The following is a 115,343-nucleotide window of genomic DNA, read 5'->3' as shown; positions in this document are numbered from 1 at the left end:
TATCCTCAGATCAATATCCATTCTGGCTGAAAACCATTTATGATCCGCCTCCCGTGCTGTTTGCAAAAGGTGATATATCTCTTCTTTCTCAAGGGAGAAAAATAGGAATTGTAGGTACGAGACATCCGACAGCTTATGGAATTCGGGTTGTCAATCATCTTACAATAGAGCTTTGCCATAAAAAGTGGGTGATTGTCAGCGGGCTGGCGTCTGGGATTGACGGATTGTCCCATGCTGCAAGTATTAAGGCGAAGGGGCGGACAATCGGAGTCATCGCAGGCGGATTTCAGAACATTTATCCTCGAGAAAATCTTCAATTAGCAGAACACATGGCTAAACACCATCTTCTTCTGTCAGAGCATCCACCTGAAACCAAACCCCAAAAATGGCATTTCCCTATGAGAAACCGTATCATCAGCGGGTTAAGTGAGGGCATTATTGTTGTGCAGGGCAAAGAAAAAAGCGGTTCTTTGATTACCGCATACCAAGCGCTGGAACAAGGGAGAGAAGTATTTGCCGTACCCGGTTCTGTATTTGATCCTTACGCCGGAGGTCCTATAAAATTGATTCAAGAGGGGGCTAAAGCCATATGGTCAGCAGAGGATATTTATGCAGAGCTTCCTGAGAAAAACGTTCAATATACGGAACCCTTTTGAATTATCGTTTGACAAACAGCATTGTAATATTTAATAATAGTGAGGATTTAAAGTTGCATATTGTTTTCTATTTAAATAATCGTTCATCATAAAGAATGAAATGTTGAAAGCCAAATAAAGACAGCTGCAAATATAAAATAAAATTTGAAATACTTGAAGAGAGAGAACACCTCTTGAGGGGGATGAAAATGTCTGATTATCTAGTCATCGTGGAATCGCCCGCTAAGGCGAAAACGATTGAACGTTACTTAGGTAAAAAATATAAAGTGAAAGCATCAATGGGACATGTCCGGGATCTTCCAAAAAGTCAAATGGGAGTTGACATAGAACAAAATTTCGAACCGAAATATATAACCATTCGAGGTAAAGGTCCGGTACTAAAAGAGCTGAAAACGGCTGCCAAAAAAGCTAAAAAAGTTTATCTCGCAGCCGACCCCGACAGAGAAGGGGAAGCGATTGCATGGCACTTGGCCCACAGCCTTGATCTGGATCTTCATTCAGACTGCCGTGTTGTGTTTAACGAAATTACGAAAGATGCAATTAAAGAATCATTTAAGCATCCCCGCATGATCAATATGGATTTGGTGGATGCACAGCAGGCGAGACGTATATTAGACAGGCTCGTCGGATATAAAATCAGCCCGATTCTTTGGAAAAAAGTCAAAAAAGGACTCAGCGCTGGCCGTGTTCAATCTGTTGCCCTCCGGTTAATTATTGATCGTGAAAAGGAAATTAACGACTTTAAGCCAGAGGAATATTGGACAATAGACGGCACGTTCTTAAAAGGACAGGAGACGTTTGAAGCGGGCTTTTTCGGTAAAAACGGCAAAAAACTTCCTTTAAAGAGTGAAGCGGATGTAAAAGACATACTTTCTCAGCTCAAAGGCAATAAGTATACAGTTGAAAAAGTAACTAAAAAGGAACGTAAACGTAATCCGGCCTTGCCATTTACAACTTCCACCCTTCAGCAGGAAGCAGCGCGTAAGCTCAATTTCAGGGCGAAGAAAACGATGATGATTGCGCAGCAATTATATGAAGGAATTGATCTTGGAAAAGAAGGAACTGTCGGTCTGATCACGTATATGAGAACGGATTCAACACGTATTTCCAATACAGCAGTTGATGAAGCGGCAGCGTTTATTGATCAAACGTACGGAAAAGAGTACTTAGGCGGCAAAAGAAAGCCCGCTAAAAAGAATGAAAATGCTCAGGATGCCCACGAAGCGATCCGTCCGACGTCGGTTCTCAGAAAACCAAGCGAATTAAAAGCAGTCCTTGGCAGAGATCAGCTGAGACTGTATAGATTAATTTGGGAGCGCTTTGTTGCCAGCCAAATGGCATCTGCTGTTTTAGATACAATGAGTGTTGATTTGACAAACAACGGTTTGACTTTTCGTGCAAACGGAAGTAAAGTCAAGTTTTCCGGGTTTATGAAAGTGTATGTTGAAGGCAAAGACGATCAATTGGAAGAAAAAGACCGGATGCTGCCTGACTTGCAAGAGGGAGACACTGTTTTATCTAAGGACATAGAACCGGAACAGCATTTTACCCAGCCGCCTCCGCGCTATACTGAGGCCCGTTTGGTTAAAACGCTTGAAGAACTCGGGATCGGCCGTCCTTCCACTTATGCTCCGACGCTTGATACGATTCAGCGGCGCGGGTACGTTGGTTTGGATAATAAACGGTTTGTTCCCACAGAATTAGGGCAGATCGTGCTTGAGCTGATCATGGAATTTTTCCCTGAAATCATAAACGTTGAGTTTACGGCAAAAATGGAAAAAGACCTTGATAATGTTGAGGAAGGCAATATAGAATGGGTACAGATTATTGATAACTTCTATACCGATTTTGAAAAGCGCGTGAAAAAAGCCGAATCAGAAATGAAGGAAGTTGAAATTGAACCAGAATATGCCGGAGAAGATTGTGAATTATGCAGTTCTCCTATGGTGTATAAAATGGGCCGATACGGTAAATTCTTAGCTTGCTCCAATTTCCCCGATTGCCGGAATACAAAGCCGATTGTCAAACAAATCGGTGTGAAGTGTCCGAGCTGCGGAGAAGGAAATATTGTTGAGCGAAAATCGAAAAAGAAACGGGTTTTTTACGGCTGTGACCGTTATCCGGACTGTGAATTCGTTTCCTGGGACAAACCAATTGAACGAAAATGTCCAAAATGCGGAAAAATGCTTGTTGAGAAAAAGCTCAAAAAAGGCATACAAGTCCAATGCGTGGAATGCGATTATAAGGAAGAACCACAGAAGTAGCGGTGAGCAGGGTCTTGCTCACCTTCTTTGTGTGTTAAAAGAAGACAATGAATAATAAACTAGGAGATGTGAAAGATGAACCAACAAACAGTGAATGTAATCGGAGCCGGACTCGCAGGCAGTGAAGCGGCGTGGCAGCTTGCCAAACGGGGGATTCAAGTCAGATTATATGAAATGCGCCCAGTCAAACAGACACCTGCCCATCATACTGATAAATTTGCAGAACTGGTATGCAGCAACTCTTTACGCTCCAATACACTTGCTAACGCTGTAGGTGTACTAAAAGAAGAAATGCGTGCACTTGATTCAGCAATTATTGCTGCGGCTGACGAATGCTCAGTGCCTGCCGGCGGCGCACTCGCGGTAGACCGGCATGAATTTGCAGCAAGTGTGACAAACCGGGTGAAAAACCATCCCAACGTTACCGTCGTTAATGAAGAAGTAACAGAAATACCTGAAGGACCAACGATTATCGCAACTGGTCCGTTAACTTCAGAATCATTGTCTGCACAGTTAAAAGAGCTTACTGGAGAGGACTATTTATACTTCTATGATGCAGCGGCGCCTATCGTAGAGAAAGACAGCCTTGACATGGATAAAGTGTATTTGAAATCCCGTTATGACAAGGGAGAAGCGGCTTATCTAAACTGCCCGATGACAGAAGAAGAGTTTGACCGTTTTCATGAAGCTTTGACATCAGCGGAAACTGTGCCGTTAAAAGAGTTTGAAAAAGAGATTTTCTTTGAAGGCTGCATGCCGATTGAAGTAATGGCAAAACGAGGAAAGAAAACAATGCTTTTCGGACCGATGAAGCCAGTGGGATTAGAGCATCCTGTTACCGGAAAACGTCCATATGCAGTCGTTCAGCTCAGACAGGATGATGCGGCGGGAACTCTCTATAATATTGTAGGATTCCAAACTCATTTAAAATGGGGAGACCAGAAGGAAGTCCTCAAATTGATTCCCGGACTTGAAAATGTGGAAATCGTCAGATACGGTGTTATGCACAGAAATACATTCATTAATTCTCCAAGCTTGTTAAAGCCGACTTACCAATTTAAAAAACGGAACGATTTGTTCTTCGCAGGACAAATGACGGGAGTAGAAGGATATGTGGAATCGGCTGCTTCTGGACTTGTAGCAGGTATTAATGCGGCTAAACTCGTTTTAGGAGAAGAGCTTGTCACTTTTCCTCAGGAAACAGCAATAGGCAGTATGGCTCACTATATTACAACAACAAACCAGAAGAACTTCCAGCCGATGAATGCAAACTTTGGGCTTTTGAAAGATTTGCCTGTTAAAATTAAAAATAAAAAAGAGCGTAATGAACAGTACGCAAATCGGGCGATCGAGACAATTCAAACAATTTCGAAAACAATATAGGTATTGATTGCAACTTGATCGCGATTTGTGATACCATTTAAAAGCCCTTCCTGGGGAGGTATTTGGCATGGAGAATGTTAAGAATTTCGTAAAGTTATTCGTTGAATATTTACAAATTGAAAAAAATTATTCACAATATACTATTGTGAATTATGTGGATTCAATTGAAGAATTCGAGACTTTCCTGCGCGTTCAAGGTATAAATGGATTTGAAGAAGTTGCATATCAAGATACTAGAATTTTTTTGACGGAAGCCTATGAAAAGGGTTTATCGAGAAGAACAATCAGCAAAAAAATTTCTGCATTGAGAAGTTTTTACAAATTTCTGATGCGAGAAAAGCTTGTTGATGATAATCCGTTCCAGCTTGTTCATCTGCCGAAACAAGAGAAACGGATACCGAAGTTTCTATATCAAAAAGAGCTTGAGGAACTGTTTGAAGTTTCAGATATAAGCCAGCCGACCGGCATGAGGGATCAAGCGCTATTAGAGCTTCTCTATGCCACCGGAATGAGGGTCAGTGAATGCTCTTCCATAAGTGTTCATGATCTTGATTTATTTATGGATACAGTGCTTGTTCACGGGAAAGGCAAGAAGCAGCGTTATATCCCTTTTGGGTCTTACGCCCGCGAAGCGTTGAAGTTATATATGAATAGCGGAAGACAGTGCTTGCTGAAAAAAGCAAAAGAACCTCATGATCTATTATTCGTGAATCAAAGAGGCGGACCGCTTACAGCCCGAGGCATTAGACACATTTTAAACGGGCTTGTCAAAAAAGCGTCCGGCACTTTACATATCCATCCGCATATGCTTCGACATACGTTCGCCACTCATCTATTAAACGAAGGAGCAGATTTGAGGAGCGTTCAAGAACTGCTCGGGCATTCCAATCTGTCTTCGACACAGATATACACGCACGTTTCGAAGGAAATGTTGAGAAACACATATATGTCTCACCATCCAAGAGCTTTTAAGAAAAATTAAAGGAGGCCCTTTATGTCATCTTTTCATGCGACCACAATCTTTGCAGTACAGCATAAGGGACGAAGCGCAATGTCCGGAGACGGTCAAGTTACATTTGGTCAGGCTGTTGTAATGAAACATACTGCGAGAAAAGTAAGAAAACTGTTTAACGGCAAGGTTCTCGCAGGATTTGCGGGATCTGTTGCAGACGCTTTCACTCTATTCGAAAAGTTCGAAGCGAAACTTGAAGAATATAATGGCAACTTAAAACGGGCTGCTGTTGAGCTTGCAAAGGAATGGCGAAGCGACAAAGTACTTAGAAAGCTTGAAGCCATGCTGATCGTTATGAATCAAGATACCTTGCTTCTCGTATCGGGAACTGGTGAGGTTATCGAGCCGGATGACGGCATTCTGGCAATTGGATCAGGCGGCAACTACGCTTTGGCAGCCGGAAGAGCGCTGAAAAAGCATGCCGGGGAGAGCATGACTGCAAGTGAGATTGCTAGAGCTGCGCTGGAAACAGCGGGCGAAATTTGTGTATACACGAACGATCAAATCATACTGGAAGAGCTTGAATAGAAAGGACTTGAGGCGCATGGGAAAAAACCGTTAACACCAAGACAGATTGTAGATCGGTTAGACCAATACATCGTCGGTCAGCAAAACGCGAAAAAAGCTGTCGCCGTGGCATTAAGAAACCGCTATAGAAGAAGTCTCCTGGATGAAAAGCTGAAAGACGAGGTCGTTCCGAAAAACATTTTAATGATGGGGCCTACCGGGGTAGGGAAAACTGAAATTGCCAGACGAATCGCTAAGCTTTCAGGTGCGCCATTTATCAAAATTGAAGCAACAAAATTTACAGAAGTCGGCTATGTAGGCAGAGACGTTGAATCAATGGTCAGAGACCTTGTGGAAACTTCTGTTCGTCTTATAAAGGAAGAAAAAATCAACGAAGTGAAGGAACAGGCAGAAGAAAATGCAAATAAACGCATTGTTCGCCTGTTAGTTCCAGGGAAGAAAAAACAATCAGGCGTTAAAAACCCGTTTGAAATGTTTTTCGGCGGCAGCCAGCCAAACGGCGAGGACGAAACGGAAAGCCAGGAAGAAGCAAACATTGAAGAAAAAAGAAAACGCATGGCTCATCAGCTGGCATTAGGAGAGCTCGAAGACCACTATGTTACTGTAGAAGTTGAAGAGCAGCAGCCTTCTATGTTTGACATGCTGCAGGGCTCGGGTATGGAGCAGATGGGCATGAATATGCAGGATGCACTGAGCGGATTGATGCCAAAGAAAAAGAAACGCCGTAAAATGACAGTCAGAGAAGCCAGAAAAGTCCTGACGAATGAAGAGGCAAGCAAACTCATCGATATGGATGAAGTCAGCCAGGAAGCTGTCCATCGGGCAGAAGAGAGCGGAATTATCTTTATCGACGAGATTGATAAAATTGCAAAAAACGGTGGCGCGTCATCTTCAGCTGATGTATCAAGAGAAGGTGTTCAGCGTGATATTCTCCCAATCGTTGAGGGTTCTACCGTTGTCACTAAATACGGTTCAGTTAAAACAGACCATGTATTGTTTATTGCAGCGGGAGCATTTCATATGGCCAAACCGTCTGATCTGATTCCTGAACTGCAAGGGCGTTTTCCAATTCGTGTAGAACTGAGCAAACTGACGGTTGACGATTTCGTGAGAATTTTGGTTGAACCCGATAACGCGCTCTTGAAACAATATCAGGCATTATTGCAGACAGAGGGTATATCTCTTGAATTTTCTGACGAAGCTATTCATAAGATTGCTGAAGTCGCCTATCATGTGAACCAGGAAACAGATAATATCGGTGCGAGACGCCTTCATACAATACTCGAACGTCTGTTAGAAGATCTCTCTTTTGAAGCTCCGGATGTAACAATGGAGAAAATAACGATTACACCGCAGTATGTGGAAGAAAAACTCGGAACAATAGCTAAAAACAAAGATTTAAGTCAATTTATATTGTGAAAATTTAATAAGAGGAATGTTTAGGAGGATCATTTATCATGGCTTTATTACAAAAAACAAGAATTATTAACTCCATGCTGCAAGCTGCGGCAGGGAAACCGGTTAACTTTAAAGAAATGGCGGAAACGCTTCGGGATGTAATTGATTCCAATATTTTCGTTGTAAGCCGCAGAGGAAAACTTCTCGGCTACTCTATCAACCAGCAAATTGAAAATGACCGTATGAAAAAAATGCTTGAGGATCGCCAATTCCCAGAGGAATATACGAAGAATCTGTTCAACGTCCCTGAAACATCTTCTAACCTGGACATCAATAGTGAGTACACTGCTTTCCCTGTTGAAAACAGAGACTTGTTCCAAGCTGGTTTAACAACAATTGTGCCGATCATCGGAGGCGGAGAAAGATTAGGTACACTCATTCTTTCACGTTTACAGGATCAATTTCATGATGATGATTTAATTCTTGCTGAATACGGCGCTACAGTTGTCGGAATGGAAATTCTGAGAGAAAAAGCAGAAGAAATTGAAGAAGAAGCAAGAAGCAAAGCTGTCGTACAAATGGCAATCAGCTCTCTTTCTTATAGTGAGCTTGAAGCAATTGAACACATTTTTGAAGAGCTTGACGGAAACGAAGGTCTCCTTGTTGCAAGTAAGATTGCAGACCGTGTCGGCATTACCCGCTCAGTTATTGTTAACGCACTCAGAAAGCTTGAAAGCGCCGGTGTAATTGAGTCAAGGTCATTAGGAATGAAGGGTACTTATATCAAAGTGCTGAACAACAAATTCCTGATTGAATTAGAAAACCTGAAATCCCATTAATGAAAAGAAGAACCCCTTTTTTAAGGGGTTCTTCTTTTCATTCAAATAAAGGAAATCAATAAGCTTTATTTCCTGGGTGAAAAGTCTTTCTTTATAATAATTTTAATAAAGTTTATTATTTTCTTCATAAAAACAGAAAAATGACGAAATAAATGGGGAAAATACAGAAATTAAGCTATTTTCAGCCTTATATAAATGTAAAAAATGTAGTTCAAATAATCTAGGACTATGTACCTAGTTATAAAATAGATATATATGAGGACATTTTTTTTACACGAACTTCATAGACTTTATGCCTGTTATTTCTTACAATAAGCATATGGTTTTACAAATCTCGACAAGGATATTGAGGGTGAAAAAAACTGAAATGGAGGTAAGTGGATTTGAGCTTATTTTCTGGAACGATACAAAATCTTGAAAATGCCTTGGGCAGAGCGAATATTAAGCAAAAAGTCATAACTAATAATATTGCTAATATAGATACACCGAACTATAAGGCGAAAAAAGTCTCTTTCCAAAATTTATTGAATCAAGAATCCTCTCGTCTCGAATCTATAAAAACAGACTATCGGCATGTTGATTTTTCTGATGCTGATTCAAATTATTCAATTGTAACGAGCGGAGATACATCTTATCAGCAAAACGGAAATAACGTTGACGTTGACAAAGAGATGACAGAACTAGCTGAAAATCAGATTAACTATCAAGCTTTAGTTGAAAGAATGAACGGCAAATTCAATTCTCTGAAGACCGTGCTAACAGGAGGAAAATAATGACAGCTTTTCAAAGCTTAAATGTTTCAGCATCAGCTTTAACAGCTCAGCGCCTCAGAATGGATGTTGTATCGTCTAACTTGGCGAATATGGATACGACAAGAGCCAAGCAGGTAAACGGTGAGTGGGTGCCTTACAGAAGGAAAATGGTTTCGCTTCAGTCAAAAGGTGAATCGTTCTCATCGATTTTGAATTCTAAAATGAGCGGAAGCGGCAATGTCGGAAATGGGGTAAAGGTTACAAAAATCACTGAAGATAACTCTGATTTTAATCTGGTCTATGATCCGACTGACCCTGATGCAAACGCTGAAGGATATGTTCAAAAGCCAAATGTTGATCCATTAAAAGAAATGGTTGATCTTGTCAGCAGTACGAGATCATATGAGGCCAATGTCACAGCAATGAATGCCTCAAAGGGAATGCTGATGAAGGCTCTAGAAATCGGAAAGTAAGGTGATGAATGTGATCAATGCAATTTCTCCTTTTCAGGTTCAAAATACTCAAAACACTCAAAATGCAACAAATCAATTAAACAATAGCCAAAAAACAGACTCTTCAAATCAAACAAGCTTTTCGGAGCTTTTAAAAAACTCTATAAGTTCGTTAAATGAGTCCCAAGTAGCTTCTGACAATATGACTAATGCCTTGGCTGCAGGAAAAGATGTGAATCTTGATGAGGTCATGATCGCCGCTCAAAAAGCAAGCATCTCTCTGACTGCTGCAACTGAGTTCCGCAACAAAGCTGTGGAAGCATACCAGGAGATTATGAGAATGCAAATGTAGGGGGTCTGACGAGAAAGAGAAAGAGTGGAATGACCGGGGGTTAACATGAATCGTACTCTAATGCAAATGAAAAACAAAACAAGTGAGTTTTGGAAAAATAGATCTAAATTACAAAAGGTTTTAATGATTAGTGCTTTAGCGGCAATTATCATTCTTGCCATTATTATCAGTATTTTTTCTTCTAATCAGAAAATGGCGCCGCTGTACAAAGATTTGTCAGCTGAAGAAGCCGGACAGATCAAAGAGGAATTGGATGCAAAAAAAGTGCCTAGCGAACTTTCAAATGGCGGTACGGTCATTAAGGTTCCGGAAGATCAGGTTGATTCACTGAAAGTTCAGCTGGCGGCAGAAGGGCTTCCTAAAACCGGATCAATTGATTACTCATTTTTTGGACAGAACGCCGGCTTTGGTTTAACAGATAATGAATTTGATATGGTGAAAGTCAAAGCCACACAAACGGAACTATCCAATCTGATTAATGAAATGGACGGTATCAAAAATTCAAAAGTAATGATTAACCTTCCGAAAGACGCTGTCTTTGTCGGTGAAGAGCAATCAGCAGCATCTGCTTCAATCGTCCTGCAGACTCAGCCTGGCTACACTCTGGACCAAAGCCAGATCAACGGATTATATCATCTGGTATCGAAAAGTGTGCCGAACTTAAAAGAAGATAACATCGTCATCATGGACCAGAACTCTACATACTATGACAAAACAGACAGCGGTTCAGGATCCTACGCTGATAGTTATTCTTCGCAGCAGGGAGTTAAATCCCAAGTTGAAAAAGACATTCAAAAACATGTTCAGTCATTGCTCGGAACGATGATGGGGCAGGACAAAGTTGTTGTTTCTGTCACGGCTGATATTGACTTTACAAAAGAAAATCGCACAGAAGACATCGTCGAGCCTGTTGACAAAGAAAACATGGAAGGCATAGCGGTCAGTGCTGAAAAAGTATCGGAAACATATCAGGGAGACGGCGCAGCTAATGGCGGAACTGCCGGAACCGGTGATGAAGATGTAACAAACTATCAGGCTGACGGTGAAAATACCGAAAGTGGGAACTACGAAAAAAGCAGTAATAAAATCAATTACGAGGTTAACCGAATCCATAAAGAAATAGCTGAAAGCCCTTATAAGGTAAGGGATTTAGGGATTCAAGTAATGGTAGAGCCGCCTGATGCCAAAAACACAGCGTCGCTATCAACTGAAAGACAGGATGATATACAAAAAATCCTTTCAACTGTTGTCAGAACATCATTGGATAAGGATGAAACACAGAACCAGAACCTTTCTGATGAAGATATCAATAATAAAATTGTTGTCTCCGTTCAGCCTTTTGACGGAAAAGTAAGTCTAGATACTGATACGGAAAAATCCTCTGGTATCCCAATGTGGGTATATATCGTAGGGGGCGTATTGATCGCAGTTATCATCATTCTGATCATTATGTTTATCAGAAAGAAACGCGCTCAAGAGGATGAATTTGAGGAATACACGTACGAAGTGCCTCAGGAGCCTATCAATTTGCCTGATATTAATGAAGAGGAAAATGAAACAGAGGAAACAGTCAGACGAAAACAGCTTGAAAAGATGGCGAAAGATAAGCCTGAAGACTTTGCAAAACTGCTGAGAAGCTGGCTGGCCGAGGATTAGGAGGGATTAGAAATGGCGAGACGTGATCAAGACAAGCTTACAGGAAAACAAAAAGCAGCCATTCTCATGATTTCCTTAGGTTTAGATGTGTCAGCTTCTGTATATAAGCATTTAACCGATGAAGAAATTGAAAGGCTTACCCTTGAAATATCAGGAGTTAGAAGTGTCGATCATCAAAAAAAGGATGAGATTATAGAGGAATTTCATAATATAGCGATTGCGCAAGATTATATTTCTCAGGGCGGTTTAAGCTATGCCAGACAAGTTCTTGAGAAGGCGCTGGGAGAAGATAAGGCTGAAAACATACTAAACAGGCTGACTTCTTCTCTGCAAGTTAAACCATTTGACTTTGCCAGAAAAGCAGAGCCTGAACAAATTTTAAATTTCATCCAACAAGAGCATCCGCAAACGATGGCTTTAATCTTATCTTACCTTGACCCTGTGCAGGCCGGACAAATTTTATCCGAGCTGAATCCTGAGGTACAGGCAGAAGTCGCAAGAAGGATTGCTGTAATGGACAGAACGTCACCTGAAATTATTAATGAAGTAGAACGGATTCTGGAACAGAAATTATCCTCCGCATTTACTCAGGATTATACGCAAACCGGCGGAATCGAAGCTGTTGTTGAAGTGTTAAACGGTGTAGACAGAGGAACAGAAAAGACGATATTGGATTCCTTGGAAATTCAGGATCCTGATCTTGCTGAAGAAATCAAGAAGCGGATGTTTGTCTTTGAGGATATTGTTACCCTTGATAACCGAGCAATTCAACGGGTTATACGCGATGTTGAAAACGACGATCTGCTCCTTTCATTAAAGGTGGCAAGCGAGGAAGTCAAAGAAATTGTATTCAACAATATGTCACAGCGTATGGTTGAAACATTCAAAGAAGAAATGGAATTTATGGGCCCTGTACGTTTGAAGGATGTAGAAGAGGCTCAATCAAGAATTGTAAGCATCGTCAGAAAGCTTGAAGAAGCCGGTGAAATTGTTATAGCAAGAGGCGGAGGAGACGATATTATTGTCTAATATCATTAAACAAGAATCATCTTTTTCCCCACAGCAGGAAAGAAGAAAGCTTTCTTTACAAGAGGTTCGGATCGATCATTCACATCTTTTACAGACTGAAGAAAATCCGGAAGCGTTAATGGCCCGGATCAAAGAAGAAGCTGATCGGATTTCCGAGCAAGCGAACAGCCAGATGGAAGACATCCGCCGTCAAATTGAGCAGGAAAAAAATGATTGGGCGGCTGAAAAACAGCAGCTTATTGAAGAAGCGAAAACAGAAGGTTTCGAACAAGGTGTGGCATTAGGGAGAGCTGAAGCCTTACAACAGTATGCTGAGCTGATCAATCAGGCAAACAGCATAACAGAGATGTCCAGAAAAGCTGTAGAGGATAAGCTTGAAGATGCCTCCGGAGAAATTGTTGAGCTTGCCGTTGCGTTAGCTAAAAAAGTATGGCAGCAAAAATCTGATGATAAAGAGGCCTTTATCCTGCTTGTGAAACAGGTGGTAAACGAAGTAAAGGAATATGACGATATATCAATATATGTGGACCCTTATTACTATGAAACAGTTTTTCAGCATAAAGACGAAATCCAGCAGCTTCTTTACAAAGAATGCCGGCTAGGTTTATACGCAGACGAAAAAGCTGAAAAAGGATCATGTTATATAGAAACTCCTTTTGGAAGAGTGGATGCAAGCATTGATACCCAGCTGGTGCAACTGAAGCATAAGCTCCTTTCAGCACTGGAAGCAGGTGCGGATCAATGAAGACACAGAGTCTGATAGATTGCATAGAAATGACAGACTCGTATAAGCGTTATGGAAAAGTAAAACGGGTGATCGGCTTGATGATCGAATCAAAGGGGCCGGCAAGCTCAATAGGCGACCTGTGCCTGATTTATGCAAAAGGTCAATCAGGTAAAGTCATCAAAGCTGAAGTTGTTGGCTTTCAGGAAGAAAATATTTTGTTAATGCCCTATTTAGAGGCTGCAAGCATTGCCCCCGGGAGCATTGTTGAAGCCACCGGTGAATCTCTTCGTGTAAAGGTAGGAGCCGGTCTGATCGGACAAGTCATTGATGCGTTTGGCGAACCGCTCGACGGAAAACTTTTGCCGAAAGGACTTTCGCCTGTATCGACGGAGCAATCACCTCCTAACCCGATGAAACGCCCGCCTATCAGGAAAAAAATGGGTGTTGGCGTCAGGTCTATTGACAGTCTGCTGACTGTCGGAAAAGGCCAGCGGATTGGTATTTTCGCAGGAAGCGGCGTCGGGAAAAGCACATTAATGGGAATGATCGCTAAACAGACCGAAGCTGATTTGAACGTAATTGCACTCGTCGGAGAACGCGGTCGAGAGGTTCGGGAGTTTATTGAAAAAGACTTGGGAGCAGAGGGTCTGAAGCGGTCAATTGTAGTTGTTGCTACCTCAGACCAGCCTGCATTAACGAGGTTGAAAGCCGCATATACGGCGACAGCCATTGCTGAGTACTTTCGTGATAAAGGGCAAAATGTCATGTTTATGATGGATTCTGTCACAAGGGTGGCGATGGCTCAGAGGGAGATCGGACTTGCCGCTGGAGAGCCCCCGACGACAAAAGGATATACACCCTCTGTGTTCGCTATTTTACCTCGTTTACTAGAGAGAACAGGTGCAAATGAACACGGAACAATCACAGCGTTTTATACAGTGTTAGTCGACGGAGATGACATGAATGAGCCTATTGCTGATACTGTTCGCGGAATCTTAGACGGACACATTGTGTTAGACAGGGCTCTTGCTAATAAAGGCCAGTTTCCTGCCGTCAATGTGTTAAAAAGCATCAGCAGGGTGATGTCAAACATCTCGACAAAACAGCACTTAGACGCAGCGAATAAATTCCGTGAACTTTTATCAACGTATCAAAATTCTGAAGATCTCATTAATATAGGAGCTTACAAAAGAGGGTCCTCAAGAGAAATTGATGAGGCGATACAATTTTATCCGCAGCTTATTCAATTTCTGAAGCAGGGAACAGAAGAATCAGCATCATTGGAAGAAAGCATTGCTGCATTAACTAGTTTGACAGGAAATGAGGAATAGAACGTGGCCTATCAATTTAGATTCCAAAAGCTGCTGGAACTAAAAGAGAACGAAAAAGACCAGTCTTTGTCTGAGTATCAGCAATCAGTTTCTGAATTTGAAACTGTAGCGGAGAAACTATATGAGAATATGAGCAAAAAGGAATTGCTTGAGCAAAATAAAGAAAACAAACTGAAAAGCGGGATGAGCGTTCAAGAGATGAGGCATTATCAGCAATTTGTCTCAAATCTTGAAAACACAATTTATCACTACCAAAAGCTCGTCATTATGAAAAGGAATCAAATGAACCAAAAGCAAGAAGTGTTAACAGAAAAAAATATTGAAGTGAAGAAGTTTGAAAAGATGCGTGAAAAACAGTTTAAAATGTTTGCTCTTGAAGACAAAGCTGCAGAGATGAAAGAAATGGACGATATTTCGATCAAGCAGTTTATGATTCAGGGCCATTAGGAGCGAATGTAATGTCCGGCAAAAAGAAAGAATCAGGTAAGTTCCGATCGGTTTTGCTGATCATTATCCTTCCGCTGATATTTCTGCTTATAGCAGGGGGGATTGTTCTCTGGGCGGCTGGTGTCAATGTCTTAAAGCCGATACAGGAAGCTGCAGCCAAAACGCCAGTTCTTAAAGAATTGGTTCCTGAGACCGAAGATAAAAAAGATACATCATCAGCAGCTAAGAATAACAGTAATACGGCGGCCTTGGAAAAAACCATTAAGGATCAAAAAAGTGAGATCAGTATATTGAATAAAGATTTGGATACAAGCAAATCTGAAATAGACAGGCTGAATCAAAAAATTCGTTCTCTTGAAAAAACAGCGGAAGACCAAAAAAAGACATCGAAGGATCACACAGAAGGTTCATCAAGTTCTGATAAAGCTTCTGATGATAAAGTCATCAGTGTTTATAAAAGCATGGACAGCGGAAAAGCTGCTAAAATCATTGCCCAATTAAACGAAAAAGAAGCGCTGAAAATATTGAATGGACTGAGCAAAAAGCAGCTTGCTGAAATTTTGGCAAAAATGACTCCTGAGCAAGCGGCAACATATACAGAAAAAATTGCTGCCAGCCAAGAATAGGGGGAATAAAGGTGAAGCTGCTTGAATTAGCCGGACCTCGGCTGCAAACTACAGCAGGGACAGCTGCTAAAACAATCAAAAATAGCCAGGGAGTTTTTCAAAATTGGCTTATGTCTGAAGCCGGCTCGAAAGAACCTTCATCACAAGGAAATGGGACTCTGACTGACGATCAGCTTTTAAAAGATGCATGTAAAAAGATCAGTGATTGGCTAAAAGCAACTCCTGAAAACCAAGACAAGCAAAAAGCCGATCTTCTGCAAACGTTAAGTAAACTAACAGGAAAGCAGCTGGATGAATCCGCTCAGCAAATGTTACAGAATCTGCTGCAAGAAGTTGAATTAAAATTGGCTGACGGAACTGATCAACTGCACATGGGGCAAATACTTGCAGACAAAACCATTTCTGAAGAGAAAACTGCTCTGACTGCAAAGAATTCAGCTGGTGATGCCGCTACTGATGAACTCAAGTCTGATAGCGAGCAAGAAGTTCAGGAAAATGATGCATCAGCAGAAGATGTTAAAACGCTTATTCATATCCAAATGCTTATCAGTCAGCTTTTAGAAGGAAATAAAATGACTGACCGTGATCATCAAGCTCATATTGTCTACAAAAATGGAGATGAATTTCTTTCGGCATTAGATAAAAAGGGCATATCGGAACAGCTTATTCAGGATCTTAGACAGCAGATATTTACAAAAGACGAGTCAAGTTCAAAGCTTTATACGATGTCAAAGTCAGAGCTGAAAAGTTTTCAAAGCTTAATGGAACAGATGTCAGTGCTTCCTCAAAAAGGGACGAAGGAATGGAATATAGTTGAAAGTCAGCTGAAAGCTTTCTTGTTATCGAAATCACCTAAATCGTCACAAGATGTCGCAAAACGTGCCCTTACACCGGACACTCTGACGTCAGGTAATAAAAGTACGGCAGATTCCTCTGTAAGTATTCAGCCTATAGATAGTAAGTCAGGAATTCAAATGATGTTTTCAGGCTACCGGAGCACCGGAGGAGTTCAGACACTCGATTTGCAGCTCTCATCTGATTTGCATGCAGCCGAAACGAAAACCGTTGCTGATCAAGTGATCAGTGCATGGAAGCAGATGAAATATACACCCTTTGGGAGGTCAACCGGCAGTTTTACAATTCGGCTGAACCCTGAACATTTAGGATTTGTCACAATTAAGCTGACAAATGAAAATGGAATGTTCCAGAGTAAAATCATTGCATCCAGCCAATCTGCAAAAGAGCTGCTCGAACAACATCTGCCTCAGCTGAAGCAATCACTGCCGAATATGGCTGTCCAAGTTGACCGTTTTACATTGCCGATTCAAAGCGGAGACCAGCCGATATATGGCCAGCTTGCTGATGAACAGAAACAGCAGCAAGAGGGACAGAAGCAACAAAGACAGAAAAAGCAATCAAACGAGTTTGGCGACTTGCTTGATGAAGTGTCAATGGTTGAATTGGAGGAAGAAGAATGACATCAATAAGCTCAGAATATAAATTGCCTGAAAAAACAAGCAGCACTGCCGCTGCAAGCAACAGCAGCCTGGGAAAAGACGAGTTTTTAAAAATATTAATGACTCAAGTCCAAAACCAAGATCCGCTTAATCCGGTTGATGACAAAGAATTTATCAGCCAGATGGCGACTTTTTCAAGCCTGGAACAGATGATGAATCTGAATACGACGATGACTAAATTTGTTGAAAACCAAGATCCGTTTACAACGTATGTTGATTGGATGGGAAAAGAAGTATCTTGGACTGATGGTAAAAGTGCAACAGATAAAACAGGCACAGTAAGCTCTGTTAAACATTCTAAAGGAAATTATTATCTCGTTCTTGATGATGGGACTGAGATCAGTCCGGCGAATGTCATGTCTGTGGGACAATCTTCTAAATAAAAACATCTGGGGGAATATATTATGTTACGTTCACTTTATTCTGGAATCAGCGGTATGAAAAACTTTCAAACAAAACTTGATGTTATCGGCAATAACATTGCCAACGTAAATACAGTGGGATTCAAAAAGAGTCGGGTTACCTTTAAAGATATGGTAAGTCAAACGATTGCCGGCGGTTCTGCTGCTGGTGCAACAATCGGCGGAACAAACTCTAAGCAGATCGGTTTAGGTTCATCATCTGGCACAATTGATACCATCCATTCAACAAGCGCAACACAAAGCACAGGAAGAACGCTTGATTTAGCGATTGACGGCGACGGTTATTTTCAAATCGATACAGGTGATGGAACGGCTTACACAAGAGCCGGAAACTTCTATTTAGATAATACCGGAACATTGGTGACTGGTGACGGCTACCATGTGTTAAATATGACGGGAGGAACAATAAAAATTCCTCTTGATGCTCAAAGTTTTAGTATCGGATCCGATGGAAAAGTGTCAATTGTTGATGCTGGCGGTAAACCACAAGATGGCGGTCAGATCGGGATTGTTACTTTTGCAAACAGTGACGGTTTAGATAAAATCGGAAGCAACTTGTATCGTGAATCTTTGAACTCTGGAACTGCTAGTGCAGCTAATCAGCCTGGTGATGGCGGTACAGGTGCCTTGAAGTCAGGATTTATAGAAATGTCTAACGTTGATTTAACTGACGAGTTTACTGAAATGATTGTTGCTCAGCGCGGGTTCCAATCAAACTCCAAGATTATTACAACATCGGATGAAATCCTTCAAGAGCTGGTTAACCTTAAACGTTAAGGAGGGAGGGGAGGCGAGTAATCGCTTCTCCGCTGTTTTATGATTAAAGTAACCCGTTTAAATGGGCAGCCCTTTACGCTGAATGCGTTATTTATTGAACAGATTGAATGCTTTCCGGATACTACAATCACACTGTCGAACGGTAAGAAGTTTGTAGTAAAAGAAGATGAAGAAGCTGTTCTGGAGAAGATCGTGTCTTTCTATCAAAAAATACAAATATTTTCAATGGACCATGGAATAGAGGAACCGGAATGAAGAAAAAATTATTGATCATTTTACTAATTATTCTTATCGTAATTGGTGCACTCGGGGCGGCGGCTTATTTTGTATTAGGCGGAAAGTCCGAAAAAAATGAGGCAAAACGAAGTATTGATGAAATCGTTGCATCTTCTGTTGATGTAGCAGAAATCACAACGAATTTAAAGTCCGATAACATTATTCGCTTAGCGATTAAACTTGAAACTGACTCTGATAAATCAAAAGAAGAGCTTGAAAAACGTGATTTTCAAGTGAAAGATGCTGTTATATCACTGCTGGCTGATACGAATGCTGATGAGATTGAGGGAGACAAGGGAAAAGAAACCTTTAAGAAGGAACTAAAAGATAAAGTGAATAGCTACCTCCAAGAAGGAAAAGTAGAAAAAGTGTATATTACCTCTTTTAATCTGCAATAAAGCATAATTTGACAGAATACGGAGGTGAGGAAAATGTCAGGAGAAGTTCTCTCCCAAAATGAAATAGATGCACTGCTTTCTGCAATATCAACGGGCGAAATGGATGCTGAAGAGCTGAAAAAAGAAGAAAAAGAGAAAAAAGTAAAGGTTTATGATTTCAAACGCGCGCTGCGGTTTTCTAAAGACCAAATCCGCAGTTTAACAAGAATTCATGACAATTTTGCAAGACTGCTTACAACTCACTTTTCTGCTCAGCTCAGAACGTATATCCATATATCGGTCAGCTCTGTTGATCAGGTTCCATACGAGGAATTTATCCGATCCATACCGAATATGACGATCCTGAATTTATTCGATGTCCATCCGATGGAAGGCAGAATTATGATGGAGGTTAACCCGACAATTGCCTATACGATGATGGATCGTGTGATGGGGGGCATCGGGATCAGTCATAATAAGGTTGATAGTTTAACAGAAATTGAAACAAAAATTATTTCTAATTTATTTGAAAATGCACTGGGAAATTATAAAGAAGCTTGGCAGTCCATTGCTGATATTGAACCCGAAATGACTGAGTTTGAAGTGAATCCGCAATTTGTTCAGATGGTATCTCCTAATGAAACGGTTGTTGTTATTTCACTCAACACCCAAATCGGCGAAATCAGCGGTGTCATTAATCTTTGTATCCCGCATATCGTCCTCGAGCCGCTCATACCAAAGCTTTCGGTCCATTATTGGATGCAATCAGAAAGAAATGAACCGAAACCTGAGGAAACAAAGTCGCTTGAAAAACGTATCATGACAGCACAAATACCTGTCGTGGCCGAACTCGGCACATCTGAACTGACAATAGAAGAGTTTTTAAGTTTAGAAGTCGGAGACTGCATAACTTTGGACAAATCAGTAACAGATCCTCTTACTGTATTGGTCGGAGATAAGCCGAAATTTTTAGGACAAGCCGGCCGGGTGAATCGAAAACAGGCAGTGCAAATTTTAGACCACGACATAAGAGGTGAACAAGATGGAGAATAACAGATTATCTCAAGATGAGATTGACGCGCTTCTTAACGGCACGAGCAGCACACCTGACGAGCCTGAGGCTACGGAAGTGCATGACTTATCGGACATGGAGCGTGATGCGATCGGTGAAATCGGAAATATTTCATTCGGCAGTTCAGCGACAGCTTTATCCACGCTTTTAAATCAAAAAGTTGATATTACGACTCCAAACGTAACTGTCATCCCAAGAAGCAAAATCAGTGATGCGTTTCCTGAACCGTATGTTGCAATTGAAGTGAATTATACGGAAGGTTTCAGCGGCAGCAACCTGCTAGTCGTCGAACAAAGTGACGCGGCGATTATTGCGGACCTAATGATCGGGGGAGACGGGAAAGGTGCAGATCCTTCACTTGGAGAGATCCATTTGAGCGCGGTTCAAGAAGCGATGAACCAAATGATGGGGTCGGCAGCAACGTCAATGTCTACTGTATTCAGTAAAAAAATTGATATTTCACCCCCGCGTGTAGAACTGCTTGATGTAAATGAAGAAAAAGGAACAGACCGTATTCCTGCTGATGAAATGCTGGTTAAAGTTTCTTTCCGCTTGAAGGTGGGCGAGTTAATAGATTCTAACATCATGCAGCTATATCCGCTGACATTTGCTAAAGATTTGATCTCGAGCCTTATGAACACGGAGGAAAGTCCAGCTGAAGAAACAACGCCGGAGCCTGAGGTTACATATGAACAGCCGAAAGAGCCTGTGATGCCCGAGCCGCGGAACGAACCGCAGCAGCAAGCGCCGGCTAAAAGGCAGGGGAAACCGAAGAAAGCCGCGCCTGTTCAAGTTTCACCAGTGGAATTTTCATCATTTGATCCAAATGAGAGCACACAAGCTCCTATAAACAATCTGGATATGCTTTTGGATATCCCGCTTTCGATCACTGTTGAACTCGGCAGAACGAAAAGAAGCGTAAAAGAAATTTTAGAACTTTCAGCCGGAAGTATTATTGAGCTTGATAAATTAGCCGGTGAGCCGGTAGATATTTTAGTGAATCAGCGTATCGTCGCCAAAGGCGAAGTCGTGGTCATTGAGGAAAACTTCGGAGTAAGGGTCACTGACATATTAAGCCAGGCAGAACGCATTAATAATTTAAAATAAAGAAACACGAGGAGAGAGAAAAAAATTATGGCACATAGAATTTTAATTGTAGATGACGCAGCATTTATGAGAATGATGATCAAAGATATTTTGGTAAAAAACGGTTTTGACGTAGTGGCAGAAGCCGAAAATGGCGCTCAGGCTGTAGAAAAATTTAAAGAGCATTCTCCTGACTTAGTTACAATGGATATCACAATGCCAGAAATGGACGGTATTACTGCACTAAAAGAAATTAAACAAATTGATGCTCAAGCTAAAATCATTATGTGTTCTGCCATGGGACAGCAATCAATGGTTATCGATGCTATTCAAGCCGGTGCTAAGGATTTTATCGTAAAACCTTTCCAGGCGGACCGTGTGCTTGAAGCAATCAACAAAACATTAAGCTAAAGGGTGTACGACTGTTGAAAAAGAGTCAATGTTTCATTGCTTTTATATGTTTTTTCATTTTATTCAGTGTGCATCCGCTTGCTGCTGATGCGGCGGCATCTGATGATTCAACTGTAAACGAATGGTTTCAAAAGAAAGAGGAAAAGACCGCAGATAAGCCAGAGCAAAAGAAAGAAAAAACGACACAAACTGCTGATGAGACGGAGGGAGCTGCTGCTCCTTCTGTTTCAGCTTTTGATTTTGTGAAGATGATTTTCGCTTTATTGTTTGTCATCGCGCTGATTTACGGGCTTGTTAAGCTTATGAACAAAAGAAACCGGCTGCTAAAGCCTTTTCAATATGTTGAAAATATCGGCGGAACATCGGTTGGCCAAAACCGATCTATCCAATTGATTAAAGTCGGCAACAGTGTTCTCGTCGTTGGGGTAGGAGAGACGATCCAGCTCCTTAAAGAAATTGAGGATGAAAAGGAAATCGAAGTCATACTCAGCCAGCATGAAGAGGCGATGTCAAGCAAAATAGAGTGGCAAAAGCTTGTCAAACCCCTAAAGGGTTCTGAGAATCAGCCGCAGCAAAAGCTGCCTTCATTTTCTAAAGCATTAAAAGAGCAGCTTGAAGAGCTAAAACAAAACCGTTCAGAAGGAAAAAAGAAAGGCCCACGTCATCATGAATGAGTTTATAAATATTTTCAGTTCTAGCGATCCGGGTAACGTCAGTTCAACTGTTAAATTACTATTATTGTTAACTGTATTTTCAGTGGCGCCTGGAATATTGATTCTTATGACTTGTTTTACCCGCATCGTCATCGTTCTGTCGTTTGTCAGAACTTCACTGGCGACGCAATCAATGCCGCCCAACCAGGTCCTTATCGGCCTTGCGCTATTTTTAACATTTTTTATTATGGCTCCTACTTTTTCAGAGATTAATAAAGAGGCGCTGACACCATTGATGGACAATAAAATCAGTTTGGACGAAGCGTATACAAAAGCTGAGGAACCGATTAAAGAATTTATGAGTAAGCACACAAGGCAGAAGGATTTAGCACTGTTTATGAATTACGCGAAAATGGATAAACCCGAATCATTAAAAGATATTCCTCTTACAACGATGGTTCCCGCTTTTGCCATTTCGGAGCTCAAAACAGCGTTTCAAATAGGCTTTATGATTTTTATTCCCTTTTTAATTATTGATATGGTAGTGGCGAGCGTTCTGATGTCAATGGGGATGATGATGCTCCCTCCAGTTATGATTTCTCTGCCCTTTAAAATTTTACTTTTTGTTTTAGTAGACGGCTGGTATTTAATTGTGAAATCTTTGCTTCAGAGCTTTTAGGGTAGGTGCTAAACGTGAATTCAGAATTTGTAATTTCTATGGCGGAAAAAGCCGTATATGTAACGCTGATGATCAGCGCGCCTCTGCTTGCGATCGCCTTATTGGTCGGATTAATCGTCAGCATCTTTCAGGCGACAACTCAAATCCAGGAACAGACTTTGGCGTTTATTCCCAAAATCGTGGCAGTCCTCTTGGCACTGATTTTTTTCGGGCCATGGATGCTGTCGACCATCCTTTCGTTCACAACAGAGCTGTTTTCTAATTTAAATCGTTTTGCAGGGTAATACAGTGATGAATTCGATTATTGATTTATTTCCTGCTTTTTTATTGGTTTTTATTAGGATCTCTGCTTTTTTTGTAACGGTTCCGCTATACGGCCACAGAAACGTTCCGGCTGTTCATCGTATCGGATTTGCTTTTTTTCTTGCAGTCATTTGCTTCAGTACGATTGATAAACCTCCGTCTTTGGAGGTTGACGAGCAATATATGCTGCTGGCGTTTAAAGAAGCGTTGGTGGGTCTGTGTCTTGGTTTGATTGCGTATATGATGATTGCTGCTGTTCAGATAGCCGGTTCGTTTATTGATTTTCAGATGGGTTTTTCAATTGCGAACGTTATCGATCCGCAAACGGGCGCACAGAGTCCATTGATCGGCCAGTTTATCTATACGATGGCTCTTTTGTTTATGCTGAGTGTCAATGCGCATCATTTGCTGTTGGACGGTATTTACTACAGCTTTCAGTATATTTCGGTTGATCAGGCATTTCCGAATTTTGGCGATGAAAAGTTTGCTTATCTTATCGCCAAAAGCTTTAATGCAATGTTTATTATTGCATTTCAAATGTCGGCGCCGGTTGTGGCCAGTTTGTTTCTTGTGGATCTTGCATTAGGCATCGTGGCCCGGACAGTTCCGCAATTAAATGTATTTGTCGTCGGTCTGCCTTTAAAGATTGCTGTCAGTTTTATCATGCTCATCGTGTGTATGTCCGTTATCTTCGTCGTTGTTCGGAATGTTTTCGGCTTAACGATTGAAACGATGCGGAATCTTTTAGCATTGGTCGGTGTTTCTTAATGAAGCTCAGAATTGACCTCCAATTTTTTGCGGGAGAAAAAACAGAGAAAGCCACTCCGAAAAAACGGAAGGATACTAGAAAAAAAGGGCAGGTTGCAAAAAGCTCTGATGTGAATACTGCCGTTTCGTTATTAGTCATCTTCCTTTCGTTTATTGCGATCGGCCCGTATATGAGAGACAGGCTGCTGTCATTTATAGAGACATTTTACACGGAGTCACTCACAATGAAGCTCTCAGAATCAAATGTGCACATCCTGTTTATAAGCTTATTAAAGGATACTGGCATCGTACTTGCTCCGATTCTGCTTGTTGCCCTTGTTGCAGGAGTTGTAAGCAACTATATGCAGGTGGGATTTTTATTTTCTGCGGAAGTGATCCAGCCTAAGCTTGAAAAATTGGATCCGATAAAAGGCTTTAAACGGATATACAGCATGAGGGCGATTGTAGAGTTGCTTAAATCGATTCTGAAAATTGCTGTTGTAGGGTTTGCGGCGTTTGTTGTGCTTTGGATGCACTATGGAGAAATTCTCCGCCTCCCGCTTCTGACACCTGAAGAGGCACTTTCCTTTGTTTCAAAACTCACCCTGTGGATGGGGCTGAGCGGAGCAGGGGCTTTGTTGATTCTTGCCGGACTCGATTATTTGTATCAGAGATTTGACTATGAGAAAAATATCAAAATGTCAAAGCAGGATATAAAAGATGAGTACAAAAAATCTGAGGGAGATCCGATTATTAAGTCTAAAATTAAGCAACGACAGCGGGAAATGGCGATGAGGCGGATGATGCAGGAAGTGCCGAAAGCTGATGTCATCATCACAAACCCGACTCACTATGCGATCGCACTTAAATATGACGAAGAAAAAATGGATGCACCATACATTGTTGCAAAAGGTGTTGACCACCTTGCATTAAAAATAAGGAAGATTGCTAAAGAGCATGATGTCATGATGGTAGAAAACAGACCGCTTGCCCGTGCGTTATATGATCAGGTTGAAATTGATCAGGCAGTGCCGGAAGAGTTTTTTAAAGTCTTGGCAGAAATCCTGGCTTACGTATTTAAAACGAAACAAAAAGTAAATTGAATTTTACGATTCAAAAGGAGAGAAAAAACAGCATGTCAACAAGAGATTTATCCGTTTTAATAAGTGTTGTCCTCATTGTGGCAATGCTGGTGATACCATTTCCTCCATGGCTGTTAAGTATTTTGATCATTATTAATATTTCTCTTGCGTTGATCGTGCTTCTGACCACAATGAATATGCAAGAACCGCTGCAGTTTTCGATTTTTCCATCACTGTTGCTGCTTTTGACCTTATTTCGTCTGGGCTTGAATGTGTCAACGACGCGTTCGATCCTTTCGCACGGCGAAGGAGGGAAGGTTGTTGAGACCTTCGGTAACTTCGTTGTCGGCGGAAATGTTTTAGTCGGACTTGTTGTATTTATTATCTTAATTATTATTCAGTTTATCGTCATCACAAAGGGCGCGGAACGTGTTTCCGAGGTTGCGGCAAGATTTACGCTTGATGCAATGCCAGGGAAGCAGATGAGTATTGATGCTGATTTAAACGCAGGCATGATTAACGAACAAGAAGCGAAACACCGCCGTGAAAAAGTAGCTCGAGAAGCAGACTTTTACGGTGCGATGGACGGTGCCAGCAAATTTGTGAAAGGTGATGCAATTGCCGGAATTATTATTGTGATGATCAATATCATTTTCGGAATCATTATCGGTATGCTGCAGCAAGGCATGGGGATACAAGAGGCAGCCTCTCGTTTTACGATGCTGACTGTAGGAGATGGAATTGTATCGCAAATTCCGGCGCTGTTAATTTCTACAGCTACAGGTATTGTCGTGACAAGAGCAGCCTCCGAAGGAAACTTAGGTCATGACATCACAGGCCAGCTGTTCGCTTATCCAAAGCTCTTATATGTTACAGCAGCAACTATTTTGCTTCTTGGCTTGTTTACTCCAATTGGTATTCTCCTAACAGGGCCGCTTGCAGGGCTGCTTGCTTTTGGCGGTTATACGCTATCTAAAACAGGTAAGGAAAAAGAAGAAGTGGAAGAGATTCTTGAGGAAGAGGCTGAAGTTGACGAGCTCAAAAGCCCCGAAAGTGTTGTGCAGCTTCTGCATATAGATCCGATAGAATTCGAGTTTGGCTATGGTCTGATTCCGCTGGCGGATGCTAATCAGGGCGGGGATTTATTAGACCGAATTGTGATGATTCGCCGTCAGCTGGCGCTGGAACTTGGGCTTGTCATTCCTGTTGTGCGTATCAGAGACAATATCGCTTTGCAGCCTAATGAATACCGATTGAAAATTAAAGGAAATGAAGTAGCAAAAGGCGAGCTATTACTAGATCATTATCTAGCAATGTCGCCTACGCCTGAAGACGACCTGATTGAAGGGATCGAAACAGTGGAACCGTCGTTTGGGCTTCCAGCCAAATGGATTGGCGAATCGGTGAAGGATGAAGCTGACATGCTGGGCTATACAGTTGTAGATCCGGCTTCAGTTGTCTCAACACATATTACAGAGAAAATTAAGCAGCATGCTCATGAATTAATCGGCAGACAGGAGACGAAACAGCTTATTGATCATTTGAAAGAAACGTATCCGGTTTTGGTGGAAGAGGTCACGCCAAATCCATTATCTGTCGGAGATATTCAGAAGGTGCTGGCTAAACTGTTAAAAGAAAAAGTTTCAATCCGCAATTTGGTAACCATTTTTGAAACGCTCGCCGATTACGGAAAACTGACAACAGACTCTGATCTTTTGACAGAGTACACAAGACAGGCACTTGCTAAGCAAATTACTGCCCAGTTTGCCAAAGAAAATGAAGTGTTAAAAGTGATCACTTGTTCCGGCCGTGTAGAAAAGGCAATTGCTGACGGTGTACAGCAAACAGAACATGGGAACTATTTGTCGCTTGAACCAGATGTGTCGGAAAGCATTGTGCGTTCTGTTGCAAAAGAAGCCGAACAGCTCTCAATACGGCAAGAGACTGCGATTCTTCTTTGCTCGCCTCCTGTAAGGATGTATGTGAAGCAGCTTCTGGAACGATATTTTCCGGATCTTCCTGTTCTTTCTTATAACGAGCTTGAGGCTAATGTCGAAGTTCAAAGCATTGGAGTGGTGGATATTTAATGAAAATCAAAAAATTTACTGCTGCTTCAATGCAAGAAGCGGCACAGCTTATCAGAAAAGAACTAGGCAATGAAGCGGTTATACTAAATTCCAAAAAAATCAATAAGCGTAAATGGTTCGGGCTTTTAAAAAAACCGGCTGTTGAAGTGATTGCCGTATTGGATCAAGATTTTCTTGAGAAAAAAACAGCTGAAAAGGCAGCAGAGCCGAAACAAACGTCAAAACCTCCTGTCAGCAGTCCGAAAATAGAGGAGAGGATAATCCCTCAAATTCCGGCTCAATCTGAGCCAGGTGATTTTTCAGCATATCAATCCGTACTTCCTGAACCGCTCAGAAAAGCTGAACAGCTTTTGGGAGTAACCGGCGTTAATGAATCAATTAAGACCAGTACTATGAAAAAAATACTGCGATTCTCTGTTGAATCGGGCGGACTGACGGAAGAAAACGTGGCCGGTAAACTTCAGGATATACTGTGCGAGGCACTACCTCCAGCAGACAAGTGGCAGGAGCCCATTCGTTCGAAGTATATCGTGCTGTTTGGTTCGACGGGCGCGGGTAAAACAACAACGCTTGCAAAACTAGCAGCGTCTTCTCTGCTTGAAAAACAGAAAAAAATTGCTTTTATTACAACAGATACTTACCGGATTGCAGCAGTTGAACAGTTGAAAACATATGCCGAGCTGCTGCAGGCTCCTCTGGAAGTCTGTTATACAAAAGAGGAATTTCAGCGGGCGAAAGAATTATTTGCTGAATATGATCATGTATTTATCGATACAGCAGGAAGAAACTTCAGAGAACAGCAATATATCGATGAACTGAAAGAGACGATTCCTTTTGAAAGCAGTATTCAGTCATTTCTCGTTTTGTCAGCGACTGCAAAATATGAAGATATGAAACAAATTGTCAGACGTTTTTCATCTGTTCCTGTCAATCAGTTTATTTTTACGAAAATAGATGAGACTGCTTCCTTAGGCTCTGTATTCAGTATACTGGCAGAATCAAAGATAGGCGCCGGGTTTATCACAAACGGCCAGAATGTGCCGGAGGATATACAGACAGTCTCGCCGAGGGAGTTTGTAGGGATGCTGTGCAGATGAACAGATTTGACCAAGCAGCAACTTTACGGGCGAAAATGAAGAAGCGTGAGCGCGATCTGCCGATTGTTTTTGCACAGAAAGCTAAAACACTTGCAGTCATCAGCGGCAAGGGCGGTGTCGGAAAATCCAACATCACTTTAAATATGGCTCTTGCGCTGCAGGATAAAGGCAAGAAGGTACTGCTTATTGATCTTGATATCGGAATGGGGAACATTGATATATTAATGGGAAACTCGTCTTCCGCGACTATTATTGACGTTCTAACTGAGCGCAAGCCTTTTATGCAATCCATATCTACTGGGCCAAAGGGTCTTCGGTATATATCTGGCGGAACTGGGCTGGATATGATGTTTCAGCTGGACCAGAAAAAATGGACCTTTTTTGCTAATGAGCTTTCTCATGCGTTAAGTCAGTTCGATTATGTACTGTTTGACATGGGGGCGGGCTTATCAAAAGACCAGCTGCCTTTTATTTTATCAGCAGAAGACATTTTGATCATAACAACCCCGGAGCCTACAGCCATTATGGATGCATACAGCGCTGTCAAACATTTAGCTTTGACAGGAAATCAGCTTTCAATGAAAGTAGCTGTCAATCGGTGCCGTGATCAAAAGGAAGGGCTTGACGCTTTTACCCGCCTTTCCCGGACCATTCACATGTTTTTAGGCGAAGCGGTTCAGTTTGCCGGTTCAGTCCCTGACGACGGGATCGTGAGCAAAGCAGTTGTCGAACAGGTTCCTTTTTTATTAAAAAGTCCTCAGGCAAAAGCCAGCCGGTCAGTCCGTCTCCTAGCGGACGCCTTGTTTGAAAGAGAAGAAACTAGACACAAAGAAGAAAAACAGACATTTATTGAGAAATTATCTTCTTTTTTAATGAGGAGGGCTTAATTTGATTCGTGTGCTTGTAGTTGATGATTCGGCTTTTATGAGAAAAATGATAAGTGATTTTCTAACCGAGGAAAAGCAGATAGAAGTAATCGGAACTGCGAGAAACGGAGAAGAGGCACTTAAAAAGATAGAATTGCTGAAACCGGATGTTATCACACTTGATATCGAAATGCCGGTGATGAATGGAACAGACACACTGCGGAAAATTATTGAGCTTTATCAGCTGCCGGTCATTATGGTTTCAAGCCAGACCCAGCAAGGAAAAGAGTGTACGATTAACTGTTTAGAGATAGGCGCCTTTGATTTTATCACAAAGCCATCTGGTTCTATATCTTTAGATTTATACAAAATTAAAGAACAATTAGTTGAGCGGGTCATCGCGGCTGGGCTTTCCGGCCAGCAAAAAGCTGCGGATCCGGCGGTCATTCGGCCTGAGCCTAAACGCATCGCTAAGCCTGCAGTGAGTCAGTCAAAATCTGGAACAGGCAGACATATTGTTTGTATCGGCACGTCAACAGGCGGACCAAGGGCGCTTCAAAAGGTGATACCAAAGCTTCCTAAGGATTTAAACGCGCCTGTAGTCGTTGTACAGCACATGCCTGAAGGCTTTACTGCTTCTCTGGCTGATCGGCTGAACCATCTGTCTGACATTCATGTAAAGGAAGCAAAAGATGGCGAAGCAGCTCTTGACGGCTGTGTGTACATAGCTCCGGGGGGAAAAAACATATCCGTTATCAAAAACAGCGGCGGTCTTAAAATCGTTCTTGATAATCACGATACGCCAAGCCGTCATAAACCATCAGCAGACTACTTGTTCCGTTCTGTCGGCAAACTTGCAGACTATGAAAAAGTAGCGGTCATTATGACCGGAATGGGCAGTGACGGTACTGCCGGTCTTAAGGACATGCTTGCGTCCGGCAATGTGAAAACCATTGCAGAGTCTGAAGAATCTTGTGTTGTATTTGGGATGCCGAAAGCAGCCGTTAAGGCGGGCCTTATTCATGAAATTAAACATGTGGAAGATATCGCAGCATCCATCACAAGCTGTGTGAAAAAAGAGAGGGTGTGATTCAAATGGATATGAATCAATATTTAGATGTCTTTATTGATGAAAGTAAAGAACATTTACAAACATGTAATGAAAAGCTTCTCCTTTTAGAGAAAGACCCGACAGATCTTCAGCTCGTCCACGATATATTCAGGGCTGCCCATACACTAAAAGGTATGAGCGCAACGATGGGGTATACGGATTTAGCCCATTTAACCCATCTGCTTGAAAACGTATTGGATGCTTTTAGAAACGGAGATATGGCAGTTACATCAGACTGGATGGATATCTTGTTTGAAGCCCTGGATCATCTGGAAGCAATGGTTCAGTCTATTATTGACGGCGGGGATGGTAAAAGAGATATCTCTGAAGTGAGCGCAAAGCTTGACGTGAACGGTGCGCATGCTGAGACTGCTGCTTCAGCGGAACCTGCTGAAGCGAAGGGTTCAGCATCTGATTGGGGATATGATGAGTTTGAACGAACAGTGATAGAAGAAGCGGAGGAGCAAGGTTTCAAACGGTATGAAATCACAATTTCTCTGAAAGAAGACTGTATGTTAAAAGCGGTTCGTGTATATATGGTTTTTGAGAAGCTCAATGAGATCGGAGAAGTAGCCAAAACAATACCGAGTGCGGAAGTGCTTGAGACGGAAGATTTCGGCACGGACTTCCAGGTTTGCTTCTTAACGAATCAAACGGCTGAAGACGTTGAACAGATCATCAACGGAGTTTCAGAGGTCGAGCATGTTGAAATTATTCAGGGCTCGCCTTTACAACCAGCTGAAAAACCGGAGGAGCCTCAGGCGGATACACCAGCTGCTGCACAGGCACCTGTTAAGCAGGATAAACAAAAGCAGCCTGCTAAAAACGATGAACAGTCGAAGCATACAGGCGGATCTAAAACGATTCGTGTCAATATCGACAGGCTTGATTCTTTAATGAACTTATTTGAAGAGCTTGTCATTGACCGCGGGCGTCTTGAGCAGATTGCAAAAGAGCTTGAGCACAATGAATTGACTGAAACAGTCGAGCGAATGACGAGAATTTCCGGCGATTTGCAGTCTATTATTCTCAACATGAGAATGGTTCCGGTTGAAACTGTTTTTAACCGTTTCCCAAGAATGATTCGCCAGCTTCAAAAAGAGCTGAATAAAAAAATCGAACTCTCCATCATCGGTGCGGAAACAGAACTCGATCGAACAGTAATTGATGAAATTGGAGATCCGCTCGTTCACTTAATCAGAAACAGTATTGACCATGGAATTGAGTCTCCGGAAACACGTTTGCAAAAAGGAAAACCTGAGTCTGGAAAAGTTGTGCTGAAAGCTTATCACAGCGGAAATCACGTCTTTATTGAAGTTGAGGATGACGGGGCAGGCCTTAATCGCAAAAAAATCCTTGAAAAAGCGCTTGAGCGCGGTGTCATTACAGAAAGAGAAGCTGAAACTTTAGAAGACAATGAAATTTATGAATTGATATTTGCTCCGGGGTTCTCTACAGCTGATCAAATTTCGGATATTTCCGGGCGGGGTGTCGGGCTTGATGTTGTGAAAAATAAACTCGAGTCACTCGGCGGTTCAGTCAGTGTGAGATCTGCAGAAGGACAAGGATCACTATTCAGCATTCAGCTTCCGCTTACATTGTCCATTATTTCAGTTCTGCTGATCAAATTGGAAGAAGAGACATTTGCGATTCCGATTTCTTCTATAATTGAAACGGCAGTTATAGACAGAAAAGATATTCTGCAAACGCATGACCGTGAAGTAATTGATTTTAGAGGGCATATTGTCCCTGTCGTATATTTAAAAGAAGAGTTTAAAATAGAAGATACAAGACAAGATGCAGAACAGCTCCATATCATTGTCGTGAAGAAAGGCGACAAACCTACTGCATTTGTGGTGGACTCCTTTATTGGCCAGCAGGAAGTTGTGCTGAAATCACTCGGAGATTATTTAACAAACGTCTTTGCAATTTCCGGAGCTACTATTTTAGGAGACGGAGAAGTAGCGCTCATTATCGATTGTAATGCACTGATTATTTAACCATACGAGGAGGTGTCTCACATGACTGCAGAAATTAAAACAGGCGAAAAAATGATTGTCTTTATGGTAAATGGCAAAGAATATGCCATTTCTGTCACTCAGGTGAAATCAATTGAGAAATGGCAAAAGCCAACGAGAGTGCCAGGCGTTGAACCTTATATTTGCGGAGTGATCAATTTGCGCGGCGTGGTGACTCCGGTTATTGATTTAAGAAAGCGTCTCAGCTTGCCTGAGTATGAAATTACCGATGAAACACGAATTATCATTATTGCTTATCGTGATATTGAAGTCGGCTGGATCGTGGATGAAGCAAATGATGTCATAACAGTTCATGAAAGTGAAATAGAGTCCGCTCCGGAAAGTGTTCAAAAAGACACGTATGTGTCGATCAAACAAATTGTAAAACAAGAGAACAGGCTCTTAAATATTATTGATGCAAATGCGGTTTTGGATAAAGAATCATCTCAGTCCGCTGTGCCCGATCAAGCTTAATCTTAAAGGGGTTATGACATGAGTATTTTTAATGGAATCAAAGAAGAGCAGATGGACATTTTGCGGGAAGTCGGCAATATCGGAGCCGGCCACTCTGCTTCTGCAATGGCCCAGCTGTTAAATAGAAAGATTGATATGGAAGTCCCGTTTGCAAAGTTACTGTCGTTTGATGAACTTGTAGACTTTTTCGGCGGAGCAGAAATGCCGGTCGCCAGTATCTTTTTAAGAATGGAAGGCGATTTGACGGGCTCAATGTTCTTTATAATGCCTTTTTATCAGGCGGAGCAGTTTATCAGAGAGCTGATCGGCAACCCGGATTTTGATATAGAAAACCTGGGTGAAGATCATATGAGTTCTTCCGCTTTGCATGAACTGGGCAATATTTTAGCAGGATCATATTTAACGGCATTGGCTGATTTGTCGAAACTCCAGCTTTACCCGAGTGTTCCAGAAGTTTCACTGGACATGTTCGGTGCTGTCATCAGTGAAGGTCTGATGGAGCTCAGCCAGGTTGGAGAACATGCAATTGTTGTTGATACGTCAATTTTTGACCAAAGCCATCAGCAGGAGCTAAAAGCGCATATGTTTATGCTGCCGGACTATGATTCATTTGAAAAGCTCTTTGTCGCCTTGGGTGCTTCATTATGAGTACAACTGAGGCTGCTGTTGTAAAGGTTGGAATAGCGGACGTGAAGATCGCCCGCTTCCCGGATTCAATCCGGACGTCTGGTTTAGGGTCGTGTGTAGGGCTGGTGCTTTACGATAAAGAAAAGCAAACGGCGGGGCTTGTCCATGTCATGCTGCCAGATTCGACGTTATCAAAAACAGCTGAACTCAATCGGGCAAAATATGCCGATACCGCTGTAAAAGCTACGATTGATATGCTGGTAGAAGCGGGCTGCCGAAAGTTTGCGTTAAAAGCAAAGCTTGCCGGCGGATCAGAGATGTTTAAATTTAAAATGACGAATGATTTGATGAAGATCGGACCGAGAAATGTCTTAGCGATAAAGGAACAGCTGTCATTATATAAAATTCCGATTATCAGTGAAGATACGGGAGGCTCAAGCGGCCGTACGATAGAATTTGAACCGAAGTCCTGTATGCTGCATATTCGAACTGTTAAACAAGGTGAAAAAACGATTTAATTAAGGTATTAGGGGGATAACAATGCAATCCTTGAATTATGAAGATCAGGTGCTTTGGTCGCGCTGGAAAGAGTGGAAAGATCCTAAGGCCGGTGATGATTTAATGCGCCGTTACATGCCGCTTGTCACATATCATGTAGGCAGAATTTCTGTCGGACTGCCAAAATCAGTGCATAAAGACGATCTTATGAGCCTTGGTATGCTTGGTTTATATGATGCCCTTGAAAAATTTGACCCCAGCCGGGACTTAAAATTTGATACCTACGCCTCGTTTAGAATTCGCGGTGCAATTATTGACGGGCTTCGTAAAGAGGATTGGCTGCCCAGAACCTCGCGTGAAAAAACAAAGAAGGTTGAAGCGGCGATTGAAAAGCTTGAACAGCGCTATCTTCGGAATGTATCGCCCGCAGAAATTGCAGAGGAACTCGGAATGACGGAACAGGATGTAGTGTCAACAATGAATGAAGGTTTTTTTGCAAATCTGCTGTCAATTGACGAAAAGCTTCATGATCAGGATGACGGGGAAAACATCCAGGTCATGATCAGAGATGACAAAAATGTCCCGCCGGAAGAAAAGATCATGAAAGATGAGCTGATTGCGCAGCTTGCGGACAAAATTCACGAACTCTCTGAAAAAGAACAGCTTGTGGTCAGTTTGTTCTATAAAGAGGAATTGACATTGACAGAAATCGGACAGGTATTGAATCTTTCTACGTCCCGTATATCACAAATACATTCAAAGGCACTATTTAAATTAAAGAATCTGCTTGAAAAAGTAATTCAATAAAGAATTCTCATGATTAGCGAGTGAAAAACATGTCAACACTATTATGGCTTTTAAGCTTCACGCTTCACGGCGTTCTTCTGTACGCTGTCATTATCCTGTATATGAGGCTCGCAGCTGTGAAAGAAACAGAAAAACAGCAAAAGAAGCTGCTGGAAGAGACGGAGAACACACTTGCGGCATTTCTTCTTGAACTAAAAGAAGAAAATGAGAAGTTGATAGACAACTTGGATGTACCTTCTGTTCAAACTGAAGAAAAACAGAAGGAAGAGCATCAGCAGGCAGAACAACATCAGCAGGCAGAACAACATTCAGAGCGAGGTGCTGTTCAGGAAGAAAACAACGCTCTTCCCGAGCATATCGAAGGTCTGATCAACGAGGTTGAGAGGGCGGAAGAGAACGTAAACAGCGATGCCCGTTCATTTGAAGATGAAGTTATGTCATTATATGAACAGGGATATTCAGCTGGTGAAATTGCTCAGAAATTGAAGAGCGGAAAGACAGAAATCGAGCTATTTCTAAAATTTCGCTCCAAAGCTGTAAAGGATTCTTGATTGTCGCATAAAGCTGTGTTATATTATGTCTTGGTGTTAAATACACACGCTTAACGATTTATGCAGAGGGTGCTGCAGGCGGCAGTTCTGCACAAAAATGACCTAAGCGGAGGAAAAAAACCATTATATTAGGAGGAAATAACATGTCAGTCATTTCTATGAAGCAATTGCTTGAAGCTGGTGTTCACTTCGGTCACCAAACACGCCGTTGGAACCCAAAAATGAAGCGTTATATTTTCACGGAGCGTAACGGAATCTACATCATTGACCTTCAAAAAACAGTCAAAAAAGTAGAGGAAGCTTACAACTTCACTAAAAATCTTGCTGCTGAAGGCGGAAGAATCCTTTTCGTAGGTACAAAAAAACAAGCTCAAGATTCTGTTAAAGAAGAAGCTCAACGCTCTGGCATGTACTATGTCAACCAACGCTGGTTGGGCGGTACATTAACAAACTTTGAAACAATCCAAAAACGTATTAAACGTCTTAAAGACATTGAAAAAATGCAAGAAAACGGTACGTTTGAAGTACTTCCTAAAAAAGAAGTCGTTCAATTGAAAAAAGAATTAGAGCGTCTTGAAAAATTCCTAGGCGGAATTAAAGAAATGAAGGATCTTCCTGATGCATTATTCATCATCGATCCTCGCAAAGAGCGCATTGCTGTTGCGGAAGCTCGCAAATTAAACATCCCTATCATCGGAATTGTAGATACTAACTGTGATCCTGATGAAATCGATGTTGTTATTCCTGCGAACGATGACGCTATCCGCGCTGTTAAACTTCTAACTTCTAAAATGGCAGATGCAATCTTAGAAGCGAAGCAAGGCGAAGAAGAAGCGGAAGTTGCTGAAGAAACTGCACCAGAAACTGAAACAACAACTGCGTAACCTATTCAAAAGGTGATAAGAGGGACTGCCTTTTATCACCTTTTTTCAAGAAAAATGTCATGATACATATCTTGTTTAAACATATAAGGAGGAATACAAATGGCTATTACTGCACAGCAAGTAAAAGAACTGCGTCAAAAAACTGGCGCGGGTATGATGGATTGTAAAAAAGCGTTAACTGAAACTGATGGAGATATGGACAAAGCAATTGACCTTCTTAGAGAAAAAGGAATTGCAAAAGCAGCGAAAAAAGCTGACCGTATCGCAGCAGAAGGTTCAACTCTTATTAAAACTGACGGCAACAAAGGTGTTATTTTAGAAGTAAACTCTGAAACTGATTTCGTTGCGAAAAACGAAGGCTTCGTAGAGCTTCTTAATACATTGGCTGACCACCTTCTTGCAAACACTCCTGCAGATGTTGAAGAAGCAATGGGCCAAAAAATGGACAACGGCTCTACTGTAGAAGAGTACATTACAAGTGCAGTTGCTAAAATCGGTGAGAAAATCACGCTTCGCCGCTTTGCTGTTCTTACAAAAGATGACAGCTCTGCATTCGGTGCTTACCTTCACATGGGCGGACGCATCGGCGTATTAACTGTTCTTAACGGTACAACTGACGAAGAAACTGCGAAAGATATCGCAATGCATGTTGCTGCGGTTAACCCTCGTTATATTTCTCGTGACCAAGTATCAGAAGAAGAAACAGACCATGAGCGTCAAATCTTAACTCAGCAAGCTCTTCAAGAAGGAAAACCTGAAAACATCGTAGCGAAAATGGTTGAAGGCCGTCTGAACAAATTCTTCGAAGAAATTTGTCTTTTAGACCAAGCATTCGTTAAAAACCCAGATGAAAAAGTGAAACAAGTTGTTGCAGCGAAAAACGCAACTGTTGAAACTTTCGTTCGCTATGAAGTTGGCGAAGGTATCGAAAAACGTCAAGAAAACTTTGCTGAAGAAGTAATGAACCAAGTGAAAAAATAATGGTGAAAAGATGTCGCGATCAAGTCGCGTCTTTTCAGGCAGTATAGGGGACACACTTTGTGTTCCCTATTTTTAAAACTATATTTACAAACCTTTTTTTCTCTTGCATAATAGAAAACGGCAATGTTTACACTTGGAGGTTATTATGGAAAAACCAAAATACAAACGTATCGTATTAAAGCTTAGCGGGGAAGCATTGGCAGGGGAACAGGGTAATGGAATTAACCCTACTGTCATTCAATCCATTGCAAAGCAAGTGAAAGAAATCGCTGAGCTTGAAGTCGAAGTGGCTGTTGTAGTAGGCGGCGGCAACTTATGGCGCGGAAAAACAGGAAGTGACCTGGGCATGGACCGCGCAACTGCAGACTATATGGGGATGCTGGCGACAGTGATGAACTCGCTTGCTCTTCAAGACAGCTTGGAAACACTCGGAATCCAGTCCAGAGTGCAAACATCCATTGAAATGAGACAAGTTGCTGAACCGTATATCAGAAGAAAAGCGATACGCCACTTAGAGAAAAAACGTGTCGTTATTTTTGCTGCGGGTACAGGAAACCCATATTTCTCAACTGATACGACAGCTGCACTGCGCGCTGCTGAAATTGAAGCAGACGTTATTTTAATGGCTAAAAACAATGTTGACGGTGTGTATAATGCTGATCCTAGAAAAGATGAATCAGCTGTAAAATATGAATCGCTTTCTTACCTTGACGTTCTAAAAGACGGCTTGGAAGTGATGGATTCAACAGCATCATCTTTATGCATGGATAATGACATTCCGCTAATCGTCTTTTCTATTATGGAAGAAGGAAATATTAAACGCGCCGTGACAGGCGAATCAATCGGAACGATCGTGAGGGGGAAATAACGTGTCAAAAGAAGTATTAACACAAACGAAAGAAAAAATGGAAAAAGCAATTGCTGCTTATCAGCGTGAATTGGCTACTGTACGCGCAGGCCGTGCGAACCCATCTTTATTAGATAAAGTAACAGTTGAATATTACGGAGCACAGACACCTTTAAATCAGCTGTCTTCTATTAACGTGCCTGAAGCTCGTATGCTGGTCATAACACCATACGACAAGTCAGCAATCGGTGATATCGAAAAAGCAATTTTAAAAGCGGATTTAGGCTTAACGCCAACGAGCGACGGCAATATGATTCGCATTGCGATTCCTGCGCTAACAGAAGAAAGACGTAAAGAATTAGTCAAAGTTGTAAAAAAATATGCTGAAGACGCAAAAGTAGCTGTACGAAATGTACGCCGTGATGCGAACGATGATCTCAAAAAACTTGAGAAAAACGGAGACATCACTGAAGATGAGCTGCGTGCTTCCAATGAAGATGTTCAAAAACTGACAGATGAATATGTGTCAAAAATTGACAGTGTCACAAAAGACAAAGAAAAAGAAATCATGGAAGTTTAATGAAAAACTATGTACAATAGATAATAGTGAAAAGACCCTCTCATGTTTACAGGGGGTTTTTTTGTTAATACTGTTGATTACATTGGTTATCAGCAGGGAATGCAACCTTTTTGGGTGACGGAGGAATCTCATGCTCAACATACTCAAAAATTGGAAGAACCAGCAAACTGCGGCTTCCAACTTAGAACGCTATACAAAAGAAGACATACTTAAGGGGGAAATCCCCGAACACATCGCCATTATAATGGATGGAAATGGCCGTTGGGCTAAAAAACGCTCTCTCCCCCGAATTGCAGGCCACCACGAAGGAATGAAGGTGGTTAAAAGGACAACAAAGCTTGCTAACGAATTGGGTGTCAAGGTACTGACCCTGTACGCATTTTCAACAGAAAACTGGAAGCGGCCGAAAATGGAAGTTGATTTTTTGATGAAGCTTCCTGAAGAGTTTTTAAATACGTATCTACCGGAACTTGTTGAGGAGAATGTGCAGGTCCGGATTATAGGAGATGAATCAGCCTTGCCGCCGCACACAATGCGTGCGATTGAAAAGGCTGTAAAGGATACGGCGCAAAATGACGGGCTGATCCTTAATTTTGCTCTCAACTATGGAGGGCGTACTGAAATTGTCACTGCTGCAAAAACACTCGCGGAAAAAGTGAAGGATGGTTCTTTGAAAATAGAAGACATTGATGAGTCGCTTTTTTCTAATCATTTAATGACTGAATCTTTGCAGGATCCTGAACTTTTAATTCGAACGAGCGGCGAGATTAGACTAAGCAACTTTATGCTTTGGCAGGTTGCCTACAGTGAATTTGTCTTTACTGACGTTCTGTGGCCTGACTTTAAAGAAAATCATTTCTTGCAGGCGTTAGGAGAATATCAGCAACGGGGCCGGAGGTTTGGCGGAATTTAGAGGATGGTGGACATGAAACAAAGAATTTTGACAGGTGTTCTGGCAGCAATTGTATTTTTATTTTTAGTTATTGTCGGGAATTTGCCGTTCACCATATTAGTTTATGCAATGGGCAGTGTAGCGCTTTTTGAGCTTCTGCGGATGAAAAAACTTAAGCTGGTTTCACTGCCTGGATTGATCAGTCTTTTATTGTTATGGATGTTCTTAATGCCAAGCCAGTACTCTTTTTTTGAAGCGAATGGTATCTCGAAAATTGAAACGGCTTTGTTCGCAGTACTGATTTTACTGACGTACACAGTATTGGTGAAGAACACTTTTACCTTTGATGAAGTCGGCTTTATTACCCTTGCAACGATTTACATCGGAATGTGTTTTCATTATTTTATTGAAATCAGAAATCTTGATCAGCATGGGCTGACATACATTTTTTATGCCTGTGTCGTGATTTGGTCGACTGATTCCGGTGCATATTTTGTCGGGAAATCGCTTGGGAAACGAAAACTGTGGCCTGAAATCAGCCCTAATAAAACAGTTGAGGGATTTGTAGGCGGAATCGTCATTGCACTTGTACTTTCGACGATTTTTCAGCTTGTGGCAAACTTGCCGATCCCATATTTCTATCTGCTTTTGATCACACTGTTTTTGTCTGTTTTCGGACAGATTGGGGATTTAGTAGAATCCGCTCTGAAAAGACATTACGATGTAAAGGATTCTGGGAAAATTCTTCCCGGGCATGGCGGTGTGCTAGACCGTTTTGACAGTTTTTTGTTTGTCATGCCTTTCTTGTACTTTCTGCTTGCCCTTTTTTCATAAAAAAGTCTAATATGAATTAGAGACTGATTATGCAGCAAAAAGAATAGGAGTAGTGGCACTTTGAAAAATATTTGTCTTTTAGGAGCAACAGGATCAATCGGCGAACAGACTCTTGACGTATTGCGTACGCACCAAGACCAATTTCAGCTGGTATCTATGTCGTTCGGCAAAAATATTGATAAGGCCGTGCCGATGATAGAGGCCTTTCAGCCGAAGTTTGTATCTGTCGGTGATCTGGATACATATCACAAATTAAAACAAGTTTCTTTTTCATTTGATTGCCAGATCGGGCTTGGAGAAGAAGGCCTGATTGAAGCGGCAGTTATGGAGGAAGTCGATATTGTTGTCAATGCCTTGCTTGGGAGTGTCGGTCTCATTCCTACGTTAAAGGCGATCGAACAGAAAAAAACAATTGCGCTTGCAAATAAGGAAACTCTTGTCACTGCCGGGCATATAGTTAAAGAACATGCTAAGAAATACAATGTTCCGCTGCTGCCCGTTGACAGTGAGCATTCAGCCATTTTTCAAGCCCTGCAAGGCGAACAGGCTAAAAACATTGATCGCCTTATCATTACGGCGTCAGGCGGAAGTTTTCGGGACAAGACGCGGGAGCAGCTCGAATCAGTTACAATTGAAGATGCATTACAGCACCCGAATTGGTCAATGGGTGCAAAAATTACAATTGATTCGGCTACAATGATGAATAAGGGATTAGAGGTGATTGAGGCGCATTGGCTTTTCGATATTCCATATGAACAAATCGATGTGGTCTTACATAAGGAGAGCATCATCCATTCCATGGTAGAGTTTCATGACAAAAGTGTGATTGCACAGCTCGGCACTCCTGATATGAGGGTTCCGATTCAATATGCGCTCACCTATCCCGACCGATTGCCATTGCCAGACGCCAAAAGGCTCGAGCTGTGGGAAATCGGCAGTCTTCATTTTGAGAAAGCTGACTTTGACAGGTTCCGCTGCTTACAATTTGCCTTTGAATCAGGTAAAATAGGGGGAACAATGCCGACTGTGCTAAACGCGGCAAATGAAGTGGCTGTCGCCGCCTTTTTAGCGGGCAAGATATCGTTTTTAGCGATTGAAGACTGTATCGAAAAGGCATTAAACCGCCATCAGGTTATTCAAAAGCCTAGCTTGGCAGACATTCAGGAAGTGGACAAAGATACCCGGGGATACGTCAATTCAATACTCACATAAGGTGGTATGTTCGTGAATACAGTTATAGCGTTTATCATTATTTTCGGAACGCTCGTTTTCTTCCATGAACTGGGCCATTTGTTGTTAGCCCAAAGAGCGGGAATTCTGTGCCGTGAATTTGCGATCGGCTTTGGTCCAAAAATCTTTTCATTCAAAAAAAATGAAACGGTGTATACGATCAGACTTCTCCCGGTCGGCGGGTTTGTCCGCATGGCCGGCGAAGATCCGGAAATGATTGAGGTGAAACCCGGCTACACGATCGGGCTTCTTTTTAACAAAGAGGATCAGGTTGAAAAAGTCATCATCAATCAAAAGGAAAAATACCCGGATGCTTTAATTATCGAGGTGGAAACGGCGGACCTAGAGCATGATATGAAGATCACCGGCTATGAACAGGGGAAAGAGGATGAGCTTTCCAGCTTTAGTGTGAGTGAAACCTCCTTTTTCATTGTAGACGGAGAAGAAGTTCAGATCGCACCGTATAACCGCCAGTTTGGTTCCAAACCTGTGTGGCAGCGAATTAAGGCGATTGCCGCAGGTCCGATTATGAATTTCATATTGGCTTATGTCATTTTAGTGATGCTTGGGCTGATTCAGGGTGTTCCGTCAAATGAGCCTATGCTTGGACAGCTGACAGACAACGGACGGGCAGCCGAAGCAGGGCTAAAAGAAGGAGATTACATTCAAAGCATTAACGGAGAGAAGATGAGGTCCTGGACCGACATTGTCTCTGCGGTAAAAGAAAACCCGGAAAAAGAAATTGACGTTGAGGTAAAAAGAGATAACAAAACGCTCCACATTTCAGTTACTCCGGAAGCCGTTAAAGATGAGAACAAAAAAACAATCGGCCGCTTTGGTTCTTACGCGCCGACTGAGAAAGGCGTTCTCTCAGCAGTTGCTTATGGTGCAACATCAACTGTTGATGTTACAAAAGCGATATTAACAAATCTCAGTAAATTAGTGACAGGACAATTTAAAATTGATATGCTTTCAGGTCCTGTCGGCATATACGATATGACAGACCAAGTGGCAAAAACGGGAATCATTAATTTATTCCAGTTTGCTGCATTTTTAAGTATTAACCTTGGGATCGTCAACCTGCTTCCGATTCCGGCTCTTGACGGCGGAAGACTGTTGTTTCTATTTATAGAAGCCATTCGGGGCAAACCGATCAACAGAGAAAAAGAAGCCTTTGTGGTGTTTATCGGAGTCGCTTTCCTAATGCTTCTTATGCTGGTCGTTACATGGAACGATATCCAGCGGCTGTTTTTGTAAATGAAAAGTAAATCAATCAGAGGTGCGAAGAAATGAGACAAAGCTTGACGCTTATTCCTACGCTCCGTGAAGTTCCAGCTGATGCCGAAGCGAAAAGTCATCAGCTTCTTCTAAGAGCAGGATTTATCAGACAGAATACGAGCGGGGTATACAGCTATATGCCTCTTGCGTATAAGGTTATTCAAAACATTCAGCAGATCGTCCGTGAGGAAATGGAAAAAATCGACGCTGTAGAAATGCTTATGCCCGCGCTGCAGCAGGCTGAGACATGGCAGGAATCAGGCAGATGGTATACGTACGGTCCTGAACTGATGAGACTTAAAGACCGTCACGGCCGTGAATTTGCTTTAGGGGCAACGCATGAAGAAGTGATCACTTCACTCGTTCGCGATGAGGTTAAATCCTATAAGCGTCTCCCTCTGACTCTGTACCAAATCCAGTCTAAATTCAGGGATGAAAAACGCCCGCGCTTCGGTTTATTAAGAGGCCGCGAATTCATTATGAAGGATGCTTATTCTTTCCATGCTTCTGAAGAGAGCTTGGATGAAACATATCAAAAAATGTACAATGCGTATTCTAATGTTTTCGCCCGCTGCGGCATTAATGTAAGACCTGTTATCGCTGATTCAGGTGCCATGGGTGGAAAAGATACACATGAGTTTATGGCACTTTCTGAAATCGGAGAGGATACCATTGCGTACTCTGATGAATCACAATATGCAGCCAATATCGAAATGGCTGAAGTTCTTTATCAGGAAGTCCCTTCAAATGAAGAGCCTATCGCTTTAGAAAAAGTGCACACTCCTAATGTGAAAACGATCGATGAGCTGACTGCATTTTTACAGGTTTCAGCTGAAGCCTGCATGAAATCGGTATTGTTTAAAGCGGATGACCGTTTTGTTCTGGTGCTTGTACGAGGGGATCACGAAGTGAATGATATTAAAGTGAAGAATCTCCTGCATGCAGAGGTTATGGAACTTGCTTCCCATGAAGAGGTCGTTCAGCAGCTTGGAACAGAGCCTGGCTTTGTCGGACCTATCGGTGTGAATCAAGAGATTGACGTCTATGCAGATTTCGCTGTTAAAGCAATGGTTAATGCTGTTGCCGGTGCGAATGAAGGAGATTATCATTATAAAAATGTCAACGTAAGCCGTGATGCGCAAATTAAAGAATTTGCCGATCTTCGCTTTATTAAGGAAGGCGACCCGTCACCAGACGGCAAAGGTACGATCCGTTTTGCAGAAGGAATCGAAGTCGGACAAGTCTTTAAGCTTGGAACTCGTTATTCTGAAGCGATGAATGCGACATATTTAGATGAAAACGGACGAGCACAGCCAATGCTGATGGGCTGTTACGGAATCGGTGTTTCCAGAACCCTTTCTGCTATTGCTGAACAGCATCACGACGAAAAAGGCTTAATATGGCCAAAAAGCGTCGCGCCGTATGATCTTCATATTCTTGCGCTGAATATCAAAAACGATGCGCAAAAAGAATTGGCTGAAAAGCTGTACGGTGATTTAAAGGCGAAAGGCTATGAAGTGCTGTATGACGATCGTGCGGAACGTGCCGGCGTAAAATTTGCTGACTCGGATCTAATCGGTCTTCCAATCCGTATTACTGTCGGCAAACGGGCTGATGAAGGAATTGTGGAAGTTAAAATCCGCAAAACAGGTGAGTCAACAGAAGTTTCTGTTGATGAGTTATCTGCTTTTATCAGCAAGCAGTAAACACCATAACGATTTATCAAAAAACATGTTAAAATAGAAATAATAGAAGGTACCTCATTGCCTGAGGTACCTTCACTTATGATGTTTTTAGGGGGGATACTGTCTTAATGGAACAGTTATCAGTAAACAGAAGGCAGTTTCAAATTCTTCTGCAGCAGATTAATATGACAGATGATACCTTCATGACATACTTTGAAGATGGCGAGATTAAAAAGCTGACGATACACAAAGCATCTAAATCTTGGCATTTTCATTTTAAATTTAAATCTTTGCTGCCTTATCAAATATATGACATGTTAACCATGAGGCTGACGCAATCGTTTGCCCATATTGCAAAAGTGACGTCTTCAATCGAAGTGCAAGATGCCGAGGTTGATGAAGGCCTCGTGCAGGATTACTGGACACGCTGCATTGAAGAGCTGCAAGGCATTTCACCGCCGATTATCAGTCTCTTAAGCCAGCAAAAACCAAAGCTGAAGGGCAACAAACTGATTGTCAAAACAAAAACGGATACAGAAGCATCTGCTCTTAAGAACAAATACAGTGCGATGATTCAAGCGGGATACCGTCAATTTGGGTTTCCGGATTTTCAGCTTGATGCTGAAATATTTGTATCTGATCAAGAAGTGCAAAAGTTTCGGGAACAAAAGCTAGCTGAAGATCAAGAACGGGCGATGCAGGCTTTAATTGAAATGGAGAAGAACGATAAAGAAAGTGATGAAGATCAAGTTCCTTCAGGGCCTCTTGTTATCGGCTATCAAATTAAAGATAACGAGGAAATCAGAACACTTGACAGCATAATGGACGAGGAACGGAGAATTACGGTTCAGGGTTATGTGTTTGATGTGGAAACCAGAGAACTGAAAAGCGGGCGCACGCTGTGCATCTTCAAAATTACTGACTACACAAATAGTATCTTAATTAAAATGTTTGCAAGAGAAAAAGAAGATGCGGCTCTGATGAAGTCTCTGAAAAAAGGCATGTGGGTAAAAGCACGCGGAAGCATTCAAAACGACACCTTTGTCCGAGATCTGGTCATGATTGCAAACGATGTAAATGAGATAAAAGTAAAAAACCGTGAAGACACGGCGCCTGAAGGAGAAAAAAGGGTAGAATTGCATCTGCATTCCCCAATGAGCCAAATGGATGCTGTAACAGGCATCGGAAAGCTTGTTGAACAGGCGAAAAAATGGGGGCATGAGGCGATCGCTTTGACTGACCATGCTGTCGTTCAATCCTTCCCAGATGCTTATTCTGCTGCCCAAAAACATGGAATTAAAATGATTTACGGAATGGAAGCCAATATCGTGGATGACGGGGTGCCGATTGCTTATAATCCCGCACACCGTTTGCTTAATGAAGAAACATATGTCGTTTTTGACGTCGAAACAACCGGACTTTCCGCTGTGTATGATACGATTATTGAACTGGCGGCTGTAAAAGTGAAAGGCGGAGAGATCATTGATAAGTTTGAGTCATTTGCCAACCCGCATCGTCCGCTTTCGGCGACAATCATTGAACTGACAGGCATCACTGATGATATGCTGGTCGACGCGCCGGATGTAATAGACGTGATAAGAGATTTCAGAGAATGGATTGGCGATGATATTCTCGTCGCCCATAATGCAAGCTTCGATATGGGATTTTTAAACGTTGCTTTCAAAAAGCTTCTCCAAGTTGAAAAAGCAAAAAATCCTGTCATTGATACGCTGGAGCTCGGCCGATTTCTTTATCCGGAATTTAAGAATCACCGTCTGAACACGCTGTGTAAAAAGTTTAACATTGAACTTACACAGCACCACCGTGCGATCTATGATACCGAGGCAACCGCTTATTTGCTTTTGAAAATGCTGGAGGATGCTGCTGAAAAGGGCATTCAGTATCATGACCAGCTGAATGAAAATATGGGTCAGTCCAACGCTTATCAAAGGTCAAGACCGTATCATGCAACAGTGCTGGCGGTGAACAGCACAGGCTTGAAAAACTTATTTAAGCTCGTTTCACTTTCCCATATTCATTATTTTTACAGAGTGCCGCGTATTCCAAGGTCTCAGCTTGAGAAATACAGGGAAGGCCTTCTGATCGGTTCAGCCTGCGACAGAGGAGAGGTTTTTGAAGGCATGATGCAAAAGTCGCCGGAAGAGGTGGAGGATGTTGCGTCATTCTACGATTACCTCGAGGTTCAACCGCCTGAGGTGTACCGCCACTTGCTTGAGCTAGAACTGGTTCGCGATGAAAAATCGCTGAAAGAAATCATTACGAATATCACCAAACTCGGTGAAAAGCTTAATAAACCTGTTGTCGCAACAGGAAATGTTCATTATTTGAATGATGAGGACAAAATTTACAGAAAGATTTTAGTATCCTCTCAGGGCGGCGCGAATCCGCTGAACAGACACGAACTTCCGAAAGTGCATTTCAGAACGACAGATGAAATGCTTGAAGCCTTTTCCTTCTTAGGGGAAGAAAAAGCGAAGGAAATCGTGGTTACCAACACACAAAAGGTTGCATCTTTAATTGAAGACATCAAGCCGATTAAAGATGATTTATATACGCCGAAAATCGAAGGCGCTGATGAAGAAATCAGGGAAATGAGCTATCAGCGTGCACGTAGCATTTACGGAGAGCAGCTCCCTGAAATCGTTGAAGCGCGTATTGAAAAAGAACTGAAAAGTATCATCGGCCACGGCTTTGCTGTTATTTATTTGATCTCTCATAAACTCGTAAAGAGATCTCTCGATGACGGGTATCTGGTAGGGTCACGGGGATCGGTAGGTTCTTCATTAGTTGCGACACTTACTGAGATCACAGAGGTGAACCCGCTGCCGCCGCACTATATATGTGCTGAATGCCAGCATTCTGAGTTCTTTAATGACGGATCTGTCGGTTCAGGTTTTGACCTGCCTGACAAAATGTGTCCTCATTGCGGAACGCCTTTGAAAAAAGACGGGCACGATATTCCGTTTGAAACGTTCCTGGGATTTAAAGGGGATAAAGTACCTGATATCGATTTGAACTTCTCAGGGGAATATCAGCCGCAGGCCCACAATTATACAAAAGTATTGTTCGGAGAAGACAACGTATACCGTGCGGGAACGATCGGCACGGTTGCAGAAAAAACAGCTTACGGTTACGTAAAAGGCTATGCCGGCGATAATAATCTCCATATGCGCGGCGCCGAAATCGACCGGCTTGTGCAGGGCTGTACAGGTGTAAAACGGACGACTGGACAGCACCCTGGCGGTATTATCGTAGTTCCGGATTATATGGATATTTATGATTTCTCTCCGATTCAGTTTCCGGCAGATGCGACAGGTTCTGAATGGAAAACGACTCATTTTGACTTCCATTCCATTCATGACAACCTGCTGAAGCTTGATATTCTGGGGCACGATGACCCGACGGTAATCCGTATGCTTCAAGATTTAAGCGGAATTGATCCGAAAACGATTCCGACAGATGACCCTGAAGTAATGAAAATCTTCCAAGGAACCGAATCACTCGGTGTCACACAGGAACAGATTGGATGTAAAACGGGCACTCTGGGTATTCCTGAATTCGGAACCCGCTTTGTCCGGCAAATGCTTGAAGACACAAAGCCGACAACGTTTTCTGAGCTCGTTCAGATTTCAGGGCTGTCTCACGGAACAGATGTATGGCTCGGCAATGCGCAAGAGCTCATTCACAATAATATTTGTGAGCTGAGTGAGGTGATCGGCTGCCGTGATGACATTATGGTTTATTTAATCTATCAAGGGCTCGAGCCGTCACTGGCGTTTAAAATTATGGAATTTGTCCGTAAAGGAAAAGGTTTAACACCTGAATGGGAAGAAGAAATGAAAAATAACAATGTCCCAGACTGGTATATCGATTCCTGCAAAAAGATTAAATACATGTTCCCGAAAGCCCACGCCGCGGCTTATGTATTAATGGCAGTCCGTATTGCTTACTTTAAAGTGCATCACGCGCTTCTGTATTATGCGGCTTATTTTACGGTTCGTGCAGACGACTTTGATATTGATACAATGATCAAAGGCTCCACAGCAATCAAAGCCGTAATGGAGGATATCAACTCCAAAGGGCTTGATGCGTCGCCGAAGGAAAAAAACCTTCTCACAGTATTAGAATTAGCGCTGGAAATGTGTGAAAGAGGCTATTCATTCCAAAAAGTCGATTTATACCGCTCCAGCGCAACGGAATTTATTATTGACGGCAACAGCCTGATCCCGCCGTTTAATTCTATTCCTGGATTAGGTACGAACGCCGCTCTAAATATTGTAAAGGCCCGTGAAGAAGGAGAATTTCTCTCAAAAGAAGATTTGCAAAAGAGAGGGAAAGTATCAAAAACGATTTTAGAGTATTTAGATCGTCACGGCTGTTTGGAGTCATTGCCGGATCAAAACCAATTATCGCTGTTTTAGCATATAAAAGCCGAATTTCTTAAGAAATTCGGCTTTTATGCATACATGAGCGGCAAAAGTGCAATCGTATGAGTAGAGCCCCTGTGATCTGCTTAACAGCGTAAAGGTAAACGTATATCCATTTGCAATAAAAATATGGTTATGGTATAGTTTTATTGGAAATGCTAACGATTACCGAGGCAAAGAGTGGGGAAACCCGCTCTTTTGTATTGAACAAGACAATTTTGTCTCGACATGTTCATCGTTTACTTTAAAGCCCCTGCTCTTTTGAAGCAGGGTTTTTATGCAGAGTGACGAGACGAATATGATATCGACAGCACAAGGAGGAAGAACATGAGCAAAAAAGTGACTGACACCGTTCAAGAAATGGCTCAGCCAATCGTAGACAGCCTTCAGCTTGAACTCGTTGACATTGAATTTGTCAAAGAGGGTCAAAGCTGGTTCCTTCGCGTGTTTATTGATTCCGATGACGGTGTGGATATTGAGGAATGTGCCAAAGTAAGCGAAGCTCTAAGCGAGAAGCTTGATGAGGCAGACCCAATCAGCCAAAATTACTTTCTTGAGGTTTCATCCCCGGGAGCTGAGCGTCCATTAAAGAAAAAAGCCGATTTCGAAAAATCGCTTGGGAAAAATGTATACATTAAGACCTATGAGCCGATTGACGGCGTAAAAGTGTTTGAAGGACAGCTGGCTGAATTCGATGGACAAACAGTGACAGTTGAGATGACAATCAAAACAAGAAAGAAACGGATCGATATTCCGTATGAAAAAATAGCTAACGCAAGATTAGCTGTAACATTCTAATGAATACAAGTTTTAAGGGGGGAGACCGTTAACATGAGCAGTGAATTATTAGATGCTCTCACCATTCTTGAAAAAGAAAAAGGCATCAGCAAAGAAATTATCATTGAAGCAATCGAAGCTGCTTTAATTTCTGCTTATAAGCGAAATTTTAATCAGGCGCAGAATGTACGGGTGGATTTGAACCGTGAAACAGGTACAATCCGTGTATTCGCAAGAAAAGATGTCGTTGATGAGGTATACGATCAAAGACTGGAGATCTCAATCGAAGAGGCGCAAAGCATCCACCCGGAATATATGGTAGGCGATGTTGTAGAGATTGAAGTAACGCCTAAAGATTTCGGACGCATTGCAGCCCAAACAGCGAAGCAGGTCGTGACACAGCGTGTGCGCGAAGCTGAACGCGGTGTGATCTATTCTGAGTTTATTGACCGTGAAGAAGACATCATGACTGGTATCGTCCAGCGCCTGGACAATAAATTTATCTATGTGTCTCTAGGTAAAATTGAAGCTTTGCTGCCGGTTAATGAGCAAATGCCGAATGAAAGCTATAAGCCTCATGACCGCATTAAGGTTTATATCACAAAAGTAGAAAAAACGACGAAAGGCCCGCAGATTTATGTGTCAAGAACACACCCAGGCCTCTTGAAGCGTTTATTTGAAATCGAAGTGCCAGAAATTTATGATGGAACTGTAGAGCTGAAATCTGTTGCCAGAGAAGCAGGCGACCGTTCGAAAATTTCTGTTCGCACTGATGATCCTGATGTGGATCCGGTGGGCTCTTGCGTCGGTCCTAAAGGCCAGCGTGTTCAGGCGATTGTCAATGAATTAAAAGGTGAAAAAATTGACATTGTCAACTGGTCGAATGATCCTGTAGAATTTGTCGCGAATGCGCTCAGCCCTTCGAAAGTGCTGGATGTCATCGTGAATGAAGAAGAAAAAGCGACAACTGTTATTGTTCCTGATTACCAGCTGTCTCTGGCGATTGGCAAAAGAGGACAAAACGCACGCTTAGCTGCTAAATTGACAGGCTGGAAGATTGATATTAAGAGCGAAACAGACGCAAGAGAGCTTGGAATTTATCCGAGAGAACTTGAAGAAGACGACGAAGAGCCGCTCTTTACGGAGCCTGAAACTGCTGAATCGGATGAATAAGAGGTGACCTTAGGTGAATAAACACAAAAAGATCCCGTTACGCAAGTGTGTAGTGACTGGAGAAATGAAGCCTAAAAAGGAACTAATCCGAGTTGTACGTTCAAAAGAAGGCGAAATCTCAGTAGATCCGACCGGGAAAAAGAACGGGCGGGGTGCTTATTTAACGCTGGATAAAGAGTGCATCTTAGCAGCAAAAAAGAAAAACACTTTGCAAAATCAATTTCAATCACAAATCGATGACCAGATTTTCGAAGAATTGCTGGAACTGGCGGAAAAGGTGAAAAAATAAAATGTCTGGAATGGAATGGTTTCCCTTGCTGGGTCTGGCCAATCGAGCTCGTAAGGTCGTGTCAGGCGAGGACTTGGTTATTAAAGAAATCAGGAATGCGCGTGCGAAGCTTGTCCTGCTTACAGAGGATGCATCATCTAACACAGCAAAGAAAGTAACCGACAAGTGCAATTATTATAAAGTTCCTTATAAAAAAGTCGCGGATCGCGCGATTCTTGGACGCTCTATCGGTAAAGAATCCCGTGTCGTTGTCGCCGTCACTGACCAAGGTTTTGCGAATAAGCTGATCAGCTTGCTCGATTAATATTTTTGGGGGTGAACGAATGGCTAAAATGAGAGTATACGAATATGCAAAAGCGTTAAATGTTTCAAGTAAGGAAATTTTGACCGCACTGAAGAACATGGATTTAGAAGTGAATAATCATATGGCCATGCTTGAAGAAAAGGCCATTAAACAGCTTGATGCCAAATTTAAAAAAGGCGGCGCAGCCGTTAAATCTCAAAAGCCTGCGGAAACGAACAAAAACAAACAGCCGCAAGGGGTAAATCAGCAGTCTGCTGGAAATCAACCAAATAAAATTCGAGACGGAAAGAAGAATGACGTGCAGAATAATCAATTTAACAAAAACAAGAAGAATAACAACAACAAAAAAAATAAACGCAACAATAACAACAACAGAAACCAACATCAGCAAAAGCCTGTGAAGCCGAAAAAAGAGCTTCCTGAAAAAATTACGTTCTCAGGCACTTTAACAGTCGGCGCACTGGCTGAAGAGCTTGGCAAAGAGCCTTCTGAACTCATCAAAAAACTGATGCTTCTTGGTGTTATGGCGACCATTAACCAAGAGCTCGATAAAGACACAATCGAACTGATTGCATCAGAATACGGTGTTGAAACTGAAGAAGTTATTGTCCTTGAAGAAACTGAATTAGAGAAATACGAAGAGCCTGACAAAGAAGAGGATCTTGAAATTCGTCCTCCTGTCGTTACAATCATGGGTCACGTTGACCATGGGAAAACAACGCTTCTTGACAGCATCCGTAAAACAAAGGTTGTTGAAGGAGAAGCTGGCGGAATCACTCAGCATATCGGAGCCTACCAAATCGAAGAAAACGGCAAGAAAATCACTTTCTTGGATACCCCGGGTCACGCCGCATTTACAACAATGCGTGCACGCGGTGCGGAAGTAACCGATATTACGATCCTGGTTGTAGCTGCGGATGACGGTGTAATGCCGCAAACAGTAGAGGCGATCAACCACGCGAAAGCGGCAGAAGTGCCGATCATCGTTGCTGTGAATAAAGTTGATAAAGAAGCTGCAAACCCTGACCGTGTGATGCAAGAACTGACAGAGTACGGACTTGTGCCTGAAGCTTGGGGCGGAGAAACGATTTTTGTTCCGCTTTCCGCTTTAACTGGAAAAGGCATTGATGAACTCGTTGAAATGATTTTGCTTGTCAGTGAGGTAGAGGAACTGAAAGCGAACCCGAACCGCCAGGCAAAAGGAACTGTTATTGAAGCGGAACTTGATAAAGGCAGAGGGTCAGTTGCGACATTGCTCGTACAGACTGGAACACTGCATGTCGGTGATCCGATTGTAGTCGGCAATACATTTGGCCGTGTCCGTGCAATGGTCAATGATATTGGTCGCCGTGTGAAAACAGCGGGACCGTCTACTCCGGTTGAAATTACCGGTCTAAATGACGTGCCTCAAGCGGGAGATCAATTCCTTGTCTTTAAAGATGAAAAAACAGCTCGTTCTGTTGGAGAAGCACGTGCTTCCAAACAGCTTGAAGAGCAGCGCAGCGATAAAGCAAAGCTGAGTCTTGACGACTTATTCGAGCAAATTAAACAAGGTGATGTAAAAGACATCAACCTAATCGTAAAAGCTGACGTTCAGGGATCTGCCGAAGCTTTAACAGCCGCACTTCAAAAAATTGAAGTTGAAGGCGTTAAAGTGAAAATCATCCACACAGGCGTTGGTGCAATCACAGAATCTGACATTATTTTAGCATCTGCTTCCAATGCAATTGTTATCGGGTTTAATGTGAGACCGGACGGTAATGCTAAGAGTACGGCTGAAGCTGAAAACGTAGATATTCGTCTTCACCGTATTATTTACAAAGTAATCGACGAGATTGAAGCAGCTATGAAAGGTATGCTTGATCCTGAATATGAAGAAAAAGTAATAGGTCAAGTAGAAGTGCGCCAAACATTTAAAGTGTCTAAAATCGGTACGATTGCCGGCGGATATGTTACTGAAGGAACAATTACGCGCGACAGCGGCCTCCGTTTAATTCGTGACGGCGTCGTAATCTTCGAAGGCGAAGTGGACGTTCTGAAACGCTTTAAAGACGATGTGAAAGAAGTTTCACAAGGCTACGAATGTGGTATAACGATTAAGAAATACAATGACATTCGTGAAGGTGACATCCTTGAAGCGTATGTCATGCAAGAAATTGAAAGAAAGTGATCGGATTTGCGGAATGTGAATGCATCATTTATGATGCAGGATCGTTAAAAGAAAAGCGCGCCGTTCTGAAGCGGATCTTAACCAGGGTTCAAAATAAGTTCAATGTTTCGATTTCAGAGATTGGCTACCAGGACACATGGCAAAGAACCAGCTTTGGAATCGCCGCTGTTTCTTCCTCTCGCGTTCAGACAGAAAAAGAATTGCAGCGTGTTCTTGCGTTTATCGATTCTTTTCCTGAAATTGAACGGACGATCACTAGAACAGAGTGGTTTTAACTTAGAGGTGATTGAATTGAGTATGAGAGCAAACCGTGTCGGCGAGCAAATGAAAAAAGAACTCGGTGATATTATCAGCCGAAAGCTGAAGGATCCGAGAATTGGTTTTCTGACAGTAACGGATGTACGTGTATCAGGTGATTTACAAATTGCAAAGGTGTATATTTCCGTTCTCGGAGACGAGAAAAAAAGGGAGGAAGCACTGAAAGGGCTTGCTAAGGCGAAAGGGTTTATTCGCTCTGAAATCGGCAGCCGTATCAGACTTCGTAAAACGCCTGAAATTGAATTTGAGTTCGATGAATCAATTGATTACGGAAATCGAATCGAAACATTGATTCACCAATTGAATTCAGAGAACCCGTCTGAATAACAAATGAAGAGGATAGGCGTTCGTCGTCTGTCCTCTTTTCTGCGTTTTGAAGAAAATCCTCACAACAGAAGGAGTGAAAGGCATATGGTTAACGGAGTTCTCCTTTTACATAAACCGGTCGGCATGACATCGCATGATTGTGTCATGAAGATCCGGAAGCTGCTTAAAACAAAAAAAGTCGGACATACGGGAACGCTTGATCCTGAGGTATCAGGTGTGCTTCCGATTTGTGTGGGCCGGGCTACCAAAATTGTCGAATATTTAACTGAGAAGTCTAAAACATATGATGCTGAAATTACGCTTGGTGTTTCAACGACGACAGAGGATCAAACCGGAGAAACCGTTGAAACAAAGCCAGTAGATCAAGCTGTTGATGAAGCAGAAGTAGAAAAGGTTTTAAACAGTTTAAAGGGGCAACAAGAACAGATTCCCCCGATGTATTCCGCAGTAAAGGTAAACGGCAAAAAATTATATGAATATGCAAGAGCGGGACTTGAAGTAGAACGGCCAAAACGTCTTATTACCATTGAAGATATTGTGCTCACTACAGGGGTTAAACATAATGGAGAGACAGCGAGTTTCCGGTTTACAGTAACATGTTCAAAAGGAACCTATGTGCGCACATTGGCGGTTATGATTGGCGAAAAGCTTGGATATCCGGCTCATATGTCTCATTTGATCCGTACGGCATCCGGTGACTTTTCTCTTGATGAATGCTTTACGTTTGAAGAGCTGGAAGCTCAAGCCGAGTCCGGAACTGTAGCAGACCATACAGTCTCTATTGAACGTGCGCTCAATCATTTGCCGAAATGGATCATAAGTGATACATTAGCTAAGAAAGTAGAAAATGGGGCTTTGCTTGAAACACCAGAACAATTCTCGGATCTGACTAGTGACGACCGTCTCGCAGTCTATACGGAATCCGGAAGCTGTCTGGCGATTTATTTCCCTCATCCTACAAAACACGGGCTGTTAAAGCCGGCAAAAGTATTGATGCAAAAAAGCGAACAATAGAAAAAAGGTGACCGTTCTGTGAAGACGATACATATTACACATCCGCATCATTTAATAAAAGAGGAGCAGCCAAAGTCTGTGATGGCGTTAGGTTATTTTGACGGCGTTCATTTAGGGCATCAAAAGGTAATCGGCACAGCTAAACAGATAGCTGAAGAAAAGGGTCTGACATTAGCCGTGATGACCTTTCATCCCCATCCTTCCCATGTGCTGGGCAGGGATCGGGAACCAAAGGATCTGATTACCCCTCTTGAAGATAAAATCAGCCAAATTGAACAATTAGGCACGGAGATTCTGTATGTCGTTAAATTCAATGAAGTGTTTGCTTCTCTGACTCCTAAGCAGTTTGTTGATCAGTATATTTTAGGCCTTAATGTACAGCATGCAGTGGCAGGCTTTGATTTTACGTACGGAAAATACGGCAAAGGAACAATGGAAACGATGCCGATTGATTTAGATGGAAAAGCTGATTGCACAATGGTGGAAAAATTGACGGAGCAGGATAAAAAAATCAGCTCCAGCTATATTCGGACTGCACTTCAAAACGGAGACGTTGAACTGGCCAATGTCTTGCTTGGACAGCCCTACTTTATTAAAGGAATTGTCATTCACGGAGATAAAAGAGGGCGGACAATCGGGTTTCCGACGGCCAATATCGGCTTAAATAACAGCTATATTGTCCCGCCGACCGGTGTATATGCCGTCAAGGCGGAAATAAACGGCGAGATTTACAACGGCGTTTGCAATATCGGCTATAAGCCGACGTTTTATGAAAAACGTCCGGAACAGCCTTCAATTGAGGTCAATTTATTTGATTTTGATCAAGAAGTATACGGAGCCGCTATAAAAATTGAATGGTATAAACGAATTCGGAGCGAGCGCAAGTTCAACGGCATTCAAGAATTAACAGAGCAAATTGAGAAAGATAAGCAGCAAGCGATCCGTTATTTCAGCAATTTGCGGAAATAACATGCAGCGCACACAAATTTTATTCTAAAATATTTGCATATAGGCTCGATTTTTAGTATGATAGTTTTCGTAGTCTTAAAACCTTTGCTTGGCAATCCGAAGTCACCGACGGTTGCTAGGTAACTGGGGCTAAATATTATTTGGAGGTGAAACAGGATGGCAATTACTCAAGAGCGTAAAAACCAACTCATCAGCGAGTTTAAAACACACGAATCTGATACTGGATCTCCAGAAGTTCAGATCGCTATCCTAACTGATTCAATTAACAACTTGAACGAGCATTTACGTACTCACAAGAAAGACCACCATTCACGTCGCGGTCTTCTTAAAATGGTAGGTAAGCGTCGTAATCTTCTTACGTATCTGCGTAATAAAGACGTAACTCGTTACCGTGAGTTAATTAACAAACTAGGCTTACGTCGATAATCGTAAAAAGCGGGAGGATTCCCGCTTTTTTATCGTATAAAAGCGAAAAATTTTTTATAACTAATCATTGAAATCCTTTTACATACTACTTTGACATTGATATGTTCAATCCATTTCGTTCATAATAGGAGTAATTGATTATTTCACACAACGAAGAGAGGAGTTCGTAATCGTATGGGACAAGAAAAACACGTCTTTACCATAGATTGGGCCGGAAGAACGCTTACTGTTGAAACCGGCCAGCTTGCCAAACAGGCAAATGGTGCTGTTATGGTTCGCTACGGCGATACAGCAGTACTCAGTACAGCAACCGCTTCAAAAGAACCGAAACCGCTTGATTTCTTCCCGCTTACTGTAAACTACGAGGAAAGATTGTATGCGGTAGGTAAAATACCTGGCGGGTTTATTAAAAGAGAAGGACGTCCAAGTGAAAAAGCCATTTTGGCGAGCCGTTTAATCGACCGTCCGATCCGGCCTTTGTTCGCCGATGGATTCCGTAATGAAGTTCAAGTCATCAGCATCGTCATGAGTGTTGATCAAGACTGCTCTTCAGAAATGGCTGCTATGTTCGGTTCATCGCTTGCACTTTCTGTATCAGACATCCCGTTTGAAGGACCGATTGCAGGGGTAACTGTCGGACGCATTGATAATCAATTTGTTATTAACCCGACGGTTGATCAGCTTGAGAAAAGTGATATCAATCTTGTCGTTGCCGGAACTAAAGATGCAATTAACATGGTGGAAGCAGGAGCAGACGAAGTTCCTGAGGAAACGATGCTAGAAGCGATTATGTTCGGCCATGATGAGATTAAACGCCTGATTGCATTCCAAGAAGAAATTGTTGCAGCTGTCGGCAAAGAAAAATCAGAAATTAAGCTTTATGAAATTGACGAAGAGCTGAGTGAAAAAGTTAAGGCTTTAGCAGAGCAAGATCTGCTGAAAGCAATCCAGGTTCATGAAAAACATGCCCGTGAAGATGCCATTAATGAAGTGAAAAACACAGTTGTGGCAAAATTCGAGGATGATGAGCATGACGAGGAAACAATCAAACAAGTCAAACAGACTTTGTCCAAGCTTGTCAAAAATGAAGTGCGCCGCCTGATTACTGAAGAGAAAGTAAGACCTGACGGCCGCGGAGTCGATCAAATCCGCCCGCTTTCTTCAGAGGTTGGCCTCTTGCCGAGAACACACGGTTCCGGATTGTTCACAAGAGGACAGACTCAGGCTCTCAGTGTTTGTACGTTAGGTGCTCTCGGAGATGTGCAAATCCTTGATGGTTTAGGTGTCGAAGAATCGAAACGGTTTATGCATCATTACAACTTCCCGCAATTCAGCGTCGGGGAAACTGGACCGATGCGCGGACCGGGACGCCGTGAAATCGGACATGGAGCTCTTGGTGAGCGTGCGCTTGAGCCTGTTATTCCATCTGAAAAAGATTTCCCTTATACTGTCCGTCTTGTATCCGAAGTGCTTGAATCAAACGGTTCCACTTCTCAGGCAAGTATTTGTGCAAGCACACTTGCGATGATGGATGCCGGTGTACCGATTAAAGCACCAGTCGCAGGTATTGCAATGGGACTTGTCAAATCAGGCGAACATTATACTGTTCTGACTGATATTCAAGGCATGGAAGATGCGCTTGGAGACATGGACTTTAAAGTTGCCGGAACTGCAAAGGGCGTAACGGCGCTGCAAATGGACATTAAAATTGAAGGCCTCTCCAGAGAGATTCTTGAAGAAGCGCTTCAGCAGGCGAAAAAAGGAAGAATGGAAATCCTCAACAGTATGCTTGCTACATTAAGCGAATCAAGAAAAGAGCTTTCTCAATATGCGCCTAAGATTTTAACAATGGCTATTAATCCTGATAAAATCCGCGATGTCATCGGACCTAGCGGAAAACAAATCAATAAAATCATCGAAGAGACCGGTGTTAAAATTGATATCGAGCAGGATGGCACAATCTTTATTTCGTCGACAGTTGAAAGCAGCAACCAAAAAGCGAAGAAAATCATCGAAGACCTCGTCAGAGAGGTTGAAGTCGGCCAGCTTTACTTAGGTAAAGTAAAACGAATTGAAAAGTTCGGTGCTTTCGTTGAAATTTTCAGCGGAAAAGACGGTTTGGTGCACATTTCAGAGCTTGCGCTTGAGCGTGTAGGAAAAGTTGAAGATGTTGTCAAAATCGGAGACGAGATTCTTGTGAAGGTTACTGAAATCGATAAGCAAGGACGGGTCAACTTGTCTCGTAAAGCTGTGCTCCGTGAAGAGAAAGAAAAAGAAGAACAACAATCTTAAATGAAAACATGAAAGGAGCCTGGGAGACCCGGCTTCTTTATTTTGACGCTTTAAAAAGCAAGCGGGTTCTACCTTGTCCTTCTCCTTCATAATGTGAGGTGAGGGGGGGACAGAACATGTACAAAAAATTTGTACCGTTTGCCGTTTTTCTATTTCTTTTTTTGTTTCATTCGAGATGATGAAAAATCCGCACACACTTGATTATATAGGGGCAATGAAACAAGATACGGTGACCGTCTCGGCGTCCAAAGACCCGTTATATGAAGAATTGCTTCAAAAGGCGCCAGATTATGAAGTAAAGCCTCAGAATGCAAGAATAGACAAGGTGTGGAAAAGCATTCCCGGTTACAATGGTTTAAAGGTCAATATTGAAAAATCATATAAAAAAATGAAAAAGCACGGTGAGTTTCGGGAAAACGATTTAGTGTACAGTCAAATAAAACCAAGCGTTCATCTTGAGTCTCTTCAGCCAGAGCCTATTTACAAAGGGAATCCGGAAAAACCGATGGTGGCTTTTTTAATTAATGTGGCATGGGGAAACGAATATTTGGAAAGAATGCTCCCTGTCCTTCAAAAGCATAACGTGAAGGCTACGTTTTTTCTGGAAGGCAATTGGGTGAAAAACAATGAACAGCTGGCTAAAAAGATTGCGGAAGAAGGACATGAAATCGGAAATCATTCATACAATCATCCGGATATGAGCAAACTGACTACAGGAAGAATTTCCGAACAGCTCGACAAGACGAATGAGCAAATAGAAAAAACGCTCGGCGTCAAGCCGAAATGGTTCGCTCCGCCAAGCGGGAGTTTCAGGAAAGCGGTTGTTGACATTGCAGCTAAGAAACATATGGGAACAGTGATGTGGACAGTTGATACAATCGACTGGCAAAAACCGGCTCCGTCTGCACTTCAAACGCGGGTGTTAAGCAAGATACATAATGGTGCCATGATTCTAATGCATCCGACCAATCCCACGGCGGAAAGTCTTGAAGCGCTGATTACAAAGATAAAAGATAAAGGATATGCGCTTGGAACAGTCACTGAACTAATGGATGAAACAAGACTGTTGAAGTAACAGGGCAGGCAGCCAGTCTTTGAATAGGAGGAACAAATTTGATTAAACGATATACATGTCAAAATGGTGTAAGAGTTGTGCTTGAAAATAACCCGACAGTCCGTTCTGTCGCGATCGGCGTTTGGATTGGTACAGGCTCGCGGCACGAAACGCCGGAGATAAATGGGATTTCCCACTTTTTGGAGCATATGTTCTTCAAAGGGACTAGCACAAGATCTGCACGTGAGATAGCAGAATCTTTTGATCGTATTGGCGGTCAGGTCAATGCGTTTACCTCAAAGGAATATACCTGCTATTATGCAAAGGTGCTTGATGAGCATGCGAATTACGCACTTGACGTATTAGCAGATATGTTCTTTCATTCAACTTTTGATGAAAACGAGCTGAAAAAAGAAAAAAATGTGGTTTACGAAGAAATAAAAATGTATGAAGACGCGCCCGATGATATTGTTCATGATTTACTGAGCAAAGCCACGTACGGGAATCATTCTTTAGGCTATCCGATTCTAGGCACAGAGGAAACGCTTGATTCCTTTAACGGCGACTCTCTCAGACAGTACATGCATGATTATTATACGCCGGACCGTGTCGTTATTTCTGTAGCCGGTAATATTTCAGAAAGCTTTATAAAAGATGTAGAAAAATGGTTCGGATCATACGAGGCAAAGGGCAAAGCGACAGGTCTTCAGAAGCCCGGATTCCATACAGAAAAACTCACAAGAAAAAAAGAAACAGAACAAGCCCATTTATGTCTGGGATTTAAGGGGCTGGAAGTCGGTCATGAAAAAATTTATGATTTGATCGTCCTTAATAATGTGCTCGGAGGCAGCATGAGCAGCCGCCTGTTCCAAGATGTTCGTGAAGATAAAGGGCTCGCTTATTCTGTTTACAGCTATCACAGCTCATATGAGGACAGCGGCATGCTCACCATTTATGGCGGAACAGGTGCAAATCAGCTTCAGCAGCTGTCAGAAACCATTCAAGAAACCCTTGCAACATTAAAGCGCGACGGCATAACGCCGAAAGAGCTGGAAAACAGCAAGGAGCAAATGAAGGGAAGCTTGATGCTGAGCTTAGAAAGCACGAACAGCAAAATGAGCCGAAACGGTAAAAATGAACTGCTGCTCGGAAAACACAAAACATTAGACGAAATTATTAATGAATTAAACGCTGTAAACTTAGAACGTGTCAACGGTCTTGCCAGAGAAATGTTTACGAATGACTATTCTCTGGCTCTTATCAGCCCTTCCGGCAATATGCCGTCATAAATCCGAAATGCCTGCCCTGAAACGGAGCAGGCATTTTTTTATCCTTTTGATCATACATAGTACAAGGGGGTGACAGAGATGCGGCTCAGTGAATTATCCGGGAAGGAAATTGTCGACATCAAAAGAGCTGAACGGCTGGGAGTACTGGGTCAGACCGATTTAGAAATCAATGAACAGGATGGTCAGATCACAGCGCTCCTCATTCCGACAGTCAAATGGTTTGGTTTGAGAAAACACGGTCAAGACATTCGTGTCCCCTGGAATCATATTCAAAAGATCGGATCAGATATGATCATTTTAGATGTCCCTGAGGAAATTTCTCCTCACCAAGAGTAACTATAGAAAAGGCCCAACTCTGCAGGTTATGGGCTTTCATGAAAACATCCAAACATCGGCTGAGTCTGCCGATGTTTTTTTGTGTGAAAAAAGCGTATGTTTTAATTCACCGCTATTTCCTTTTGATCATAAGATGAAGGGGAGCTTAACAGCTAGGGATCCAGTATATACAAAGAAGGTGAACGTTTAACATGTTAACCGGATTGAAAATTGCAGTTATCGGCGGTGACGCAAGACAGCTCGAAATTATTAGAAAGCTCACTGAACAGCAGACTGACATCTATCTCGTCGGTTTTGACCAATTGGATCACGGTTTTACCGGAGCTGTAAAATGCAATATTGATGAAATTCCTTATCAGCAAATAGACAGTATCATTCTTCCTGTGTCTGCGACAACAGGAGAAGGTGTCGTATCAACCGTATTTTCAAATGAAGAAGTTGTTTTAAAACAGGAGCACCTTGACCAAACGCCTGCACACTGTGTCATTTTCTCAGGGATTTCTAACGCCTATTTAGAAAACATTGCAGCTCAAGCAAACAGAAAACTTGTTAAGCTGTTTGAGCGGGATGACATTGCGATATACAATTCTATTCCGACAGTAGAGGGAACCATCATGCTGGCCATTCAGCACACAGATTATACGATACACGGATCTCAGGTGGCGGTTCTCGGGCTGGGACGCACCGGAATGACGATCGCCCGTACATTTGCCGCGCTTGGAGCGAATGTAAAGGTCGGGGCAAGAAGTTCAGCGCATCTGGCGCGCATCACCGAAATGGGGCTCGTTCCGTTTCACACTGATGAACTCAAAGAGCATGTCAAAGATATAGATATTTGTATTAATACCATACCGAGCATGATTTTGAATCAAACTGTGCTTTCTCGCATGACACCGAAAACCTTAATATTGGATCTGGCTTCACGTCCCGGCGGAACCGATTTTAAATATGCTGAAAAACAAGGGATTAAGGCACTCCTTGCCCCTGGTTTGCCGGGGATTGTCGCTCCTAAAACAGCAGGGCAGATCCTCGCCAATGTCTTGAGCAAGCTTTTGGCTGAACTACATGCTGAGGAGGGGAAATAAGAATGTCGTCACTAAAAGGGAAAAGAATCGGATTTGGACTGACCGGCTCGCATTGCACATATGAAGCGGTGTTTCCGCAAATTGAGGCGCTAGTCAATGAAGGAGCGGAAGTTCGGCCGGTTGTCACATTTACTGTAAAATCGACTGATACACGCTTTGGAGAAGGAGCAGAATGGGTTAAAAAGATTGAAGACCTTACCGGATATGAGGCAATTGATTCAATTGTAAAGGCTGAACCCCTCGGGCCAAAGCTTCCGCTGGACTGCATGGTAATTGCTCCTTTAACTGGAAACTCGATGAGCAAGCTCGCCAACGCTATGACAGACAGCCCTGTACTGATGGCTGCAAAAGCAACAATCAGAAACAATCGGCCGGTCGTTCTCGGTATATCAACAAATGACGCTCTCGGTTTAAACGGCACAAACTTAATGAGGCTCATGTCTACCAAAAATATCTTCTTTATTCCATTTGGGCAAGACGATCCCTTCAAAAAACCGAATTCAATGGTTGCCAAAATGGATCTGCTTCCTCAAACCGTTGAAAAGGCGCTGATGCATCAGCAGCTTCAGCCGATTCTCGTTGATAATTATCAGGGAAATGACTAAATATACAGAAAATCTTTCCCAAACAAAAAAATTCGATCATCACCCGCATATTCTATGGTAAAATAAAACGTAAAATTATAGTCAAATCAATTCAATGAAGCTGATTGGCGGAAGGAGTTTTACAGATGGGAAGAGGTTTACACGTAGCTGTTGTCGGAGCGACAGGAGCTGTAGGACAACAAATGCTTAAAACACTTGAAGACAGAAATTTTGAAATGGACACACTTACATTGCTATCTTCAAAACGCTCTGCGGGTACCCAAGTCACATTTAAAGACCAAGAGCTGACTGTACAGGAAGCTTCTCCTGAAAGCTTTGAAGGAGTAAATATTGCTTTGTTCAGCGCCGGCGGAAGCGTATCACAGGCATTGGCACCCGAAGCTGTAAAACGCGGCGCTATTGTTATAGATAATACAAGTGCGTTCCGTATGGACGAAAATACACCGCTTGTTGTGCCTGAAGTTAACGAGGCAGACTTGCACGAACACAACGGCATTATTGCCAATCCTAACTGCTCTACAATTCAAATGGTGGCTGCACTGGAACCGATCCGCAAAGCTTACGGCTTAAACAAAGTTATCGTATCAACTTACCAAGCGGTATCAGGAGCGGGAAATGAAGCTGTAAAAGAGCTGTACAGCCAAACAGAGGCGATTTTGAACAACGAAGAAATCAAACCAGAGATTATGCCTGTAAAAGGGGATAAAAAACACTATCAAATCGCTTTCAATGCGATTCCGCAAATTGATAAATTCCAAGATAACGGCTATACGTTTGAGGAAATGAAAATGATAAATGAAACGAAAAAAATCATGCACATGCCTGAGCTTCAAGTAGCGGCTACATGTGTGAGACTTCCGATTGAAACCGGCCATTCAGAGTCCGTTTACATCGAGGTAGACCGAGATGACGCTACTGTGCAAGATATTAAAAATCTATTAAAAGAAGCTCCTGGCATTACACTTCAGGACGAACTGAGCCAGCAGCTTTATCCGATGCCTGCCGATGCAGTCGGCAAAAACGATGTGTTTGTAGGCCGCATCCGCAAAGACTTGGACAGAGCAAACGGTTTTCATTTATGGGTAGTTTCTGATAACCTATTAAAAGGCGCAGCATGGAACTCTGTTCAAATTGCAGAAAGCCTGAAAAAACTAAACCTCGTATAAAAGAAAGAATTTCCCAAAGACGAATAGAAGAGAGTAAGGCGCAAATAGCCTGCTCTCTTCTGTTACGTCCGAATAATTTGGAGTGAAAACAGTGAAGATAATTGTTCAGAAGTTTGGCGGGACATCTGTAAAAGATGACAAAGGACGTAAACTGGCTTTAGAGCACATTAAAGAAGCAATCAGTGAAGGATATAAGGTTGTCGTTGTCGTTTCTGCGATGGGCCGGAAGGGTGATCCGTACGCAACAGACTCTCTGTTGGGACTGCTTTACGGCGACCAGTCTGCGATTTCCCCGAGAGAGCAGGATCTGCTTTTATCATGCGGAGAGACGATTTCTTCTGTCGTCTTTACGAGCATGCTGCTGGATAACGGTGTAAAAGCATCTGCACTGACAGGGGCTCAGGCTGGGTTCTTAACGAATGATCAGCATACAAATGCGAAAATCCTTGAAATGAAACCGGAGCGTTTATTCAGTGTGCTTGCGAATCATGACGCAGTAGTCGTCGCAGGATTCCAAGGTGCTACTGAAAAGGGCGATACAACAACGATCGGAAGAGGGGGCAGCGATACGTCTGCAGCTGCACTTGGGGCGGCAATTGACGCTGAATACATCGACATTTTCACAGATGTTGAAGGTGTGATGACTGCTGATCCGAGAGTAGTGGAAAACGCGAAACCGCTTCCTGTAGTAACATATACAGAAATCTGCAACCTGGCGTACCAGGGAGCGAAAGTGATTCATCCGCGAGCTGTGGAGATTGCGATGCAGGCTAAGGTTCCGATTCGCGTCCGCTCAACATATTCCAAAGATAAAGGCACATTGGTGACATCACATCATTCTTCCAATGTCGGCAGTGATGTTTTTGAACGGCTGATTACCGGAATTGCCCATGTCAAAGATGTCACACAGTTCAAAGTGCCTTCAAAAATCGGTCAGTATAACGTTCAGACTGAAGTTTTTAAAGCGATGGCGAGTGCAGGGATCAGCGTTGATTTCTTTAACATTACACCTAGTGAAATCGTTTATACGGTGGCTGGGAACAAGACGGAAACAGCTCAGCGCATCTTAATGGATATGGGTTATGACCCGATGGTGACGAAAAACTGCGCAAAAGTTTCGGCGGTCGGTGCCGGTATCATGGGCGTCCCGGGTGTAACGTCTAAAATTGTGACAGCTCTATCAGAGAAAGAGATTCCTATTCTGCAGTCGGCGGACAGCCACACGACCATCTGGGTGCTTGTCCATGAAGAGGACATGGTTCCTGCTGTAAACGCTTTGCATGAAGTGTTTGAACTTTCTAAGTAAATGTGATTGAATCATGATGAGGTGAAAAAAATGAATTTCGGAAATGTGTCTACAGCTATGATTACACCTTTTGACAATAAAGGGAATGTAGACTTTCAAAAATTGTCTACACTGATTGATTACTTGTTGAAAAACGGAACAGATTCTTTAGTGGTAGCGGGAACAACAGGAGAATCTCCAACCCTTTCAACAGAAGAAAAAATAGCGCTATTTGAATATACGGTCAAAGAAGTGAACGGCCGGGTGCCTGTCATTGCGGGTACTGGCAGCAACAATACGAAAGATTCCATTAAGCTGACCAAAAAAGCTGAGGAAGCAGGCGTAGATGCGGTGATGCTTGTTACGCCGTATTATAATAAACCTTCACAAGAAGGAATGTATCAGCATTTTAAAGCTGTTGCTTCTGAAACATCTCTTCCGGTTATGCTGTACAATGTGCCGGGCCGCACCGTTGCTTCTCTTGCTCCTGAGACGACAATCCGTTTGGCGGCGGATATTCCGAATGTTGTTGCGATTAAAGAAGCGAGCGGAGATCTCGAAGCGATTACAAAAATTGTTGCGGAAACGCCTGAAGATTTCTCCGTTTATTCTGGGGATGACGCCTTGACGCTTCCTGTTCTGTCAGTAGGAGGAAGAGGTGTCGTTTCAGTCGCAAGCCATATCGTAGGCTCTGATATGCAGCAAATGATCAAAAATTATACAAATGGGCAAACAGCTAACGCGGCACTGATTCACCAGAAACTGCTGCCGATTATGAAGGAACTGTTTAAAGCGCCTAACCCGGCTCCTGTGAAAACAGCTCTTCAGCTGAAAGGCCTTGATGTCGGTTCAGTGCGTCTGCCTCTCATCCCATTAAACGAAGATGAACGTCTGAGCTTAAGCAGCGCGATCAGCGAACTGTAAGAAAAGTTTCATACAGTGAAACAAACGCGGTCATTCTCATTTCACCTGAGTTTGACCGTTTCTTATACATATTGGTTTTCCCTAAACCTTCTGCTTTATCTTGTTTTCTAAATTTACTTTCAGTTATAATAGGAACAAGTGATGATGGACGGGTATGAGACTAGGAGGATATAGATTTTGAAAAAGAAAAATACAGAAAACGTTAGAATTATCGCCCTTGGCGGTGTCGGAGAAATTGGGAAGAACCTTTATGTCATCGAAATTGATTCAGACATTTTTGTCGTTGATGCCGGCCTAATGCATCCAGAAAACGAAATGCTCGGTATTGATGTGGTGATTCCTGACATATCATATTTGATTGAACGATCTGACCGCGTTAAGGCTATCTTTTTAACACATGGGCATGATGAGAATATCGGCGGCGTTTTTTACTTATTAAACAAGCTGTCTGTTCCTGTATACGGAACAAAGCTGACGCTTGCACTATTAAGAGAAAAATTAAAACAATACGGACATAACCGAAAAGCTGATTTAAGAGAAATTCACTCAAAATCTGTCATTACATTTGAATCAACAAAGGTATCGTTCTTTAATACGATCCACAGTATCCCTGATTCAGTAGGCGTCAGTTTAAAAACATCACTTGGATCTATTGTATGCACGGGAGACTTCAAATTTGACCAAACACCCGCACTTAATCAATCGTGCGACATTGGCGAGATTGCCAAAATCGGCAACAGCGGCGTACTTGCTCTGCTTTCTGACAGTGCTAATGCAGAACGACCGGGTTACACCCCTTCGGAAGCTGCTGTCAGCGGAGAGATTTCGGACGCACTGTACAATTCAGAGAACCGGGTAATCATTGCCGTTTTCGCATCCAATATTAACCGGATTCAGCAAGTCATTCATGCAGCGGCTCAAAATGGCAGAAAGATTGCCATTGCCGGAAAAAACCTTCAATCGATCCTTCAGCTTGCAAGAAAGCTTGGATATATTGAAGCAGATGATGAACTGTTTATTTCAATTCAGGATGTCAAAAAATATCCGAAGCGCGAAGTAGCGATTGTAACTGCCGGCAGCCATGGTGAACCGTTGGCAGCTCTGACAAGAATGGCAAACAAAGCTCACAAGCAGCTGAATATCGAAGAAGGGGATACAGTTGTCATTGCATCCACTCCGATCCCTGGGCAGGAACTCATTTATTCTAAAACAGTAGATTTGCTTGCCAGAGCCGGCGCACAAGTCATTTTTGCCCAAAAGCGTGTGCATGTATCTGGACACGGCTCACAGGAAGAGTTAAAGCTGATGATCAATCTGCTTAAACCAAAATATTTAATTCCTGTAAACGGCGAATACAGAATGCAAAAGGCTCATTCGAAAATCGCTGAAGAAATCGGCATGAAGCGCAGTGATATCTTCTTAATTGAAAAAGGAGACGTTGTCGAGTTCCGCGGCCAAAACGTAAAGATCGGTGATAAAGTGCCATACGGCAATATTTTAATCGACGGTTTAGGTGTAGGCGACATCGGAAATATTGTGCTGAGAGACCGCCGCTTACTTTCACAAGACGGCATACTGATTGTTGTCATTACACTTGATAAACAAAAGAAACATCTTGTATCAGGTCCTGAGATTATCACACGCGGTTTTGTTTATGTAAGAGAGTCTGAAGGCCTTATCGTACAGGCTACTGAGCTTGTACGCTCTATCGTGACAGAAGCAACTGAAACATCAAACGTTGAATGGTCAACGCTTAAGCAGGCAATGCGAGATGCTTTGAACCAATTCCTATATGAAAAAACAAAACGTAAACCGATGATCATCCCAATTATTATGGAAGTCTAATGTAAACGTAAGACCGGACCTGTTCCGGTCTTTATTTTTTTTGCCTGTTAAGCCGGGATTGAATTGAAGATCTTTGTTCATAATACAAAGAGAAACTCGGAAAGGGTGAAAGCGAAATGGATCATCGTATGGAAAATACAGAAGAAGAACGTCCCGAAAAAAATGATGCGAAAGACAGCATTATGAATAAAATACAGCAGCTAGGAGAAACGACACTTCCGCAGCTGCCGCAAGATACAAATATTCATTGTCTGACCATTATCGGACAAATAGAAGGCCATGTTCAGCTGCCTCCGCAAAACAAAACAACAAAATATGAACATGTCATCCCGCAAATCGTTGCCATTGAGCAGAATCCAAAAATTGAAGGTTTGCTTATTATATTAAATACAGTCGGCGGAGATGTAGAAGCAGGTCTTGCAATTGCTGAAATGCTTGCATCTCTGTCAAAACCGACCGTCTCCATTGTACTTGGCGGAGGACATTCCATCGGTGTACCAATTGCGGTATCTTGTGATTACAGCTATATCGCTGAAACAGCTACCATGACGATTCATCCCGTTCGTCTGACGGGACTGGTGATCGGCGTGCCTCAAACCTTTGAGTACTTGGATAAGATGCAAGAAAGAGTCGTTAACTTTGTAACAAGCCATTCAAATGTAGATGAAGATAAGTTTAAAGAACTGATGTTTTCAAAAGGAAACTTAACACGCGATATTGGAACAAATGTCGTCGGCAAGGATGCCGTCGAGTATGGACTGATTGATCACGTCGGCGGAGTCGGACAGGCGATTCATAAATTAAATGAGCTGATCGAGGAAGCGAGAGAAGAAAAAGGACGGATGATTCAATGATTTTGTATACCACGATGCCGCAGGAAATTGTTTTCGCGGAACAGAACCAACAGCCAAGTGCACACGAGCAAATTGAGTATAGAGGTGTTCCGCTTCTTGTCGAGATGAAAGGCAATGAAGCAGAGGTTATTCAAGTCATGAGCACTAATCCAATGCACTTTCTGCATCCGGATATTTCTCCGGGACAAAAGCTAAAATTAAACGTATAAGATTCCGGCCCTTTTTTAAGGGCAAAATATGCTATAATAGGGGAATCCTACAGAAAAACGCAGCCAGTAAACGGCTGCTTTCTTCATTATGTATGAACTTACATTTTTTAACGCAGTAAGGTGATGAGTGTGGCAAAGAAAAAAAGAAAATCGAGAAAAAAACAGGCAAAACAGCTCAACATAAAATTTGAATTAAACGGATTGCTGTGCATTGCTATCTCAATTATTGCCATTTTACAGCTTGGTGTAGTGGGACAAACCTTTATCTACTTGTTCCGTTTTTTCGCTGGTGAGTGGTTTATTTTATGCTTGTTAGGCTTATTCGTTTTAGGGGTTTCCCTATTTTGGAAGAAAAAAACGCCGAGTCTTTTAACAAGACGAAAGGCTGGGCTGTACTGCATCATTGCAAGCATATTGCTGCTTTCTCATGTACAGCTGTTTAAAAATTTGACGAACAGAGGATCTATTGAGTCTGCCAGCGTGATCCGCAATACATGGGAATTATTTTTAATGGACATGAATGGAAGCTCTGCTTCACCTGATTTAGGCGGGGGGATGATCGGAGCGCTTCTGTTTGCGGCTTCACACTTTTTGTTTGCATCAACTGGTTCTCAAATTATGGCGATTGTAATGATTTTGATCGGAATGATTCTGGTCACGGGGCGTTCTCTTCAAGAAACGCTGAAAAAGTGGATGAGCCCGATCGGCCGTTTCATCAAAGAACAATGGTTTGCTTTTATTGATGATATGAAATCAGTCAAAACAAATATGAAATCATCGAAAAAAGCGAAAGCCAATACCAGTAAGAAACAAAAGCCGGCGCGCAAAAAACAGCAAATGGAGCCAGAGCCCGCTGCTGAAGAAGAGGAGCAGGAAATGGTATCGCCTCTCATTCATTCAGAGCCGATTATCTCAAGCTTTTCAGACCGGAATGAAACGGAAGAGCCTCCGGCAGCTGCAGTAAAACAAATTGAGCCGGCCACAGAACCGCTTCAGGAAAATCAGTCCGAGGCTGACCATAATGAAACGGCTGCTGCTCCGCCAATGACTTTTACAGAACTTGAAAATAAAGATTATCAGATGCCGTCATTAGATTTATTAGCTGATCCGAAGCATACCGGCCAGCAGGCTGATAAAAAAAATATTTATGAAAATGCCAGAAAGCTTGAACGCACCTTCCAAAGCTTCGGCGTAAAGGCGAAAGTGACACAGGTTCATCTTGGGCCGGCTGTCACGAAATATGAAGTGTATCCGGATGTCGGAGTGAAGGTAAGCAAGATAGTCAACCTAAGTGACGATTTAGCGCTGGCGTTAGCTGCAAAAGACATCAGGATTGAGGCGCCTATTCCAGGTAAATCTGCTATCGGCATAGAAGTGCCAAACGCGGAAGTGGCTATGGTATCGCTGAAGGAAGTGCTTGAGTCAAAACTTAATGACAGACCTGATGCAAAACTGTTAATCGGACTTGGCCGTAATATTTCGGGTGAAGCTGTGCTTGCTGAATTAAACAAAATGCCTCATTTGCTTGTCGCAGGCGCGACCGGGAGCGGAAAAAGTGTCTGTGTCAATGGCATTATTACAAGTATTCTGATGCGCGCTAAACCGCATGAAGTGAAAATGATGATGATTGACCCAAAAATGGTTGAACTGAATGTGTACAATGGGATTCCGCATTTGCTGGCTCCGGTGGTAACTGACCCGAAAAAAGCATCACAAGCTTTGAAAAAGGTTGTCAATGAAATGGAACGTCGGTACGAATTGTTTTCTCATACCGGAACAAGAAATATTGAAGGGTACAATGATTATATAAAACGCTCCAATAATGAGGGAGAGGCAAAACAGCCAGAGCTGCCGTATATCGTGGTCATTGTGGACGAGCTAGCTGATCTCATGATGGTAGCTTCATCTGATGTAGAAGACTCGATTACGAGATTGTCCCAAATGGCACGGGCTGCCGGCATCCATCTTATTATTGCGACACAGCGTCCGTCAGTTGACGTCATTACAGGGGTCATCAAGGCAAATATTCCGTCACGAATCGCATTCAGTGTCTCTTCACAGACGGACTCAAGGACCATTCTGGATATGGGGGGCGCTGAGAAGCTTTTAGGACGAGGAGATATGCTGTTTTTACCTGTCGGGGCTAATAAACCTGTCCGTGTACAAGGAGCATTTTTGTCAGACGAAGAAGTGGAGCAGGTCGTGGATCATGTCATTACGCAGCAAAAAGCTCAATATCAGGAAGAAATGATTCCTGAAGAAATAACGGAAACCCATACTGAGGTTACCGATGACCTTTATGATGAAGCCGTCGAATTAATCGTCGGCATGCAGACTGCATCCGTATCGATGCTGCAAAGAAGGTTCAGAATCGGGTATACGAGAGCGGCACGCCTGATTGATGCAATGGAAGAACGCGGCGTAGTTGGCCCGTATGAAGGCAGCAAACCAAGGGAAGTCTTAATATCAAAAGAAAAACATGATGAGCTCTCTTCTTAAATGAAGGGGGTTCAGTAACAATAATAACATTATGTAAACTGTACACCTTTTTATTTATTTTTTCGACAAAACATGATATAGTTGTCCCAATTGTTCAATAATTTTTATCGAAAGTGGTTTACGGAGGGGAAACATGTCTACAAAAGCTGATAATCGGCACTTGTATTTAAAAGTGATTGAACGAATAAAAGAGGATATTAAAAATGGAATCTACACTGAGAAAGAAAAGCTCCCTTCTGAATTTGAGCTTTCCAAAAAGCTTGGTGTCAGCCGGGCGACTTTGCGTGAAGCACTGCGGATATTGGAAGAAGAGCATGTGATTATCAGAAGGCATGGTGTAGGAACCTTTGTCCATTCTAAGCCGTTATTTCTTTCGGGCATTGAACAGCTGAACAGTGTAACCAAGATGATTGAACAGGCTAATATGATTCCAGGAACGATTTTTCTTTCATCTCAAGTGCTTATGCCGTCTGATGATGATATCAAGAGATTTCATCTGACATCAGGCCAGGAAGTTTTTTATCTTGAACGTGTCAGAACGGCAAACGGGCAGCCGATTGTGTATTGTATTGACAAAATTCCGATGGATATATTGCCGGATTCTTTTTCTCACCAGCAAGAGTCTATGTTTGACCTGCTTGAGAAAAATTCAGGCTCTGTGATCAGCTACGCCGTAACTGATATTGAGCCGATCGGCTATCATGATACGATTTCTCCAGTGCTGGAATGCGATCCGGAAACAGCTCTTTTGCTGTTAAAACAAACGCATTACGATCAGCATGATAAACCGGTGCTTTATTCATTAAATTATTTCAGAGCCGACAAATTCAGATTCCATGTTTTGCGTAAACGTTTCTAAAACAGACGCCTGTGATGTGTCTGTTTTTTTATTTGCCTGGTTTATGTTTCTTTGTACATACTTTTACTGCTGTTAACGCAAGATATAAAGGATGACAAAGTGAATGGGTGAAAATGTTGAAAGAAAAAATAGGAATGAAAAATATTATTGCTCTGGCTTCCGTACCGCTTGTTATGACATTAGGGAACTCCATGCTGATTCCCGTGCTTCCGATGATGGAGAAAAAGCTGTCGGTCAGTTCATTTCAAGTGTCATTAATTATCACTGTATATTCGGTGGTAGCGATCATTTGCATTCCGATCGCGGGGTACCTGTCGGATAGATTTGGCAGAAAAAAAGTGCTGCTCCCATGCCTTCTTATTGCGGGAATAGGGGGAGCTGTGGCTGCTTTTGCTTCGACATATATAGACAATCCTTACGCTATGATCTTGGTCGGACGGGTTCTTCAAGGCATCGGATCAGCGGGTGCAGCTCCCATCGTCATGCCGTTTATCGGCGATCTGTTTGAGGGGGATGATGAAAAGGTCAGTGCCGGTCTTGGCGATATTGAGACCGCTAACACCTCCGGAAAAGTGCTGAGTCCCATACTGGGTGCCTTACTTGCCTCCTGGTACTGGTTCGTCCCGTTTTGGTTTATTCCGTTTTTCTGTTTGATCAGCTTTTTGCTCGTATTGTTTCTGGTCGAAAAGCCTGAAGAAGATGAGGATGCACCTACAATTTCAGAGTTCCTCAAGAATGTGCGGAAAATCTTTAAACAGGATGGACGCTGGCTCTACACAGTTTTTATTATTGGGTGCGTCATTATGTTTTTATTATTTGGCGTATTATTTTACTTATCAGATACGCTAGAGAATAAATATACAATTGACGGAGTGGCCAAAGGCGGGCTGCTGGCGATACCGCTTTTATTCCTGTCCAGCAGTTCTTTTATAGCGGGTAAAAAGATCGGCAAAGATAAGGCAAGAATGAAATTTTGCGTCGTTACAGGGATGATTATGTTAAGCCTGTCTTTTATCGGCTTGTGGTGGAACCATAGTTTTTATTTTTTATTTATCTTTTTGAGCTTTGGGGGAATTGGAATCGGAATGGCGCTTCCTGCTTTAGATGCGCTGATAACAGAAGGGATTGAGAGTGAGGAATGCGGAACAATTTCCTCATTTTATAATAGTATGCGCTTTATTGGAGTAGCTCTCGGGCCGCCTGTGTTTGCGGCATTGATGTCTAATGCAAGCTGGCTTATCTTCATTCTTTCCGCGTTTTGCGGGATTGTTTCCTTATTTCTGGTGCTCTTTAATGTAGATGCTAAAAAAAGTGAAGAAGAAAAAAACTTAGGGACGGTTTGACACACCGTCTTTTTTTGTTGAGAAAAATAGCGAATCTAAGCAGAAAACTCTTTTTTATTTCCAATAGCGGACGAACAATTAATACGTAAGAGGTTATTGTTTCCTTATAAATCCTACAGTTGCTATAATTACATGAAAGAGTGTTTCTGCGAATGCTGAAATTTGGTCATAATACATACTAATAAGAAATGAACGAAGGAGGTTTCACATGTCATATGTCAATGAAGTCAAAACAAAGCACGGCGGTTTAACCGCACATATTGTAGAAACAGAAAAATTTAAAACCGTCTCGCTTATCTTTAAAATGCTGGCGCCCTTAACAAAGGAGCAAGTTACGAAAAGAGCGCTGTTCCCGCATGTGCTGCTTCGAGGAACAGAAAGCCGTCCAAAAACTGCAGAATTGCGTTCTTACCTGGATGAACTTTACGGCACGTCTGTTTCGGCTGATCTCTCGAAAAAAGGTGAACAGCATGTAATTACATTCAGACTTGAAATTCCGAATGAAAAATATTTAAAAGATCAGACGCCGCTCCTTGAAAAAGGGCTGCATCTTCTCGCAGAAATCGTCTTTTCACCTGCTTTGGAAGCAGGCGTTTTTCAATCGCAATATGTGGATCAAGAAAAACGAACGCTGAAGCAAAGAATTCAAGCAGTTTATGATGATAAAATGCGTTACTCTAATCTAAGGCTTATACAGGAAATGTGTAAAAACGAACCTTACTCGCTGCACGTCAATGGTGAGATCGACGATGTTGATGCCATTACGGCCGATCAATTATATGAAACATACCGACACGCGATCCAAAAAGACCAGCTTGATTTATATGTCGTCGGCGATGTTGACAGTAAACAAGTGCAAGCTGCTATTGAACAATATTTTCAAACAGAGGAACGCACCCTGGAAGCATTTGCAAACAATCATGCTGAACAACCTGAGCCCAAAGAAGTCATTGATGAAGAAGACGTCAAACAAGGCAAGCTGAATATTGGCTATCGGACCAATATTACCTTTACGGATCAGGATTATTCAGCTTTACAAGTTTTTAACGGAATGTTCGGCGGCTTTTCTCATTCCAAGCTTTTCATTAATGTTCGGGAAAAAGCCAGTCTCGCTTATTACGCAGCCTCGCGTATCGATAGCTTTAAAGGTTTATTAATGGTGATGTCAGGAATTGAAGTGAAAAACTACAAACAAGCCGTCTCTATTATTGCCGAGCAATTTCAGGCTATGAAAAACGGGGAGTTCAGTGAGCAAGACATCTCTCAGACGAAAGCCATGATTCGGAATCAGGTGCTGGAAACAATTGATACTGCGTACGGTTTATCTGAATTTCTATATCAGCAGGCCGCTGCCCAAGTCGATATTCCGATCGAAGATTTCCTTGCCAATATTGAGCGGGTGACAAAAGAGGATATCATTAAAGTCGGCGAAAAGATTCAGCTTGATACGACTTATTTCTTAAAAGGGACGGAGGGTGCATCTTGATAAAACCAATCGAATTTGAACAGCTTCAGGAGACGCTGTATCATGAAAAAATGTCAAACGGCCTGGACGTATACGTTTTGCCGAAAAAAGGCTTCAACAAGACGTATGCGGTATTCACAACAAAGTACGGGTCTATCGATAATCAGTTTGTCCCTCTTGGAAAAGACGAGATGGTTCAAGTTCCGGACGGGATTGCCCATTTTCTTGAACATAAGCTGTTTGAAAAAGCTGATGGAGATGTTTTTCAAGATTTCAGTAAACAGGGCGCCTCTGCCAATGCGTTCACGTCATTTACAAGAACGGCTTATCTTTTCTCAAGCACGTCAAATGTGGAACGCAATTTGGAGACACTGATTGATTTTGTGCAGGACCCTTATTTTACAGAAAAAACGGTGGAAAAGGAAAAAGGGATTATCGGCCAGGAAATTAACATGTATGATGATAACCCTGACTGGAGGCTTTACTTCGGGGTGATTGAAAACATGTACAAAGATCATCCTGTCAAAATTGACATAGCCGGCACGGTAGAAAGCATATCCCATATCACAAAGGACCTTCTTTATGAATGCTATGAGACGTTTTATCATCCGAGCAACATGCTCCTCTTTATAGTCGGCCCTGTTGATTCTGAAGCTATCATTTCTCAGGTAAGAGAAAATCAGGAAAGAAAACCGTATACAGATCAGCCGGAAATTAAACGGGAAGAAGTAAAAGAGCAAGAAGCTGTTTTCCGGAAAGAAAAAGAAATTAAAATGAATGTTCAGGGACCGAAATGTCTCGTCGGTCTGAAATCAAAGCATCCGTATAAATTAGGGAAAGAGCTGCTCAAGCATGAACTTACAATGAACCTATTGCTTGAATCTTTGTTCGGCAAAAGCTCTGCCCAATATGAGTCCCTTTATGAAAAAGGGTATATAGATGAAACGTTCAGCTTTGATTTTACGGCTGAATATGGGTTCGGTTTTGCTGCCATTGGCGGGGACACGCCTGAACCGGATAAATTGGCTGAAGACATTTCAGGCAATCTGCTTCGTGCCGGTGAAATCATCACCGCTGAGAAGATTGAACTTGCCAGAAAGAAAAAAATCGGGTCATTTTTAAAGGCATTAAACTCACCTGAATACATCGCTAACCAATTCACTCGCTATGCATTTTTGGAGATGAGCCTGTTTGATATCGTAACTGTTCTCGAGCAGATCACCCTTGAGGATGTGCAGCAAATCATACAAGAGGAAATTGCTGAGGACAGACTGACTGTCTGCAAAGTGGTTCCTAAATCTTAACATGCATCCCTCCAATGTGAGGGGTGTTTTTCTGCGGAAAGAAGGAAAGAGGATGAAAAAAACAGCATTAGTCACCGGGGCGAGCGGCGGTATAGGCAAAAGCATAAGTGAATCGCTTGCAGCAGAGGGATATGATCTGCTTTTGCACTACAATCAGAATGAAAGCGCGGCAGCAGAGCTTGCTGAAAAACTGAAACGGTCATTTGGCATATATGCTGATATTTTGCAAGGAGATCTCTCCACTCCCACTGGCGCTGATGAACTAACAAAATCAATTGTTCAGCCGGTTGATGCGATCGTTTTAAACAGCGGCAGAAGCCATTTTGGACTGATTACTGATGTAGATAATGCTACGGTACAGGAAATGGTTCAGCTGCATGTGGCAAGTCCTTACATGCTGACGAGAAACCTTCTTCCAGGCATGATCCGTAACAAATCGGGAGCGATCGTTGCAGTCAGCTCTATTTGGGGAGAGACTGGTGCATCGTGTGAGGTGCTGTACAGCATGGCAAAGGGAGCGCAGCACTCGTTTGTAAAAGGACTGGCTAAGGAGCTGGCCCCAAGCGGTATCAGGGTCAACGCAGTAGCGCCGGGTGCTGTAGATACAAACATGATGAATCAATTCAATCCGGAGGAATTAGAAGAGATCGCAGATGAAATCCCGATCGGCAGGCTTGCACAGCCGAAAGAAGTTGCCGAGGCGGCAGCATTTCTCCTGTCTGAAAAAGCTTCCTATATTACTGGACAGATTCTGTCAGTTAACGGCGGCTGGCACTGCTGATGCAAAATAAAATGTGTATAGTTTCTTTTAAGAAGGACAAAATAATTTTGTAACTTCACATGAAATGGAGGAAACTCACATGTCAGTATTAGAAAACTGGGATAACTGGAAGAATTTCCTTGGTGATCGTTTAAACTATGCGCAAGATAAAGGCATGAGTCAGGATACCATCACTGACCTTGCTACAGAAATCGGCGGTTACCTGGCTAATGAAGTGGATTCTAAGAACGAGCAGGAAAAAGTGCTGGCAGATCTTTGGAGCGTAGCATCTAAAGAAGAACAGCACGCCATTGCCAATATGATGGTTAAGCTTGTTGAAAATAACAGCACTCATTAAGAAGAGAGGAGATTCTTCCTCTCTTTTTTATGTTTTCCCCATCACAGCAACATTCTTCTTTCTAATTAGAGAAAAATGCTTTATGATAAAGGAAGGTAAAATTTTGCCACAATGAAGGGGGTATATCATTTGGCAAAGCTCGAATGGTATTTTGAATATGAAATTCAAGTGAACCGCCCCGGACTGCTCGGGGATATTTCATCTCTTCTCGGGATGCTTTCTATTAACATCGTAACGATAAACGGCGTCGATCTTTCCAGAAGGGGAATGCTGCTCAGGTGCCGCCATATAGATCAAATTAAGCGATTAGAATCAATCTTAAAAACGATGGAAACAATTAAAGTAACGAAGCTGAGAGAACCAAGGCTTCGCGACCGCCTCGCCGTGCGTCACGGCCGGTACATCCAGAGGGATGCCGATGATAAGAAAACATTCCGCTTTGAACGGGACGAGCTGGGCTTGTTAGTCGATTTTATGGCCGAACTGTTCAAAAAAGAAGGCCATAAATTAATCGGGATCCGGGGAATGCCGCGCGTCGGGAAAACGGAGTCAATCGTAGCTTCCAGCGTATGCGCCAGCAAAAGATGGCTGTTTGTGTCATCTACCTTGCTGAAACAGACAATCAGAAGCCAGCTGATTGCCGATGAGTACAGCACTGAAAATGTCTTTATCATTGACGGAATTGTATCGACAAGAAGAGGATCAGAACGCCATCTGTAGCTGGTGAGGGAAATCATGAGGCTGCCTGCTACAAAAGTGGTGGAGCATCCGGACATATTCGTTCAAAATACAGAGTATACACTAGATGACTTTGATTATATTATTGAACTGAGAAATGATCCTGATGAGGTTATTACATATGAACATGCTGAAGAACCCCAAATGTTTGATCAATCCGGGTTTTCAAGCTTTGATTTTTAAAATTGGAAGGTGTTTGTTGTGACTGAACTAGGAATCCGGCTGAAAGAAGCCAGAGAGGAAAAAGCAATGTCATTGGATGATCTCCAAGCGGCAACTAAGATTCAAAAAAGGTATTTAACCGCCTTGGAGGAAGGAAATTATGACATTATTCCGGGTAAGTTTTATGTCCGGGCTTTCATCAAGCAATATGCGGAAGCCGTCGGGCTTGATGCTGACCAATTGTTTGAGGAGCATAAAAAAGATATCCCGAATACGTATCATGACGATGTGTCTGAAAAAATCTCCGGCATGAATCTCCAGAAGGAAATGCCAAAGCCTGCTTCTAAGGCGCTGGAATTGCTGCCTACAATACTTGTGATTCTCGGCGTGATTGTCGTGATCGCCATTGTTTACGCTATAATTCAGTTTGCGAATCATAAAAACGATGATAATAGCAATGCGGCATCAGAAAAATCAATCGCGAAAAGTGAAAGCAAGTATGAGATCCCTAAAGATTCAACGCTGAAAGAGAATCAAACCAACAGCTCTGAAAAAGAGACAGACACGAAAAAAGAAACGAAAGACAAAGAAGATAAAAAAGAAGACAGTGACAAACTAGAGGTGAAAGCAACTGGCACTGAAGGATCTGTAACAACTTATGAAGTGTCCGGCGCTGATAAAATCGAGCTTGAGCTGAAGGCTTCAGACAGCTCTTGGATTCGAGTGCGCGATGAAAACAGCAGCTCTCTTAAAGAGGGTACACTGAAAAAAGACGAAACATATAAAAAAGACATAACTGATCAGAAACAAGTTGAAATCCGTACAGGATATGCACCTAACCTGAAAATAAAAATCAACGGTGAGGTTCTTTCATATAAACTTGATCCTAAAGAAGTGATGGCACAAACAATAAAGGTTGTAAATAAAAAGGAAGAAAAGTCATCTTAATCACCAGATGACTTTTCTTCACGTCCGAGTATGAAACTGGAGGGGCTTTATGTTTAACTTACCGAATAAAATCACACTAGCAAGAATTGCATTAATCCCAATCTTCATGATTATCATGCTGGCGCCGTTTGACTGGGGCAGGCTCGAATTTGGAGACGAATCCATTCCGGTCACACACTTGGCGGGCGCTATCTTGTTTATTATTGCATCGACGACAGATTGGATAGATGGTTATTATGCCCGCAAACTGAACCTTGTTACAAACTTTGGGAAATTTCTCGATCCGCTTGCGGACAAACTTCTCGTATCAGCAGCGTTAATTATCCTTGTTCAATTTGATCTTGCTCCAGCTTGGATGGTCATTGTGATTATCAGCCGTGAGTTTGCCGTAACAGGTTTAAGGCTTGTATTAGCCGGAACGGGAGAAGTAGTCGCTGCGAATATGCTTGGTAAAATTAAAACCTGGGCACAAATCATTGCAGTATCTGCATTGCTTCTTCACAATCTTCCGTTTGAGCTTGTGTCATTTCCGTTCGCTGACCTGGCGTTATGGGTAGCCGTATTCTTTACCGTTGTATCAGGCTGGGACTATTTCGCTAAAAACTGGGAAGCGCTAAAAACATCTAACTAAGAAAGAAGGACATACGTGATGGGATTTCCAAAAAAAGCAGAGATTATTGCAGTCGGTTCAGAGCTCTTACTTGGTCAGATTGCTAATACAAATGCTCAATTTATCAGCAAACAGCTGGCAGAAATCGGAGTAAACGTATTTTACCATACAGCAGTCGGTGATAATCCAGAGCGGCTGAAGCAGGTCATCCGTATTGCTGAAGAGCGCTCTGATTTTATTATTTTTTCAGGAGGGCTCGGACCGACAAAAGATGATTTAACAAAAGAAACGATAGCAAATGTGCTGGGACGCCCGCTCGTTTTAAATGATGAGGCGTTTCAGTCCATTGAAGATTATTTCAAACGAACAAAACGCACGATGTCACCTAATAACCGAAAACAGGCGCTTGTCATCGAAGGATCTGACGTACTGGCGAATCACTTTGGAATGGCGCCGGGGATGCTTACAGAGCATGATTCGCGCTTTTATATGCTTCTTCCCGGGCCGCCGAGCGAATTGCGTCCGATGTTTGAAAATGAGGCAAAACCGCTTCTTCTTAAAAAGATGGGCTCCAATGAAAAAATTGTATCAACTGTTCTTCGCTTTTTCGGTATCGGCGAGTCTCAGCTTGAAGCTGATTTAGAAGATATCATTGATGCACAGACGAACCCGACGATCGCTCCGTTGGCAGCGGACGGAGAGGTGACGCTTCGCCTGACAGCAAAACATGCCGATGAAAAAGAAACAGAGCGTTTGTTAAAAGAAACAGAAGCCGTTATTTTAGAACGTGTCGGTGAATTTTTCTATGGCTACGACGATACATCGCTTGTGAAAGAGCTATCTAAAGCATGTAAGGAAAAAGGCATCACGCTTTCTGCCGCAGAAAGCTTTACCGGCGGGCTGTTTTCTGAATGGCTGACAGACCTTAGCGGCGCTTCAGCATTGTTTTCCGGCGGCGTTGTTTGCTATTCAAACGAAGTGAAGCAAAATGTGCTCGGCGTCAAAAAGGAAACATTGGACCGTTTCGGCGCAGTCAGCGAGGAATGCGCATCTGAGCTCGCAAAGGGTGTTCAGCAGCTCACTGGAAGCGATATTGGCATTAGCTTTACCGGTGTTGCCGGCCCTGATACTCAAGAAGGCCATGCACCTGGACATGTGTTTATCGGTATTTCTGCAAACGGAAAAGAAGAGGTTCACGAGTTTCACTTTGCAGGCTCCAGAACAGGAATCAGAAAACGTGCTGCTAAATATGGCTGCCATTTAATTTTAAAACTGTTAGAGCAAAAATAATGTTTTCAGCACACTATCCTCCTCAAAAAACATGATTTCTCTGACTCATTATGATATTTTGGTAGAAATCAGGCCAAGAAAAAATCCGAATATGCGTTCGCTTTTTTCTTGGCAAATCCCTTCAAACAGGGTATAGTATATGTAGTGGTAACATAAAGGAGGAAAAAATAGAATGAGTGATCGTCAGGCAGCCTTAGATATGGCTCTTAAACAAATAGAAAAGCAGTTCGGCAAAGGTTCCATTATGAAACTGGGAGAAAAGACAGATACAAGAATTTCTACTGTCCCAAGCGGCTCCCTCGCTCTTGATACGGCACTGGGAATTGGCGGATATCCGCGCGGACGGATTATTGAAGTATACGGTCCTGAAAGCTCAGGTAAAACAACTGTTGCGCTCCATGCGATTGCTGAGGTTCAGCAGCAGGGAGGACAAGCTGCGTTTATCGATGCGGAGCACGCGCTAGACCCGGTATACGCACAAAAACTCGGTGTCAATATCGAAGAGCTTTTACTGTCTCAGCCTGACACAGGCGAGCAGGCGCTTGAAATAGCAGAAGCGTTGGTTCGAAGCGGTGCAGTTGACATCGTTGTTGTCGACTCTGTAGCGGCGCTCGTTCCGAAAGCGGAAATTGAAGGCGACATGGGAGATTCACATGTCGGTTTGCAGGCACGTTTAATGTCTCAAGCGCTTCGTAAGCTTTCAGGGGCTATCAACAAATCGAAAACAATCGCGATTTTCATTAACCAAATTCGTGAAAAAGTCGGCGTTATGTTCGGAAACCCGGAAACGACTCCCGGCGGTCGTGCGCTGAAATTCTACTCTTCCGTTCGTCTTGAAGTACGCCGTGCTGAACAGCTGAAACAAGGCAACGACGTTATGGGGAATAAAACGAGAATTAAAGTTGTGAAAAACAAGGTGGCTCCTCCGTTCCGTACAGCTGAGGTTGATATTATGTATGGAGAAGGTATCTCAAAAGAAGGCGAAATCATTGATCTCGGAACTGAACTTGATATCGTGCAAAAAAGCGGTTCATGGTACTCTTATGAAGAAGAGCGTCTTGGCCAAGGCCGTGAAAATGCCAAACAATTCTTAAAAGAAAATAAAGATATCATGCTGATGATTCAGGAGCAAATTCGTGAACATTACGGCTTAGATAATAACGGAGTAGTACAGCAGCAGGCGGAAGAGACACAGGAAGAACTCGAATTTGAAGAATAAGAATAAAAATAAAATGAATTTGAAATGATAAAAAAGGCAGAGTGAAAACTCTGCCTTTTTTCTTTTATATTTTCTGCAAAATAAAGATAAATAAATTGGTTTTTTTGACAACTTTTATAGTACTTCATACGTCTAACAAAACGTGTGTATTTGAAATTAGATTGGGAGGATAAATTGAATGACAAGCCCCACTCGCAGAAGAACTGCGACGCGCAGACGGAGAAAACTAAATAAAAGAGGCAAACTTTTGTTTGGTATGTTGGCCGCAATCATTTGTTTCACGATTTGGAATGCCATTCATCGAGAGGATGAAGAAGCCGAACCATCTCAAGAAGCTGCGGCGGTTTCTGATACCGGTCAGAAGCACGCTGATCAGAAGAAAAACAAAGCCAAAAAAACAGAGGAACAAATCAAAACAGTGGACCGCAATCAAAAAATCAGCAGTTATTTAAAAGAGATCGGCTTCAGCGGGACAGCCATGATCGTCAGAAATGGAGAAGTCGTAATCAATAAAGGTTTTGGTTACGCGGACCGCGAGCATCATATAAAAAACAATCCTGCGACATCCTTTTATGTCGGATCGTCACAAAAAGCGCTAATAGCAACCGCTATTTTGCAGCTTGAGGAAAAGGGAAAGCTTCAGACAAGTGATCCGGTCAGCGCGTATTTTCCCCATTTTCCCAATGGGGAAAATATTACATTAAAAAATCTGCTTACTCATACATCGGGAATAAACGGACATGTTGAAGGGAATGGCGCGATCACTCCGGATGACTTAATAAAAGACATAGAGCAGCAAGGAATCAAACGCCAGCCTGGAATATGGGACTATCGGGATTCTAACTATACAGTTCTCGCTTATATTGTTGCTGAAGTGAGCGGTGAGTCTTATGAACAATACATAACCAATCATATCTTTAAGCCTGCAGGGATGACGCACTCGGGTTTTTACAAGACATACGATAAGCAGCCTTATCCAGCTGTCGGCTATAAGCTGAAAGGCAGCAGGGCCGTCACACCGTATATGCCTGATTTATCTCAGCTTTATGGAGCAGGCGATATATATATGAGTGCTGCCGATATGTACAAATTTGACCAAGCACTGATAGACGGCAAGCTCTATTCGCAAGAAAGCTATGAAAAAATGTTCACGCCAGGGAGCAGTTCCACATACGGGATGGGATTTTATGTGGCTCCCGGAAGCTATTCAAACCACGGAGTCATGCCGGGCTTCAACGTATTGAACAGCTTCAGCAAATCCGGACAAACCGTTGTTGTTTTGTTGTCAAACATTCAAAATAACGCTAAACTTGGACAAGTGAACAATAAAATATACCAGCTTTTAAATTAGGAGTAATTTACGATCTTTTTTTTCAAAAGATTGGCGGATTCACGTTCGGCACGATAAATGGGGGCGGCTCGGCAAACGTTAAGCTGGCAAGCTTGACAAGTATTTCCGACACAATTACAATGAAGTTGTAACATTTGTTTTTTTAACATGATTGTTAAACCATTTAAACTTGACAAGGGCGATGAAACTTTCATTCCCTGTGAAGGTTCTGTATGTTGAGAAAACTAGACAATGTACATGCCGACACTTATTTTGAGCAACAACCAAGTTCATAGCAAGAGGAGGTGAAAGTATGACCCCAATTATGATGGTTCTCATCTCCATTTTGCTGATTCTACTCGGTTTAGTTGTTGGCTACTATGTTCGTAAAACCATTGCCGAAGCGAAAATTGCAGGCGCACGCGGTGCAGCCGAGCAAATTCTTGAAGATGCAAAGCGTGATGCTGAAGCACTGAAAAAAGAAGCTCTGCTTGAAGCAAAGGATGAAATCCACAAACTTCGAATAGATGCTGAACAAGAAGTTCGTGAAAGACGAAATGAGCTTCAAAAACAAGAAAACCGTTTACTCCAAAAGGAGGAAAACCTTGATCGCAAACATGAGGGAATTGATAAACGGGAAGCGATGTTGGAGAAGAAAGATCATTCTCTGAATGAACGACAACAACATATTGAAGAGATGGAAAGCAAAGTGGATGAGATGATTCGTATGCAGCAGTCAGAGTTGGAACGAATTTCGAGTCTGACTCGTGACGAAGCGAAACAAATCATTCTTGACCGGGTTGAAAACGAGCTTTCACATGACATCGCCATCATGACAAAAGAAACTGAGAACCGTGCGAAAGAAGAGGCGGATAAAAAAGCGAAAAACATTCTTTCACTCGCCTTACAGCGCTGCGCAGCGGACCACGTTGCCGAAACAACGGTATCAGTTGTCAATCTTCCAAATGATGAGATGAAAGGACGTATCATCGGCCGGGAAGGGCGTAACATTCGTACGCTTGAAACGCTGACAGGTATTGACCTGATTATCGATGATACCCCTGAAGCTGTCATCCTGTCGGGATTTGATCCGATCAGACGTGAGACAGCAAGGATTGCTCTTGATAAACTCGTTCAGGATGGCCGTATTCATCCGGCACGGATTGAAGAAATGGTTGAAAAATCTCGCCGCGAGGTCGATGACTACATTCGTGAGATGGGTGAGCAAACGACATTTGAGGTTGGCGTTCACGGCCTCCACCCAGATCTGATCAAGATTCTCGGCCGCTTAAAGTTCCGTACAAGCTACGGTCAAAATGTGCTTAAGCATTCCATGGAAGTCGCATTCTTGGCTGGGCTGATGGCATCGGAGCTTGGAGAAGATGCAAAGCTTGCTAAACGGGCGGGATTACTTCATGACATCGGAAAAGCGATTGACCATGAAGTAGAAGGAAGCCACGTTGAAATCGGAGTCGAGCTTGCGACTAAATATAAAGAGCACCCAGTCGTAATTAACAGTATTGCATCACACCATGGGGACGAGGAGCCGACTTCCATTATCGCTGTGCTGGTAGCTGCAGCAGATGCGCTTTCCGCTGCAAGACCTGGCGCAAGAAGTGAGACGCTCGAGAACTACATTCGAAGACTTGAAAAGCTCGAAGAAATTTCTGAGTCCTACGAAGGTGTTGAAAAATCATTTGCGATTCAGGCTGGACGTGAAGTGCGTATTATGGTGAAGCCGGATTCAATAAATGATCTTGAAGCTCATCGCCTGGCGCGAGATATCCGAAAACGAATTGAGGACGAGCTCGATTATCCAGGTCATATTAAAGTGACAGTCATTAGAGAAACTCGAGCCGTAGAGTATGCAAAATAAAGTGATGCGCTAAGCATCACTTTATTTTTTTGACGGCTGAGGAATAGAAAGGATTTACAAAATGAGAATTTTATTTATCGGAGATGTTGTCGGGTCACCGGGCCGCGACATGGTAAAAGAGTATGTGCCAAAGCTGAAAACAAAATACAAGCCGCATTTTACCATTATAAATGGCGAAAATGCCGCACATGGAAAAGGCTTAACAGAAAAAATCTATCACAGTTTAATACAGTCTGGCGCAGATGCGATCACGATGGGAAACCACACTTGGGACAAAAAAGAAATTTTTGATTTTATTGACGATGTCCCGAACTTAGTCCGTCCCGCAAACTTTCCGGAAGGAACACCGGGAAAAGGGATCACATATGTGAAAGCAAACGGTAAAGAACTTGCTGTTATCAACTTGCAAGGCCATACGTTTTTACCGCCGCTCGATGATCCGTTTTTAAAAGCGGATGAATTAATTGCCGAAGCTGCTAAAAGAACACCGTACATTTTTATCGACTTCCATGCGGAAGCGACAAGTGAAAAGCTCGCACTCGGCTGGTACACGGATGGACGGGCATCTGCTGTAGTAGGAACTCACACTCACGTGCAAACAGCGGATAACCGCATTTTGCCGAAGGGCACGGCATATATTACTGATGTAGGAATGACCGGCCCATATGACGGTATACTGGGGATGGACAGAGAAACGATTATCAAACGTTTCAAAACAAACCTTCCTGTGCGCTTTACTGTCGCTGAAGGAAAAACAACCCTGAGCGGAGTCGTCATTGATATAGACGATCAAACGAAAAAAGCCGTTAAAATCGAACGTATTTTAATCAATGATGATCACATGTTCTTTGAATAATTGATCACATGGTTATTTTATAAAAATATTAAAAAGAAAAGCAGGAATATAGCAACTCCTTAGTGAATATAGTAAAAATGGAAGGTAGCCCGCTATTTTTGAAAAGCATTGTGGGGATGGCTTTTTGGATAGCAACATCTAATAATGATTGTTCTAATGAACACTCACTTATCCATTGTAAAACTAAGGGGGAGCAGAAATGGAAATCTTAAAAGTTTCAGCAAAATCGAGTCCAAATTCAGTGGCAGGTGCGCTTGCAGGTGTGTTAAGAGAGCGCGGAGCCGCCGAGATTCAAGCAATTGGAGCGGGTGCTTTGAACCAAGCTGTAAAAGCTGTGGCAATCGCCAGAGGATTTGTGGCGCCAAGCGGGGTTGATTTGATTTGTATTCCGGCTTTTACTGATATTCAGATCGATGGTGAAGAAAGAACAGCGATTAAATTAATCGTGGAGCCTCGCTAAGAAAATTAAAGTATTCACAACCTGTTTGCATATGCAAGCAGGTTGTTTTTCATTTATTGTGATATTTTCTCTCAATAGTATTTTTATAATATAAATGAACCATATGTCATGTCTAAAAACGATTCCGGCTTTTTATAAAAAAAATTTAGCCCATTTTTCAAGACGGATACTTTTGTCTTTCCTAGGAAGACACATCTGTTTACGGTGATTCCAGATCATGGTACAATCCGGTTATAGCAAGACTTTTAAAGGAGGATTGTACATGCAGAGTGGAAAGATGAAAGCTGTAATGAAAAAACACGGTGCTTTCGGCGCTGTGCTGGCTGAAGTTCCCATTCCTGAAATCGATAAGCATGAAGTTCTTATAAAAGTTAAGGCAGCTTCCATTTGCGGCACGGATGTGCATATTTATAATTGGGACCAATGGGCACGGCAGAGAATAAAAGCTCCTTGTGTCTTCGGCCATGAGTTTAGTGGCATTGTCGAGGCTGTAGGCGAGAATGTCAGCAGTGTAAAAATCGGGGAGTATGTTTCTGCGGAAACACACATTGTATGCGGCACATGCGTCCCTTGTTTAACAGGAAAGCCTCATGTATGTAAAAATACGGCCATTATCGGAGTGGACACGGCAGGCTGTTTTGCGGAGTATGTCAAAGTGCCGGCCGAAAACGTTTGGAAGAACCCCGCGGATATGGACCCGGCGATTGCTTCCATTCAAGAGCCTTTAGGAAATGCCGTTCATACAGTTCTTGAGAGTCAGAACGCCGGAGGAACGACTGCCATTATTGGATGCGGGCCGATCGGACTTATGGCGGTAGCGGTCGCAAAAGCAGCAGGTGCAGCGCAGGTGGTCGCCATTGACAAAAATGAGTACAGATTAGCTCTCGCCAAACAAATGGGAGCCACAAGCACGGTCTCCGTCGAAAAAGAAGATCCGCTCAAAATTGTAAGCGCTTTAACAGGCGGGGAAGGAGCTGATCTCGTTTGTGAGATGTCGGGTCACCCTCTAGCTATCGCGCAAGGCCTAGCAATGGCTGCAAATGGCGGGAGATTTCATATTCTCAGCCTGCCGGAACATCCGGTTACCATCGACTTGACGAATAAAGTCGTGTTTAAAGGCCTTACTATCCAAGGGATCACAGGGAGAAAGATGTTTACGACATGGCGGCAGGTTTCACAATTTCTTAGAACAAACACACTGGATCTTTCACCTATTATTACCCATCAGTTTCCATTAGAAGAGTTTGAGAAAGGGTTTGAACTGATGAGAAGCGGACAGTGCGGAAAGGTTATTTTAATTCCATAAAAGGGGGATCAACATGACAAAAGAATTTGAGTTTCTAAAAGCAGAGCTTGAAAGAATGAAAGAAAACCATACATGGCAAGACGTTAAACAGGTTGAATCAATGCAGGGCCCTTCTGTTACAGTGAATCATAAAAAAGTCATTCAGCTTTCTTCTAATAATTACCTCGGATTTACTTCACACCCAAGACTCATCAAAGCTGCACAGGAAGCTGCTCAGCAATTTGGAGCCGGAACCGGTTCAGTCCGGACAATCGCCGGAACGTTTACCATGCATCAAGAATTGGAGAAAAAGCTGGCAGCCTTTAAAAAAACAGAGGCGGCACTTGTCTTCCAATCAGGCTTTACAACAAACCAAGGTGTACTTTCCAGCATTCTTTCAAAAGACGATATTGTCATTTCTGATGAATTGAACCATGCCTCTATCATTGATGGAATCAGATTGACTAAGGCGGATAAAAAGGTTTATCAGCATGTAAATATGAGTGATTTAGAGAAGGTGCTGAGAAAATCAATGAATTACCGCATGCGCTTGATTGTCACTGACGGCGTATTTTCAATGGATGGAAATATTGCTCCTCTGCCTGACATTGTGGAGCTCGCTGAGAAATATGACGCTTTTGTGATGGTTGATGACGCCCACGCATCCGGAGTGCTTGGCGAAAACGGCAGAGGGACGGTAAATCATTTCGGTCTTGACGGAAGGGTTCATATTCAAGTCGGAACGTTAAGCAAGGCAATCGGAGTTTTAGGGGGATACGCTGCCGGTTCAAAGGTGTTAATCGACTATTTGCGTCATAAAGGCCGTCCGTTTTTATTTAGCACGTCACATCCTCCGGCTGTAACTGCAGCTTGTATGGAAGCAATTGATGTCTTGCTGGAAGAGCTGGAGCATATGGAGCGTCTGTGGGAGAATACACATTATTTTAAATCAATGCTTGTCCAAATGGGTTTTACTCTCACACAGAGCGAGACGCCGATTTTGCCTATTTTAATAGGTGATGAGGGGGCAGCGAAGCAATTTTCTGATCAGCTTCTGTCACAAGGTGTTTTTGCACAAAGCATCGTTTTCCCGACTGTTGCAAAAGGAAAAGCCAGAATACGCACAATTATTACAGCCGAGCACACCAAAGAAGAACTGGATCAGGCGCTTGATGCCATTGAAAAGACAGCAAAGGAGCTTCAGCTATTGTAAGGAGAAAGGAACACTCTTCTCCCTTTCATTCCTTATTGATTATTATTCTCAATGAGTGTACAATGATAGGTTGCCAGTTGTGCAGATCTTCAATAACCTTTATACTGGAGGGTGGAAGTTTGGTTTGAAAGGAGAAATATCATATGAATGAAAAGCAAAAATTAGAGAGCGGACAAGTTAATCCATCGGACAAAAAATCCGAGAAGGATTACAGCAAGTACTTTGAAGCTGTCTACATTCCGCCTTCTTTAAAAGATGCGAAAAAACGCGGCAAAGAAGCCGTTACTTATCATAATGACTTTAAAATTTCTGAAGAATTCAAAGGCATGGGTGAAGGAAGAAAATTCTATATCCGGACGTATGGCTGCCAAATGAACGAACATGATACAGAAGTAATGGCAGGGATCTTTATGGCTCTTGGCTATGAAGCGACAAACTCTGTTGACGATGCCAATGTCATTTTGTTAAATACATGTGCAATCCGTGAAAATGCGGAAAACAAGGTATTCGGTGAGCTTGGACACTTAAAAGCACTCAAAAAAAATAACCCGGATCTTATCTTAGGCGTTTGCGGCTGTATGTCACAAGAGGAATCAGTCGTTAACAGGATTTTGAAAAAACATCCGTTTGTCGATATGATTTTCGGTACGCATAATATCCATCGTCTGCCGGAGCTTTTGTCTGAAGCATACCTTTCAAAAGAAATGGTCATAGAAGTTTGGTCCAAGGAAGGCGATGTCATTGAAAACCTTCCGAAAGTCCGCAACGGAAAAATTAAAGGCTGGGTCAACATCATGTACGGCTGTGACAAGTTCTGTACGTATTGCATCGTCCCGTATACACGCGGAAAAGAAAGAAGCCGCCGTCCGGAAGAGATCATTCAGGAAGTAAGAAGACTTGCAAGTGAAGGCTATAAGGAAATTACACTTTTAGGCCAAAACGTAAACGCGTACGGAAAAGACTTTGAAGATATGAACTACGGCCTTGGTGATTTGATGGATGAGCTGCGCAAAATCGATATCCCGAGAATCCGTTTCACAACGAGTCATCCGCGTGACTTTGATGATCACCTTATTGAAGTGCTTGCAAAAGGCGGCAATCTGCTCGATCATATTCATCTGCCGGTCCAATCAGGAAGCTCAGAGGTCTTGAAACTGATGGCACGCAAATATGACAGAGAGCGTTACATGGAGCTCGTCAGAAAAATCAAAGCGGCTATGCCAAACGCTTCTTTAACAACTGACATTATCGTCGGCTTCCCTAACGAAACGGACGAACAGTTTGAAGAAACGCTTTCATTATACCGTGAAGTGGAGTTTGACAGCGCCTATACGTTCATTTACTCTCCGCGTGAAGGCACACCTGCAGCAAAAAATGAAAGATAACGTTCCGATGAGAGTGAAAAAAGAACGCCTGCAGCGTCTGAACGCACTGGTTAATGAAATTTCTGCTAAAAAAATGAAGGAATATGAAGGCAAGGTTGTCGAAGTATTAGTTGAGGGCGAAAGCAAAAACAACCCTGAGGTTCTTGCCGGCTACACTGAAAAAAGCAAGCTTGTGAATTTCAAAGGACCAAAGGAAGCGATCGGCAAAATCGTTCGCGTGAAAATCCAGCAAGCGAAAACGTGGTCTCTTGACGGAGAAATGGCAGGAGAAGCAATCGAGGTGAAATAAGATGACGCTCTACTCTAAAAAAGACATTGTGCAGCAAGCACGAAACCTTGCAAAAATGATCTCTGAAACAGAAGAGGTTGATTTTTTCAAACGGGCTGAAGCGCAAATTAATGAGAACGCAAAAGTGTCTGTAATCATTAATCAGATTAAAGCCCTGCAAAAACAAGCTGTTAATCTGAAGCATTACCAAAAACTCGAAGCGCTCAAACAAGTAGAAGAAAAAATTGATGCGCTGCAAGAGGAGCTTGAAGACATTCCTGTCATCCAGGAATTCAGAGATTCTCAGGTTGAGGTGAATGACCTTCTGCAGCTCGTGGCGACCACCATTTCCAATCAGGTCACAAATGAAATCATTGCATCAACCGGAGGCGACCTTCTAAAAGGAGAAACCGGTTCGAAGATGAAACATTCAAATAACAGCTGTTCTCTTTAAACACGGTGCCTTTTCAGGCCCGTGTTTTTTTATGTTAAACTATTAAAAGAACTAAACAAACTATGTACTAAATATTCAATCTGTTTTGCCGCCTTTAGCCAAATAAACTTTATCGCACTTATGAGTAAAGTTTCTAGGCACCCCTGCATACAATGGAACAGAAACTTTGTATTTTTATATTTTATTTATAAAAATGCACACTAGACGAATGCCCAGCATAAGATAACACGAAGAAGAACAAGGAGGCATGCCGGAATGTCTGAATACAGGGAAATTATCACGAAGGCGGTAGTAGCGAAAGGCAGAAAATTTACACAGTGCACCAATACCATCTCCCCTGAGAAAAAACCGAGCAGCATTTTGGGCGGTTGGATTATCAATCACAAGTATGACGCAGAAAAAATCGGAAAAACCGTAGAAATTGAAGGGTATTACGATATAAACGTATGGTACTCTTACGCAGACAATACAAAAACAGAGGTTGTCACAGAACGAGTGAAGTACGTCGATGTGATTAAACTCAGATACAGAGATAACAATTACTTAGACGATGAGCATGAAGTGATTGCAAAAGTGCTTCAGCAGCCAAACTGCCTTGAAGTCACCATATCTCCAAATGGCAATAAAATTGTCGTGCAAGCGGAGAGGGAATTTTTGGCGGAAGTGGTAGGGGAAACAAAGGTTGTTGTAGAAGTGAATTCTGATTGGGAAGAGGATGACGAAGAGGATTGGGAAGACGAACTTGATGAAGAGCTGGAGGACATCAATCCTGAATTTTTAGTTGGAGATCCTGAAGAATAAAAAAGAGACTAGGGGAGTCGGTACCCCAAGTCTCTTTTTTATATAGACATATCATTCTTTTAACACTTTCTGTTTATGTTATAATGAAGGCTGGCAAATAGAAACGTTGATACATAGTGAGGGATTAAACAATGGCTACTTATACGCCTATGATACAGCAATATTTAAAAATAAAGGCAGAGCACCAGGATGCCTTTTTATTTTTTCGTCTCGGTGATTTTTACGAAATGTTTTTTGAGGACGCTAAAAAAGCATCACAAGAGCTGGAAATTACGTTAACAAGCAGAGACGGAGGCGCCGCTGAAAAAATACCGATGTGCGGTGTTCCGTATCATTCTGCTTCGGCATATATCGAGCAGCTTATTAAAAAAGGATACAAGGTGGCCATATGCGAACAAACGGAGGATCCAAAGGCTGCAAAGGGCGTCGTCAAACGTGAAGTCGTTCAGCTGATTACGCCTGGAACTGTAATGGACGGAAAAGGCATCCATGAATCAGAAAACAACTTTATTGCATCAGTTTCGGCCTGCTCAAACGGATACGGGCTGGCGCTGTCCGATTTAACAACGGGTGAAAATTTGGCTGTTTTAATTGAACGGCTGGAAGACGTCATATCAGAAATTTATTCGGTCGGCGCGCGGGAAATTGTCGTATCGGGAAGCCTTGATGAAAAGACGGTTGCTCAGCTGAAGGAGCGGTGCGGCGCTACCATTTCAATTGAAGATGGGGAAACGGATGAGCACGTTCAGATTATTGAGCATTTGCAGAATCCGGACGTAACGAAAACGTTTCTCCGTTTATATACGTATCTGAAAAGGACTCAGAAACGGAGCTTAGATCACCTTCAGCCTGTACAAGTGTATGAGCTTGAAGAAGCCATGAAAATCGACTTGTACTCAAAGCGAAATTTGGAGCTGACTGAAACGATCCGTTCAAAAAATAAAAAAGGCTCCCTGTTATGGCTGCTTGATGAAACAAAAACTGCGATGGGAGGGCGGCTGCTGAAACAGTGGATTGACCGTCCGCTTATCAGAGTGAATCAAATTGAAGAGCGTCAAGAAATGGTGGAAACATTAATGTCCCATTTCTTTGAACGGGAAGATCTGCGTGATCGTTTAAAGGAAGTCTATGATTTAGAACGCCTTGCAGGCCGTGTCGCATTCGGAAATGTCAATGCACGGGATCTCATTCAGCTGAAGGAATCATTAAAGCAAGTGCCCGGCATTAAACAGCTTGTTGCTTCACTGGCTCATAAGAAAGCGAAGGAGCGTGCAGAGCGGATTGACCCGTGCGGCGATGTTCTGGAATTACTGGAAGGAGCCCTGTACGAAAACCCTCCGATATCAGTAAAAGAAGGGAACCTGATCAAAGACGGGTACAATCAAAAACTCGATGAATACCGCGATGCTAGCAGAAACGGCAAAGACTGGATTGCCCGCCTTGAACAGCAGGAACGTGAATATACAGGCATTCGGTCATTAAAAGTCGGCTTCAATAAAGTATTTGGCTATTATATTGAAGTGACAAAGGCGAATTTGCACCTTCTTGAAGAAGGGCGTTATGAGCGGAAACAGACGCTAACGAATGCAGAACGCTATATTACACCTGAATTAAAAGAAAAAGAAGCGCTCATTTTGGAAGCGGAAAATAACATCTGCGAGCTGGAATACGAGCTGTTCACCGAGCTGCGTGAGAAAGTGAAATTGTATATTCCGCGTTTGCAGCAGCTCGCCAAACAGATGAGTGAGCTCGATGCGCTGCAATGCTTTGCGACAATTAGTGAAAATCGTCATTACACGAAACCTGAGTTTTCTAAAGATGAAGTTGAGGTCATAGAGGGCAGACACCCGGTTGTTGAAAAAGTAATGGACAGCCAGGAATACGTGCCTAACAACTGTGTGATGGGCGATAACAGACAGGTGCTGCTCATTACCGGACCGAACATGTCGGGGAAAAGCACATACATGAGACAAATCGCGCTCATCTCCATTATGGCGCAAATTGGCTGCTTTGTGCCCGCGAAAAAAGCTATGCTTCCGATTTTCGATCAAATTTTCACCCGAATCGGCGCGGCGGATGATTTGATTTCCGGACAAAGTACATTTATGGTGGAAATGCTTGAAGCCAAAAATGCGATTGTAAATGCAACCAAAAACAGCCTCATTTTGTTTGATGAAATCGGGCGGGGAACGTCCACATATGACGGCATGGCCCTTGCGCAAGCGATTATTGAATATGTTCATGACCATATTGGCGCCAAGACGCTGTTTAGTACGCACTATCATGAGCTGACGGTTCTTGAAGAAAAGCTTCCGCAGCTGAAAAATGTCCATGTTCGTGCTGAGGAATATAATGGAACGGTTGTCTTTCTTCATCAAATTAAAGAAGGGGCCGCTGACAAAAGCTACGGTATCCATGTCGCCCAGCTGGCTGAGCTGCCGGAAGATCTGATTTCGCGCGCTCAAGACATTCTAAAAGAACTTGAGCATTCAGGGAACAAACCGGAAGTGCCAGTGCAGAAACCTGAGGTACCAGTACAGAAACATGAGGTCAAAGAAGAGCCGGCACAGCTGTCCTTCTTTGACGAATCGGATAAACCGGCTGTATCACCAAAGCTTTCTAAAAAAGAAAAGCAAGTACTTGATATCTTTAAATCTCTGAATATACTTGATATGACACCGCTGGAAGCGATGAATGAAATGTACAAGCTGCAAAAGAAATTACATTAAAACGGGGTGATGAATGTGGCAAAAGTCATCCAGCTGTCAGATGAACTTTCAAATAAAATTGCGGCGGGCGAGGTTGTGGAACGGCCCGCCTCAGTCGTGAAGGAATTGGTGGAAAATGCCATCGGCGCTGACAGCACAGTCATTGAAATCGACATTGAGGAAGCGGGTCTTGCATCCATTCGTGTTCTGGATAATGGAGAAGGAATGGAAAATGAAGATTGCAAGCGTGCCTTCCGCCGCCACGCAACAAGTAAAATAAAAGATGAGAATGATTTATTCAGAGTGAGAACACTTGGTTTCAGGGGAGAGGCACTGCCAAGTATTGCGTCAGTCTCCCATCTGGAGATTACGACAAGCACGGGAGAAGGAGCGGGAACGAAGCTCATGCTCCAAGGCGGAAACATTATTTCTGAATCGCGTTCCTCAAGCAGGAAGGGAACCGAAATTGTCGTTTCCAATCTGTTTTTTAATACACCGGCCCGCTTGAAATATATGAAAACCGTTCATACAGAGCTTGGGAATATTACGGATGTGGTCAACCGGATTGCGCTGGCACATCCGGAGGTATCGATCCGCCTTCGCCATCATGGAAAAAATCTTCTCCAAACGAATGGAAATGGAGATGTGCGCCATGTCCTTGCCGCGATTTACGGTACGGCTGTCGCTAAAAAAATGCTGCCGCTTCATGTCAGCTCACTGGATTTTGAAGTGAAGGGATATATCGCTCTGCCAGAGATTACACGGGCATCGAGAAATTACATGTCGTCTGTCATCAATGGCCGTTATATTAAAAATTTCCCGCTCGTCAAGGCGGTGCACGAAGGATATCACACACTTTTGCCAATCGGACGCCATCCGATCACATTTATAGAAATCACCATGGACCCAATTTTAGTCGATGTCAACGTGCACCCTTCGAAGCTTGAGGTACGGCTCAGCAAGGAAACAGAGCTGCACGACTTAATTCGTGACGGCATAAAAGATGTATTTAAACAGCAGCAGCTGATACCGAGCGCACAGCTTCCGAAAAAGTCAGCACCTGTGATCAAAAATGAGCAGCAGATCATGACCTTTGATGATAAACCTTCTGAAAGAAAAGTGCCGGAAAAAGCGCCTATGCCTTCGTATTCACCAATGAAGCTCAGTTCAGTTGTCAAAGAACCAGTTGAGATAGAAGACGAATTGCCTTCAGAGCAGCTTGAAACTCATTCTGTGGCTGAAACAAAACAAGATATTGCAGAGCCTGCTGTTTCAGAGGAATTGCCTGAAGCATTCGAACAGGAGCCCGCTCAGGAACTTCAGCAGACATCATCTGAACGTGTGCCGATCATGTACCCGATTGGCCAGATGCATGGGACCTATATATTGGCGCAAAACGAAAACGGCTTATATATTATCGACCAGCATGCCGCCCAAGAGCGTATTAAATACGAATATTTTCGTGAAAAGGTCGGGGAGGTTGAGCCTGAGGTGCAGGACATGATTGTGCCGCTCACGTTCCATTATTCCACGAACGAGGCACTCATTATTGAACAGCATCAACAAGAGCTCGAAAGCGTAGGTGTCTTTTTAGAGTCTTTCGGCTCGAACAGTTACATCGTCCGCTGCCACCCGGCTTGGTTTCCAAAAGGAGAAGAAGCCGAGCTGATAGAAGAAATCATTCAGCAGGTGCTCGATTCGAAAAACATTGATATCAAAAAACTGCGCGAAGAAGCGGCGATTATGATGAGCTGCAAAGGTTCAATCAAAGCAAACCGCCACCTCAGAAACGACGAGATCAAAGCGCTACTGGACGATCTCCGAAGCACATCAGACCCATTTACATGCCCGCACGGCCGTCCGATTATGATTCATCATTCCACGTATGAGATGGAAAAGATGTTCAAACGGGTGATGTAGTGGATTTAGGCGAAGGGGAATATACCCTTTGCCCATATTTTGCCCATACATTTTTCAAGCATTTAGATATTCTTCGAATTGACCAATGCTTTTTTTATTGTGTTATGTATATAACATCAGCAGTCATAATAACTGTAGTATGGCCAAAGTCGTATTTAAGGTCTTCGCTTTCTAACAGCATGATTGCATGAGTATGCCTTAGATGCCTGCGGACACTAATCACTGTACAGAGAAATCTGTGCTTTGGTTGGTGTCCGTTTTTTGTTTGAACGGAGGGACGGCATGAAGAAGAGGAAGAAAAAGTCCAATAAAAACGAGCAGGAGCGCTCAGAATGGTTTTGGTGGATAATGATGGTTCAAGATAGGAGAACACTGAAAAGAGGCAAAGGCGGAGCTTTAAGACGCAAATAAACGTGAGGGTAAAAATATGAATCAATTAACATTAAACATTCCTTAAATTGACGAAGAAGCGACTAAACTAAAAGCAGAGAAGCTGCTTGATCAATACCGGATATATCTCTTACAGGTGCCAGATGATTTTTTGCCAAAGGTTACACCAACTTACAGCATTGTTCCGCCAAGCATTACGAATGAATTTCATTCATCGACGGAAGATGCAGCGTTAAAGCGTCTTGATTGGGAGATTCAGCGTGACAAATTCTTAAAAAGGATTCAAAAGGCTGTTAACCGGCTTTCTCAAAGAGAACGGCAGATCATCTTCATGCTCTATATGAAGCCGGAAGAAATGTACGATTATGAAGTATATGCAGAAATCGGAATGAGCCAGCGAAGTTACTATCGTGTAAAGGCAAAAGCTCTCTATAGGCTGGCGTTTGCTCTAAGAGAAGAAGTCTACAAGAAAGGGGCAGCTTCTTAATGAATTTTGTTCCGCCTATACGTGATCCGGAATGTATTTTCTACATCAAGAGGTTTTTAAAAGACCAAAACATGAGAATTACATGCTATTTGTGACCGGTATCAACTCAGGGCTCCGCATATCGGATATTCTGCAGCTGAGAGTGAGAGACGCGAAACGGCCATACTTCAATCTCATAGAGAAGAAAACGAAAAAGAAAAAGAGAATTGATATGACGCCAGCTCTTCAAAGAGAATTTAAGGCCTATGTCGAAGGGAAAGAGGACCATGAGTTTCTCTTTAAAAGCCGTGAAGGAATCAACAAGCCAATATCCCGGTCGATGGCATACAAGATTCTCAGGGCGGCTGCTGAGTATGTTGGTTTGGATGACATCGGCACTCATACATTGAGGATGTGTAAAGCCTTACGTATATTAATTAAAGATTGAATGCGTCTAACGCAAGGCTTTAACTAAGCGCAAATAAAGTGTTGAAGGTGTTACGCTCAGATAAAATTATTATCTTAAATTCTTTTTTATATTCGTTAAGGCGCTTTCCCGTCGTGGGGAAGGCGGAAGGCGCTTTTTATATTCTCTGTAAACTGCTTCCGGTAAATCTCAGGATAGACAATTGGCGGTACGGTGGCAATTTAGAAAGAATAAATATGTGATTTAAAGGGAATCGTTCGACAAATTTTGCGAACTGTTTCATTTCTAGTCCTCTTGTCTGATAATAAATCTAGAGGTGAAAGTTTATGAAATTTGAAGTTGTTTTTTGGTTTGATAATGAAAATTTAAGAACAGCTAAAGTAATTGCAGAATCTGAGAAAGCACTTATAAAAGAATTGCAAGAATGTGAACATTGGTATGAGTTTGAAGATGGTAAGCGTATAGCAAATGTTAATATGCGACTTGTCACGCAATTTGATGTGAAAAGAAAATAAAATAAAAAAGCATCCCTCGGGGTGCTTTTTTATTTGGGTAGCTGCGCGATGCAGGTGCACATGTGAACAGAGGAAAGGAACGTATGGGGGGATTAACTTTTGTCTATTAAAAAGTAGTTTGAAACAATCATGTAAGGTATACTCTTCTCATAATGGAGGGAGTTACATGAAATACATAATAATTACTTTGATATCTATTGGACTGCTTGCTGGCTGTTCAACCAGCAATGAAACGAAAAACAATGACACTGCGAAACAAAATGAAATAAACAAGGAATCAAACACAGACGGGTTGTCTATAGATGATGCTGGTGTTACTCAAGAAGACGAGTCTACAGACACAGCACGTACAGAAGGTAACGAAACAGTAAAGGAAATTGCTACTCAAGCGTCATACGAAGAATTAAATGTAAACGATCCACCAGTTGATAAAGTTGTGAAGATAACTGGCACAGTCGAGAGTGTAACGGATAAAGATTCGTTTATAATTTCTCAGGAAGAAGACGGTGAAAAGTGTTTGTATCTAGTGATGAACATGAGTTACTTAACATTAACTAAGGGTGATAAGGTTTCAGCTTACGGCCCGGTGCAAGAAGGTGAAGAGACACCGGTGATTACAGGCGTTCTAGTAGAAAGAGAGTAAGACATCCGATTGGGTGTCTTTTTATATTGGCAAAGGAGAGATTATGAATAGGATACAAAATATTCGAAGGAGCATTAAAGATGACTAAGCAATTCATCAAAAAGATTTTATATGTATCTTCACTCGCGAATGAGGACAGAGAGTGAGGGCTATGCCCCTAAGTCTATGAGAATATGAACCTCCTCTGGTTGCCCATTCCTGCCTCACCCGTAGCCGGGGCTGTGATGCACACTAGACACAGCAACAAGAAGAAACAAAACAATAACAAGTTTTTAGACATATTTTGATTTTTGTTTTGCATTCCAGGTTTCATTCCTCTAATTGTTTTACACTTTCTCTTGACCATATAGGAAAGTGAGGCGACGAAAATGTCATTACAGCATAAAACCGCTTGAATCAATCACAAGCAGCTTTTTATCGGTTCATGTTTTAGGCTGATCATCAAATGCTAGTTCAGTGAACGCCATAAATGCTGATATGACAAAGAGTAATGCGTCCGGAATATAAATAGAATCCATAAAGTAATCAACTAAACAAATTGTGATGAAATTAGCGATGAAATAAAAAACAAATGTGAAAAGTGCTGTTTTTCTGATAGAAAGTGAATGAATCATGATCAAAGAAACGGCTTTTGTTAGAGGGTCTATAACCAGTCCGGCAGCAAAGCATCCCAATATAAAAAACAATAAGGTTTGATTGGAATCGTATGTGATGCCGAGAATGGCAAATAGCCCTTTCATGCCGAAGAAATAACCGCCGAAGATCACAGCAGCTGCAATTGTGATAAGGAGGGCAATGGATACAATCACTATTATTTTTGAGCTTGGTTTTAAGTCTTTAAATGGCGTGTCGTGTTCTTTCTGGCTCACGTATTACACTCCTTACATGTTAGTGATTCACAATACAGCAGAATTCATCCCGAATATACTAAAATAATAATAAAAACAGGAGATGTTTCCTAGGCAAGTGCCTAATGAAAAAAACGAAAATCCGGCAGGTATACTGAGAAAGCAGAGGCTTTTATCATATAAGCTCCTTATCTAGATGACTTGCATAAAGTGTAACATATATTTACAAAAGTGAAAAAATCCTTTTTCTATTGAAAAAGGATTTTTTAGCGAGACTAATTTTAACTTCTTAGATTTTTTGAAGCTTTCGCTTTTTTCGGCCAGATAAAATAACTGGCGGTGATCAGGCAATCAATGCCCAGAATGATTGTCCATAGCTTTAAAACACTGCCCAGAGCTTCGGTACGGGTAGCATCATTAATAAAATAAATCATCCCGGCCAGCAGCCCGGCACCAATAAGGTAAGCGAGCACATGTCTGATCAAGCTTTTCGCATAATGTTTAGCATGATCCATTCCATAGCGCACAAGCGGTTTTGAGCCTTGCTTTGTTACATAATAACGGAATTTTTCATCCGCCCATTGGATCATTTGCTTGCCGAAAGCAATCGATACGCCGATGTACACTGCAGCAATCGCGTGCGCAGTAGTCGCAACGGCTCCGCGGTATAAGTCCGCGGACGTCATTATTAACAAAATCAGGTCAATGACAGGGGTTAAGGCAAAAAGAAGCAGCCCTAATTTATCTTGTTTAAATAGATAGCGTACGACAAGACCTAACACTATTACAACCCAAAATCCTATTTCGCAGAAGACAATCATCCAAGCGACACTGTTCAATCTGTTCCCCTCTTTCCGATACAGTTGTATTATTTAATATGATTTTACCATCTGCATTTTTATAAAACAACTGTATTATAAAAATTGCTCTTTGATTTTTTTCTTGGTAAAATAATGATATGCCAAAACAAATTGACCATGAAAAAAGAAGAAAACACATTGCAGAAGCGACATGGCGGGTGATTTTAGAACGAGGGATGGAGGGGGCCTCAGTCAGAAACATTGCCAAAGAAGCAGGACTGTCGTTAGGTGCGCTTCGCCATTATTTTTCAACTCAGGATGAATTGCTTGTTTTTGCAATGAAACTTGTGAAAGAAAAGGTGACAGACCGCATTAATGAAATTGCTGCCCATGATTTGCCGCCTAAAGAAAAAGTGTTACACATACTGCTTGAAATTGTCCCGACAAATGCTGAAACGATTAGAGAGATGGAGGTATGGTTTGCTTTTACTGTTTATGCGAGACATAAAGACAATATGTTTGATGAGGGACATGACGAAATTTACAAAGCAATTCGAAATCTGATTGACTACTTGGACCAGCTTCATTTATTGCAAAAACATGCTGATAAAGAAATAGAAGGAGAGAGGCTGTACGCTTTAATCGATGGCTTGGCTTTACATGCGATGTTTGACCCTCGCCGTGTGAATAAAGAACGGATCAAACGTGTGATTATGCAGCATTTACAATCTATCTGCGTGGATGAATCAGCCCAAGAGTGAATAGGTTACTGTAAAAAGTTATTCTTAATGGACAAGTCTCCAAAAAGAATAACTTTTTTTATGAGAATCAAGCCGTAACTGCAAGAATGAATTGAAGAATGGAAAAGCCGCATGCCGTTTGGTAAAGTGGGATGGAAGAGAGAATGAAAGAACTTCATATTGATAGGAATGGTGAAAATGGTTACTTATGCGGTACATACGATCAAAACATTTCATCACAGGTGGACTAACTATTGTTACATCATTGAAGATATTGTAAGCCGATCTGCAATAGTTGTTGATCCATCATGGGAATTGAGTAAAATAACTAATAAACTTTCTGAGCTGGAGGTTGATTTATCAGCAATTCTTTTAACGCACTCTCATTATGATCATGTAAATCTTGTTGAGCCGCTCTCGGCATTATTTCATCCTCAAGTGTATATGTCGAAAACAGAAATCGACTTTTACCAATTCAGATGCAAAAACTTAATTGCTCTTCAAGACCTTGAAACCATCAGCATAGGAATGACGAAAGCGCAATGTCTGCTTACACCTGGGCATACAGCCGGCGGGATGTGTTATTTATTTTCAGAAAGTATATTCACAGGAGATACGATTTTTACGGAAGGATGCGGGATATGTGAAGATCATGGCAGTTCCGCAGATGATATGTTCGACAGTGTTCAGAGGATAAAATCCATCGTTTCCCCAGAAGTGCGGGTTTATCCGGGGCATTCATTTGGTCAAGCACCAGGGCAAACAATAGGTGAGCTTTTAAAACATAATATTTATTTTCAGATTGATAAAAGAGAATATTTTGTGAAATTCCGCAATAGAAAAAATCAAAGAGGCATTTTTGATTTTAAATAAGTTTTTCCCGAAATCATTCTATTAGACTATTTTCTTTCTGCATCCGAAAGATTTGCCTTTTGAAAAATGATGACAAAGCACGGGTTGATTTTATTAAGTAATGAAATGAAGCTTATGTATCATCATCTTTTGGCACAAATGATATTTAGGTCTATTCTCTTATGTTTTACAGCGTGTCCAGATTCTTTATACCTTTATTGAAAAATGCAGAGAAAAAACGATGGAAAGTGTAGGAAAAATTAACTTGACGGATAATATTTACAGAGGTTACCATCAACATGAACATGCTACTATTTATCCGGGGCAATACTTATATTTTTTATAACGTAAGTCAGCAGGTAATTATATATGCGGGGAAGGGTGGCTTTAATAGAATGATCACATATGTTTTTCCGGGACAGGGTTCACAGAAACAGGGAATGGGCAGTGAGTTATTTGATGAGTTTAAAGAACTGACGGCACAAGCAGATGAGATCTTAGGGTATTCTATCAAACGCCTATGCATAGAAAATCCTTATTCAAACTTAAACAAAACGCAATTTACTCAGCCGGCCTTATATGTAGTGAACGCATTAAGCTACCTGAAAAAAATACAGGAAACAGACATAAAACCCGATTTTGTTGCCGGGCACAGCCTTGGAGAATACAATGCGCTATTTGCAGCTGAAGCCTTTGATTTTGAGACGGGGTTAAAGCTTGTCAGAAAAAGAGGCGAGCTGATGAGCATGGTAAGCAACGGCGGTATGGCGGCCGTTATGGGACTAAATGAAGAACAGGTTTCAGAGGTTTTGATAGATCATCATTTACATGCGATTGACATTGCGAATGTAAATGCTCCTTATCAAATTGTGATTTCAGGTCAAAAAGAAGATATTGACAAAGCCGCATCCATCTTTGAAGCCAAAACAGACGTTACGATGTTTCTCCCCTTAAACGTCAGCGGTGCGTTTCATTCCAGATACATGAATCATGCAAAGCAGGAGTTTGAACAGTTTCTTGACACTTTTCATTTTGCTCCTTTATCTATTCCGGTTATTTCTAATGTATATGCCAGACCGTACTCTTCTGAAGTAATTAAGCCGACACTGGCGGATCAAATCAACCATTCGGTAAAATGGACTGAAAGTATACGCTTTTTAATGGAAAAAGGTCAAATGGAGTTTGAGGAAATAGGACCGGGAAATGTGTTAACAGGATTGATCCGCCGCATTCAAACAGATGCGGAACCTATGACACGCTAACCCGATTTCTATACCAAAAGGCCTCAAATTCGGGTCTAAAGTATACGTGATGCATGATTCGATAGACACTGTTAAAACGGAAAGAATTTATATACTGTTACATAAAGAGGCTGATAAAAAAAGTTCGCTCTCTAGCGGACATTTGCACTATCGCAGTCAGTTTTTATATGACGATAAACCATCGCTCTCCTTTCAAGAGAACCGCCCTTTATTTCAAAAACATCTAAGTCATAATAGAGTCGATGTTTTTGGCGATGCCAAAATGATTCACATCAAATTCAGATGCTTCCAAGATCACTTCATTAACGAGCTTCCACATCCAGAACAACAAAACGAAAGCATTTTTCCATTCATGTTATAAACCATATAACGAGGCTTTTCTCACAGGCAGGCCAGCATCATCATATTTCCGTAACTCACCTATAAATACATAAAAAAAGAAGGTTATACAAATGAATGAACCACTCGTTTTTATGTTTTCCGGACAAGGCTCTCAGTACTATCATATGGGAAAAGAATTATTCAGCGGAAACACCGTTTTTCGCCAATGTATGCTTGAAATGGATGCCATTGTCTCTCGGCGAATCGGCATATCTATAGTCAATGAAATGTATCATCCCGCTAAGCGTGTATCGGATCCGTTTGACCGTGTCCTTTATACGCACCCCGCTATTTTTATGGTTGAGTATTCTTTATATCGGGTTTTCGCAGAAAAGGGAATCCAGCCTGATTACGTGCTGGGGGCAAGTCTGGGAGAATTCGCGTCAGCTGCTGCTTCCGGTGTTTTAGACGCAAAAGAGATACTGGAATGCATACTTGAACAGGCTACCGTCATCGAAAAATACTGCGATAAAGGAAAAATGCTGGCTATACTCGACAAACCGCAACTATTACTTGATCATCCGCAGCTATTTGAAAATAGTGAATTAACCTCCATTCATTATGATTCGCACTTTGTCATTTCGGGAGAAAGTGAAAACATACAGCAGATCACTGATGTCCTGAGAGAGAACGAGATTCTCTGCCAGCCGCTGCCTGTATCCTACGGATTTCATTCTTCCCTTATTGATCCTGCAGAAGATATATATAAAGAATTTTTAAGATCAAAATCTTTTAAACACCCTAAAATTCCGTTGGTATCCTGTTTAACGGGAAGCAGCATTCGCGAGATTCATAACGATTTCTTTTGGGATACTGTAAGAAGACCAATGAGATTTCGAGAAGCTATTCAATTTTTGGAAAGTCAGCATACGTGCTATTTCATTGATTTGGGGCCTTCAGGAACCTTAGCTGCGTTTGTTAAACAATTAATCTCGGGAGATTCAGCGAATCGCTGTTATTCAATCATCACACCATTTCATCAGGAGCTGAAAAATCTGGAGATGGTTGAGCGTTTACAGAAACTAGAAAGGAAGTAAACAAGATGATTACATATGTTTTTCCGGGACAAGGCTCCCAGCAAAAAGGAATGGGACAAGGACTTTTTGAGCAATATCAGCATTTGACGGACCAAGCAGATCAAATACTTGGATATTCAATCAAAAAACTCTGTACTGAAAAAGGCTATTTCGATGTCAATCATACTCAATATACTCAGCCGGCTTTATACGTGGTCAATGCACTCAGTTATTTGAAAAAGCTGGAGGAGACCGGAGAAAAACCTGATTTTGCGGCGGGGCATAGCTTAGGAGAATACAACGCGCTGTTTGCAGCAGGCGCATTTGACTTTGGGACAGGCTTAAAGCTGGTGAAAAAAAGAGGCGAGCTGATGGGACGGATTACTGGAGGCGGTATGGCTGCGGTGATCGGTTTAGATAAGGAACAAGTTGCATCCGTATTAGAAGAACATCATTTACATACGATTGATGTGGCAAATGAGAATACACCTCGGCAAATTGTGATTTCCGGGCAAAAAAAAGATATTGAAAAAGCGAGAGCTGTTTTTGAAACCATCCAGGATGTAAAGCTGTTTCACCCATTAAACGTAAGCGGAGCTTTTCATTCCAGGTATATGAATGAAGCAAAACAAGAATTTAAGCAATTTATAGAAACTTTCCATTTTTCGCCTTTGTCTTTTCCAGTTATCTCGAATGTATATGCAGAGCCTTATCAACAGGAAAGGCTGAAAGAGACCCTGTCTCAACAAATGAACAGCACGGTTAGATGGACAGACAGCATTCGTTTTCTTATGGGAAGAGGAGCAATGGAGTTTGAAGAAGTCGGTCCTGGAAAGGTGTTAACCGGCTTAATTACCCGCATAAAAAATGAAGCGGAGCCGTTAACACATCCTGCTGATTCAACAGAGAAAAATGCCTCTAATGGCCAGCAAAATGAACAAGCAGAGAGTGACGCCCATTCAGCTCGAATGTCTGCTGAAATTACAGCTCATTCATTAGGAAGTGCCGAGTTTAAAAAAGACTATCAACTTACATATGCTTATCTTGCAGGAGGAATGTACCGCGGAATTGCATCGAAAGAAATGGTTGTAAAGATGTCAAAAGCGGGGATGATGGGATTCTTTGGCACGGGCGGTTTGGATCTGAATGACGTTGAGGATGCGATTCTGTCTATTCAAGGCGAATTGGGGCAGGGACAAGCCTATGGCATTAACCTGGTGCACAATATGAAGCATATTGAATCAGAAGAAAAAATGATTGATCTTTTATTGAAACATAATGTGAGACATTTGGAAGCCTCTGCATTTCTAAGTGTCACGCCTGCTTTAGTAAGATATCGCGCCAAAGGATTGAAACGGCGTCCAAACGGTGAAGTGACATGTGCAAATCGAATGATAGCGAAAATCTCAAGGCCAGAGGTTGCCGAATCCTTTATGAGTCCTGCGCCGGAGAATATGGTAGAAAAGCTTTTAAGAGAAAACAAAATCACAACGAGTGAAGCTGAGTTATTGCGGGAGATCCCTGTGGCAGAGGATATTTGTGTGGAAGCCGACTCAGGCGGTCATACGGACGGCGGTGTCGCATACAGTTTGATGCCGGCGATGACATTATTAAGAGACGAAATGATGAAAAAGTATCGATATAACAAAAAAATACGCGTCGGTGCGGCAGGCGGGATAGGAACTCCTGAGGCGGCGATGGCTGCCTTTATGCTCGGTGCTGATTTTATCTTAACCGGCTCAATCAATCAGTGTACGGTTGAAGCGGCCACAAGTGACAGAGTGAAAGATTTATTGCAGCAAATGAATGTTCAAGATACGGCGTATGCGCCAGCGGGTGATATGTTCGAATCGGGCAGCAAAGTGCAAGTGCTGAAAAAAGGTGTGTTTTTTCCGGCGCGAGCCAGCAAGCTGCATGAACTTTACCAGCGATTTGGATCATTGAGTGAGATCGATCAAAAGACCTTAACTCAGCTAGAGGAGAAATATTTTAAACGCAGTATCGAAAAAATATATGAAGATATTAAATTACACTATCCATCGGCAGAGATTGAGAAGGCCGAACGGAATCCGAAACATAAGATGGCATTGATTTTCAGATGGTACTTTAGGTACAGCTCGCAATTGGCGATCAGCGGAAGCGAAGAGTCTAAAGTCGATTATCAAGTTCACTGCGGCCCGGCGTTAGGGGCTTTTAATCAATGGGTGAAAGGCTCGGAATTAGAGAGCTGGCGGAACCGTCATGTGGATGACATCGGGAAAATATTAATGACAGAAACCGCAAAGTTACTTAACGACAGAATTGCATTATTTTCTCAAAAGGCGCTTTAAAGTCTATTGTGCAATAATAAAAGATTGAATATTGCGAAAGAAATGGTTGAAGCCTGCATGTTTAACATTCCATTTAAAGGAGAGACAAACGTTATGAATAAACAGAAAGTCTTCGAAGTATTGATTACTAATATTTGTGAGGTTCTTCCGGAATTGGACGGACACCGTTTTGAGCCTGAAGATCGATTAGCTGATTTAGGGGCTGATTCTGTCGACAGGGCTGAAATTATAACCATGGTGCTTGAGGATTTATCATTAAAAATCCCTCGTGTCGAGCTGTCTGGTGTGAACAACATCGGCGAATTAGCTGAGGTGCTTTATGACAAAGTACAATTCGCCTGAGATTTTGGTGACCGGTGTCGGAGTAACGGCAGCGATCGGCCAAGGGAAAGAGGCTTTTGTTTCTTCGTTATTGTCTGGGAGGCATGCCTTTGAAGTGATGCAGCGCCCTGGCAGACAAAAAGACAGCCGGTTTATTGGAGCTGAAATTCCCTCGTTATCTTATCCGGACCGTCTTTCTAAGAAACTGCTAAGAAAAGCGTCATTTTCCAGCCGAGCTGCTTTGGTTACTCTCTCAGAAGCCTGGGAGGAGGCGAAGTTAGACGATGCTGGTTCCGCACGTATCGGGCTGGTAGCAGGAGGATCGAACTTTCAGCAAAGAGAGACCCTCCAGCTTTATGAGAATTATAGGGACCGCTCTGGTTTCATGTCGCCAGCATATGCATTGTCTTTTATGGATAGCGATCTTTGCGGTCTTTGTACAGAACAGTTTGGAATCACCGGTTTAGCTTATACGGCGGGAGGTGCTTCCGCAAGCGGCCAGTTGGCGGTGATTCAAGCAATTCAGCAAGTCCTGTCAGGAGAGGTTGATATTTGCATCGCACTGGGGGCGTTAATGGATATTTCCTATATGGAATGTGAGGCGCTCAGGGCTTTAGGCGCTATGGGAACGGATAAATATGCTGATGAGCCGGAAAACGCTTGCCGTCCCTTTGACCAGAACAGAGATGGATTTATTTATGGAGAATGCTGCGGCGCATTGGTGATAGAACGAAAAGATACAGCTGTCCGCCGGGGCGTAAAACCCTATGCAGCATTGTCTGGATGGTCAATCAAAGTAGACGGGAACCGAAACCCTGATCCTTCTTTAGAAGGGGAGATCCATGTCATACAAAAGGCATTGGAGCGAGCCGGTCTCACACCTGAAGAAATTGATTACATAAACCCTCATGGCACGGGTTCTTTCATTGGAGATGAAATTGAATTGAAGGCGCTGCATGCTTGCGGTCTTTCTCATGCTTATATAAACGCAACAAAGTCAATAACCGGGCATGGGCTCAGTGCAGCAGGCATTGTTGAGATTATTTCTGTACTGCTTCAAATGAAAGAATCACGCCTGCATCCGAGCCGGAATTTACATGATCCAATTGATCCTTCCTTGCATTGGGTGAAGGATCAATCAATTTCACACGACATAAAAAACGCGTTGAGTTTAAGCATGGGTTTTGGCGGAATGAATACCGCTGTTTGTATACAAAACATTGAAAAATGCGGAGGCGAATCATAAATGGTTTCTGCTGGAATAGAAGCGATGAATGTCTTTGGCGGAACGGCATACCTTGATGTCATGCAATTAGCCAAGTACAGACATTTAGATACTGCTAGATTTGAAAATTTATTAATGAAGGAAAAAGCGGTAGCACTGCCTTACGAAGATCCTGTGACCTTTGGAGTGAATGCGGCTAAACCGATTATTGATTCACTAAGTGACGCAGAGAAGGACAGGATTGAATTGCTGATCACCTGTTCCGAATCTGGGATCGATTTTGGAAAATCATTAAGCACCTATATCCATGAGTATTTAGGGCTCAATCGCAACTGTCGTTTGTTCGAAATAAAACAAGCCTGTTATTCAGGAACTGCCGGATTTCAAATGGCAGTGAATTTTATATTATCCCAGACGTCTCCGGGTGCCAAAGCACTGGTCATCGCCAGTGATATTTCCCGTTTTTTAATCGCTGAAGGCGGAGACGCTTTAAGTGAGGATTGGTCCTATGCCGAACCGAGTGCCGGAGCGGGAGCAGTGGCTGTTTTGATAGGCGAAAATCCCGAGGTGTTTCAAGTTGATCCCGGGGCAAACGGCTATTACGGCTACGAAGTGATGGATACGTGCCGTCCCATTCCCGACAGTGAGGCGGGAGATGCTGACCTGTCTTTAATGTCATATTTGGATTGCTGTGAACAAACGTTCTTGGAATATCAAAAACGTGTACCTGGGGCTCATTATCAAGATACGTTTCAATATCTAGCCTACCATACGCCTTTTGGCGGAATGGTGAAAGGGGCGCACCGGACGATGATGCGTAAGATGGCAAAGGCGAAAACGGCCGAGATAGAAACTGATTTTTTGAAACGGGTACAGCCGGGATTGCTCTACTGCCAAAGGGTCGGAAACATTATGGGAGCCGCATTGCTTCTGGCGTTGGCTAGCACTATTGACAAAGCGCAGCTTGACTCGCCTAAACGAATCGGCTGTTTCTCCTATGGTTCAGGCTGCTGTTCTGAATTTTACAGCGGAATTGCAACGCCTCAAGGCCAACAACGCCAGCGCTTATTTGAAATCGAGAAGCACTTGGACAATCGATATCATCTTTCAATGGATGAGTATGAAACGCTGTTCAAGGGAAGCGGGATGGTCCGGTTCGGAACTCGTAATGTCAAGCTGGATCTTGAGATGATTCCGGGGATATTGCAGTTTCATCAAGAAAAGCCGAGGCTGTTTTTAGAAGAAATTTCTGAGTTTCATCGCAAGTACAGGTGGATGTCGTGACATACCAAACGATTAAGGTCCGGTTTCAAGGGTCAATTTGCTATCTAACCTTTCATCGTCCTGACGCTAATAATACGATCAATGACCAATTAATCGATGAATGTTTACAAGTGATGAATCAATGTGAGACATCTTCCGTTACGGTCATTGTTTTAGAGGGGCTCCCGGAGGTATTTTGTTTCGGAGCGGATTTTCAAGAAATATATCAGGAGATGAAAAGCGGCAGAAAACAAGCGAGTTCTCAAGAACCCCTTTATGATTTGTGGCTGAAATTGCAGACTGGTCCTTTTGTCACCATTTCACATGTGCGGGGAAAAGTAAATGCCGGAGGTCTTGGATTTGTGGCTGCCAGTGATATTGTCATTGCGGATCAAACTGCATCATTCAGTCTGTCCGAGTTGTTATTTGGTCTTTATCCAGCTTGTGTGCCGCCATTTCTGATTCGCAGGATCGGCTATCAAAAAGCGCATTATATGACATTAATGACAAAACCGATTTTTGTTCAGGAAGCCATGGAATGGAGCTTGGTAGATGCCTGTGACGCTCAAAGCGAGGTCCTGCTGAGAAAGCATTTATTGCGCTTGCGGCGGTTAAATAAAAAGGCAATTGCGCGGTATAAACAGTTTATCAATTCATTGGATGACCGCCCACGCCGTACGAAATCCATGGCTTTAACTGAAAATCAAGACATGTTTTCCGACCCTCAAAATCAAATGGGCATCATAAGGTACGTTGAAACGGGGCAGTTCCCTTGGGAGAAGAGCCCGTAAACTGTGTGAAATACATACAATCAGAAACCGTTAGGAGGACATCATGACGCATTCTGTTGTAGAGCTTTTTGAAATCGAGCCCGCTATTATTCAGGTCAAGATGCATGACCGTGCTCATAAAAACGCGTTTTCGCAAGAACTCACAGACGGATTAATTCAAGCGTTCGAATTCATTCGCAATCACCAAAGCTATAAAGCAGTGATTTTAACGGGATACGACAATTATTTTGCTTCAGGCGGAACACAAGAAGGATTGCTGAGAATCCAGCAAGGAATCACCAAGTTTACTGATGATAATCTCTATTCTCTGGCACTTGATTGCAGAATTCCCGTCATTGCTGCCATGCAGGGTCACGGAATTGGGGGCGGCTTTGTCATGGGGCTCTTTGCTGATTTTGTTATTCTGAGCAGGGAGAGCGTGTATACCACTAATTTTATGAAATACGGGTTTACGCCGGGTATGGGAGCCACTTTTATCGTTCCCCAAAAACTCGGGTTCAGCTTGGCGCAGGAGTTATTAATGAATGCGGGCAATTACCGGGGAGCCGATCTCGAAAAAAGAGGAATCCCCTTTAAAGTCCTCCCTCGATCTGAAGTTTTGGAGTATGCTGTGGAGCTGGCGCGTGAGCTGGCGGAAAAACCGAGAAACTCCTTAATTACACTAAAGGACCACTTGGTTGCGCCGCTTCGCGAGCAGCTTCCCAGCGTGATAGAACAGGAGCTCGTTATGCATGAGAAAACATTTCATCAAGACGAAGTCAAAACGAGAATCACAGGTTTGTATGGGAATTAATTGAATTAGAAACGATCGTCGTGTGATACATAAAAATGTGCAGGTGAAATGGAGGCAGCTCTATGAGAAATGATGTGAATACCCGCGGATTAGCTAATCCCTCTGTCAGCTATGGGGAGCCATTACATATATCCGAAGATCAACCGGCTACAATACCCGAGGTTTTATACAAAACTGCAGCGGAGCTTGGAGAAACAAAGGGGATCATTTATCTGCAGCCGGATGGAACTGAGATTCATCAATCTTACGGCCGTTTATGGAAGGATGCGCTGCGTATTGTGAAGGGGCTCCGTCAATCTGGCCTGAGAGCAAAGGACAATGTGATCTTGCAGCTTGGTGACAATTCACAATTTATCCCTGCTTTCTGGGGCTGTGTTTCAACTGGAATTGTTCCGGCTCCTTTAGCTGTTGCCCCGACGTACACAGAGTCGAACAGCGGGACTCAAAAACTGAAAGACGCATGGACACTTCTTGACAGGCCGCCGGTGATTACGAGTCGGGAATTGCTTCAGGAAATGATTGATTGGGCAAAAGAGCAAGAACTTGAAGGTTTTCGCGCCTTGGCTGTCGAGGATCTTTACTGTGATGAGATGGAAACCGACTGGCACCAAGCTCATCCTGAAGATTTGGCGCTTCTGCTGCTGACTTCAGGGAGTACGGGCACTCCCAAAGCAGTCATGCTCAATCACAAAAATATTTTAAGCATGGTGAAAGGCATTATTCAAATGCAAGGTTTTACAAGAGAGGATATCACGTTTAACTGGATGCCGTTTGATCATGTCGGAGGCATCGGGATGCTTCATTTGCGGGATGTTTATCTTGGCTGCCAAGAAATCAACGTCGCAAGTGAAGCGATTTTGATGGAACCTCTAAAATGGCTTGATTGGATTGATCATTACCGTGCTTCTGTTACGTGGGCGCCGAATTTTGCTTTCGGACTGGTCACTGATTTTTCTGATGAAATGAAAAATCGAAACTGGGACCTGTCATCCATGCGCTATATGCTCAATGGCGGTGAAGCGATGGTCGCTAAAGTCGGGCGCAGAATGCTAGAGCTTTTAGAACCTCACGGATTGCCTGCTGATGCGATTCGCCCTGCATGGGGCATGTCCGAAACTTCATCCGGCGTGATTTTCTCTCGTGAGTTTACCCGTGCCGCAACAAGCGATGATGATGGTTTTGTGGAAATAGGCTCCCCGATTCCTGGATTCTCCATGAGGATTGTGGATGACCATAATGAATTGGTTGAGGAAGGCGAGATCGGCCGTTTTCAAGTCTCTGGCCTCTCTGTTACCAGCGGATATTATCGGCGCCCGGATTTGAATGAGAGTGTGTTTACGGAGGATGGCTGGTTTGAAACTGGCGATCTCGGTTTTTTGCGCAGTGGGCGTCTAACCATTACGGGCCGTACGAAAGATGCGATTATTATTAATGGTGTCAATTACTACAGCCATGCGATTGAATCCGCAGTTGAAGAATTAGCGGAAATCGAAACTTCTTATACTGCCGCTTGTGCTGTCCGTGTGAATAACAATACAACGGATCAGCTGGCTATCTTCTTTGTTACTTCCACCCAGATGAATGATGATGAAATTGTTCAGCTTCTTAGAAACATACAGTACCATGTCACACAGACAATCGGTGTGACTCCCGAATTTTTGCTGCCGGTGCATAAAGAAGAGATTCCGAAAACAGCTATAGGAAAGATTCAGCGCACGCAGCTGAAAACGGCATTTGAAAATGGAGAGTTCGACTATTTACTTCACAAACCGAACCGTATAAACGGTGAGGGAGAGACACAGGAAGCAGATGATGCCAAAAGAATAAGAGAAGATATACAGGAATATCTGCTCAGCTGTTTTACTGATGAGCTTCATGTTTCCCGCAATTGGATTGAGCCCAACACCAATATCCAAAGCCTCGGTATTGACTCTATTAAGATGATGAAGCTTATTCGGGCGGTCGAGAAAAAATACCGCATCAGACTCACAGCCAGAGAGTTATATAAGTATCCTGCAATCGAATCACTGGCCAACTATCTGTCAGAAAAAGAAGATTTGCGGAGCAGCCTGTCTGGTGACAAAGACAGCATTGACGCACCCCAATCAGAAGAGGCGGAAAAAAAGCAAGCAGCCTTTCAACCTCTTTCTGAAGTTCAAAAAGGTTTGTGGACATTGCAAAAAATGTCACCTGAAAATAGCGCGTATCACGTACCTCTCTGTTTTCGATTTACGTCAGCGCTTCACCTTGAAACTTTAAAGCAAGCTTTTCACCATGTGCTGAAACAGCATCCGATATTAAAGCATGTGATTCAAGAACAAGACGGAGTGCCTTGCCTCAAAAATGAGCTGGCGCTATCTCTTGATATCAAAACAGAAGACATTTCGGGTATGAAAGAGTCTGACACAACTGCTTATCTAAGAAAACAAGTAAAAGAACCGTTTGTAAAGGAAAACAGCCCGTTAATGCGCGTCCGTGTTTTTTCCAGATCAGAAGAAGAGCACTTTTTGCTTGTGGTTATTCACCATATTATTTTTGACGGGATTTCTTCCCTGACGTTTATTCGCAGTCTTTTTGACAGCTATAAGCTTCTATTAGAAGGACAGGAGCCGAAAGAGTCTGTTTCACCGGCCGTTTATCATGATTTTGCCGCTTGGGAACAGAACATGCTTGCCGGTGAAGACGGCGAGAAACATCGTTCGTACTGGCGGAAACAGCTATCGGGCACATTGCCGAATCTTCAGCTGCCGGCTGTAAGCACCAGTACGTCCGTTTCAGAGTTTAAGGAAGACACATACGCTCGGCGGCT

Annotated in this window: 108 protein-coding genes and 4 pseudogenes (2 of these 112 cut by a window edge); 110 read left to right on the top strand and 2 right to left on the bottom strand. The window is 42.5% G+C overall.

All coding sequences use genetic code 11. The annotated features are described in order from the left end of the window. From dprA to AU387_RS11920, 99 genes and pseudogenes are all read left to right on the top strand, one after another. A protein-coding gene (dprA, locus tag AU387_RS12405) for a DNA-processing protein DprA (RefSeq protein WP_059335799.1) crosses the window boundary here: on the top strand, window positions 1-656 show its 3' portion. 244 nt of this gene lie to the left of the window's left edge; the window shows 656 of its 900 coding nt (coding positions 245-900); its start codon lies beyond the left edge, outside the window; the stop codon is at window positions 654-656. Window positions 657-844: 188 nt separating this feature from the next. Further along, window positions 845-2,920, top strand: a complete 2,076-nt coding sequence (gene topA, locus AU387_RS12400; protein WP_059335798.1) for a type I DNA topoisomerase — start codon at window positions 845-847, stop codon at window positions 2,918-2,920. A 75-nt stretch (window positions 2,921-2,995) separates the two neighbouring features. Further along, window positions 2,996-4,303 (top strand): FADH(2)-oxidizing methylenetetrahydrofolate--tRNA-(uracil(54)-C(5))-methyltransferase TrmFO, encoded by a 1,308-nt coding sequence (trmFO, locus tag AU387_RS12395; protein ID WP_024121391.1) that lies wholly within the window; start codon window positions 2,996-2,998, stop codon window positions 4,301-4,303. A 67-nt stretch (window positions 4,304-4,370) separates the two neighbouring features. Beyond that, entirely contained in the window at window positions 4,371-5,285 is a 915-nt protein-coding gene (gene xerC, locus AU387_RS12390; RefSeq protein ID WP_059335797.1) for a tyrosine recombinase XerC, read from the top strand. 12 nt (window positions 5,286-5,297) lie between these two features. Then, the gene (gene clpQ, locus AU387_RS12385) at window positions 5,298-5,843 is read left to right on the top strand and encodes an ATP-dependent protease subunit ClpQ (RefSeq protein WP_014663962.1); all 546 of its coding nucleotides are present in this window, start codon (window positions 5,298-5,300) and stop codon (window positions 5,841-5,843) included. Between the two features lie 45 nt (window positions 5,844-5,888). Further along, window positions 5,889-7,262, top strand: a complete 1,374-nt coding sequence (gene hslU / locus AU387_RS12380; protein ID WP_059335796.1) for an ATP-dependent protease ATPase subunit HslU — start codon at window positions 5,889-5,891, stop codon at window positions 7,260-7,262. Between the two features lie 38 nt (window positions 7,263-7,300). After that, window positions 7,301-8,080 (top strand): GTP-sensing pleiotropic transcriptional regulator CodY, encoded by a 780-nt coding sequence (gene codY, locus AU387_RS12375; protein WP_003238551.1) that lies wholly within the window; start codon window positions 7,301-7,303, stop codon window positions 8,078-8,080. A 383-nt stretch (window positions 8,081-8,463) separates the two neighbouring features. Further along, window positions 8,464-8,853, top strand: a complete 390-nt coding sequence (flgB, locus tag AU387_RS12370) for a flagellar basal body rod protein FlgB (RefSeq protein WP_044155900.1) — start codon at window positions 8,464-8,466, stop codon at window positions 8,851-8,853. Next, window positions 8,853-9,305, top strand: a complete 453-nt coding sequence (gene flgC, locus AU387_RS12365; protein WP_044155899.1) for a flagellar basal body rod protein FlgC — start codon at window positions 8,853-8,855, stop codon at window positions 9,303-9,305. The genes flgB and flgC overlap by 1 nt, the downstream gene beginning before the upstream one ends. 10 nt (window positions 9,306-9,315) lie before the next feature. After that, window positions 9,316-9,636, top strand: coding sequence for a flagellar hook-basal body complex protein FliE (fliE, locus tag AU387_RS12360; RefSeq protein WP_024121395.1), 321 nt, complete (start codon window positions 9,316-9,318; stop codon window positions 9,634-9,636). 45 nt (window positions 9,637-9,681) lie between these two features. Next, on the top strand, window positions 9,682-11,292 hold the full coding sequence (fliF, locus tag AU387_RS12355) for a flagellar basal-body MS-ring/collar protein FliF (RefSeq protein ID WP_059335795.1): 1,611 nt from the start codon (window positions 9,682-9,684) through the stop codon (window positions 11,290-11,292). Between the two features lie 12 nt (window positions 11,293-11,304). Further along, window positions 11,305-12,321 (top strand): flagellar motor switch protein FliG, encoded by a 1,017-nt coding sequence (fliG, locus tag AU387_RS12350; protein ID WP_003231981.1) that lies wholly within the window; start codon window positions 11,305-11,307, stop codon window positions 12,319-12,321. Next, complete coding sequence (gene fliH, locus AU387_RS12345; protein WP_059335794.1) at window positions 12,314-13,066, top strand: flagellar assembly protein FliH; 753 nt, start codon at window positions 12,314-12,316, stop codon at window positions 13,064-13,066. Before fliG ends, fliH begins: the two co-directional genes overlap by 8 nt. Then, entirely contained in the window at window positions 13,063-14,379 is a 1,317-nt protein-coding gene (fliI, locus tag AU387_RS12340) for a flagellar protein export ATPase FliI (RefSeq protein ID WP_044155894.1), read from the top strand. Before fliH ends, fliI begins: the two co-directional genes overlap by 4 nt. Before the next feature lie 3 nt (window positions 14,380-14,382). Next, a complete protein-coding gene (gene fliJ / locus AU387_RS12335) occupies window positions 14,383-14,826 on the top strand; it encodes a flagellar export protein FliJ (RefSeq protein WP_010334249.1) in 444 nt (147 codons plus the stop codon). Between the two features lie 11 nt (window positions 14,827-14,837). Further along, window positions 14,838-15,452, top strand: a complete 615-nt coding sequence (locus AU387_RS12330; protein WP_059335793.1) for a MotE family protein — start codon at window positions 14,838-14,840, stop codon at window positions 15,450-15,452. A gap of 11 nt (window positions 15,453-15,463) precedes the next feature. After that, window positions 15,464-16,930: a flagellar hook-length control protein FliK gene (locus AU387_RS12325; RefSeq protein WP_059335792.1), complete on the top strand. Its 1,467-nt coding sequence runs from the start codon at window positions 15,464-15,466 to the stop codon at window positions 16,928-16,930. After that, window positions 16,927-17,352, top strand: coding sequence for a flagellar hook assembly protein FlgD (gene flgD / locus AU387_RS12320; RefSeq protein ID WP_024121401.1), 426 nt, complete (start codon window positions 16,927-16,929; stop codon window positions 17,350-17,352). Before AU387_RS12325 ends, flgD begins: the two co-directional genes overlap by 4 nt. 21 nt (window positions 17,353-17,373) lie before the next feature. Beyond that, window positions 17,374-18,168: a flagellar basal body rod protein FlgG gene (flgG, locus tag AU387_RS12315; RefSeq protein WP_024121402.1), complete on the top strand. Its 795-nt coding sequence runs from the start codon at window positions 17,374-17,376 to the stop codon at window positions 18,166-18,168. Between the two features lie 39 nt (window positions 18,169-18,207). Beyond that, window positions 18,208-18,423 carry a swarming motility protein SwrD gene (swrD, locus tag AU387_RS12310; protein WP_010334253.1) on the top strand — a complete coding sequence of 72 codons (216 nt, stop codon included), beginning with the start codon at window positions 18,208-18,210 and terminating at the stop codon, window positions 18,421-18,423. Next, window positions 18,420-18,842, top strand: a complete 423-nt coding sequence (gene fliL, locus AU387_RS12305; protein WP_044155887.1) for a flagellar basal body-associated protein FliL — start codon at window positions 18,420-18,422, stop codon at window positions 18,840-18,842. The genes swrD and fliL overlap by 4 nt, the downstream gene beginning before the upstream one ends. Window positions 18,843-18,875: 33 nt before the next feature. Further along, window positions 18,876-19,874, top strand: coding sequence for a flagellar motor switch protein FliM (gene fliM, locus AU387_RS12300; RefSeq protein ID WP_010334255.1), 999 nt, complete (start codon window positions 18,876-18,878; stop codon window positions 19,872-19,874). Next, window positions 19,864-21,000, top strand: a complete 1,137-nt coding sequence (gene fliY / locus AU387_RS12295; protein ID WP_044155886.1) for a flagellar motor switch phosphatase FliY — start codon at window positions 19,864-19,866, stop codon at window positions 20,998-21,000. Before fliM ends, fliY begins: the two co-directional genes overlap by 11 nt. A gap of 27 nt (window positions 21,001-21,027) precedes the next feature. Next, window positions 21,028-21,390, top strand: a complete 363-nt coding sequence (cheY, locus tag AU387_RS12290) for a chemotaxis protein CheY (RefSeq protein WP_010334256.1) — start codon at window positions 21,028-21,030, stop codon at window positions 21,388-21,390. A gap of 14 nt (window positions 21,391-21,404) precedes the next feature. Further along, a complete protein-coding gene (gene fliZ / locus AU387_RS12285) occupies window positions 21,405-22,064 on the top strand; it encodes a flagella biosynthesis regulatory protein FliZ (protein ID WP_044155883.1) in 660 nt (219 codons plus the stop codon). Next, window positions 22,057-22,722 (top strand): flagellar type III secretion system pore protein FliP, encoded by a 666-nt coding sequence (gene fliP / locus AU387_RS12280; protein ID WP_024121406.1) that lies wholly within the window; start codon window positions 22,057-22,059, stop codon window positions 22,720-22,722. Before fliZ ends, fliP begins: the two co-directional genes overlap by 8 nt. 14 nt (window positions 22,723-22,736) lie before the next feature. Continuing rightward, a complete protein-coding gene (gene fliQ / locus AU387_RS12275; protein ID WP_010334259.1) occupies window positions 22,737-23,006 on the top strand; it encodes a flagellar biosynthesis protein FliQ in 270 nt (89 codons plus the stop codon). Between the two features lie 7 nt (window positions 23,007-23,013). Next, entirely contained in the window at window positions 23,014-23,793 is a 780-nt protein-coding gene (gene fliR, locus AU387_RS12270) for a flagellar biosynthetic protein FliR (RefSeq protein ID WP_024121407.1), read from the top strand. Next, a complete protein-coding gene (gene flhB, locus AU387_RS12265; RefSeq protein WP_059292779.1) occupies window positions 23,793-24,875 on the top strand; it encodes a flagellar biosynthesis protein FlhB in 1,083 nt (360 codons plus the stop codon). The genes fliR and flhB overlap by 1 nt, the downstream gene beginning before the upstream one ends. Window positions 24,876-24,907: 32 nt before the next feature. Beyond that, window positions 24,908-26,941: a flagellar biosynthesis protein FlhA gene (gene flhA, locus AU387_RS12260; protein WP_044155881.1), complete on the top strand. Its 2,034-nt coding sequence runs from the start codon at window positions 24,908-24,910 to the stop codon at window positions 26,939-26,941. Beyond that, complete coding sequence (locus tag AU387_RS12255) at window positions 26,941-28,038, top strand: flagellar biosynthesis protein FlhF (protein WP_044155880.1); 1,098 nt, start codon at window positions 26,941-26,943, stop codon at window positions 28,036-28,038. The genes flhA and AU387_RS12255 overlap by 1 nt, the downstream gene beginning before the upstream one ends. Beyond that, entirely contained in the window at window positions 28,029-28,925 is an 897-nt protein-coding gene (locus AU387_RS12250; RefSeq protein WP_082687898.1) for a MinD/ParA family protein, read from the top strand. The genes AU387_RS12255 and AU387_RS12250 overlap by 10 nt, the downstream gene beginning before the upstream one ends. 1 nt (window position 28,926) lies before the next feature. Then, a complete protein-coding gene (cheB, locus tag AU387_RS12245) occupies window positions 28,927-29,994 on the top strand; it encodes a protein-glutamate O-methylesterase CheB (RefSeq protein ID WP_059335791.1) in 1,068 nt (355 codons plus the stop codon). Between the two features lie 5 nt (window positions 29,995-29,999). After that, window positions 30,000-32,015, top strand: a complete 2,016-nt coding sequence (cheA, locus tag AU387_RS12240) for a chemotaxis protein CheA (RefSeq protein WP_044155876.1) — start codon at window positions 30,000-30,002, stop codon at window positions 32,013-32,015. Window positions 32,016-32,036: 21 nt separating this feature from the next. Next, the gene (gene cheW, locus AU387_RS12235) at window positions 32,037-32,507 is read left to right on the top strand and encodes a chemotaxis protein CheW (protein WP_024121414.1); all 471 of its coding nucleotides are present in this window, start codon (window positions 32,037-32,039) and stop codon (window positions 32,505-32,507) included. A gap of 18 nt (window positions 32,508-32,525) precedes the next feature. After that, window positions 32,526-33,155 (top strand): CheY-P phosphatase CheC, encoded by a 630-nt coding sequence (cheC, locus tag AU387_RS12230; RefSeq protein WP_059335790.1) that lies wholly within the window; start codon window positions 32,526-32,528, stop codon window positions 33,153-33,155. After that, complete coding sequence (gene cheD, locus AU387_RS12225) at window positions 33,152-33,652, top strand: chemoreceptor glutamine deamidase CheD (protein WP_044155874.1); 501 nt, start codon at window positions 33,152-33,154, stop codon at window positions 33,650-33,652. The genes cheC and cheD overlap by 4 nt, the downstream gene beginning before the upstream one ends. A gap of 22 nt (window positions 33,653-33,674) precedes the next feature. Beyond that, complete coding sequence (gene sigD / locus AU387_RS12220) at window positions 33,675-34,439, top strand: RNA polymerase sigma-28 factor SigD (protein ID WP_010334270.1); 765 nt, start codon at window positions 33,675-33,677, stop codon at window positions 34,437-34,439. Window positions 34,440-34,468: 29 nt separating this feature from the next. Continuing rightward, window positions 34,469-34,990 carry a hypothetical protein gene (locus tag AU387_RS12215; RefSeq protein WP_059335789.1) on the top strand — a complete coding sequence of 174 codons (522 nt, stop codon included), beginning with the start codon at window positions 34,469-34,471 and terminating at the stop codon, window positions 34,988-34,990. A gap of 143 nt (window positions 34,991-35,133) precedes the next feature. Further along, a complete protein-coding gene (gene rpsB, locus AU387_RS12210; RefSeq protein ID WP_024121418.1) occupies window positions 35,134-35,874 on the top strand; it encodes a 30S ribosomal protein S2 in 741 nt (246 codons plus the stop codon). A gap of 99 nt (window positions 35,875-35,973) precedes the next feature. Next, window positions 35,974-36,855, top strand: coding sequence for a translation elongation factor Ts (gene tsf / locus AU387_RS12205; protein WP_024121419.1), 882 nt, complete (start codon window positions 35,974-35,976; stop codon window positions 36,853-36,855). 145 nt (window positions 36,856-37,000) lie between these two features. Then, window positions 37,001-37,723 carry a UMP kinase gene (gene pyrH / locus AU387_RS12200; protein WP_010334275.1) on the top strand — a complete coding sequence of 241 codons (723 nt, stop codon included), beginning with the start codon at window positions 37,001-37,003 and terminating at the stop codon, window positions 37,721-37,723. Between the two features lies 1 nt (window position 37,724). After that, window positions 37,725-38,282: a ribosome recycling factor gene (gene frr / locus AU387_RS12195; protein WP_024121420.1), complete on the top strand. Its 558-nt coding sequence runs from the start codon at window positions 37,725-37,727 to the stop codon at window positions 38,280-38,282. 130 nt (window positions 38,283-38,412) lie between these two features. Then, a complete protein-coding gene (gene uppS, locus AU387_RS12190; protein WP_024121421.1) occupies window positions 38,413-39,195 on the top strand; it encodes an undecaprenyl pyrophosphate synthase in 783 nt (260 codons plus the stop codon). A gap of 3 nt (window positions 39,196-39,198) precedes the next feature. Then, a complete protein-coding gene (gene cdsA, locus AU387_RS12185; RefSeq protein WP_081638302.1) occupies window positions 39,199-40,008 on the top strand; it encodes a phosphatidate cytidylyltransferase in 810 nt (269 codons plus the stop codon). 60 nt (window positions 40,009-40,068) lie between these two features. Then, window positions 40,069-41,220: a 1-deoxy-D-xylulose-5-phosphate reductoisomerase gene (dxr, locus tag AU387_RS12180; RefSeq protein WP_044155869.1), complete on the top strand. Its 1,152-nt coding sequence runs from the start codon at window positions 40,069-40,071 to the stop codon at window positions 41,218-41,220. A gap of 6 nt (window positions 41,221-41,226) precedes the next feature. Further along, window positions 41,227-42,495: an RIP metalloprotease RseP gene (gene rseP / locus AU387_RS12175; protein WP_081638303.1), complete on the top strand. Its 1,269-nt coding sequence runs from the start codon at window positions 41,227-41,229 to the stop codon at window positions 42,493-42,495. A gap of 32 nt (window positions 42,496-42,527) precedes the next feature. Then, a complete protein-coding gene (gene proS, locus AU387_RS12170) occupies window positions 42,528-44,222 on the top strand; it encodes a proline--tRNA ligase (RefSeq protein WP_059335788.1) in 1,695 nt (564 codons plus the stop codon). A 107-nt stretch (window positions 44,223-44,329) separates the two neighbouring features. Further along, window positions 44,330-48,643 (top strand): PolC-type DNA polymerase III, encoded by a 4,314-nt coding sequence (locus tag AU387_RS12165; RefSeq protein ID WP_059335787.1) that lies wholly within the window; start codon window positions 44,330-44,332, stop codon window positions 48,641-48,643. 333 nt (window positions 48,644-48,976) lie between these two features. Continuing rightward, window positions 48,977-49,447, top strand: coding sequence for a ribosome maturation factor RimP (gene rimP, locus AU387_RS12160; protein WP_024121427.1), 471 nt, complete (start codon window positions 48,977-48,979; stop codon window positions 49,445-49,447). A 33-nt stretch (window positions 49,448-49,480) separates the two neighbouring features. After that, window positions 49,481-50,599, top strand: coding sequence for a transcription termination factor NusA (gene nusA / locus AU387_RS12155; RefSeq protein ID WP_024121428.1), 1,119 nt, complete (start codon window positions 49,481-49,483; stop codon window positions 50,597-50,599). Window positions 50,600-50,612: 13 nt separating this feature from the next. Beyond that, the gene (rulR, locus tag AU387_RS12150) at window positions 50,613-50,888 is read left to right on the top strand and encodes a glucose-induced regulator RulR (protein WP_010334283.1); all 276 of its coding nucleotides are present in this window, start codon (window positions 50,613-50,615) and stop codon (window positions 50,886-50,888) included. A gap of 1 nt (window position 50,889) precedes the next feature. Beyond that, on the top strand, window positions 50,890-51,192 hold the full coding sequence (locus AU387_RS12145; protein WP_024121429.1) for a YlxQ family RNA-binding protein: 303 nt from the start codon (window positions 50,890-50,892) through the stop codon (window positions 51,190-51,192). Window positions 51,193-51,211: 19 nt separating this feature from the next. After that, complete coding sequence (gene infB / locus AU387_RS12140) at window positions 51,212-53,362, top strand: translation initiation factor IF-2 (protein ID WP_044155863.1); 2,151 nt, start codon at window positions 51,212-51,214, stop codon at window positions 53,360-53,362. Beyond that, window positions 53,359-53,637, top strand: coding sequence for a DUF503 domain-containing protein (locus AU387_RS12135; RefSeq protein WP_003220950.1), 279 nt, complete (start codon window positions 53,359-53,361; stop codon window positions 53,635-53,637). Before infB ends, AU387_RS12135 begins: the two co-directional genes overlap by 4 nt. A gap of 16 nt (window positions 53,638-53,653) precedes the next feature. Then, window positions 53,654-54,007 carry a 30S ribosome-binding factor RbfA gene (rbfA, locus tag AU387_RS12130; protein ID WP_010334286.1) on the top strand — a complete coding sequence of 118 codons (354 nt, stop codon included), beginning with the start codon at window positions 53,654-53,656 and terminating at the stop codon, window positions 54,005-54,007. 84 nt (window positions 54,008-54,091) lie between these two features. Next, a complete protein-coding gene (truB, locus tag AU387_RS21780) occupies window positions 54,092-55,021 on the top strand; it encodes a tRNA pseudouridine(55) synthase TruB (protein WP_059335786.1) in 930 nt (309 codons plus the stop codon). A gap of 18 nt (window positions 55,022-55,039) precedes the next feature. Continuing rightward, a complete protein-coding gene (gene ribF / locus AU387_RS21775) occupies window positions 55,040-55,990 on the top strand; it encodes a bifunctional riboflavin kinase/FAD synthetase (RefSeq protein ID WP_059335785.1) in 951 nt (316 codons plus the stop codon). A gap of 156 nt (window positions 55,991-56,146) precedes the next feature. After that, the gene (gene rpsO, locus AU387_RS12115; protein WP_003154182.1) at window positions 56,147-56,416 is read left to right on the top strand and encodes a 30S ribosomal protein S15; all 270 of its coding nucleotides are present in this window, start codon (window positions 56,147-56,149) and stop codon (window positions 56,414-56,416) included. 174 nt (window positions 56,417-56,590) lie between these two features. Beyond that, entirely contained in the window at window positions 56,591-58,708 is a 2,118-nt protein-coding gene (gene pnp / locus AU387_RS12110; RefSeq protein ID WP_044155857.1) for a polyribonucleotide nucleotidyltransferase, read from the top strand. 116 nt (window positions 58,709-58,824) lie between these two features. Beyond that, a pseudogene (locus AU387_RS12105) lies at window positions 58,825-59,783 on the top strand (polysaccharide deacetylase family protein). Between the two features lie 38 nt (window positions 59,784-59,821). Further along, window positions 59,822-61,051 carry a M16 family metallopeptidase gene (locus tag AU387_RS12100; RefSeq protein ID WP_044155855.1) on the top strand — a complete coding sequence of 410 codons (1,230 nt, stop codon included), beginning with the start codon at window positions 59,822-59,824 and terminating at the stop codon, window positions 61,049-61,051. Window positions 61,052-61,129: 78 nt separating this feature from the next. Continuing rightward, window positions 61,130-61,387: a YlmC/YmxH family sporulation protein gene (locus AU387_RS12095; protein ID WP_010334291.1), complete on the top strand. Its 258-nt coding sequence runs from the start codon at window positions 61,130-61,132 to the stop codon at window positions 61,385-61,387. 191 nt (window positions 61,388-61,578) lie between these two features. Next, a complete protein-coding gene (dpaA, locus tag AU387_RS12090) occupies window positions 61,579-62,472 on the top strand; it encodes a dipicolinic acid synthetase subunit A (protein ID WP_024121438.1) in 894 nt (297 codons plus the stop codon). A gap of 2 nt (window positions 62,473-62,474) precedes the next feature. Then, complete coding sequence (gene dpaB / locus AU387_RS12085; RefSeq protein ID WP_044155854.1) at window positions 62,475-63,077, top strand: dipicolinate synthase subunit B; 603 nt, start codon at window positions 62,475-62,477, stop codon at window positions 63,075-63,077. A gap of 125 nt (window positions 63,078-63,202) precedes the next feature. After that, complete coding sequence (asd, locus tag AU387_RS12080) at window positions 63,203-64,243, top strand: aspartate-semialdehyde dehydrogenase (protein ID WP_059335783.1); 1,041 nt, start codon at window positions 63,203-63,205, stop codon at window positions 64,241-64,243. 91 nt (window positions 64,244-64,334) lie between these two features. Then, window positions 64,335-65,549 carry an aspartate kinase gene (gene dapG, locus AU387_RS12075; RefSeq protein ID WP_024121441.1) on the top strand — a complete coding sequence of 405 codons (1,215 nt, stop codon included), beginning with the start codon at window positions 64,335-64,337 and terminating at the stop codon, window positions 65,547-65,549. Between the two features lie 30 nt (window positions 65,550-65,579). Further along, a complete protein-coding gene (gene dapA, locus AU387_RS12070; protein ID WP_024121442.1) occupies window positions 65,580-66,452 on the top strand; it encodes a 4-hydroxy-tetrahydrodipicolinate synthase in 873 nt (290 codons plus the stop codon). A 177-nt stretch (window positions 66,453-66,629) separates the two neighbouring features. Then, a complete protein-coding gene (gene rnjB, locus AU387_RS12065) occupies window positions 66,630-68,297 on the top strand; it encodes a ribonuclease J2 (RefSeq protein WP_044155851.1) in 1,668 nt (555 codons plus the stop codon). Between the two features lie 116 nt (window positions 68,298-68,413). After that, the gene (tepA, locus tag AU387_RS12060) at window positions 68,414-69,151 is read left to right on the top strand and encodes a translocation-enhancing protein TepA (protein ID WP_044155850.1); all 738 of its coding nucleotides are present in this window, start codon (window positions 68,414-68,416) and stop codon (window positions 69,149-69,151) included. After that, a complete protein-coding gene (locus AU387_RS12055) occupies window positions 69,148-69,360 on the top strand; it encodes a YlzJ-like family protein (RefSeq protein ID WP_024121444.1) in 213 nt (70 codons plus the stop codon). Before tepA ends, AU387_RS12055 begins: the two co-directional genes overlap by 4 nt. A gap of 129 nt (window positions 69,361-69,489) precedes the next feature. Continuing rightward, window positions 69,490-71,859 (top strand): FtsK/SpoIIIE family DNA translocase, encoded by a 2,370-nt coding sequence (locus tag AU387_RS12050; RefSeq protein ID WP_059292765.1) that lies wholly within the window; start codon window positions 69,490-69,492, stop codon window positions 71,857-71,859. A 133-nt stretch (window positions 71,860-71,992) separates the two neighbouring features. Next, window positions 71,993-72,718, top strand: coding sequence for a GntR family transcriptional regulator (locus AU387_RS12045; protein ID WP_059292764.1), 726 nt, complete (start codon window positions 71,993-71,995; stop codon window positions 72,716-72,718). Window positions 72,719-72,852: 134 nt separating this feature from the next. Beyond that, a complete protein-coding gene (gene bcbE, locus AU387_RS12040) occupies window positions 72,853-74,061 on the top strand; it encodes a bacillibactin exporter BcbE (RefSeq protein ID WP_232460815.1) in 1,209 nt (402 codons plus the stop codon). 208 nt (window positions 74,062-74,269) lie between these two features. Next, window positions 74,270-75,547 carry an EF-P 5-aminopentanol modification-associated protein YfmF gene (gene yfmF, locus AU387_RS12035; protein WP_059292763.1) on the top strand — a complete coding sequence of 426 codons (1,278 nt, stop codon included), beginning with the start codon at window positions 74,270-74,272 and terminating at the stop codon, window positions 75,545-75,547. After that, the gene (gene yfmH / locus AU387_RS12030; RefSeq protein WP_059292762.1) at window positions 75,544-76,830 is read left to right on the top strand and encodes an EF-P 5-aminopentanol modification-associated protein YfmH; all 1,287 of its coding nucleotides are present in this window, start codon (window positions 75,544-75,546) and stop codon (window positions 76,828-76,830) included. Before yfmF ends, yfmH begins: the two co-directional genes overlap by 4 nt. 52 nt (window positions 76,831-76,882) lie before the next feature. Continuing rightward, a complete protein-coding gene (gene ymfI / locus AU387_RS12025; protein ID WP_059335782.1) occupies window positions 76,883-77,611 on the top strand; it encodes an elongation factor P 5-aminopentanone reductase in 729 nt (242 codons plus the stop codon). A gap of 79 nt (window positions 77,612-77,690) precedes the next feature. Continuing rightward, window positions 77,691-77,948 (top strand): DUF3243 domain-containing protein, encoded by a 258-nt coding sequence (locus AU387_RS12020; protein WP_044155842.1) that lies wholly within the window; start codon window positions 77,691-77,693, stop codon window positions 77,946-77,948. 129 nt (window positions 77,949-78,077) lie between these two features. Next, window positions 78,078-78,869 (top strand): annotated as a pseudogene (locus AU387_RS12015) (DUF3388 domain-containing protein). Window positions 78,870-78,887: 18 nt separating this feature from the next. Next, the gene (gene rodZ, locus AU387_RS12010) at window positions 78,888-79,796 is read left to right on the top strand and encodes a cell shape determination protein RodZ (RefSeq protein ID WP_059335781.1); all 909 of its coding nucleotides are present in this window, start codon (window positions 78,888-78,890) and stop codon (window positions 79,794-79,796) included. Between the two features lie 49 nt (window positions 79,797-79,845). Further along, window positions 79,846-80,427, top strand: coding sequence for a CDP-diacylglycerol--glycerol-3-phosphate 3-phosphatidyltransferase (pgsA, locus tag AU387_RS12005; RefSeq protein WP_010334305.1), 582 nt, complete (start codon window positions 79,846-79,848; stop codon window positions 80,425-80,427). A gap of 18 nt (window positions 80,428-80,445) precedes the next feature. After that, window positions 80,446-81,696, top strand: a complete 1,251-nt coding sequence (locus AU387_RS12000) for a competence/damage-inducible protein A (RefSeq protein WP_059335780.1) — start codon at window positions 80,446-80,448, stop codon at window positions 81,694-81,696. A gap of 172 nt (window positions 81,697-81,868) precedes the next feature. Beyond that, complete coding sequence (recA, locus tag AU387_RS11995) at window positions 81,869-82,915, top strand: recombinase RecA (RefSeq protein ID WP_010334307.1); 1,047 nt, start codon at window positions 81,869-81,871, stop codon at window positions 82,913-82,915. Window positions 82,916-83,093: 178 nt separating this feature from the next. Continuing rightward, window positions 83,094-84,266, top strand: coding sequence for a serine hydrolase domain-containing protein (locus tag AU387_RS11990; RefSeq protein WP_059335779.1), 1,173 nt, complete (start codon window positions 83,094-83,096; stop codon window positions 84,264-84,266). A 292-nt stretch (window positions 84,267-84,558) separates the two neighbouring features. After that, window positions 84,559-86,121 carry a ribonuclease Y gene (gene rny / locus AU387_RS11985; RefSeq protein WP_010334309.1) on the top strand — a complete coding sequence of 521 codons (1,563 nt, stop codon included), beginning with the start codon at window positions 84,559-84,561 and terminating at the stop codon, window positions 86,119-86,121. Between the two features lie 61 nt (window positions 86,122-86,182). Then, the gene (gene ymdB / locus AU387_RS11980; protein WP_059335778.1) at window positions 86,183-86,977 is read left to right on the top strand and encodes a 2',3'-cyclic-nucleotide 2'-phosphodiesterase; all 795 of its coding nucleotides are present in this window, start codon (window positions 86,183-86,185) and stop codon (window positions 86,975-86,977) included. A 199-nt stretch (window positions 86,978-87,176) separates the two neighbouring features. Continuing rightward, the gene (gene spoVS, locus AU387_RS11975; RefSeq protein WP_003154135.1) at window positions 87,177-87,437 is read left to right on the top strand and encodes a stage V sporulation protein SpoVS; all 261 of its coding nucleotides are present in this window, start codon (window positions 87,177-87,179) and stop codon (window positions 87,435-87,437) included. A 262-nt stretch (window positions 87,438-87,699) separates the two neighbouring features. Next, entirely contained in the window at window positions 87,700-88,743 is a 1,044-nt protein-coding gene (gene tdh, locus AU387_RS11970; protein ID WP_059335777.1) for an L-threonine 3-dehydrogenase, read from the top strand. Between the two features lie 13 nt (window positions 88,744-88,756). Continuing rightward, complete coding sequence (locus AU387_RS11965) at window positions 88,757-89,935, top strand: glycine C-acetyltransferase (RefSeq protein ID WP_059335776.1); 1,179 nt, start codon at window positions 88,757-88,759, stop codon at window positions 89,933-89,935. Window positions 89,936-90,078: 143 nt separating this feature from the next. Further along, a pseudogene (gene miaB / locus AU387_RS11960) lies at window positions 90,079-91,609 on the top strand (tRNA (N6-isopentenyl adenosine(37)-C2)-methylthiotransferase MiaB). 1 nt (window position 91,610) lies between these two features. Further along, window positions 91,611-92,042 (top strand): regulatory iron-sulfur-containing complex subunit RicA, encoded by a 432-nt coding sequence (ricA, locus tag AU387_RS11955; RefSeq protein WP_010334317.1) that lies wholly within the window; start codon window positions 91,611-91,613, stop codon window positions 92,040-92,042. A 255-nt stretch (window positions 92,043-92,297) separates the two neighbouring features. Further along, on the top strand, window positions 92,298-92,843 hold the full coding sequence (gene cotE, locus AU387_RS11950; protein ID WP_024121461.1) for an outer spore coat protein CotE: 546 nt from the start codon (window positions 92,298-92,300) through the stop codon (window positions 92,841-92,843). Window positions 92,844-92,974: 131 nt separating this feature from the next. Beyond that, a complete protein-coding gene (gene mutS, locus AU387_RS11945) occupies window positions 92,975-95,572 on the top strand; it encodes a DNA mismatch repair protein MutS (RefSeq protein ID WP_059335775.1) in 2,598 nt (865 codons plus the stop codon). Between the two features lie 15 nt (window positions 95,573-95,587). Beyond that, window positions 95,588-97,471: a DNA mismatch repair endonuclease MutL gene (gene mutL / locus AU387_RS11940; RefSeq protein WP_059335774.1), complete on the top strand. Its 1,884-nt coding sequence runs from the start codon at window positions 95,588-95,590 to the stop codon at window positions 97,469-97,471. Window positions 97,472-97,753: 282 nt separating this feature from the next. Further along, a complete protein-coding gene (locus AU387_RS22225) occupies window positions 97,754-97,882 on the top strand; it encodes a hypothetical protein (protein ID WP_044155830.1) in 129 nt (42 codons plus the stop codon). Between the two features lie 46 nt (window positions 97,883-97,928). Continuing rightward, window positions 97,929-98,348: an ArpU family phage packaging/lysis transcriptional regulator gene (locus AU387_RS11935; RefSeq protein ID WP_232460813.1), complete on the top strand. Its 420-nt coding sequence runs from the start codon at window positions 97,929-97,931 to the stop codon at window positions 98,346-98,348. Further along, window positions 98,348-98,739: pseudogene (locus AU387_RS11930) on the top strand (tyrosine-type recombinase/integrase); the annotation flags it as partial. The gene AU387_RS11935 and the pseudogene AU387_RS11930, both read left to right, overlap by 1 nt. Before the next feature lie 341 nt (window positions 98,740-99,080). Continuing rightward, on the top strand, window positions 99,081-99,269 hold the full coding sequence (locus AU387_RS11925; RefSeq protein ID WP_024121464.1) for a hypothetical protein: 189 nt from the start codon (window positions 99,081-99,083) through the stop codon (window positions 99,267-99,269). Between the two features lie 166 nt (window positions 99,270-99,435). After that, a complete protein-coding gene (locus tag AU387_RS11920) occupies window positions 99,436-99,912 on the top strand; it encodes a putative periplasmic lipoprotein (protein WP_059292751.1) in 477 nt (158 codons plus the stop codon). Between the two features lie 422 nt (window positions 99,913-100,334). Here the strand turns inward: AU387_RS11920 and AU387_RS11915 are convergent, their stop codons facing one another. Together AU387_RS11915 and AU387_RS11910 are read right to left on the bottom strand one after the other, a co-directional pair. Beyond that, entirely contained in the window at window positions 100,335-100,781 is a 447-nt protein-coding gene (locus AU387_RS11915; protein ID WP_059292750.1) for a YrvL family regulatory protein, read from the bottom strand. Between the two features lie 260 nt (window positions 100,782-101,041). Further along, complete coding sequence (locus tag AU387_RS11910) at window positions 101,042-101,599, bottom strand: hypothetical protein (protein WP_059335773.1); 558 nt, start codon at window positions 101,597-101,599, stop codon at window positions 101,042-101,044. Window positions 101,600-101,718: 119 nt separating this feature from the next. Between AU387_RS11910 and AU387_RS11905 the strand changes: the two genes are divergently transcribed. The 11 genes from AU387_RS11905 to AU387_RS11855 all read left to right on the top strand — a co-directional run. Continuing rightward, entirely contained in the window at window positions 101,719-102,321 is a 603-nt protein-coding gene (locus tag AU387_RS11905) for a TetR/AcrR family transcriptional regulator (protein WP_044155825.1), read from the top strand. 177 nt (window positions 102,322-102,498) lie between these two features. Next, window positions 102,499-103,173, top strand: a complete 675-nt coding sequence (locus tag AU387_RS11900; RefSeq protein WP_044155824.1) for an MBL fold metallo-hydrolase — start codon at window positions 102,499-102,501, stop codon at window positions 103,171-103,173. A 374-nt stretch (window positions 103,174-103,547) separates the two neighbouring features. After that, complete coding sequence (gene fabD / locus AU387_RS11895; RefSeq protein WP_059292748.1) at window positions 103,548-104,414, top strand: ACP S-malonyltransferase; 867 nt, start codon at window positions 103,548-103,550, stop codon at window positions 104,412-104,414. A gap of 452 nt (window positions 104,415-104,866) precedes the next feature. Next, the gene (locus AU387_RS11890; protein WP_059335772.1) at window positions 104,867-105,832 is read left to right on the top strand and encodes an acyltransferase domain-containing protein; all 966 of its coding nucleotides are present in this window, start codon (window positions 104,867-104,869) and stop codon (window positions 105,830-105,832) included. Between the two features lie 5 nt (window positions 105,833-105,837). Then, the gene (gene fabD / locus AU387_RS11885) at window positions 105,838-108,141 is read left to right on the top strand and encodes an ACP S-malonyltransferase (RefSeq protein ID WP_059335771.1); all 2,304 of its coding nucleotides are present in this window, start codon (window positions 105,838-105,840) and stop codon (window positions 108,139-108,141) included. 93 nt (window positions 108,142-108,234) lie between these two features. Continuing rightward, complete coding sequence (locus AU387_RS11880; RefSeq protein ID WP_059293196.1) at window positions 108,235-108,483, top strand: acyl carrier protein; 249 nt, start codon at window positions 108,235-108,237, stop codon at window positions 108,481-108,483. After that, window positions 108,461-109,708 (top strand): beta-ketoacyl synthase N-terminal-like domain-containing protein, encoded by a 1,248-nt coding sequence (locus AU387_RS11875; protein WP_059292745.1) that lies wholly within the window; start codon window positions 108,461-108,463, stop codon window positions 109,706-109,708. The genes AU387_RS11880 and AU387_RS11875 overlap by 23 nt, the downstream gene beginning before the upstream one ends. Further along, on the top strand, window positions 109,709-110,971 hold the full coding sequence (locus tag AU387_RS11870; RefSeq protein WP_059292744.1) for a hydroxymethylglutaryl-CoA synthase family protein: 1,263 nt from the start codon (window positions 109,709-109,711) through the stop codon (window positions 110,969-110,971). Further along, on the top strand, window positions 110,959-111,741 hold the full coding sequence (locus AU387_RS11865; protein ID WP_082687896.1) for an enoyl-CoA hydratase/isomerase: 783 nt from the start codon (window positions 110,959-110,961) through the stop codon (window positions 111,739-111,741). The genes AU387_RS11870 and AU387_RS11865 overlap by 13 nt, the downstream gene beginning before the upstream one ends. Before the next feature lie 43 nt (window positions 111,742-111,784). After that, window positions 111,785-112,534 (top strand): polyketide synthase, encoded by a 750-nt coding sequence (locus tag AU387_RS11860; protein ID WP_059292742.1) that lies wholly within the window; start codon window positions 111,785-111,787, stop codon window positions 112,532-112,534. Window positions 112,535-112,596: 62 nt separating this feature from the next. Further along, on the top strand, window positions 112,597-115,343 hold the start of the coding sequence (locus AU387_RS11855) for a non-ribosomal peptide synthetase (RefSeq protein WP_059335769.1). The gene runs 12,406 nt beyond the window's last position; only the first 2,747 of its 15,153 coding nucleotides appear in the window; the start codon lies at window positions 112,597-112,599; its stop codon lies off the right edge, out of view.

The organism is Bacillus halotolerans, from assembly GCF_001517105.1.
GTDB classification, from domain to species: domain Bacteria; phylum Bacillota; class Bacilli; order Bacillales; family Bacillaceae; genus Bacillus; species Bacillus halotolerans.
The sequence above is the reverse complement of the archived record's forward strand: the minus strand, read 5'-3'. Positions and strand labels throughout refer to the sequence as shown.

Bases quoted from the DNA above. Each gene is read 5' to 3' on its own strand.
- cheA (WP_044155876.1), top strand. From the start codon at position 30,000: ATGGATATGAATCAATATTTAGATGTCTTTATTGATGAAAGTAAAGAA.
- AU387_RS12145 (WP_024121429.1), top strand. From the start codon at position 50,890: ATGTCTGGAATGGAATGGTTTCCCTTGCTGGGTCTGGCCAATCGAGCT.
- rny (WP_010334309.1), top strand. From the start codon at position 84,559: ATGACCCCAATTATGATGGTTCTCATCTCCATTTTGCTGATTCTACTC.
- AU387_RS11880 (WP_059293196.1), top strand. From the start codon at position 108,235: ATGAATAAACAGAAAGTCTTCGAAGTATTGATTACTAATATTTGTGAG.
- rseP (WP_081638303.1), top strand. From the start codon at position 41,227: ATGTTCGTGAATACAGTTATAGCGTTTATCATTATTTTCGGAACGCTC.
- AU387_RS11875 (WP_059292745.1), top strand. From the start codon at position 108,461: ATGACAAAGTACAATTCGCCTGAGATTTTGGTGACCGGTGTCGGAGTA.
- spoVS (WP_003154135.1), top strand. From the start codon at position 87,177: ATGGAAATCTTAAAAGTTTCAGCAAAATCGAGTCCAAATTCAGTGGCA.
- nusA (WP_024121428.1), top strand. From the start codon at position 49,481: ATGAGCAGTGAATTATTAGATGCTCTCACCATTCTTGAAAAAGAAAAA.
- AU387_RS12045 (WP_059292764.1), top strand. From the start codon at position 71,993: ATGTCTACAAAAGCTGATAATCGGCACTTGTATTTAAAAGTGATTGAA.
- dpaB (WP_044155854.1), top strand. From the start codon at position 62,475: ATGTCGTCACTAAAAGGGAAAAGAATCGGATTTGGACTGACCGGCTCG.
- cheC (WP_059335790.1), top strand. From the start codon at position 32,526: ATGAGTATTTTTAATGGAATCAAAGAAGAGCAGATGGACATTTTGCGG.
- AU387_RS11965 (WP_059335776.1), top strand. From the start codon at position 88,757: ATGACAAAAGAATTTGAGTTTCTAAAAGCAGAGCTTGAAAGAATGAAA.
- dpaA (WP_024121438.1), top strand. From the start codon at position 61,579: ATGTTAACCGGATTGAAAATTGCAGTTATCGGCGGTGACGCAAGACAG.
- pyrH (WP_010334275.1), top strand. From the start codon at position 37,001: ATGGAAAAACCAAAATACAAACGTATCGTATTAAAGCTTAGCGGGGAA.
- recA (WP_010334307.1), top strand. From the start codon at position 81,869: ATGAGTGATCGTCAGGCAGCCTTAGATATGGCTCTTAAACAAATAGAA.
- rpsO (WP_003154182.1), top strand. From the start codon at position 56,147: ATGGCAATTACTCAAGAGCGTAAAAACCAACTCATCAGCGAGTTTAAA.
- fliY (WP_044155886.1), top strand. From the start codon at position 19,864: ATGGAGAATAACAGATTATCTCAAGATGAGATTGACGCGCTTCTTAAC.
- rimP (WP_024121427.1), top strand. From the start codon at position 48,977: ATGAGCAAAAAAGTGACTGACACCGTTCAAGAAATGGCTCAGCCAATC.
- bcbE (WP_232460815.1), top strand. From the start codon at position 72,853: ATGAAAAATATTATTGCTCTGGCTTCCGTACCGCTTGTTATGACATTA.
- uppS (WP_024121421.1), top strand. From the start codon at position 38,413: ATGCTCAACATACTCAAAAATTGGAAGAACCAGCAAACTGCGGCTTCC.
- swrD (WP_010334253.1), top strand. From the start codon at position 18,208: ATGATTAAAGTAACCCGTTTAAATGGGCAGCCCTTTACGCTGAATGCG.
- AU387_RS11870 (WP_059292744.1), top strand. From the start codon at position 109,709: ATGGTTTCTGCTGGAATAGAAGCGATGAATGTCTTTGGCGGAACGGCA.
- mutS (WP_059335775.1), top strand. From the start codon at position 92,975: ATGGCTACTTATACGCCTATGATACAGCAATATTTAAAAATAAAGGCA.
- AU387_RS12055 (WP_024121444.1), top strand. From the start codon at position 69,148: ATGATTTTGTATACCACGATGCCGCAGGAAATTGTTTTCGCGGAACAG.
- AU387_RS22225 (WP_044155830.1), top strand. From the start codon at position 97,754: ATGAAGAAGAGGAAGAAAAAGTCCAATAAAAACGAGCAGGAGCGCTCA.
- AU387_RS11905 (WP_044155825.1), top strand. From the start codon at position 101,719: ATGCCAAAACAAATTGACCATGAAAAAAGAAGAAAACACATTGCAGAA.
- fliR (WP_024121407.1), top strand. From the start codon at position 23,014: ATGAATTCGATTATTGATTTATTTCCTGCTTTTTTATTGGTTTTTATT.
- topA (WP_059335798.1), top strand. From the start codon at position 845: ATGTCTGATTATCTAGTCATCGTGGAATCGCCCGCTAAGGCGAAAACG.
- AU387_RS11890 (WP_059335772.1), top strand. From the start codon at position 104,867: ATGAATGAACCACTCGTTTTTATGTTTTCCGGACAAGGCTCTCAGTAC.
- flhA (WP_044155881.1), top strand. From the start codon at position 24,908: ATGTCAACAAGAGATTTATCCGTTTTAATAAGTGTTGTCCTCATTGTG.
- flgG (WP_024121402.1), top strand. From the start codon at position 17,374: ATGTTACGTTCACTTTATTCTGGAATCAGCGGTATGAAAAACTTTCAA.
- ymdB (WP_059335778.1), top strand. From the start codon at position 86,183: ATGAGAATTTTATTTATCGGAGATGTTGTCGGGTCACCGGGCCGCGAC.
- AU387_RS11990 (WP_059335779.1), top strand. From the start codon at position 83,094: ATGACAAGCCCCACTCGCAGAAGAACTGCGACGCGCAGACGGAGAAAA.
- AU387_RS11920 (WP_059292751.1), top strand. From the start codon at position 99,436: ATGAAATACATAATAATTACTTTGATATCTATTGGACTGCTTGCTGGC.
- cdsA (WP_081638302.1), top strand. From the start codon at position 39,199: ATGGTGGACATGAAACAAAGAATTTTGACAGGTGTTCTGGCAGCAATT.
- fliL (WP_044155887.1), top strand. From the start codon at position 18,420: ATGAAGAAAAAATTATTGATCATTTTACTAATTATTCTTATCGTAATT.
- AU387_RS12020 (WP_044155842.1), top strand. From the start codon at position 77,691: ATGTCAGTATTAGAAAACTGGGATAACTGGAAGAATTTCCTTGGTGAT.
- AU387_RS11925 (WP_024121464.1), top strand. From the start codon at position 99,081: ATGAAATTTGAAGTTGTTTTTTGGTTTGATAATGAAAATTTAAGAACA.
- pnp (WP_044155857.1), top strand. From the start codon at position 56,591: ATGGGACAAGAAAAACACGTCTTTACCATAGATTGGGCCGGAAGAACG.
- truB (WP_059335786.1), top strand. From the start codon at position 54,092: ATGGTTAACGGAGTTCTCCTTTTACATAAACCGGTCGGCATGACATCG.
- cheD (WP_044155874.1), top strand. From the start codon at position 33,152: ATGAGTACAACTGAGGCTGCTGTTGTAAAGGTTGGAATAGCGGACGTG.
- ymfI (WP_059335782.1), top strand. From the start codon at position 76,883: ATGAAAAAAACAGCATTAGTCACCGGGGCGAGCGGCGGTATAGGCAAA.
- pgsA (WP_010334305.1), top strand. From the start codon at position 79,846: ATGTTTAACTTACCGAATAAAATCACACTAGCAAGAATTGCATTAATC.
- AU387_RS12255 (WP_044155880.1), top strand. From the start codon at position 26,941: ATGAAAATCAAAAAATTTACTGCTGCTTCAATGCAAGAAGCGGCACAG.
- AU387_RS12215 (WP_059335789.1), top strand. From the start codon at position 34,469: ATGTCAACACTATTATGGCTTTTAAGCTTCACGCTTCACGGCGTTCTT.
- AU387_RS12330 (WP_059335793.1), top strand. From the start codon at position 14,838: ATGTCCGGCAAAAAGAAAGAATCAGGTAAGTTCCGATCGGTTTTGCTG.
- AU387_RS11900 (WP_044155824.1), top strand. From the start codon at position 102,499: ATGGTTACTTATGCGGTACATACGATCAAAACATTTCATCACAGGTGG.
- AU387_RS11860 (WP_059292742.1), top strand. From the start codon at position 111,785: ATGACGCATTCTGTTGTAGAGCTTTTTGAAATCGAGCCCGCTATTATT.
- tsf (WP_024121419.1), top strand. From the start codon at position 35,974: ATGGCTATTACTGCACAGCAAGTAAAAGAACTGCGTCAAAAAACTGGC.
- cheW (WP_024121414.1), top strand. From the start codon at position 32,037: ATGACTGCAGAAATTAAAACAGGCGAAAAAATGATTGTCTTTATGGTA.
- fliM (WP_010334255.1), top strand. From the start codon at position 18,876: ATGTCAGGAGAAGTTCTCTCCCAAAATGAAATAGATGCACTGCTTTCT.
- codY (WP_003238551.1), top strand. From the start codon at position 7,301: ATGGCTTTATTACAAAAAACAAGAATTATTAACTCCATGCTGCAAGCT.
- ricA (WP_010334317.1), top strand. From the start codon at position 91,611: ATGACGCTCTACTCTAAAAAAGACATTGTGCAGCAAGCACGAAACCTT.
- fliF (WP_059335795.1), top strand. From the start codon at position 9,682: ATGAATCGTACTCTAATGCAAATGAAAAACAAAACAAGTGAGTTTTGG.
- dapA (WP_024121442.1), top strand. From the start codon at position 65,580: ATGAATTTCGGAAATGTGTCTACAGCTATGATTACACCTTTTGACAAT.
- sigD (WP_010334270.1), top strand. From the start codon at position 33,675: ATGCAATCCTTGAATTATGAAGATCAGGTGCTTTGGTCGCGCTGGAAA.
- rpsB (WP_024121418.1), top strand. From the start codon at position 35,134: ATGTCAGTCATTTCTATGAAGCAATTGCTTGAAGCTGGTGTTCACTTC.
- proS (WP_059335788.1), top strand. From the start codon at position 42,528: ATGAGACAAAGCTTGACGCTTATTCCTACGCTCCGTGAAGTTCCAGCT.
- tdh (WP_059335777.1), top strand. From the start codon at position 87,700: ATGCAGAGTGGAAAGATGAAAGCTGTAATGAAAAAACACGGTGCTTTC.
- flgD (WP_024121401.1), top strand. From the start codon at position 16,927: ATGACATCAATAAGCTCAGAATATAAATTGCCTGAAAAAACAAGCAGC.
- AU387_RS12165 (WP_059335787.1), top strand. From the start codon at position 44,330: ATGGAACAGTTATCAGTAAACAGAAGGCAGTTTCAAATTCTTCTGCAG.
- flhB (WP_059292779.1), top strand. From the start codon at position 23,793: ATGAAGCTCAGAATTGACCTCCAATTTTTTGCGGGAGAAAAAACAGAG.
- fabD (WP_059292748.1), top strand. From the start codon at position 103,548: ATGATCACATATGTTTTTCCGGGACAGGGTTCACAGAAACAGGGAATG.
- fliI (WP_044155894.1), top strand. From the start codon at position 13,063: ATGAAGACACAGAGTCTGATAGATTGCATAGAAATGACAGACTCGTAT.
- fabD (WP_059335771.1), top strand. From the start codon at position 105,838: ATGATTACATATGTTTTTCCGGGACAAGGCTCCCAGCAAAAAGGAATG.
- AU387_RS12095 (WP_010334291.1), top strand. From the start codon at position 61,130: ATGCGGCTCAGTGAATTATCCGGGAAGGAAATTGTCGACATCAAAAGA.
- xerC (WP_059335797.1), top strand. From the start codon at position 4,371: ATGGAGAATGTTAAGAATTTCGTAAAGTTATTCGTTGAATATTTACAA.
- fliG (WP_003231981.1), top strand. From the start codon at position 11,305: ATGGCGAGACGTGATCAAGACAAGCTTACAGGAAAACAAAAAGCAGCC.
- fliP (WP_024121406.1), top strand. From the start codon at position 22,057: ATGAATGAGTTTATAAATATTTTCAGTTCTAGCGATCCGGGTAACGTC.
- asd (WP_059335783.1), top strand. From the start codon at position 63,203: ATGGGAAGAGGTTTACACGTAGCTGTTGTCGGAGCGACAGGAGCTGTA.
- yfmF (WP_059292763.1), top strand. From the start codon at position 74,270: ATGTCATATGTCAATGAAGTCAAAACAAAGCACGGCGGTTTAACCGCA.
- clpQ (WP_014663962.1), top strand. From the start codon at position 5,298: ATGTCATCTTTTCATGCGACCACAATCTTTGCAGTACAGCATAAGGGA.
- AU387_RS12000 (WP_059335780.1), top strand. From the start codon at position 80,446: ATGGGATTTCCAAAAAAAGCAGAGATTATTGCAGTCGGTTCAGAGCTC.
- infB (WP_044155863.1), top strand. From the start codon at position 51,212: ATGGCTAAAATGAGAGTATACGAATATGCAAAAGCGTTAAATGTTTCA.
- trmFO (WP_024121391.1), top strand. From the start codon at position 2,996: ATGAACCAACAAACAGTGAATGTAATCGGAGCCGGACTCGCAGGCAGT.
- tepA (WP_044155850.1), top strand. From the start codon at position 68,414: ATGGATCATCGTATGGAAAATACAGAAGAAGAACGTCCCGAAAAAAAT.
- flgC (WP_044155899.1), top strand. From the start codon at position 8,853: ATGACAGCTTTTCAAAGCTTAAATGTTTCAGCATCAGCTTTAACAGCT.
- cotE (WP_024121461.1), top strand. From the start codon at position 92,298: ATGTCTGAATACAGGGAAATTATCACGAAGGCGGTAGTAGCGAAAGGC.
- cheY (WP_010334256.1), top strand. From the start codon at position 21,028: ATGGCACATAGAATTTTAATTGTAGATGACGCAGCATTTATGAGAATG.